At 74.4% G+C, this 115,343-nt stretch carries 95 protein-coding genes and 1 pseudogene (2 of these 96 only partly in view); 42 read left to right on the top strand and 54 right to left on the bottom strand.

Annotated elements, in window-relative coordinates; all coding sequences use genetic code 11:
* Positions 1-2,402, bottom strand: partial view of an RHS repeat-associated core domain-containing protein gene (locus ITJ40_RS01340; protein WP_194665312.1) — the 5' portion only. Its footprint begins 4,327 nt before the window's first position; 2,402 of the gene's 6,729 nt are visible here — the first part of the coding sequence; its start codon is at positions 2,400-2,402; the stop codon falls past the left edge of the window.
* Positions 2,403-2,583: 181 nt separating this feature from the next.
* Between ITJ40_RS01340 and ITJ40_RS01335 the strand changes: the two genes are divergently transcribed.
* Positions 2,584-2,745 carry a hypothetical protein gene (locus tag ITJ40_RS01335; RefSeq protein WP_194665310.1) on the top strand — a complete coding sequence of 54 codons (162 nt, stop codon included), beginning with the start codon at positions 2,584-2,586 and terminating at the stop codon, positions 2,743-2,745.
* Positions 2,746-3,645: 900 nt separating this feature from the next.
* Here the strand turns inward: ITJ40_RS01335 and ITJ40_RS17350 are convergent.
* Complete coding sequence (locus ITJ40_RS17350) at positions 3,646-4,140, bottom strand: septum formation family protein (protein ID WP_370532027.1); 495 nt, start codon at positions 4,138-4,140, stop codon at positions 3,646-3,648.
* A gap of 145 nt (positions 4,141-4,285) precedes the next feature.
* On the opposite strand from ITJ40_RS17350, the pseudogene ITJ40_RS01325 reads away from it, so the two are divergent.
* Positions 4,286-4,738 (top strand): annotated as a pseudogene (locus tag ITJ40_RS01325) (leucine zipper domain-containing protein); the annotation flags it as partial.
* A 139-nt stretch (positions 4,739-4,877) separates the two neighbouring features.
* Here the strand turns inward: ITJ40_RS01325 and ITJ40_RS01320 are convergent.
* From ITJ40_RS01320 to ITJ40_RS01250, 15 genes are all read right to left on the bottom strand, one after another.
* The gene (locus tag ITJ40_RS01320) at positions 4,878-5,648 is read right to left on the bottom strand and encodes an ATP-binding cassette domain-containing protein (RefSeq protein WP_194665304.1); all 771 of its coding nucleotides are present in this window, start codon (positions 5,646-5,648) and stop codon (positions 4,878-4,880) included.
* Complete coding sequence (locus ITJ40_RS01315) at positions 5,645-6,754, bottom strand: FecCD family ABC transporter permease (RefSeq protein ID WP_370531960.1); 1,110 nt, start codon at positions 6,752-6,754, stop codon at positions 5,645-5,647. The genes ITJ40_RS01320 and ITJ40_RS01315 overlap by 4 nt, the downstream gene beginning before the upstream one ends.
* Positions 6,727-7,782 (bottom strand): ABC transporter substrate-binding protein, encoded by a 1,056-nt coding sequence (locus ITJ40_RS01310; RefSeq protein ID WP_194665302.1) that lies wholly within the window; start codon positions 7,780-7,782, stop codon positions 6,727-6,729. Before ITJ40_RS01310 ends, ITJ40_RS01315 begins: the two co-directional genes overlap by 28 nt.
* A 243-nt stretch (positions 7,783-8,025) precedes the next feature.
* Positions 8,026-10,074 (bottom strand): TIM-barrel domain-containing protein, encoded by a 2,049-nt coding sequence (locus tag ITJ40_RS01305; RefSeq protein ID WP_194665300.1) that lies wholly within the window; start codon positions 10,072-10,074, stop codon positions 8,026-8,028.
* Positions 10,075-10,148: 74 nt separating this feature from the next.
* Positions 10,149-10,979 (bottom strand): carbohydrate ABC transporter permease, encoded by an 831-nt coding sequence (locus ITJ40_RS01300; RefSeq protein ID WP_194665298.1) that lies wholly within the window; start codon positions 10,977-10,979, stop codon positions 10,149-10,151.
* Positions 10,976-11,935, bottom strand: a complete 960-nt coding sequence (locus ITJ40_RS01295) for a carbohydrate ABC transporter permease (RefSeq protein ID WP_194665296.1) — start codon at positions 11,933-11,935, stop codon at positions 10,976-10,978. Before ITJ40_RS01295 ends, ITJ40_RS01300 begins: the two co-directional genes overlap by 4 nt.
* Entirely contained in the window at positions 11,932-13,146 is a 1,215-nt protein-coding gene (locus tag ITJ40_RS01290; protein ID WP_194665294.1) for an extracellular solute-binding protein, read from the bottom strand. Before ITJ40_RS01290 ends, ITJ40_RS01295 begins: the two co-directional genes overlap by 4 nt.
* A 201-nt stretch (positions 13,147-13,347) precedes the next feature.
* The gene (locus ITJ40_RS01285) at positions 13,348-14,397 is read right to left on the bottom strand and encodes a LacI family DNA-binding transcriptional regulator (protein WP_194665293.1); all 1,050 of its coding nucleotides are present in this window, start codon (positions 14,395-14,397) and stop codon (positions 13,348-13,350) included.
* A 121-nt stretch (positions 14,398-14,518) separates the two neighbouring features.
* Positions 14,519-15,091, bottom strand: coding sequence for an NADPH-dependent FMN reductase (locus ITJ40_RS01280; protein WP_194665291.1), 573 nt, complete (start codon positions 15,089-15,091; stop codon positions 14,519-14,521).
* Positions 15,092-15,279: 188 nt separating this feature from the next.
* Positions 15,280-18,270 carry a glycoside hydrolase family 2 TIM barrel-domain containing protein gene (locus ITJ40_RS01275; RefSeq protein ID WP_194665289.1) on the bottom strand — a complete coding sequence of 997 codons (2,991 nt, stop codon included), beginning with the start codon at positions 18,268-18,270 and terminating at the stop codon, positions 15,280-15,282.
* 64 nt (positions 18,271-18,334) lie between these two features.
* The gene (locus ITJ40_RS01270) at positions 18,335-19,108 is read right to left on the bottom strand and encodes a glucosamine-6-phosphate deaminase (RefSeq protein WP_194665287.1); all 774 of its coding nucleotides are present in this window, start codon (positions 19,106-19,108) and stop codon (positions 18,335-18,337) included.
* A complete protein-coding gene (locus ITJ40_RS01265; protein WP_194665285.1) occupies positions 19,105-20,028 on the bottom strand; it encodes a carbohydrate ABC transporter permease in 924 nt (307 codons plus the stop codon). The genes ITJ40_RS01270 and ITJ40_RS01265 overlap by 4 nt, the downstream gene beginning before the upstream one ends.
* Positions 20,025-21,023, bottom strand: coding sequence for a carbohydrate ABC transporter permease (locus tag ITJ40_RS01260; RefSeq protein ID WP_194665283.1), 999 nt, complete (start codon positions 21,021-21,023; stop codon positions 20,025-20,027). Before ITJ40_RS01260 ends, ITJ40_RS01265 begins: the two co-directional genes overlap by 4 nt.
* The gene (locus ITJ40_RS01255; RefSeq protein ID WP_194665281.1) at positions 21,020-22,306 is read right to left on the bottom strand and encodes an ABC transporter substrate-binding protein; all 1,287 of its coding nucleotides are present in this window, start codon (positions 22,304-22,306) and stop codon (positions 21,020-21,022) included. Before ITJ40_RS01255 ends, ITJ40_RS01260 begins: the two co-directional genes overlap by 4 nt.
* Positions 22,307-22,386: 80 nt before the next feature.
* Positions 22,387-23,391: a PfkB family carbohydrate kinase gene (locus ITJ40_RS01250; RefSeq protein ID WP_194665279.1), complete on the bottom strand. Its 1,005-nt coding sequence runs from the start codon at positions 23,389-23,391 to the stop codon at positions 22,387-22,389.
* Positions 23,392-23,591: 200 nt separating this feature from the next.
* On the opposite strand from ITJ40_RS01250, the gene ITJ40_RS01245 reads away from it, so the two are divergent.
* From ITJ40_RS01245 to ITJ40_RS01230, 4 genes are all read left to right on the top strand, one after another.
* Complete coding sequence (locus tag ITJ40_RS01245) at positions 23,592-24,338, top strand: DeoR/GlpR family DNA-binding transcription regulator (RefSeq protein WP_228511708.1); 747 nt, start codon at positions 23,592-23,594, stop codon at positions 24,336-24,338.
* Complete coding sequence (locus tag ITJ40_RS01240) at positions 24,335-25,678, top strand: 6-phospho-beta-glucosidase (protein ID WP_194665277.1); 1,344 nt, start codon at positions 24,335-24,337, stop codon at positions 25,676-25,678. The genes ITJ40_RS01245 and ITJ40_RS01240 overlap by 4 nt, the downstream gene beginning before the upstream one ends.
* A gap of 64 nt (positions 25,679-25,742) precedes the next feature.
* Positions 25,743-28,922, top strand: a complete 3,180-nt coding sequence (locus tag ITJ40_RS01235; protein WP_194665275.1) for a glycoside hydrolase family 38 C-terminal domain-containing protein — start codon at positions 25,743-25,745, stop codon at positions 28,920-28,922.
* Between the two features lie 219 nt (positions 28,923-29,141).
* The gene (locus ITJ40_RS01230) at positions 29,142-29,684 is read left to right on the top strand and encodes a hypothetical protein (protein ID WP_194665273.1); all 543 of its coding nucleotides are present in this window, start codon (positions 29,142-29,144) and stop codon (positions 29,682-29,684) included.
* A 68-nt stretch (positions 29,685-29,752) separates the two neighbouring features.
* Here ITJ40_RS01230 and ITJ40_RS01225 read toward each other — a convergent pair whose 3' ends face one another.
* Positions 29,753-30,637: a serine aminopeptidase domain-containing protein gene (locus ITJ40_RS01225; protein WP_228511706.1), complete on the bottom strand. Its 885-nt coding sequence runs from the start codon at positions 30,635-30,637 to the stop codon at positions 29,753-29,755.
* A gap of 167 nt (positions 30,638-30,804) precedes the next feature.
* On the opposite strand from ITJ40_RS01225, the gene ITJ40_RS01220 reads away from it, so the two are divergent.
* From ITJ40_RS01220 to ITJ40_RS01160, 13 genes are all read left to right on the top strand, one after another.
* A complete protein-coding gene (locus ITJ40_RS01220; protein WP_194665269.1) occupies positions 30,805-31,383 on the top strand; it encodes a TetR/AcrR family transcriptional regulator in 579 nt (192 codons plus the stop codon).
* Positions 31,384-31,560: 177 nt separating this feature from the next.
* Positions 31,561-32,502, top strand: coding sequence for a ferritin-like domain-containing protein (locus ITJ40_RS01215; protein ID WP_194665267.1), 942 nt, complete (start codon positions 31,561-31,563; stop codon positions 32,500-32,502).
* 160 nt (positions 32,503-32,662) lie between these two features.
* The gene (locus tag ITJ40_RS01210; RefSeq protein WP_194665266.1) at positions 32,663-33,844 is read left to right on the top strand and encodes an AraC family transcriptional regulator; all 1,182 of its coding nucleotides are present in this window, start codon (positions 32,663-32,665) and stop codon (positions 33,842-33,844) included.
* A gap of 206 nt (positions 33,845-34,050) precedes the next feature.
* Positions 34,051-34,488, top strand: coding sequence for an Asp23/Gls24 family envelope stress response protein (locus ITJ40_RS01205; protein ID WP_194665264.1), 438 nt, complete (start codon positions 34,051-34,053; stop codon positions 34,486-34,488).
* Positions 34,485-34,673 (top strand): hypothetical protein, encoded by a 189-nt coding sequence (locus ITJ40_RS01200; RefSeq protein ID WP_194665262.1) that lies wholly within the window; start codon positions 34,485-34,487, stop codon positions 34,671-34,673. The genes ITJ40_RS01205 and ITJ40_RS01200 overlap by 4 nt, the downstream gene beginning before the upstream one ends.
* Positions 34,670-35,044 (top strand): hypothetical protein, encoded by a 375-nt coding sequence (locus ITJ40_RS01195; protein ID WP_194665260.1) that lies wholly within the window; start codon positions 34,670-34,672, stop codon positions 35,042-35,044. The genes ITJ40_RS01200 and ITJ40_RS01195 overlap by 4 nt, the downstream gene beginning before the upstream one ends.
* Positions 35,041-35,619 carry a hypothetical protein gene (locus tag ITJ40_RS01190; RefSeq protein ID WP_194665258.1) on the top strand — a complete coding sequence of 193 codons (579 nt, stop codon included), beginning with the start codon at positions 35,041-35,043 and terminating at the stop codon, positions 35,617-35,619. The genes ITJ40_RS01195 and ITJ40_RS01190 overlap by 4 nt, the downstream gene beginning before the upstream one ends.
* A complete protein-coding gene (locus tag ITJ40_RS01185; protein ID WP_194665256.1) occupies positions 35,616-36,221 on the top strand; it encodes a hypothetical protein in 606 nt (201 codons plus the stop codon). Before ITJ40_RS01190 ends, ITJ40_RS01185 begins: the two co-directional genes overlap by 4 nt.
* Positions 36,222-36,311: 90 nt before the next feature.
* Positions 36,312-36,773 carry a phage holin family protein gene (locus tag ITJ40_RS01180; RefSeq protein WP_194665255.1) on the top strand — a complete coding sequence of 154 codons (462 nt, stop codon included), beginning with the start codon at positions 36,312-36,314 and terminating at the stop codon, positions 36,771-36,773.
* Positions 36,774-36,999: 226 nt separating this feature from the next.
* Complete coding sequence (locus ITJ40_RS01175) at positions 37,000-38,250, top strand: glycoside hydrolase domain-containing protein (protein WP_194665253.1); 1,251 nt, start codon at positions 37,000-37,002, stop codon at positions 38,248-38,250.
* 90 nt (positions 38,251-38,340) lie between these two features.
* Positions 38,341-39,759 (top strand): serine hydrolase, encoded by a 1,419-nt coding sequence (locus ITJ40_RS01170; RefSeq protein WP_228511704.1) that lies wholly within the window; start codon positions 38,341-38,343, stop codon positions 39,757-39,759.
* 36 nt (positions 39,760-39,795) lie between these two features.
* Positions 39,796-40,134: a hypothetical protein gene (locus tag ITJ40_RS01165; RefSeq protein ID WP_194665251.1), complete on the top strand. Its 339-nt coding sequence runs from the start codon at positions 39,796-39,798 to the stop codon at positions 40,132-40,134.
* Positions 40,127-41,971, top strand: a complete 1,845-nt coding sequence (locus ITJ40_RS01160) for a DUF2207 domain-containing protein (RefSeq protein WP_194665249.1) — start codon at positions 40,127-40,129, stop codon at positions 41,969-41,971. The genes ITJ40_RS01165 and ITJ40_RS01160 overlap by 8 nt, the downstream gene beginning before the upstream one ends.
* A 9-nt stretch (positions 41,972-41,980) precedes the next feature.
* Here the strand turns inward: ITJ40_RS01160 and ITJ40_RS01155 are convergent, their stop codons facing one another.
* From ITJ40_RS01155 to ITJ40_RS01145, 3 genes are read right to left on the bottom strand one after another with little or no spacing between them, the layout of a single operon-like run.
* The gene (locus tag ITJ40_RS01155; RefSeq protein WP_194665247.1) at positions 41,981-43,417 is read right to left on the bottom strand and encodes a salicylate synthase; all 1,437 of its coding nucleotides are present in this window, start codon (positions 43,415-43,417) and stop codon (positions 41,981-41,983) included.
* A 10-nt stretch (positions 43,418-43,427) separates the two neighbouring features.
* A complete protein-coding gene (locus ITJ40_RS01150) occupies positions 43,428-44,174 on the bottom strand; it encodes a 4'-phosphopantetheinyl transferase (RefSeq protein ID WP_370531959.1) in 747 nt (248 codons plus the stop codon).
* Positions 44,167-45,912 carry a (2,3-dihydroxybenzoyl)adenylate synthase gene (locus ITJ40_RS01145; RefSeq protein ID WP_194665245.1) on the bottom strand — a complete coding sequence of 582 codons (1,746 nt, stop codon included), beginning with the start codon at positions 45,910-45,912 and terminating at the stop codon, positions 44,167-44,169. Before ITJ40_RS01145 ends, ITJ40_RS01150 begins: the two co-directional genes overlap by 8 nt.
* Positions 45,913-46,012: 100 nt before the next feature.
* Between ITJ40_RS01145 and ITJ40_RS01140 the strand changes: the two genes are divergently transcribed.
* The 8 genes from ITJ40_RS01140 to ITJ40_RS01105 all read left to right on the top strand — a co-directional run bounded on the left by ITJ40_RS01140 (position 46,013) and on the right by ITJ40_RS01105 (position 66,689).
* Entirely contained in the window at positions 46,013-52,798 is a 6,786-nt protein-coding gene (locus tag ITJ40_RS01140; RefSeq protein ID WP_194665243.1) for a non-ribosomal peptide synthetase, read from the top strand.
* Positions 52,795-58,359: a non-ribosomal peptide synthetase gene (locus ITJ40_RS17330; protein WP_194665241.1), complete on the top strand. Its 5,565-nt coding sequence runs from the start codon at positions 52,795-52,797 to the stop codon at positions 58,357-58,359. The genes ITJ40_RS01140 and ITJ40_RS17330 overlap by 4 nt, the downstream gene beginning before the upstream one ends.
* A complete protein-coding gene (locus ITJ40_RS01130) occupies positions 58,356-59,501 on the top strand; it encodes a saccharopine dehydrogenase NADP-binding domain-containing protein (RefSeq protein WP_194665239.1) in 1,146 nt (381 codons plus the stop codon). Before ITJ40_RS17330 ends, ITJ40_RS01130 begins: the two co-directional genes overlap by 4 nt.
* On the top strand, positions 59,498-61,420 hold the full coding sequence (locus ITJ40_RS01125) for a Gfo/Idh/MocA family oxidoreductase (RefSeq protein WP_194665237.1): 1,923 nt from the start codon (positions 59,498-59,500) through the stop codon (positions 61,418-61,420). Before ITJ40_RS01130 ends, ITJ40_RS01125 begins: the two co-directional genes overlap by 4 nt.
* Positions 61,421-61,517: 97 nt before the next feature.
* Positions 61,518-62,336 carry a thioesterase II family protein gene (locus ITJ40_RS01120; RefSeq protein ID WP_194665235.1) on the top strand — a complete coding sequence of 273 codons (819 nt, stop codon included), beginning with the start codon at positions 61,518-61,520 and terminating at the stop codon, positions 62,334-62,336.
* Positions 62,333-63,133: a class I SAM-dependent methyltransferase gene (locus ITJ40_RS01115; RefSeq protein WP_194665233.1), complete on the top strand. Its 801-nt coding sequence runs from the start codon at positions 62,333-62,335 to the stop codon at positions 63,131-63,133. The genes ITJ40_RS01120 and ITJ40_RS01115 overlap by 4 nt, the downstream gene beginning before the upstream one ends.
* Entirely contained in the window at positions 63,130-64,947 is a 1,818-nt protein-coding gene (locus ITJ40_RS01110; RefSeq protein ID WP_194665231.1) for an ABC transporter ATP-binding protein, read from the top strand. Before ITJ40_RS01115 ends, ITJ40_RS01110 begins: the two co-directional genes overlap by 4 nt.
* Positions 64,947-66,689 carry an ABC transporter ATP-binding protein gene (locus tag ITJ40_RS01105; RefSeq protein WP_194665229.1) on the top strand — a complete coding sequence of 581 codons (1,743 nt, stop codon included), beginning with the start codon at positions 64,947-64,949 and terminating at the stop codon, positions 66,687-66,689. The genes ITJ40_RS01110 and ITJ40_RS01105 overlap by 1 nt, the downstream gene beginning before the upstream one ends.
* Here ITJ40_RS01105 and ITJ40_RS01100 read toward each other — a convergent pair.
* The 3 genes from ITJ40_RS01100 to ITJ40_RS01090 are packed head-to-tail and all read right to left on the bottom strand — an operon-like array spanning position 66,623 to position 69,682.
* Entirely contained in the window at positions 66,623-67,468 is an 846-nt protein-coding gene (locus tag ITJ40_RS01100) for a GNAT family N-acetyltransferase (protein ID WP_370531958.1), read from the bottom strand. The genes ITJ40_RS01105 and ITJ40_RS01100 overlap by 67 nt on opposite strands.
* Entirely contained in the window at positions 67,465-68,670 is a 1,206-nt protein-coding gene (locus ITJ40_RS01095) for a dipeptidase (RefSeq protein ID WP_194665227.1), read from the bottom strand. Before ITJ40_RS01095 ends, ITJ40_RS01100 begins: the two co-directional genes overlap by 4 nt.
* Positions 68,671-68,677: 7 nt before the next feature.
* Entirely contained in the window at positions 68,678-69,682 is a 1,005-nt protein-coding gene (locus ITJ40_RS01090; RefSeq protein ID WP_194665225.1) for an aldo/keto reductase, read from the bottom strand.
* 116 nt (positions 69,683-69,798) lie between these two features.
* Here ITJ40_RS01090 and ITJ40_RS01085 point away from each other — a divergent pair, with 116 nt between their 5' ends.
* Both ITJ40_RS01085 and ITJ40_RS01080 read left to right on the top strand, forming a co-directional pair.
* Positions 69,799-70,149 (top strand): hypothetical protein, encoded by a 351-nt coding sequence (locus tag ITJ40_RS01085; RefSeq protein WP_194665223.1) that lies wholly within the window; start codon positions 69,799-69,801, stop codon positions 70,147-70,149.
* A gap of 84 nt (positions 70,150-70,233) precedes the next feature.
* Entirely contained in the window at positions 70,234-72,417 is a 2,184-nt protein-coding gene (locus ITJ40_RS01080) for an alpha-galactosidase (RefSeq protein WP_194665221.1), read from the top strand.
* Between the two features lie 67 nt (positions 72,418-72,484).
* Here ITJ40_RS01080 and ITJ40_RS01075 read toward each other — a convergent pair whose 3' ends face one another.
* The 5 genes from ITJ40_RS01075 to ITJ40_RS01055 all read right to left on the bottom strand — a co-directional run bounded on the left by ITJ40_RS01075 (position 72,485) and on the right by ITJ40_RS01055 (position 79,259).
* Positions 72,485-74,677, bottom strand: coding sequence for an AAA family ATPase (locus ITJ40_RS01075; protein ID WP_194665219.1), 2,193 nt, complete (start codon positions 74,675-74,677; stop codon positions 72,485-72,487).
* 78 nt (positions 74,678-74,755) lie between these two features.
* The gene (locus tag ITJ40_RS01070) at positions 74,756-75,649 is read right to left on the bottom strand and encodes a dihydrodipicolinate synthase family protein (protein ID WP_194666897.1); all 894 of its coding nucleotides are present in this window, start codon (positions 75,647-75,649) and stop codon (positions 74,756-74,758) included.
* Positions 75,650-75,744: 95 nt separating this feature from the next.
* Positions 75,745-76,740: an NAD(P)/FAD-dependent oxidoreductase gene (locus tag ITJ40_RS01065; protein ID WP_194665217.1), complete on the bottom strand. Its 996-nt coding sequence runs from the start codon at positions 76,738-76,740 to the stop codon at positions 75,745-75,747.
* Between the two features lie 79 nt (positions 76,741-76,819).
* Positions 76,820-78,004, bottom strand: coding sequence for a glycosyltransferase (locus ITJ40_RS01060; RefSeq protein ID WP_194665215.1), 1,185 nt, complete (start codon positions 78,002-78,004; stop codon positions 76,820-76,822).
* A 181-nt stretch (positions 78,005-78,185) separates the two neighbouring features.
* Complete coding sequence (locus ITJ40_RS01055; RefSeq protein WP_194665213.1) at positions 78,186-79,259, bottom strand: GTP-binding protein; 1,074 nt, start codon at positions 79,257-79,259, stop codon at positions 78,186-78,188.
* Between the two features lie 99 nt (positions 79,260-79,358).
* On the opposite strand from ITJ40_RS01055, the gene ITJ40_RS01050 reads away from it, so the two are divergent.
* The gene (locus ITJ40_RS01050; RefSeq protein ID WP_194665211.1) at positions 79,359-79,706 is read left to right on the top strand and encodes a histone-like nucleoid-structuring protein Lsr2; all 348 of its coding nucleotides are present in this window, start codon (positions 79,359-79,361) and stop codon (positions 79,704-79,706) included.
* 68 nt (positions 79,707-79,774) lie between these two features.
* On the opposite strand, the gene ITJ40_RS01045 is transcribed toward ITJ40_RS01050, so the two are convergent.
* The 3 genes from ITJ40_RS01045 to ITJ40_RS01035 all read right to left on the bottom strand — a co-directional run bounded on the left by ITJ40_RS01045 (position 79,775) and on the right by ITJ40_RS01035 (position 83,701).
* Positions 79,775-81,298 carry an alpha-N-arabinofuranosidase gene (locus tag ITJ40_RS01045; RefSeq protein WP_194665209.1) on the bottom strand — a complete coding sequence of 508 codons (1,524 nt, stop codon included), beginning with the start codon at positions 81,296-81,298 and terminating at the stop codon, positions 79,775-79,777.
* Between the two features lie 195 nt (positions 81,299-81,493).
* A complete protein-coding gene (locus tag ITJ40_RS01040; RefSeq protein WP_194665207.1) occupies positions 81,494-82,732 on the bottom strand; it encodes an ATP-binding protein in 1,239 nt (412 codons plus the stop codon).
* A 78-nt stretch (positions 82,733-82,810) separates the two neighbouring features.
* Positions 82,811-83,701, bottom strand: coding sequence for a serine hydrolase (locus ITJ40_RS01035; RefSeq protein ID WP_194665205.1), 891 nt, complete (start codon positions 83,699-83,701; stop codon positions 82,811-82,813).
* An 85-nt stretch (positions 83,702-83,786) separates the two neighbouring features.
* Here ITJ40_RS01035 and ITJ40_RS01030 point away from each other — a divergent pair, with 85 nt between their 5' ends.
* Positions 83,787-84,083, top strand: a complete 297-nt coding sequence (locus tag ITJ40_RS01030; RefSeq protein ID WP_194665203.1) for a hypothetical protein — start codon at positions 83,787-83,789, stop codon at positions 84,081-84,083.
* On the opposite strand, the gene ITJ40_RS01025 is transcribed toward ITJ40_RS01030, so the two are convergent.
* The 7 genes from ITJ40_RS01025 to ITJ40_RS00995 form a co-directional block, all read right to left on the bottom strand.
* Complete coding sequence (locus ITJ40_RS01025; protein WP_194665202.1) at positions 84,049-84,615, bottom strand: GNAT family N-acetyltransferase; 567 nt, start codon at positions 84,613-84,615, stop codon at positions 84,049-84,051. The two genes, ITJ40_RS01030 and ITJ40_RS01025, sit on opposite strands and share 35 nt — an antisense overlap.
* A gap of 47 nt (positions 84,616-84,662) precedes the next feature.
* Positions 84,663-85,061 carry an SRPBCC family protein gene (locus tag ITJ40_RS01020; protein WP_194665200.1) on the bottom strand — a complete coding sequence of 133 codons (399 nt, stop codon included), beginning with the start codon at positions 85,059-85,061 and terminating at the stop codon, positions 84,663-84,665.
* On the bottom strand, positions 85,058-85,606 hold the full coding sequence (locus ITJ40_RS01015) for a GNAT family N-acetyltransferase (protein WP_194665198.1): 549 nt from the start codon (positions 85,604-85,606) through the stop codon (positions 85,058-85,060). Before ITJ40_RS01015 ends, ITJ40_RS01020 begins: the two co-directional genes overlap by 4 nt.
* Before the next feature lie 108 nt (positions 85,607-85,714).
* Positions 85,715-88,093, bottom strand: a complete 2,379-nt coding sequence (locus tag ITJ40_RS01010; RefSeq protein WP_194665196.1) for a glycoside hydrolase family 3 N-terminal domain-containing protein — start codon at positions 88,091-88,093, stop codon at positions 85,715-85,717.
* Positions 88,090-88,995 (bottom strand): carbohydrate ABC transporter permease, encoded by a 906-nt coding sequence (locus ITJ40_RS01005; RefSeq protein WP_194665194.1) that lies wholly within the window; start codon positions 88,993-88,995, stop codon positions 88,090-88,092. Before ITJ40_RS01005 ends, ITJ40_RS01010 begins: the two co-directional genes overlap by 4 nt.
* Positions 88,992-90,017, bottom strand: a complete 1,026-nt coding sequence (locus tag ITJ40_RS01000) for a carbohydrate ABC transporter permease (RefSeq protein WP_194665193.1) — start codon at positions 90,015-90,017, stop codon at positions 88,992-88,994. Before ITJ40_RS01000 ends, ITJ40_RS01005 begins: the two co-directional genes overlap by 4 nt.
* Before the next feature lie 10 nt (positions 90,018-90,027).
* Positions 90,028-91,320, bottom strand: a complete 1,293-nt coding sequence (locus tag ITJ40_RS00995; protein ID WP_194665191.1) for an extracellular solute-binding protein — start codon at positions 91,318-91,320, stop codon at positions 90,028-90,030.
* 224 nt (positions 91,321-91,544) lie between these two features.
* Here ITJ40_RS00995 and ITJ40_RS00990 point away from each other — a divergent pair, with 224 nt between their 5' ends.
* The 3 genes from ITJ40_RS00990 (at position 91,545) to ITJ40_RS00980 (ending at position 94,519) form a co-directional block, all read left to right on the top strand.
* A complete protein-coding gene (locus ITJ40_RS00990) occupies positions 91,545-92,555 on the top strand; it encodes a LacI family DNA-binding transcriptional regulator (RefSeq protein ID WP_194665189.1) in 1,011 nt (336 codons plus the stop codon).
* Between the two features lie 28 nt (positions 92,556-92,583).
* Positions 92,584-93,087 carry a tetratricopeptide repeat protein gene (locus ITJ40_RS00985; RefSeq protein WP_194665187.1) on the top strand — a complete coding sequence of 168 codons (504 nt, stop codon included), beginning with the start codon at positions 92,584-92,586 and terminating at the stop codon, positions 93,085-93,087.
* 496 nt (positions 93,088-93,583) lie between these two features.
* Positions 93,584-94,519, top strand: a complete 936-nt coding sequence (locus ITJ40_RS00980) for a hypothetical protein (protein ID WP_194665185.1) — start codon at positions 93,584-93,586, stop codon at positions 94,517-94,519.
* A gap of 214 nt (positions 94,520-94,733) precedes the next feature.
* Here ITJ40_RS00980 and ITJ40_RS00975 read toward each other — a convergent pair whose 3' ends face one another.
* Positions 94,734-96,095: an MFS transporter gene (locus tag ITJ40_RS00975; protein ID WP_194665183.1), complete on the bottom strand. Its 1,362-nt coding sequence runs from the start codon at positions 96,093-96,095 to the stop codon at positions 94,734-94,736.
* Between the two features lie 143 nt (positions 96,096-96,238).
* Here ITJ40_RS00975 and ITJ40_RS00970 point away from each other — a divergent pair, with 143 nt between their 5' ends.
* A complete protein-coding gene (locus ITJ40_RS00970; RefSeq protein WP_194665181.1) occupies positions 96,239-96,919 on the top strand; it encodes a hypothetical protein in 681 nt (226 codons plus the stop codon).
* A gap of 252 nt (positions 96,920-97,171) precedes the next feature.
* On the opposite strand, the gene ITJ40_RS00965 is transcribed toward ITJ40_RS00970, so the two are convergent.
* Complete coding sequence (locus ITJ40_RS00965) at positions 97,172-97,963, bottom strand: anti-sigma factor (protein ID WP_194665179.1); 792 nt, start codon at positions 97,961-97,963, stop codon at positions 97,172-97,174.
* Positions 97,960-98,466: a sigma-70 family RNA polymerase sigma factor gene (locus ITJ40_RS00960; RefSeq protein WP_011931510.1), complete on the bottom strand. Its 507-nt coding sequence runs from the start codon at positions 98,464-98,466 to the stop codon at positions 97,960-97,962. Before ITJ40_RS00960 ends, ITJ40_RS00965 begins: the two co-directional genes overlap by 4 nt.
* Positions 98,467-98,658: 192 nt before the next feature.
* Here ITJ40_RS00960 and ITJ40_RS00955 point away from each other — a divergent pair, with 192 nt between their 5' ends.
* The gene (locus ITJ40_RS00955) at positions 98,659-99,351 is read left to right on the top strand and encodes a YceI family protein (RefSeq protein WP_194665178.1); all 693 of its coding nucleotides are present in this window, start codon (positions 98,659-98,661) and stop codon (positions 99,349-99,351) included.
* Positions 99,352-99,436: 85 nt separating this feature from the next.
* Here ITJ40_RS00955 and ITJ40_RS00950 read toward each other — a convergent pair whose 3' ends face one another.
* The 4 genes from ITJ40_RS00950 to ITJ40_RS00935 form a co-directional block, all read right to left on the bottom strand.
* Complete coding sequence (locus tag ITJ40_RS00950) at positions 99,437-99,811, bottom strand: PH domain-containing protein (RefSeq protein WP_043583103.1); 375 nt, start codon at positions 99,809-99,811, stop codon at positions 99,437-99,439.
* A gap of 71 nt (positions 99,812-99,882) precedes the next feature.
* On the bottom strand, positions 99,883-100,551 hold the full coding sequence (locus ITJ40_RS00945) for an SDR family NAD(P)-dependent oxidoreductase (RefSeq protein WP_194665176.1): 669 nt from the start codon (positions 100,549-100,551) through the stop codon (positions 99,883-99,885).
* A gap of 72 nt (positions 100,552-100,623) precedes the next feature.
* The gene (locus tag ITJ40_RS00940; RefSeq protein ID WP_370531957.1) at positions 100,624-101,133 is read right to left on the bottom strand and encodes an HIT family protein; all 510 of its coding nucleotides are present in this window, start codon (positions 101,131-101,133) and stop codon (positions 100,624-100,626) included.
* Positions 101,130-101,741, bottom strand: coding sequence for a TetR/AcrR family transcriptional regulator (locus ITJ40_RS00935; protein WP_194665175.1), 612 nt, complete (start codon positions 101,739-101,741; stop codon positions 101,130-101,132). The genes ITJ40_RS00940 and ITJ40_RS00935 overlap by 4 nt, the downstream gene beginning before the upstream one ends.
* 33 nt (positions 101,742-101,774) lie before the next feature.
* On the opposite strand from ITJ40_RS00935, the gene ITJ40_RS00930 reads away from it, so the two are divergent.
* Complete coding sequence (locus ITJ40_RS00930) at positions 101,775-102,794, top strand: DMT family transporter (RefSeq protein ID WP_228511700.1); 1,020 nt, start codon at positions 101,775-101,777, stop codon at positions 102,792-102,794.
* On the opposite strand, the gene ITJ40_RS00925 is transcribed toward ITJ40_RS00930, so the two are convergent.
* Complete coding sequence (locus ITJ40_RS00925) at positions 102,695-103,273, bottom strand: AAA family ATPase (protein WP_194665173.1); 579 nt, start codon at positions 103,271-103,273, stop codon at positions 102,695-102,697. The two genes, ITJ40_RS00930 and ITJ40_RS00925, sit on opposite strands and share 100 nt — an antisense overlap.
* A gap of 79 nt (positions 103,274-103,352) precedes the next feature.
* Between ITJ40_RS00925 and ITJ40_RS00920 the strand changes: the two genes are divergently transcribed.
* The 4 genes from ITJ40_RS00920 to ITJ40_RS00905 all read left to right on the top strand — a co-directional run bounded on the left by ITJ40_RS00920 (position 103,353) and on the right by ITJ40_RS00905 (position 107,802).
* Complete coding sequence (locus ITJ40_RS00920) at positions 103,353-105,842, top strand: glycoside hydrolase family 95-like protein (RefSeq protein ID WP_194665171.1); 2,490 nt, start codon at positions 103,353-103,355, stop codon at positions 105,840-105,842.
* A 5-nt stretch (positions 105,843-105,847) separates the two neighbouring features.
* A complete protein-coding gene (locus tag ITJ40_RS00915) occupies positions 105,848-106,657 on the top strand; it encodes a GNAT family N-acetyltransferase (protein ID WP_370531956.1) in 810 nt (269 codons plus the stop codon).
* 252 nt (positions 106,658-106,909) lie between these two features.
* On the top strand, positions 106,910-107,401 hold the full coding sequence (locus tag ITJ40_RS00910; RefSeq protein WP_194665169.1) for an FBP domain-containing protein: 492 nt from the start codon (positions 106,910-106,912) through the stop codon (positions 107,399-107,401).
* A gap of 62 nt (positions 107,402-107,463) precedes the next feature.
* On the top strand, positions 107,464-107,802 hold the full coding sequence (locus ITJ40_RS00905) for a YnfA family protein (protein ID WP_087197920.1): 339 nt from the start codon (positions 107,464-107,466) through the stop codon (positions 107,800-107,802).
* A gap of 112 nt (positions 107,803-107,914) precedes the next feature.
* Here ITJ40_RS00905 and aroQ read toward each other — a convergent pair whose 3' ends face one another.
* Positions 107,915-108,505: a gamma subclass chorismate mutase AroQ gene (gene aroQ, locus ITJ40_RS00900; RefSeq protein ID WP_194665167.1), complete on the bottom strand. Its 591-nt coding sequence runs from the start codon at positions 108,503-108,505 to the stop codon at positions 107,915-107,917.
* A 163-nt stretch (positions 108,506-108,668) separates the two neighbouring features.
* On the opposite strand from aroQ, the gene ITJ40_RS00895 reads away from it, so the two are divergent.
* Entirely contained in the window at positions 108,669-109,667 is a 999-nt protein-coding gene (locus tag ITJ40_RS00895) for a hypothetical protein (RefSeq protein ID WP_194665158.1), read from the top strand.
* Here ITJ40_RS00895 and ITJ40_RS00890 read toward each other — a convergent pair.
* The 6 genes from ITJ40_RS00890 to ITJ40_RS00865 all read right to left on the bottom strand — a co-directional run.
* On the bottom strand, positions 109,654-109,797 hold the full coding sequence (locus ITJ40_RS00890) for a hypothetical protein (protein WP_194665156.1): 144 nt from the start codon (positions 109,795-109,797) through the stop codon (positions 109,654-109,656). The two genes, ITJ40_RS00895 and ITJ40_RS00890, sit on opposite strands and share 14 nt — an antisense overlap.
* A 64-nt stretch (positions 109,798-109,861) precedes the next feature.
* The gene (locus ITJ40_RS00885; RefSeq protein WP_194665154.1) at positions 109,862-110,518 is read right to left on the bottom strand and encodes an HAD family hydrolase; all 657 of its coding nucleotides are present in this window, start codon (positions 110,516-110,518) and stop codon (positions 109,862-109,864) included.
* Positions 110,515-111,813: an ROK family transcriptional regulator gene (locus ITJ40_RS00880; RefSeq protein ID WP_194665152.1), complete on the bottom strand. Its 1,299-nt coding sequence runs from the start codon at positions 111,811-111,813 to the stop codon at positions 110,515-110,517. The genes ITJ40_RS00885 and ITJ40_RS00880 overlap by 4 nt, the downstream gene beginning before the upstream one ends.
* Before the next feature lie 20 nt (positions 111,814-111,833).
* Complete coding sequence (locus tag ITJ40_RS00875; protein WP_194665150.1) at positions 111,834-113,054, bottom strand: Gfo/Idh/MocA family protein; 1,221 nt, start codon at positions 113,052-113,054, stop codon at positions 111,834-111,836.
* Positions 113,051-113,821 (bottom strand): ThuA domain-containing protein, encoded by a 771-nt coding sequence (locus tag ITJ40_RS00870; protein WP_194665148.1) that lies wholly within the window; start codon positions 113,819-113,821, stop codon positions 113,051-113,053. The genes ITJ40_RS00875 and ITJ40_RS00870 overlap by 4 nt, the downstream gene beginning before the upstream one ends.
* Before the next feature lie 193 nt (positions 113,822-114,014).
* Positions 114,015-115,343, bottom strand: the 3' portion of a protein-coding gene (locus ITJ40_RS00865) for an aldehyde dehydrogenase (protein ID WP_194665146.1). It continues 252 nt past the right edge of the window; only the last 1,329 of its 1,581 coding nucleotides appear in the window; the start codon falls outside the window, past its right edge — the gene reads right to left on this strand; its stop codon occupies positions 114,015-114,017.

Genomic DNA, 115,343 nt, shown 5'->3' with positions numbered 1-115,343 from the left:
TCGGTGCTGGTCAGGACATTGCCGTTGTCGTCGTAGGTGTAGAGCCGCGTCACCTGGCGCTGGGCACCCGAGATGCTGTCCATGGATGAGGAGCCTGTGCTGGACGCTAGTCGCCCATCGGAGCCATAGCTGTAGGCAGTGCCCTGATATGCGCCGCTCCCGTGCGGCATGGTCAAGGTCGTCCTGGTGAGATCACCGAGCGAGTCGTAGGCGAATGCACGTGTCAGACCGCGCACGTCCACCTCCGTTGCCAGCTGTCCGTACTTGTCGTACCCGAACGACTCGGTGGTGCCCGCAGCATTCGTGGTGCTGCTGACGAGCCCGGCGGGCACGGATCCGCCGCCGACAGCGCTCTCAGCACCGCTGGTATAGGCGTATGTCGTGGAGCGCCGCGTAGCCCCGCCCGGGCCGTTGAGGATGGCGAGGACGCGTCCAGCCGAGTCGTACTGATACGACTGAGCGACAGTGTCGACGCTGTAGTCACCGCGTACAGAAGCGGTAGCCAGCTTTCCTGCACCATCACCCGACTTCACGTAGGTGTATTTCTGTGTACCAAGCGCGTCGGAGTGCTGGATCAGATGTCCCGCTACGTCGTATTCGGCCCTGAGGAACGTGGAGTCGGAATCCATGGCCGTCATGCGGCCCGCGATGTCGTACGTCCAGTTCGTCGCGGCTCCAAGGCGAGTACGAAGGCCTACAGGCTCACCGTATATGTTCGTGGTGTATGTCTCGACCGCCCCGCTCTGCTTCGTGACGACGATCGTGTCGCCTCTTGCCCCGGGGCTCGCGGAGAACTGGGTCGTCCCCGATGCGTCGGTTATGCCCGTGGTGGCACCGTCGGTGTAGCTGATCTGCGTCTGCGGGTTGCCGGCACTGTCCTTCGTCGCCATCAGGAGGGGCGTGCTGTCGGCGGTATAGCCATAGCTGTGACAGCCTCCATGCGTTCCCGAACGGCACACTCTCGTGAGAGCGGTACCCGAGTAGGTATAGGTCCAAGATGCTGCAGGGGCGGTGATGGTCGGAACGGCCACGGGTGGTGCTGTGATCGGCGTGGCACTGGTGTATGCGGTCGCTATCTGCGATCCGCTCCAAACGAACCCGATCGAGCGACCCGATGTGCGATCAGTCAAGGCGAAGACCTGACCGGATGAGCGCAAGACATCGGTGATCAGTCCTTGCCCGTTGGTCATCGAGGTCAGCGTGTTCGAGGTGAAGGAGTACGAGTTACCCCCGGCGTCCGCGAGCACGAAATTGCCATTCGAACCCGTCAAGGCCATCCCGGCGTTCCGAGAGTCGACGCTGTAGCTGCCGTCGGGGTTCAATCCGAACGCGACTTCGTGTCCGTCGCCCATCCGGACGGTCTCGCCGATGCTGTTGTCGCCTATCGACATGTCCAGCACGCTCGACCAGCCGACCCCGAAGGATGACGCGTTGGGGTTGGTGGAACTGTATGTCCTGCTCAGTGCGAGGTTGCCGCCGGCCGACGATGCATTCGCGTCAGTCGACGTGGTGCTGTAGTGGCGGTCGCCGAGGTCGACGCCCGCAACCGCGGTAGCGATAGACGATGAACCGTAGTACGTCCCGGTCGGGAGCGGCACTATTTCGCCGAAGGACCAGTTCTGATTTCCAGGCGAATAGTAGTAAAGGTTGTTCCTGACATCGAGCGACCACACGTAGTTTGCTGACCTGTACAGGGCTCCGGTGGGGATGGTGAACGAACCGTCACTCAGCCAGCCCGAATCTGCGACTTGAGTCCCCTTCAAGCAAGACGTCGCGGATTGGCATGCGTAAACCTTGAAGTTGTACTGGTAGGAATCAGCCGTTGCCATGGTCGTGCGCCCTGAGAGAGTGGGCGTGAGTGAAGTCGTCGTCGATCCGTTGGCCGGACTGCTGAGTTGCGACCAGGCGTCGTCTAGTCCAGGAGTCTGCAGAGTGGCCCCCGTTGCCATGGCATACGTCACGCTACCTGATGAGAAGAAGAACTCATTCGACTTCTCTTTGATGCCGACTGTCCATGCATACGTGGTGTCTTGCGCCAGATTTCCGCTGGGAACCTGCCAGCTTGTAGCGTCGATCCACCCGGAGTCGACAGCCGTCCCGCTCTCACAGCTGAATCCGTACTGGTTGATCTTGTAGGCGGGGCAGATCAGAAACCGATATTGCGGCTCCTTGAAATCATCTATGCCGGACGCCGAGGCGGTGAGGACCGGTGTGGTTCCGACGTTGACGGCCCCATCGCCGGGCGAGGCCGGGACCGCTTCCGAATTGGTCGGGACCATGTTGGCCTGAGCCGACTCCATCACCGTCTTCGATGAACCCTCCGCGTTCACCACCATCGGGGCGTCGGCTATCGCCATGCGCCCATCGCGCTTCTCCGGTGCCGCCATCTTCTGCGTAGACAAGCGTCGAGTCGCGGAGTGGGCGTCTGGGGACGTGTCCGCCGCCACGGGGACGACCCCCTGCTCAGGTGCGGGCAGGTCAACATGCTGCTGCTCTTGCACAGGTGAAGGTGTGAGCTTCGGCCCATGACCTGCCGTGCGGTCCACAGCGGGAGGAGGGGGTGTCGAAGGCGAGGAGGCCAACGTGGACGCCGACGTCCCATGCATGGATGCTGCCGCCTCAGTGAGCGCGCTCGGGGTCGGGACGTTCGGCGTGATGGCGGGTGGCTCAGGCGCCGTAGCCGTTGGCGGGGTGGCGCCGTTGAGCGTGGTCGGTGTGGCACTGACCTCCGACGCGGAAAGCTGATCCCGCTCGTGAGTCGACGCGGAGGCAGGAGCGACAAGGCAGTTCGCGGACAAGGCGACGGCGGCGGCTATGGCCACGAAGTGCCCGTAGGTGTGACGGCGCATCGGGTCTCCCTCATAGGAACCTCACACGTCCTATGAGGGTGATCTGGAAGCTAACACCCGACGAGTGGTGCGGCTCGGGCTTCTCCCCACCCTGCTGACGGGACCCCTCCCGGCGCCCTAGGTCGTCGGATCACTCCTTCAGGTGGGCGAACGTCCTCCTCCTGCGAGGGCCAGTGGGCGCCGTGGCGCGGCTCAGTCGGGTCGCCCTGCGTGCTGGTGCTCGTGCGGGCGGGATGTTCAGGTCCTGGTTCAACCGAGGAACGTGTTCGCCCTCGACGTGGCGCGGGCCGAGCGCAAGCGGCGGGCGCAGGCTGGCCACGTCGAGAGAGTCGGAGTGGGTCAGCAGGTCATGTGGAGGACATCATGAGCGAGTGGGCCGATCTCCTGCGTCTTCCTCCGTCGAGGTCCATTCGTACGTCTCGGCGGGCCCACGCGAGGGATGTAGATGGCAAGCGCCTCGGGCGCGTCATGAGTGGGACGACGATCACGAGGCTTTCATTCGCACTCCCTCAGGGCCCAGCCGTCGTGACACGACCGTCTGCCCGATGAGCCGCTTCATCGCGGCCCATCAGCTCAGGACTTCATGCTGGCCTCGGCCTGACGATTCCGCGTCGCCGGCGCGGACGTCCTTCGTGCCGCGCGGAGAAGGGTCACATCCTGACGTCGAAGACCATCCGGGACATGAATCGAGTGAGCACTCCCACGGTGGAGGCGGCCGCCCTGGTCGCCAGGGTTGCAGAACACTCCACTCTGCGGAGCGACGTGATCACGACGCCGATGAGGAGTCGCCGGGCGACTAAGCCCCAGAATTCCGCATGGACTTGGTGAGCGGAGTACTTGCATGGTCGACGAGATAACAGACGGCTTCGTGGTCTCCCAGAGGCCATGCGTCGACGGAGGGATACACATACGAGTAACCCAGGTCGGAGTCGTCGAATTTACGGCCGACATAAGGCTCGAATGCATCCAGGCACTTCTGGGACGCGGAAGCCTGGAGGTGGTCGTCATCGGGTCGAGCAGTGTCGTCTCCGAGGGCTATGCGTGCATAGACCTCGTCCTCATGTCCAGAAGAGCAGTCCCGCTGCACATGGTCGGCCGAGGGCTCCGCGAGGTCGCTCGTGTCGAAGCAGTCGCCCACCTGGAGCTGACGAGCAGCGGCTTGTGTGTTGAGTACCGGAGTGCTCGGCGCGGGCGCCGGCTCCGGAGTCGGATCAGATGTGCACCCGGCGAGTCCGACGACAGCCGCTAGCAGCACTAGCCAGAGAGACGGCCCTGCAGCCCGAACTTGCATGTCCACCCATCGGATCGGAGAAGGATCGGACAGTACCACCTCGAGTGGACTCGCGGGGGGCGTGCTCCAGGGGCCACGCATCCCCGCGACGAGATGCCCCTATCCGCCGCGACTCCGTTCCGATTCTGCAGCTCGTGAAGGCGTGATGGAACTGTCTGATCCGACCATCGCCAGGAGGCCTAGACGTCCCATCGGTAGTGCTCGTCTGACTGTTCTCGGTCGACGTCAGCTCGTCGTGCGCTTCGTGCAGGATCGCCGTCCCCTCTCGCACATCTCGCGGGAGCTCGGTGTCTCGCGTCGATGCGCGCCTCGATGGGGACTTCGGACCCGGGCTGGAAGCGGAGTACGGCTGTCAGATCTGTCGTCGTGGCCCCGATCAGCCCCGAGGCGTTCGAGGCCGGAGCGGGAATGGAACGTGCTGGAGGCGAGGGGCCGGTTGCGAGCGGGTCCCGCTCGGCATGCCGCGGTGACGCAGGTCCTGTTCCGGCCGATCAGCATGATCCTGCGCCGCCATTGATCGCAGCCGTCGGCATGGTCGACCCCGGCCGCCGGGGCCGTGATCTGCGCCGTGGCACACCCCGTCGGGCACGGAGATCTCCCGGCGGCCCTTGACCAGCGACCAGGCCAGAACCGACGTCCTCGCCCCGGGATCCGGGACGACGACGCTCACCGGATCCGCTCGAGCCACGTGCTGATGCCCGCGACCCTGGAGTCAACGACGCCATGACCCGATGCAGCTAGAGCGGCGCCGCGTCGAACAGCACCCGCGAGCAGCCGGCCGCCTCGTCGTGCGACACGACCGCGCGCACCCCGTAGACGTCGGCGATGAGCTCCGGCGTGAGCACCTCGCGCGGATGCCCGCCCGCCACCACGCGCCCCTCGCGGAGCACCAGCACGCTGTCGCAGAACATCGCCGCGAGGTTGAGGTCGTGCAGGGCGATCACCGTGGTCACCGGCAGGTCGCGCACGAGCGCGAGCAGCTCCAGCTGGTGGCGGATGTCGAGGTGGTTGGTCGGCTCGTCGAGCAGCAGCTCGCGCGGCTCCTGCGCGAGGGCCCGCGCGATGTGCGCCCGCTGCCGCTCGCCCCCGGAGAGCGTGCGCCAGGCGCGGTCGGCCTTCGCCTCGAGGCCCACGTGCGCGATGGCGCGGTCGATGGCCGCCTGGTCCTCCGCCGTGTCGCCGCCGAGGAGCGTGCGGTACGGCGTGCGGCCGAGGCGCACGACGTCGCGCACCACGATGTCGACCTCGGTCTCGCCGTGCTGCGTGACGGTCGCGACGCGGCGGGCGACGTCTCGGCGCCGGATCCCCGCGAGGTCGTCGCCGTCGAGCGTGACGCGGCCGGAGTCGGGCGACGCGGCGCCCTGCAGCAGCTTGAGGAGCGACGACTTGCCCGAGCCGTTCGGCCCGAGGAGCCCGACGGTGGATCCGGGTGCCGGCTCCACCGTGACGTCGTCCACCACAATCCGCCCGCCCCGCGACCAGCGCACGTCGTGCGCACGCAGCGTCACGCGCGCCCCCGGTTGCGCATCAGCAGCAGCATGAAGACGGGCACGCCCACGAGCGCGGTGCCCACGCCCACGGGCAGCGGCGTCGGCGCGAACGCGAGGCGCGAGAACGCGTCGACCCACACCATGAACACGGCGCCGAGCACGATCGTGGCGGGCACGACGCGCGCGTGCCGCTGGCCGAAGAGCAGGCGCGCGGCGTGCGGGAGCACGAGGCCGACGAAGCCGATGGCGCCGGCGATGCTCACGAGCGTCGCGGTGAGGAGGGCGGTGACCACCAGGAGGATCGTGCGGGTGCGGCCCACGTGGATCCCGAGCGACGACGCCACCTCCTCCCCGAACGCGAAGGCGTCGAGTGAGCGGGCGTAGGCGAGGCAGACGACCGCGCCGACCGCCACCACGGCGACGCTGAGGCCGACCTCGTCCCAGCGCATGCCCTCGAGCGATCCGAGGAGCCAGAACGTGATGCCGCGCGTCTCGTCGGAGTCGGCGAACGCGAACACCACCAGCGAGGTGAGCGCGGAGAAGAGCTGGGTGCTGGCGACGCCCGCGAGGATCACGCCCGCCGTGCCCGCCGAGGAGAACCGGGCGAGCAGCAGCACGAACCCGAAGGCCACGAGCGCCCCGATGAAGGCGCCGCCCGACATGCCGATCGCGCCGCCGCCGAGGCCGAGCACCCCGATGAGCACCGCGCCCGTGGAGGCACCGGAGGAGACGCCGAGCACGAACGGATCCGCGAGCGGGTTCCGCAGGAGCGACTGGAGCACGACGCCGCAGAGGCCGAGGCCCGCGCCGCAGGCCGCCGCGACGAGCGCGCGCGGCAGGCGCTCCTGCCAGACGATGGCGTCCTCGGAGACGCGCACCGGGATGCTCGCGAGCCCGGCGTGGTTGAGCAGGATGTCGCGCACGTTCACGAGCGACACGTCGGCCGGGCCGAGGGTCACGGCGACGCCCACCGAGAGCGCGAGCGCGACGATCCCGATCACCACCAGCAGCACGACGCGGAGGGGGTGCGGCAGGGCGCGTACCCGCGCGGCGGCCTCCGCGAACGGCGCCCGCGGGGACCGCGAGGTCGCGGCGCTCAGAGCTTCGCCCCGCGCGCGTCCCACCAGGCGCGGATCTTCTCGAGCCCGTCCACGAAGCGGATCGACGGGTTCAGCTCGGCGCCGTGCAGCGCCACCGTGCGGCCCTCCTTCACGGCCGTGAGGTCGCGCGTCAGCGGGTCGCTCGTGAGGAAGTCGATCTTGTCCTGCAGCCGGTCGCCCGGGAACCGGTCGCGCTGCAGGTCGCCGAGCACGAGGATGTCCGGGTCGCGGTCGACCACGGTCTCCCACCCGGTCGCGATGAAGTCGTCGCGCACCTCGGGGAAGGAGTCCGTGGCGCCGATCTGGCGCGACAGGAGCGACGTGGCGCCGAATCCGCCGCCCATGTACGGCGTCTTCGTGTCGGCGAACCAGTACATGATCTTCGCCCCGCCGAGGTCCATGCCGTCGGTCGCCGCGGCCGCGCGCTGCTGGAGGGAGGAGACGAGCGCCTCGCCGCGGTCCGCGACGTCGAAGACCTCGGCCATCTCGCGGATCTCCTGGTACAGCGCGTCGACCGTGAGCGCGGTCGTGCGCTGGCCGCCGCCGTTGATGCTGATGTCGGAGTCGCAGTCGGTCGGCGACAGGTAGGAGGGGATCCCCGTCTCGGCGAGCCGGTCGCGCGTGACGACGCCGCCCGTGCCGTAGTGGCGGCCGAAGGAGGCGGTGACGAAGTCGGGATCGGCGTCCAGGAGCACCTCGTAGGTGGGCGCGTTGTCGGCGAGGCGCGGCACCTTCGCGTTCGCGTCGGCGAGCGAGTCGAGAACGGGATCCGTCCACGACGCCGTGCCGACCATGCGGTCCTCGAGGCCGAGCGACAGGAGGATCTCGGTGGAGTCCTGGTCGAGCGACACCACCCGCTGCGGCGCCTGGTCGATCGTCACGTCGTGGCCGCAGTTCGCCAGCGTCAGCGGGTAGGTCGTCGACCCCTGCCCGGTCTCGGCGACGGATGCGGCCGGCACCTCCTCGGAGGCGCCGCAGCCGGTGAGGGCGACGAGCACGAGGCCCGTCACGGCGGTGGCGGTGAGGCGGGCGAGGGCGCGAGCGCGGGGCATGGGTCTCCTGGGGTCGAGGCCGGCGGCGACCCGGCGGGGAGCTCGGGCCGCGGGTAAGCATAGCCTTACCTCACTGCCTGCCTCGACCCCTGTCCACGGTCATGCGCTCCTCCTGGTCTGCGGGGCGATCCGGGCGACGGCTCGCACCGGCGGGCGCTCGCGGGCGACCGCCCGGCGAGCACCGGCACCCTATCCGGCCCCGTCGACCGGCGGAAGGCCGTCGCCACCCGGGAGGGCCGCCCCTCAGGCGACCGCGTCGCCGTCGGGCAGCCGCACGTCCACCGCCGCGCCCTCCCGCACGAACACGGGGATCACGTGCAGCGGCGCGTCAGCGACCACCCGCTGACCACCCGCGTGGCGGGCGCCGGTCGACGCCTCGATCCATGACGCGCCCGCCGGCAGGTGCACGCTCCGCGAGCGCGCGCCCGCCTCGAGCACGGGCGCGACGAGCACGTCGGCGCCGAGCATGTACTGGTCGCCGAGCGACCAGCTCGGGGCGTCATCCGGGAAGACGTGGAACATGCCGCGCATCACCGGCTGGCCGTCCTCGTGGGCCTCGCGCATCACGGCGCGGAGGTACGGCCGCATCCGCTCGCGCAAGTGCACGTACCCGGCGAGGATCCCGTAGACCTCCTCGCCGAAGCTCCAGAGCTCGTTGCCGGATCCGCTCGGCGCGCGGCGGGACCCGTCGGCCGCGCGCACCTCGACGCTCGGACCGCGATCGCCGTGCAGCCGCATCACCGGCGAGAACGCGCCGAACTGGAACCAGCGCACGAGCAGCTCGTGGAACGCCGGGTCGTCGGTGCGGGCGCCCGCGAACCCGCCGATGTCGGTCGTGAACCAGGGGATGCCGGCGACGCCCATGTGGATCCCCGCGGTCACCTGCCGCGCGAGCGCCTCGAACGTGGAGTGGATGTCGCCCGACCACACGAGCGCGCCGTACCGCTGGCTGCCCGCCCACGCCGCGCGCACCAGGTCGACGCCCGGCTCCTGGCCCGCTTCGATCCGCCCCTCGTGCATCGCGCGCGAGAACATCTGCGGGTACACGTTGCCGACGCGCACGTTGGGGCCCGCGTGGTACCGGTAGTTGTCGTAGTCGTAGACGCCGTACTCGGGCTCCGCCTCGTCGAGCCAGAACAGCCGGATCCCGTGCGCGCCGTAGCCGCGCTGCGCCGTCTCCCAGAGGTACCGGCGCGCGTCGGGGTTGGTCACGTCGACGAAGGCGCTCGGCCCCTCGAACTGCATCTGCACGTCGATCCCCCGCTCGCTGCGCACGAGGAGGTTCTCCTTCTTCATGCGCGCGTAGTTCTCGGACTCGAGCGACACCTGCGGCCAGATGGAGACCATCAGCTCGATGCCCATGCCGCGCAGCTCCTCGACCATCGCGGTCGGATCCGGCCAGAACTCCTCCTCGAAGCGGAGGTCGCCCATCTTCGGCCAGTGGAAGAAGTCGGCGACGATGACGTCCATCGGCAGCCCGCGCCGGGTGTGCTCGCGCGCCACCTCGAGCAGCTGCTCCTGGTTCCAGTAGCGCAGCCGGCACTGCCAGAAGCCGAGGCCGTGCTCGGGCATCATGGGCGCGGATCCGGTCGCCCGGGCGTACGCGCGGCTGATGTCGGCCGGGGTGTCGCCCGCGGTGATCCAGTAGTCGAGCTGCTCGCTCGTCTCCGCCGTCCACTCGATGCGGTTCGCCGCGAAGGTCGCGCGGCCGATCGCCGGGTCGTGCCAGAGGAACCCGTAGCCGCGGCTCGACATCACGAACGGCACGCTCGCCTGCGAGTTGCGGTGCGCGAGCTCGAACGTGGATCCGGCGAGGTCGAGGATGTCCTGCTGGTACAGCCCCATGCCGTACAGCCGCTCGCCAGGGCCGGTCGCGAACGACGCCGTGATGCGGAAGTCGCCGCCGAGGTGCGGCCGCTGCTCGCGCGCCCGGAGGTGCAGGGCGCCGCCCGTGCCGATCTCCTCGAGCAGCACCTCGCCGCGCCGGTCGAGGAACGTCACGTGGCAGCGGTTCTCCTCGTAGCCGGTCTGGTAGCCGTAGGAGGACTCGGAGACGAGCACGGCCGTGATGCCGCCGTTCGTGATCCGGGCCGTCGCGCCGTCGACCTCGACGCGCGCGTCGGCCTCCGGCTGCGGCAGCAGCGCCCAGTCGGCGTCCGCCACGGGCGCCATGATCCGGGAGCGCACGCGGAGGCTGTCGGGCCCCCACGGCTCCACCACGAGGGTCTCCCCGTCGCCCCGCCAGACGAGGCGCGTCCCGTCGGTCGTGAAGTGCTGGTCGTCGTCGATCATGCGTGCTCGTCCTCGGTGTCGTGGTGCGTCGTGTCGTGTCGTCGTGCCCGGGTGCGGCGCCGGGTGCGCCCCGCTCAGTCCTTCACGGCCCCGGCGGTGACGCCCGCGGCGACGAACCGCTGCGCGACGACGAGCAGGACGGCGGCGGGGATGGACGCGATGACGGCGGTCGCCATGATCCCGTTCCAGTTCGTCGTCGTGGACCCGATGTAGCGGTACAGCCCGAGCGTGAACGGCACGATGCTGTTGCCCGAGGTGAGCGAGTTCGCGTTGAGGAAGTCCGCCCAGGCGAACAGGAAGGAGAACAGCGCGGCCGTGACGATGGCGTTCCGGCTGAGCGGCACGACGATCGAGACGAACGCGCGCCAGCTCGAGGCGCCGTCGATGCGCGCGGCCTCGAGCAGCTCGTCGGGGATCCCGAGCATGAAGGCGCGCAGCACGATGACCGCGAACGGGACGGACGCCGTGGCGTCGGCGAGGATCAGGCCGGGGTACGTGTTGAGCAGCCCGAGCGCGTTGTAGATCGCGAACAGGGCGGTCACGAGCACGATGCCCGGGATCATCTGCGCGAGCAGGAACACGAACATCACCGCGCCCGTGCCGCGCACCCGGAACTTCGCCATCGCGTAGGCCGCGGGGAGCGAGATGAGGAGGGTGAGGATCACGCAGCCGATCGAGATGACGAGGCTCGTCACCAGGTTCGGCAGCTGCGTCGAGATGGCCTGCGCGTACCCGTCGAGCGTGGGATCGGCGGGGAACAGGCTCGGCGTGCTCGAGATGAGGTCCTGGGGCTTCGTCAGCGAGACGTTGAGCATCCAGTAGAGGGGGAACAGCAGGACCGCGCAGATGGCGAGGCCGATCACGGCGTTCGTCCACCGACGGACCGGGGTGTCGACGGTGTTCACGACTGCGCCTCCTTGCGCTGGGCCCGGACGTAGATGAGGCCGAAGACGAGGGCGACGACCACGAGGATCTCCCCGGCCGCGGCGCCGACGCCGAAGTCGAGGTCGGTGAACGACTTCTCGTAGGCCCACGTGCTCAGGGTGTGGGAGCTGTTGGCGGGGCCGCCCTTGGTGAGGATCCAGATCACGTCGAAGACCTTGATCGTGTAGACGAGGCCGAGCAGCAGCGTCACCGCGGTGACGGGGCGCAGCAGCGGCCAGGTGATGCTCCGGAAGGTGCGCCAACGGCCGGCGCCGTCGAGCGCCGCGGCCTCGTAGAGGTTCTCCGGGATGCCCTGCAGGCCGCCGTAGAGCAGGATCATGTTGAACGGGATCCCGAGCCAGATGTTGGCGATGATGACCGACCACAGCGACACCGACGGGTCGCTCAGCCAGCCGATCGGCGTGCCGAGCACCGAGTTGATGATGCCGAACTGCTGGTCGAACATCCACCGCCAGGCCGTCGCCGAGACGATGAGCGGCAGCAGCCACGGCAGCAGGATGAGCGACCGGAACGTCGTCGAGAGCGGGAACCGGCGCGTGAAGAACACCGCGAGCGCGAGGCCGATGGCGAACTGCCCGGCGAGCGAGACCACCGTGAAGACGACCGTGTGCCACGCGATCGTGGCGAACAGGCTGTCGCTGAGGATCGTCACGTAGTTCTGGAAGCCCACGTAGGGCGCCTCGCCCGTCACGAACGCGCGCGGCCCGTACTCCTGCAGGCTCAGCAGGAAGCCGCGGATGATCGGGTAGACGAAGAAGATCGCGAGGAACGCGACGACCGGCGCCATGAACCCGATCGCGGCGACGACGCTCACCGTCCGGTACGGCCGGCGGCGCGGGGGCCGCCCCTCGGCCGGGCCCGCCGGCCCCGCGCCCCTGCTGGGGGCGAGGGGCCGGTCGATCACGCGGCCGCTCACTTCTTCAGCGTCGCCGCGGCGTCGTCGAGCGCGGCCTGCGGCGTCTTGCTGCCGGTGAGCGCCTCCTGGATGGCCTGGTACAGCGCCTTCGAGGTGTCCGGGTAGGCGATGCCGAGGTCGGCGGTGCGGCCCTGGGCGACCTTCACGGCGTCGACCCACGGCACGAGCTCCGGGTCCGCGGACGCCTGCGCGGCGGCCGCGTCGGCGTACGGGGAGATGTACGACTGGCCCGCGGTCCAGTCGGCCAGGTTGGCGGGGTCGATCATGCACTGCGCGAACCTCGCCGCGGCGTCCTGCTTCGCCTTGTCGCTCACGACCACCTCGACGAACTCGCCGCCGAGGGGGCTGGGGGCGGCGCCGCCGTCCTCCGCGGGGAGCGGCACGACGCCGTAGTCGATGCCCGCCTGGTCGAGGGCGGAGAGCTGCCACGTGCCGTTGACCATCATCGCGAGCTTCCCGGCGAGGAACTGGTCGCGGATGTCCTGCTGGTTCGCGTTGACGTTGGCGCTCGACGCCTGCCCGTCCTTGACCATGTCGGTCCAGAGGGTGAGCGCGCGCACGGCGGCGGGCGAGGAGATGTCGGACAGGTCGGCGCCGGCTCCCCAGAAGAAGGGCAGGAACTGGAACGTGCCCTCCTCGGTGCCGATCGCGGAGAAGCCGAGGCCCTGCACGTCGCCCTGCGTGGTCTTCGCGGCGGCGTCCTGGAGGCTCGCCCAGTCGGTGGGCGGCTGGACCCCGGCGGCCGCCAGCTTGGCCTTGTCGTAGAACAGCGCGAGGGTGTTCGCGCCGATGGAGGATCCGTAGGTCTTCCCGTCCAGCTGACCGGCGGCGAGCACGTTGGGCAGCACCTTCGAGGTGTCGAGGCCCGACTCGTCGTTCGAGACGAGGAGCCCGGTGTCGGCGAAGCGGGCGATGGCCGGGTTGTCGAGCACGATGAGGTTCGGCGTGGTCTTCGACGACGCGGCCTGCAGGAACTTGGTCTCGTTGTCGGGGTTCTGCGTGCGGTCGATGGTGATGCCGGTGCTGGTCTCGCAGCCGCTGATGAGCTTCCCGTACGGCGACGACGCGTCGTACTGGGTGAAGCTGTCCCAGAGGGTGAGCGAGTTCGGATCCGACGAGCCGCCTCCCCCCGTGGAGCAGCCGGTGAGGGCCAGGCCTGCGGTGACGACGACGGTGGCCGCCAGGGCGGCGCGGGTGCGCGTGTTGATCACGGTATTCCTCTCTGAATACGTACCTGCGCGCCGGGAGCCGTCTCCGTCCACGGCGGCGATGCCGGGAGGAGCGGCCCGTCACGGCGGCTTCGCGGCGAGCCTAGGTGGTTTGGAGAACCGGTTCAACACTTTCGGCGAACCGGTTCTCCGATCGTGATGATCGGGACGCGGCGCGCAGGCTGCGCGGGTGCCGGGCCGCGCTCAGGCGGGGGTGCTCGCGGAGCGGAACGCGGATCCGCCCACGCCCGACAGGTGCGGACCGGTGGATCCGAGCTCGACCAGCACCGCGGGCAGCAGCTCGAGGACGCCGGGCTCGGCCGTGCCCGCGAGCTCGTCCGCCGCGAGGCCGGTGGCGCGGCGCACCATCTCGTCGCCGGGCAGGTCGATCACCGTGAGCGGCAGGGCGGCCTGGCGCATGACGACCTCGGGCGCGACCGTGATGAGGGAGCAGTCGCCGGGGATCCGGATCCCGCGCGCCCGGAGCGCCGCCGCGATCGGCTCGAGCTCGCCGGGCGTGTGGGCGACGATCGCGCTCGCGTCGGGCAGGGCCTCGTGGGCCGCGTCGAGCCAGCGCCCCGCCGCGTCGTCGCCGCCGCCCGCGGAGGGGACGACAGCGCCCTGGATGCCGTGGTGCGCGCACCGCTCCGTGAAGCCGCGGCGGAAGCGCACGGCGAAGCCCATCTCCGTCCGGGCGGCGGGCGCGCCCGATCCGAGCAGCGCGATCTCCCGGTGCCCGAGCGCGACGAGGTGGTCGACGGCGACGCGGCCGGCCTCCTCGAAGTCGAGGTCCACCGCGCTGAACGCGGACGAGCGGCCCGGGTGCCCGACGAGGACGGTGGGGAGGCCGATGGCCTGGAGCACCGGGATCCGCGGGTCGTCGTCGCGGATGTCCATCACCACGAGCGCGTCCGCGAGCACGTCCCCGCGCAGCTCGTCCTCGCCCTTCCCCATGATGAGCAGGTCGAACCCGCGCGTGTTGGCCTCGTACATCCCGGCCCGCACGAAGCGCATGAAGACCTCGATGTCGGACTCGCGCGACGCCGGGTCGATGGAGGCGAGGAAGCCGAGGATGTTGGTGCGCCGGAGCGCGAGCGCGCGGGCGGCGGGGTCCGGCCGGTAGCCGAGCTTGCTGACGCTCGCGAGCACGCGCTCGCGGGTGGCGTCGGGCAGCTTCTTCTTGCCCGAGAGGACGTAGGAGACCGTGCTGCGCGCGACGCCCGCGTCGGCAGCGACGTCGCGGATGGTCACCATGCGCTCAGGGTACCCAGCATGCGCGGGCGCGCTCGGCCGGCGGGCGACGGGCGACGGGCGACGGGCGACGGGCGCCTCGATCCGCTCCGCCGACCTCGCGCGGACGGGCACCCGTCGCCGACTAGGCGGAGACGGCCGTGAGGTTCTTCTCGATGTGCGCGTGGAACGCCTGCAGCCAGCCGACGAGGAACTCCTCGGTGCCGGCGTTCGAGATCGCGCCCTCGGGCGAGATGAGGCCCTCGGTGGTCTGGATGTACGCCTCGGGCTGCGACAGCTCGGGCGACGCGAGGAACGACAGGATGCTGCGGAGGTGCTGCTGCGCGACGGCCGTGCCGACCGCGCCGATGGACGTGCCGATGACCGCGCTGGGCTTGCCCTGGAACGCGTTCTCGCCGTAGGGGCGGCTCGCGAAGTCGAGCGCGTTCTTGAGGACGCCGGGCACCGAGCGGTTGTACTCGGGCGTGACGATCATGACGGCGTCGACGTCGGCGATCCGCGCCTTGAACGCGTTCGCGACCTCGGGGTAGTCCCCGTCCATGTCCGCGCTGTAGAAGGGCAGCGGCGCGATGGGGATCTCGGTGAGCTCGAGGTCGGCCTGGGCGCCGAGGCGCTCCAGCGCGAGCGACAGGGCCCGGTTGATGGAGGTGGACGACAGGCTGCCGACGAGGTAGCCGACGCGGTAGGTGGTGCTCATGGGGTGCTCCTTCTCGCACGGATCAGTTCCATGCGCGCGCATGGAGCCTAGCGGCGGCGGGTGGGCGTCCCCTCGATGCTCACGGCGCCCGCGGTTCCCGGACAGCGCGCCGGAGCGCGGCCTCCGACGGCGGGACGTGCGATGACTCGTCGCGCTCTCGCGCCTCGAGGACGGCGCCGCCGGCATCGTTACCCCAGCAGCACCTCCCACGTGCGCAGCGACGGCCACAGCGCGTGCCGCGGGAGCACGTCGGGGCCGCACGCGCGGGATCCGAGGCCGTGCTGGGCGTCGTCGAGGAACAGGTGCAGCCCGTCGGAGGCGGGCAGCTCGTGCGGGTGGCCGACGTCGGTCATCTGCTGCGGGGTCCAGCGGGAGAGCTGGAAGCCCGCGCGGTGGCCGGCGGCGTCGGGCACGGTCGTCACGGTGAGCGGGGTCGTGCACCCGTCGCCGATCACGAGCGAGCGGAGCTCCGGGCGGTGGCCCGTCTCCTGCGGGCGGGCGTAGGCGACCCGGAGGCCGTCGACGGTCGACGCGAAGCGGCCGACGCGCACGGCGGTGCGGCTGTCGGCGTACGCCTCCCCCGGGCCCGTGCCGTGCCAGCTGACGGGGTGCTCCGCGAGCGCGCCCGGCAGGTCGATCCGCACGCCGACCCGCGGCCACGTGCAGTCCCACGCGCCGAACGGCACGACCTCGGTGGCGAGCAGCAGGCCGCGATCGGTCGCGGTCCAGCGGAAGGCGACGTCGACGCCGGCACCGGAGTGCGCGGCCTGCACGCGCATCCGCGTCTCGAGGCCGTCCGCCGTGCGGGTCGCGCCGAGGAGCCGGTGCGTGAGCCGGTGCAGCCCGCGATCGCGCCAGCGGTCGGCCGACGGCGGGGTCTCCTCGGCGCCGCGGCCGCGCGTGAGCTCGGGCTCGGCCAGCTCGTAGGACCCCTGGCCGGCCCCCCGGTCGTTCTCGGTGGGTGCGCGCCACAGCTCGAGCCGTGGACCGCGCACCCGCAGGCCGCCCCACGCGACGAGGTCGCCGCGCGCGTCGAAGGTGCCGACGCCGAGCGCGTCCCCCCGCCAGCGTCCGGCGGGACGCGGCCGGGTCGCGGGCCGGTCGCGCACGAGGGCCTGGTGCGACGACACGACGTGCCCCGCCTCGGCCCAGGGCGCGTCGTGCCGCGTGACCACCTGCACGGTCAGGTGCGCCTCCTCGGCGTGCCCGGCGGCGCGCGCCTCGGCGGGCAGCGGGATCGTCGCGGCGTCGCCAGCGGCGAGGGGCGCGTGCTCGAGGATCCCGCGGGCGACGGGCCTGCCGTCGTGGGCGAGGATCCAGACCAGGTCGACGTCGTCGGTGGACGCGGAGTGCCGCCGGTTCTCGACGCGCACGCCGGATCCGTCGTCCGCGACGCGCACCCGCACGGGCGCGATGACCGCGGCGAGCTCGGCGAGGCCGGGCGTGGGCGTGCCGTCGGAGAGCAGCAGGCCGTCCATCACGAACGGGCCGTCGTGCACGGGCTCGCCGAAGTCGCCGCCGTACGCGTGGAAGGGGCGCCCGTCGGCCGTGCGCGCGAGCAGCCCGTGGTCGCGCCACTCCCAGACGAAGCCGCCGTGCAGGCGCGGCCAGCGGTCGATGGCGTCCTCGTAGTCGGCGAGGGATCCGGGCCCGTTGCCCATCGCGTGCCCGTACTCGCACAGGATGAAGGGCTTCGCGCGCTGCTTCGCCCCCGTCGCGCCCGTGGTCTCGTGGATGCTCGCGACGGGCGTGCCGCACACCGAGTCGATCTCCTCGAGCGTCGGGTACATGCGCGAGTAGACGTCGGTGTGCTCGCCCGTGAGGTCGCCCTCGTAGTGCACGGGACGGGTGGGATCCGCGCGCCTGACCCACGCCGACATGGCCGCGATGTTGCGCCCGGTGCCGGACTCGTTGCCGAGCGACCACATCACGATGGACGGGTGGTTCCGGTCGCGGCCCACCGTGCGCGCGATGCGGTCGAGGTACGCGTCGCGCCAGCGCGGGTCGTCGGAGGGGTTGTCCCGCCACTCGACGTCCCAGAAGCCGTGCGTCTCGAGGTCGCACTCGAGCACGACCCAGAAGCCGAGCTCGTCGGCGATGTCGATCAGGCGCGGGTGCGGCGGGTAGTGGGAGGTGCGGATGGCGTTCACGCCGTGCCGCTTCATCAGCTCGAGGTCGGCGCGCGCCTCGGCCTCGTCGAACACGCGCCCGCGCTCGGGGTGCGACTCGTGCCGGTTCACGCCGCGGAAGGTGAGGCGGCGGCCGTCGACGAGCAGCGCGTCGCCGTCGATGCGCACCGTGCGGAACCCGATCCGCAGCGAGGCCGTCTCGCCGGGCGACGACACGGTCGCGTCGTACAGGCGCGGGCGCTCGGCGCTCCACGCGTCGACGGCGGGGACGGCGATGGGCGCGACGTCGGCCGGGGTCTCCCACGTCACGTGGATCCCCAGCTCCGGCACGCGCACCACGACGGGGAACGCGCCGTCCACCTCCACGACGAGGCGCCCGGATCCGTCGGCCGGGTCCCGGTCGGCCCGCACCCGCACGTCGTCGAGGGCGCCGGCGGGCCGGGCGAGCAGCTCGACCGGCCGGAAGATGCCGGGCAGCCACCACTGGTCCTGGTCCTCGAGGTAGGAGGCGGCCGACCACTGGTGCACCCGGATCCCGAGCACGTTCTCGCCCGGCACGAGCAGCTCCGTCACGTCGATCTCGGTCGTGAGGCGGCTGCCCGTGGTCCAGCCCGCCTCGACGCCGTTCACCCAGAACGTGGCGAGCCCCTCGATCCCGTCGGTGCGCAGCAGCACGCGCGCGGCGTCCGCGAACGAGCCGGGCAGCGTGAACGCGCGTCGGTGCTCGCCGGTCGGGTTCGCGTCGGGCACGTGCGGCGGGTCGATGGGGAAGGGGTACTGCAGGTTCGTGTACGCGGGCGATCCGTGTCCGTGCAGCACCCAGTGCGAGGGGACGGGCAGCGTCGTCCAGCCGGCCGCGTCGAGCGCGGCGTCGTCGAGGGTCGGATCCGCGACGTCGGGCGCCCGGCTGGCGTCGTCGACCGGCGCCGCCGGCAGCAGGCGGAACCGCCAGTCGCCGTCGAGCGGGAGGACGGGCGCGTCGGTCGCGAACCGGGCCCGCGGCGGCAGCCTCGAGGCGGATCCGGGGGCGACGTCGTCGAGGTGGGACATGCGGGTCTCCGGTGCTGGTGGGGCGCCGAGGCGCGGGTGGCGGCGGGGGGCGGGACGGCGGCGGTCAGGCGAGCGCCGAGAGGCCGGCGAGCGCCGCGAGCGCGGCCCGGTCGGCGACGACGGTCACGCGCGGGTGCCGCTGCAGGATCGACGCGGGCACCCGCTCCGTGACCGGTCCGGAGAGCGCCGCGGCGAGCGCGTCGGCCTTCCGCGCGCCCGAGGCGACGAGGAGGATCCGGCCCGCCGACATGATCGTCGCGATGCCCTGCGTGATGGCGTGGGTCGGCACGCGCGCGGGGACCCCGCCGAAGTACCGCGCGTTGTCGCGCCGGGTGCCCTCGGCGAGGCGCACCACGCGGCTGACCCCGTCGAACGGCGAGTCCGGCTCGTTGAAGCCGAGGTGCCCGTTGGCGCCGATGCCGACGATCTGGAGGCCGGCGCCGCCGAGCCGTCGGATCCGCTGCTCGTGCTCGGCCGCGGCCGCGTGCGGGTCGGCCGCGGAGCCGTCGGGCACGATCACGCGCGCGCTCGGCACGCCGAGCGGTTCGGCGATGCGCGCCCCCACGAACGCGCGGTACGACTGCGGGTGCCCGGGCGGGAGCCCCACGTACTCGTCGAGCGCCACGAGCGAGAGCCCGTCGGTGACGAGGCCGCGCTCCCGGTGCCGCCGGGCGAGCTCGGCGTAGAGCGGCTCGGGGCTGGATCCGGTCGCGACGCCGAGCACGCCGGCCGGGTCCTCCCCGAGGAACGCCTGCACCACGTCGGCCGCGGCGACCCCGAGCGCGGCCGTGTCGTCCACGGCCGTGATGCGGGGCGCGCGCGCCGAGGCGGCCGTCACTTCAGCGCGCTCTTCGCGATGTCGCCGATGAACTGCTTCGCGCCGATGAGGAACACGACGATCAGCGGGATCACCGCGAGCAGCGCGCCCGCCATGACCATGCCGTAGTCCTTGCCGTGGGCGCTGTTCAGCTGGCTCATCGCCACCTGCAGCGTGAGCGTGCCCGGGTCGTTGAGGACGATGAGCGGCCAGAGGTAGTCGTTCCACGCGGCGATGAACGTGAAGATCCCGAGGAACCCGAGGCCCGGCCGGATGAGCGGCAGGCACACCGTGAGGTACTGCCGGAAGAACCCGGCGCCGTCGATGCGGGCGGCGTCGATGAGCTCGTCCGGCACGCTCGAGATGATGAACTGCCGCAGCCAGAAGATGCCGAACGCGTTCGCCGCGGCCGGCACGATGAGCGCCTGCAGCTGGCCGACCCAGCCGAGGTTGATCATCGTGACGAACTGCGGGATCACCGACAGCTGCGCGGGCAGCATGAAGGTCACGAGCAGGAGCGCGAACAGCGCCCGACGACCCGGGAACTCGTACTTCGCGAACGTGAACGCCGCGATCGAGTCGAAGAACAGCACGAGCACCGTCACGGAGACCGCGACGATCACGGTGTTCATCAGCGAGCCGCCGAAGTCGATCGTGCGGAACACGGCCTGGATGTTGTCCCACAGGTACGGCCCCGGCACGAGCACGGGCGGCGACTTGTAGATGTCGCTCGTGGTGTTGCTCGCCATCACGACGAGCCAGTACAGCGGGAAGAGGCTGACGATGGATCCGGCGAACAGGATGCCGTGCAGGATCACCCGGCCGGGCGGCAGCTGGCGACGACCCGCGGGCCGGCCGGTGCGGTCGGCGCGCGCGCTGCCGGGGGCCCGATCGGCGACGCGGGTCGCGGCGGATCCCGCGGCGTGGACGGTGGCGCTCATGCGCGGTGCCCCTTCCTCGTGCCGGGCGCCCGCACGACCTTCTCCTTCTTCTCCGACCCGAGCCGGAAGCTGATGATGGAGAAGATCACCACGAGCAGGAACACGCCCCACGCGATGGCGGCGCCGTAGCCGAAGCGGTTGTAGTTGAAGGCCTGCTGGTAGAAGTACAGGACGGTCGTGAGGCCGGCCTGGCCCGCGCCGCCCGAGTTCGGGTTCGTCGTGCTGGAGGAGGCCGTGAGCACCTGCGCCTCGGTGAAGCTCTGCAGGCCCGTGATGGTCGAGACCACCAGCACGAAGAGGATCGTGGGGCGCAGGAGCGGCAGCGTCACCGACCAGAAGGTGCGGATGGCCCCCGCGCCGTCGAGCTTGGCGGCCTCGTACACCTCGGTGCCGATGGCCTGCATGCCCGCGAGGAAGATGATCGCGTTGTAGCCGGTCCACTGGTACGTGATGAGGATCGCGATGGTCACCTGGATGGCCCACGGCGTCGAGAGCCACGCGACCCCGTCGAGCCCGATCGCGCGGAGGCCCGCGTTCACGAGCCCGAAGCTGTCGCCGAAGATGGATCCGAAGAGCACCGCCATCGCGACCACGCTGGTCACGTTCGGCACGAAGTAGCTGATCTTGTAGAACGTGCTGAGCCGCTTCGCCGAGTTGAGCATGGCCGCGACGACCACGGCGATCGCCATCATGGGGAACGTCGACAGGGCGAAGATGATGAGCGTGTTCTTGATCGACAGCCAGAACGTGCCGTCGGCCGCGAGGGCCTGGAAGTTCGCGAGCCCCACCCACTTGGCCGTGCCGAGCCCGTTCCAGTCCTGGAACGAGAGCACGAGCGAGTAGAGCGCGGGGAACAGGCCGAAGATCGCGAACAGCACGAAGAACGGCGCGATGGCGACGTAGTACGGCCACGTGCGGCGGAGCCCGCGGGTGCCCGCGCCCGCCCGGGAGGGCGCGGGCGGGCGCCCTCCCGGGCGGACGGCGACGGGGATCACTGCTTGGCGGTCTTCAGGGCGGCCTCACCGGCGGCGACGGCGTCGGTCCAGGCCTGGTCGGGGTCCTTGCCGAGCGACGTCACGTTCTGCAGCTCGGTGACGAACGAGGCCTGCACCTGGTTGTCGTAGGGGCTCGTGTAGGCCGTGGGCATCTTCGACGCGGCGTCGGCGAAGATCCCGACGGTGGACTGGCCGCCGAAGAAGTCGTCGCCCTTCTGCAGCTCCGGGGAGTCGTAGGTGGCGGTGGCCGACGGGAAGATGCCCTTGTCGGCGTACGCGGTGACCTGGTTGTCCTCGCTCAGCACGTCCTTGATCACGGCGAAGGCCGCCTGCGGGTCCTTGGTGCCGGAGGGGATGGAGAGGAACGAGCCGCCGATGTTGGCCGGGCCGCCGGGCATGGGCGCCACGCGCCAGTCGCCCGAGGTGTCCGCGGTCGCGCTCTTGAGGTCGGCCTGGTACCAGGAGGCGCCGAGGAGCGCGGGGAGGGATCCGTTGCTGATGGCCGATGCCCAGTCCGGGCTGCCGTCGGTGACGTTCGCGGTGAGGCCGTCCTTCCAGGCGAGCACGGCGCGATCCCAGGCGGTCTTGACGGTGTCGCTGTCGCCCGTGAAGTTCCCGTCCTCGTCGACGAAGCGGGTGGTGCCCTGGCCGAGCGACTTGGTGAAGACGTCGGACGCGTCCACGAAGATGGCGCCGCCGGTCGCCGCCTTGAGCTTCTTGCCGAACGCGAAGTAGTCGTCCCACGTGGCGGTCGCGGCGGCGACGTCGGCCGGCTCGCTCGGCAGGCCGGCCTTCTTGAACACGTCCGCGCGGTAGTAGAGGGCCGTGGGGCCGATGTCGATGGGGAGGCCGATGAGCTGGCCGTCCTTCGTGGTCGCCTCCTTCAGCTTCCACGCCGGGTACTGGTCGGTGACGTCCTTGGCGCCCAGCGTGTCGAGGTCCTCGAAGAGACCGTCCTCGCTGAGGAAGTACGGCATGTCCTCGCCCTTGACGCCCGTGACGGACGGGAGGCCCGAGCGGCCCGTGAAGGTGGTCACGAGCTTCTGCTTGAAGTCGCCGCCGATGGTGGAGACGTTGAGCGTCGTGCCGGGCACCTCGGCAGGCACCTTGTCGAGCACCGTCTGGCTGAGGCCGTCCGGCCAGATCCAGAGGTCGAGCTGGCCGCCCGCCGAGGAGCCCGACGACGACGAGCAGGAGGCGAGGACCGGCGCGAGGAGCGCGAGGGTCGCGACGCCGACGACGATGCGCCGGGCGCGAGCGCGGCGGGCGGAGGGGATGGACATGGTGGTTCTCGATTCGGTGAGGGACAGATCGTTCGGAGCGGACGGGAGGAGGGGGATCAGGGGAGGAGCGGGCGGACAGCTCAGGCGAGCAGGCGGGCCGCCTCGGGATGGGAGAGGGCGTCGACGAGGTAGTCGTAGCGGCCGGGCTCGGCGGCCTCGGGGTGCGCGCGCAGCCACGGCACGAGCTCGTCGAGCCGCGGGGCGCCGGCCGCGCCGCCGGGGCGGGTGACCGTGATCCCCGCCACCAGGCACGCGAAGTCCACGCGCTCGGTGAGCGACCACGGCGCGCGGGCGGAGGCGGCGAGCGATGCGCCGAAGACGTCGCCCGCGCCGGTCGCGTCGACCGCGCGCACGGCGAGCGGCGGGCGGACGACCTCCTCGCCGCGGGCGGAGTCGACGGCGACGACGCCGCGGGATCCGGAGGTGACGACGCTGAGCGGCACGCGCGCCCCGAGCGCCCGGGCGGCCTCGACCGGGGAGCCGGCGCCCGTGTAGGCGACGGCCTCGAGCTCGTTGGGGAGGAAGGCGTGGCACTCGTCGAGCTGCTCGAGGATGGCCGGGTCCCACCGCTCGGACGGGTCCCAGCCGACGTCGGCGTAGACGTCGGTGCCCGCGGCGGCAGCCCGGCCGACCCAGGAGGCGCGGTGGGGATCCAGGTGCACGAGCGCCGCGGCGACGGCCGGGATCGCGCCCGGCACGAGCTCGTCGGAGGTGAGCGGACAGGCGACGCCGCCCGTGACCATGGCGCGGTCGTCGTCGTAGCCGAGCGACGCCGTGACGGGCAGGGCCCAGTCGTCCAGCGTGACGAGGTGGTCGAGGGCGACGCCCTCCGCGGCGAGCTGGGCGCGCACGAGGCGGGAGAACGGGTCGACGCCCACGGCGGCCGCGAGGACGGTGGGCACGCCGAGGCGCGCGCCGGCGACGGCGAAGTTGGCGATGCCGCCGGGGCCGTGGCCGAAGGACGACGTCCAGATCTCGTGGCCGGGACGGGGACCGCTCGGCAGGTCGCCGAACACGACGTCCGCGAACAGCTGTCCGACGACCAGCAGGCCTGCTGGCCGCTCGGGGCGGGGTGCTGCGGGCACGGGGACCTCGGCTTCTCGGGATCGCGCCGTGCGGAGACGGCGGGTGGTGGGCGGTCCGCCGACGGCGACGCTGCCGGAGGACGCGGTCGAGGTGGGCTCCGACCGGTAGTGACGTTTCTAGCCCATGTGAGCACATGGATGGAAGACCTTGTTCATTACGAGATTGTTTCTGACTGATCCTGCGCGCTAATGTTCACTTCATGAGAGACGCCCGAGAGTTCGTGATCCTCGACCGGTTGCGCGCCACCCGCAGCGCCACGGTCGCCGAGCTCGCCGAGGCGGCCGGCACGAGCGACGCGACCATCCGCCGCGACCTGGCCCGCCTCGACGGGCAGGGCGCGCTCCGGCGCACCCACGGCGGCGCCGTGCTCGTCGAGGTCGACGCGCCCTTCGCCGAGGTCGAGCAGGTCAACCGCGAGGCCAAGGAGCGCATCGCGCGGACCGCGGCGGCGCAGATCCAGGACGGCCAGTCGGTCGTGCTCGACATCGGCACCACCACGCTGCACCTCGCCGAGCAGCTGCGCGGCCGGACCCTCACCGTCATCACCGCGAACGTCGCCGCGTTCGACGTGCTCCGGGACGACAGGAGCGTGCGGCTCATCCTGCTGCCGGGCGACTGGGATCCGGTCTACCGCTCGGTGTCGGGCCCGCTCACGGCCGAGAGCCTGCGGATGCTGCACGCCGACCACGCGTTCGTGGGCGTGAGCGGCATCGCCGACAACGGCGACCTGCGCGACACGACGATGGCCCAGGTGCCCATCAAGCGCGCGATGGCCGAGATGAGCGACCGGGTCACGGTGCTCGCCGACTCCTCCAAGTTCCCGGGCACCGGCGCCGGCCGTGTCGCCCCCACCGCGTCGTTGACGCAGCTGATCACCGAGGCCGCCCCGCACGAGCGGGTGTCGCAGGGCCTCGCGGACAAGGGAGTGTCGGTGACCGTCGCATGAGGCTCACGATCCTGGGCGGGGGCGGCTTCCGCGTCCCGCTCGTCTACTCGGCGCTGCTGCGCGACCACGAGGCCGGCCGCGTCGACCACGTGGCCCTCTACGACACCGACGAGGTGCGCCTCACCGCGGTGGCGCGCGTGCTCGCGGAGCAGGCGGCCGCGTACGCCGACGCCCCGGTGATCACGCTGCACACCGACCTCGACGAGGCGCTCGCCGGCGCCGCGTTCGTCTTCTCGGCGATCCGGGTGGGCGGCATGGCCGGGCGCTCGTGCGACGAGCGGCTCGGCATGGCGCACGGCGTCATCGGCCAGGAGACCGTCGGCTACGGCGGCATCTCCTACGCGCTGCGGACGCTGCCCGTCGTCATGGACCTGGCCGAGCGGATCCGGGCACAGGCCCCCGACGCCTGGGTCATCAACTTCACCAACCCCGCCGGCGTCGTCACCGAGGCCATGTCGCGCGTGCTGGGCGACCGCGTCATCGGCATCTGCGACTCCCCCATCGGCCTCGCCCGCCGCGTGCTCGGCGCGCTCGGGGTGCAGGGCGACGACGTGGTCATCGACTACGCGGGCCTCAACCACCTCGGCTGGCTGCGCGGCCTGCGGGTCGACGGCCGCGACGTGCTGCCGGACCTCATGGCCCGCCCCGACCTCATCGGCACGTTCGAGGAGGGCCGGCTCTTCGGCGCCGAGTGGGTCACCGAGCTCGGCGCCGTGCCGAACGAGTATCTGCACTACTACTACTTCCAGCGCGAGGTGCGGCATGCCGACCAGCTCGCCGCCCAGACCCGCGGTGCCTTCCTCGTGGAGCAGCAGGGCCGGTTCTACGAGCAGCTCGAGCACCGGCACGACGTGTCCGCGCTCGCGCTGTGGGAGCGCACGCGCCTCGACCGCGAGACGACCTACATGGCCACCAACCGGCAGTCGGCCGGCATGGGCGACCGCGACGAGGACGACCTCGTCTCCGGCGGCTACGAGGACGTCGCGATCGCGCTCATGCGCGGCATCGCCTACGACCAGAGCGCCCGGCTGATCCTCAACGTGCGCAACCGCGGCACGCTCGCGGCGCTGGACGCGGACGCCGTCGTCGAGGTGCCGTGCGTCGTCGACGCCTCGGGCGCGCATCCGGTCGCGGGCACCGAGCTGCCCGACTTCGGCGTGGGCCTCGTGACCAACGCGAAGTACGTGGAGCGGCAGACCATCGAGGCCGGCGTCGGCGGGTCCCGCGCCGCGGCCGTCCGCGCGCTCGCGCACCACCCGCTCGTCGACTCCGTCACGGTCGCGCGCTCCCTGCTGGAGGACGCGATGCACGCGTTCCCGGCGCTCTCCTACCTGCGCTGACGCGCGGCTCCCCGCCCTCGCGGCCCACCCGACTGACTGCATCCCGACCTCCGGAGGACTCCCCATGCACCAGAACCAGAAGCTCGTCCAGGAGCGGATCCTCCGTGCTCTGAACGAGCGGATCACCCCGGCCGTCTACTCCGCGAAGGCGCCCGTGACGCTCCGCGCGTGGATGGCGCCCGACGAGCCCGTGCCCGTCGCCGAGGCGATGCGCCAGGAGTACGCGCCCTTCGCGCTCGGCGAGCCGTGGGGCCGCGCGTGGTCCACGTGGTGGTTCGAGGTCACGGGCGAGATCCCCGCCGAGTGGGCCGGCCGCACGGTCGAGCTGCTCATCGACCCCGGCTTCATCGGCGACTGGCCGGGAAACCAGGCCGAGTGCCTCGTGCACACGATGGACGGCGTGCCGGTCAAGGGGATCCACCCGCGCAACACCTACGTGCGCCTCGCCGACGAGGCCGCGGGCGGCGAGCAGGTCCGCTTCCTCGTGGAGGCGGCCGGCAACCCGGACATCCTCGTGAACGAGTTCGTGCCCACGCCCTACGGCGACAAGGCGACCGCGCCCGCCGAGCCCATCTACCGCTTCCGCCAGGCCGAGCTCGCCGTGTTCGAGCCCGAGGTGTGGGCGCTGCGCTTCGACGTCGAGGTGCTGTACCAGCTGCTGATGGAGCTGCCCGAGACCGAGCCGCGCCGCCACGAGGTGCTGCGCGCGATCGAGCGCGCGCTCGACGTGCTCGCGATGGACGACATCGTCGGCACCGCGGCCGCCGCCCGCGCCGAGCTCGCCGAGGTGCTCTCCCGCCCCGCCGTGCCGAGCGCGCACACGCTGAGCGGCGTCGGGCACGCCCACATCGACAGCGCCTGGCTCTGGCCCATCCGCGAGACCAAGCGCAAGACCGCGCGCACCTTCTCCAACGTGCTCCGGCTCGCCGAGCAGTACCCCGACTTCCGCTTCGCGTGCTCGCAGGCGCAGCAGTACGTCTGGGTGAAGGAGAACTACCCGACGGTCTTCGAGGGCATCAAGCAGGCCATCGCGGACGGCACCTGGTACCCGGTCGGATCCATGTGGATCGAGCCCGACGGCAACCTGCCGGGCGGCGAGGCGATGATCCGGCAGCTCACCCACGGCATGCGCTTCTTCCAGGAGGAGCTCGGCGTCGAGACCCACGGCGTGTGGCTGCCCGACTCGTTCGGCTACACGGCGTCGTTCCCGCAGATCGCGAAGCTCGCGGGGCTCGACTGGTTCCTCACGCAGAAGCTCTCCTGGAACCAGACGAACACGTTCCCGCACCACACCTTCTTCTGGGAGGGCATCGACGGGTCGCGGATCTTCACGCACTTCCCGCCCATCGACACCTACAACTCCACGCTCGAGGCCGAGGAGACGCACCACGCCGTGCGCCAGTTCCGGGAGAAGGGCAAGGCGACCATGTCGCTCGCGCCCTTCGGCTACGGCGACGGCGGCGGCGGGCCCACGCGCGACATGATGGAGCGCCAGCGCCGCACGGCCGACCTCGAGGGGTCGCCGAAGGTGGTCGTCGAGCACCCGGACGAGTTCTTCCGCAAGGCCGAGGCCGAGTACCCGGACGCGCCCGTGTGGGTCGGCGAGCTGTACCTCGAGCTGCACCGCGGCACGTTCACCTCGCACGCCCGCGAGAAGCGCGGCAACCGCCAGGCCGAGCACCGCCTCCGCGAGGCCGAGCTGTGGTGGACCATCGCGGCCGTCCGCACGGGCGCCGACTACCCGTACGCGGCGCTCGACCGGCTCTGGAAGCAGACGCTGCTGCAGCAGTTCCACGACATCCTCCCGGGCTCCTCCATCACGTGGGTGCACCGGGAGAACGAGGAGGACTACGCGCAGAGCCTCGCCGAGCTCGACGCGCTCGTGGCCGACGCCATCGCGCGGGTCACCGCGCGGGCCGTGGCGGACGGCGAGGGCGACGGATCCGGCGCGTTCGCGGTGAACTCGACCGGCCACGCGCGCACCGCGCTCGTGGAGGCGGCCGACGGATCCGCGCTCGCGCTCGTCGCGGTGCCGGGCAGCGGGATCGCGCCGCTCGTCGCGGTGGAGCCCGTCGCGCCGGTCGTCACGACGCGCGCCGACGGCGGCACCGTGCTCGACAACGGGCTGCTCCGCGTCACGGTGGACGCGCGCGGCCTCATCACCTCGATCGTCGACCTGCGCCACGCGGACCGGGAGCTCGTCCCCGCCGGCCGCGCCGCCAACCTCCTGCAGCTGCACGAGGACATCCCCACCGCGTGGGACGCCTGGGACGTCGACGCGCACTACCGCGCGAGCCGCACCGACCTCGTCGAGGCGGCCTCGGTCGAGCTCGTCGAGGACTCGCCGCTCCGCGCGACCGTCGAGGTCGTCCGGCAGTTCGGGCGCTCGCGCGTCGTGCAGCGCGTGTCGCTGCACGCCGACGACGCCCGGATCCACGCCACGGCCGACCTCGACTGGCTCGAGGACGAGAAGCTCCTCAAGGTGACCTTCCCGCTCACGATCCACGCGCAGCACCACAGCGCGGAGATCCAGTTCGGGCACGTGCGCCGCCCCACGCACACGAACACGTCGTGGGACGAGGCGCGCTTCGAGGTCATGGCGCACCGCTTCGTGCACGTGGAGGAGCCCGGCTACGGCGTCGCGCTCACCAACGCGGGCAGCTACGGCCACGACATCACGCGCTCGGTCGGCGCGACGGGCGAGGTCGAGACCGAGCTGCGGATCAGCCTGGTCCGGGCGGCGCGCTCCCCCGACCCCGTGCAGGACATCGGCCACCACCGGTTCGAGTACGCGCTCGTGCCCGGCGTCGGCATCGAGGGCGCGGTGGACGCGGGGCTCGAGCAGAACCTGCCCGTGCGCGTGGTGCGACCCGGCGACGCGACCGAGGCGGCGCCCGCCGCGGTCGGATCCGCGCCCGCCGAGGTCGTCCCGTCCTCGCTGCCCACCGCGTCCGGGCTCGTCTCGGTGCACGGCGGCACGGTGCGGATCGAGGCGCTCAAGCTCGCCGACGACGGCTCGGGCGACGTGATCGTGCGGCTCTACGAGTCCACGGGCGCGCGCGCCGCGACCCGGCTCGAGGCGCACCTCGCCGCCGACCGCTTCACCGAGGTCGACGTGCTCGAGCGCCCGCTCGGCGAGGGCTTCCCGCGGTCGATCGCGTTCGAGCCCGAGGCCGACGGCCGCGGCGTGCGGCTCGTGCTGCGGGCGTTCCAGGTGATCACGGTCCGGATCCACCGGGCCTGACGCACGACCCGCTCCCGCGACGAGGGCGCGATCCGGCAGGTGCCGGGTCGCGCCCTCGTCGTCGTGCCGGGGGCGCACGAGGTCCTCCTGGCGAACCCCCCGCCCCCGCAGGCTGGGCATCCGCCGCCGACGGACACACGGTGCGATCCCCGGCGTAGCGTCCGACGGACAGCACACCGGCCGGCCACGAGCCGACCTCGACACTTCTCGGAGAAGCACATGTCAGAACGCAACACCGTCATCCGGAGCATGCACGACCTCGGCCTCGCGGCCTGGTTCGGCGGGTCCCTCATGGGCGCCGTCGGCCTCAACGGCGCCGCCGCGAAGGCGAAGCAGCCGCAGGAGCGCCTGCGCCTCTCGTCCATCGGCTGGGCCCGCTGGGCGCCCGTGCAGCTCGCCGCCCTCGGCGCGCACGCCATCGGCGGGCTCGGCCTCATCGCCGCCAACAAGGACCGCCTGAAGTTCCAGGGCGAGGCGCGCACGAACACGAAGGCCAAGACCGTGCTGACCATCGGTGCCGCCGGCGTGACGCTGTACTCCGCGCTCGTCGGCGCGCGCATGGCGAAGCACGCCGACGAGGGCGCCGCCGGCACGACCGAGCCCGGCGCCGGCAGCTCGGACGAGCTCGCCAGCGCGCAGAAGCAGCAGAAGGCGCTGCAGTGGGCGATCCCGGCGCTGACGGCGGTGCTCGTGATCCTCGCCGCGCAGCAGGGCGAGCAGCAGCGGCCGATCGCCGGCTGGGTCGACCGCTTCAAGCACTAGGCGGGATGCGTCACGACGGCGGGGTGCCTCCGGGTGCCCCGCCGTCGTGCTGCGCACGGCCGCCGCCGTCAGCAGGTGCCGCGGTACTCGCTGATCTGGAGGCTCACCGCGGGCGCCGGGCAGATGAAGCGCTCGTAGCGGGTGTCCGCGTCGACGTGGCGCTTGAGCCAGGCGATGCTGGCGCTCGCGATCGTCGTGTTCGAGATGTTCGGCGCGAAGTGGCTCGCCCCGCGCAGCTCCAGGTACGCCTTCTCCGACGCCTGCGTCAGCGACTCGTAGAAGGGCTCGGCGTGCCGGGAGACCGGGGCCACGCTGTCGTCCTCCGCGCCGATGACCAGCGTGGGCGCGACCACCTCGGGCCACGTCTTGTCGAGGTTGTACGGCGTCATCGGGATGACCGCGCGGATGGACGGGTCGTCCTTGGCGGCCTGCAGGGATCCGCCGCCGCCCATGGAGTGCCCCATCACCGCGAGCCGGGAGCCATCGACGCGGCCGCGCACCGAGCTCTCGTCGACGACGTAGGACAGCGCGGCGCGGAGCTGGTCGCCGCGCGAGCTCGGCTGGTCGGATGTGGTGATCGTGTCGATGGTGAACACGACGAAGCCCTGCGACGCCAGGCGCGGGCCGAGCCACGCGATGCTCGACTCGCGGGCCGTGTAGCCCGGCGCGATGGCGACGGCCCCGAACGTGCCGACGCTCGTGGTGGTCGGGTAGTAGATGGTGCCGCCGCCGAAGCCGCGGGCCGCGAGCCGCGAGACCGACGTCTCCGCGACCGCGAAGGATCCCCGCGTGGCCTCGATGCTCGCGGTGCTCGGCTCGGGTCCGCGCTCGTACGGGTTGAGCGCCGCCGCCTGCGCCGGAGCGGCGAGGCCGAGCGCGGCCCCCGCCGCCACCAGCATCGCCGCCGCGGTCATGAGCCGGCCGCGCCGGCCGCTCCTCGTCGTCGTGGTCATGGTCATCGTGTCCCCCAGATGGTCATGCGCTCGCCCGATCCCCGGGAACACGCTCCCGGGCCCCCGCGGGCGCCTCGTGCCGTGGACGCTACGTTTGCTCTACCAATCGGTCAAGCAATCGCCTCGACGGCGTTCGCGCAGAGGCCAGGCGGGGAGGTCGGGAGCGGATGGGCGACGAGGGGATCGACGGACGGCGGCGGCGGTACGCCCACCGCCGGGGGGAGCTGCTCCGGGCGGCGACCGAGCACGTGCTCGACCACGGCATCGACGACCTGACCCTCCGCGGCCTCGCCGACGGGGTCGGCGTGAGCCACGCCACGCTCGTGCACCACTTCACCTCCCGGGACGCGCTCATCACCGAGATCGTCGAGCGCGTGCTCGCGGAGACCTTCTCGTCGCCCGACCTCGTCGCGGGGTCCGACGACCCGCTGCGGGCGCTGTGGGCGCGGGCCACGGATCCCGACGGCCGCCGTCACGTCCGGCTCTTCGTCGCGATCACCGGCCGCGGCCTCCACGGCGACCCGCCCTTCGCCGGCGCGGTGGCGCGGTCCATCCGGGAGCGCACCGCGCTCATCGCCGGGGCGCTCGAGGCGGCGGGACGCCCGCCCGCGGACGCCTCGGCGACCGCCACCCTGATCCTCGGCGCGATGCGCGGCCTCCTGGTCGACCTGCTCCTCACCGGCGACCGCGCGCGGATCGACGCCGCGTTCGCCGCGCTGGCGGCCGGGCAGGCGCGCCCGGCCTGATGCGGCTCGCCCACCCCCGGACGCGGGGCCTGGCCCCGCATACCGGTAGCCGGAGGCCGGATCCCAGCGTCTGGCGGGGGCGAAGGCATTGTGCACGACCGGAGACCGGCGGATCGTGAGCACCGCGGATGCCCTTGGACGAGCCAGGCGCACCGCCGACCTCCTCGGAGCGTGCCCATGTTCGACAAGAAGTTCATCACCCAGGCCATCTACCGGAGCGCGCAGTCGCCGCTCGACCGTCGTCGCTTCTTCAGCGCCGCGGGCATCGCGGGACTCGGCGTCGGCGCCGCGGCCCTGATCCCCGCGACCGGAGCCCAGGCGGCCGACGCGCAGGCCGAGGCCGCCGCCGCCCCCGTCACGGACGCCGCCGTCCTCAACTTCGCGCTCAACCTCGAGTACCTCGAGGCCGAGTTCTACCTCCGCGCCGTGACCGGCAACGGCCTCGTCCCGAACGACACCACGGGCGTCGGCACCCTGGGCGCCGTGACCGGCGGCCGCGCGGTCCAGTTCCAGGACTACGCGATCCGCCAGTACGCGTACGAGATCGCGCAGGACGAGAAGGCGCACGTCAAGTTCCTCCGGGCGGCGCTCGGATCCGCGCGGGTCGCCCGCCCGGCGATCAACCTGGACGCCGCGTTCACGGCCGCGGCCCGCGCCGCCGGCCTCATCAGCGGCACCCAGACGTTCGACGCGTTCGCCAACCAGGAGAACTTCCTGCTGGCCTCGTTCATCTTCGAGGACGTCGGGGTCACCGCCTACAAGGGCGCGGCCCCGCTCATCACGAACAAGACGTACCTGGAGGCGGCCGCCGGCATCCTCGCGGTCGAGGCGTACCACGCGGGCATCATCCGCTCGCAGCTGTTCGCCCGCGGCCTCGCGGCACCCGCCAACGCCATCTCGAACGCCCGCGACTCGCTCGACGGCTCGAGCGACCTCGACCAGGGCATCACGGTCTCGGGCGGCGCCAACCTCGTGCCCACCGACGCGAACTCGATCGCGTTCAGCCGCACGACCGGCCAGGTGCTCAACATCGTGTACCTGAACAGCAAGGCCGTGAACCGTGGCGGGTTCTACCCGGCCGGCATCAACGGCAGCATCACGACGAGCGCCGCGAACTAGCGGCAGCGGGCGGGTCGGGGCGCCACCTGGCGCCCCGACCGGGCCCGTCCGGCCCGGCGGCCGGTCGGGGAAACGCCCTCAGGAGCGTGACGAACGCGCCGCCGGGAACGTCCACTCCATGACACGCGATCGGATCCCGGTCGCGCAGGACGGAGGATCCATGAGCACCGCAACCGCGCCCGACGGGCGCCACCGCCCCGCGTCCCCCCTGCACGCGCTGCCCGCGCTCGACCACGAGCGGGCCGGCGGTGCCGGGCTGCCGGGCACGACCCGGTCGGCACCGCGTGCCCGCCCGCACGACGGCGACGCGACCGTCGACACCATCGCGCCCCACGAGGGCGGCGCGCTGGCCGACGGCCCCGCAGCGGACCTCGCCGACTGGGCCGCCGATGCCCCGGCGCCCGCGCTCCGCCGCGGCCACATGGCCGGCACCGACATCGACGAGGCCATCGCGCGCTACTCCGCGCTCCACCCCGGCACCGACTTCCGCGCCGAGAAGGGCCCGGGCGCGTTCTCGTACCGGTACTCCTTCGTCGGCGACGAGAACGTGACGCTGCGCTCCTCCGTCTTCCCCGCGGAGCACTGGGGACGGCTGCCCGCGCTGGCCGACTACGTCGTCGCCTGGTGGCGCGAGGGATCCGGCGCCGTCGACATCGGCTCGCACGAGGTGCGATCCAGCGGCACCCGCCCGTTCCTCCTGCCGTCCGGCCGGTCGTTCACCTTCCGCTCGGAGCCCGCGGTGCAGAACCTGGTGCACATCGACGCGACCTTCCTCGAGGAGACCGCCGCGGAGCTGCACGAGGGCCGCTCGCGCCCGCTGGTCTTCGACCACACCCGTGCGCCGTCGCCCGAGCAGACCGCCGCCTGGCGGCACGCCGTCGGCGAGGCGAGCCCCGTGCTGCAGGACGCGGCGTCGAGCCCGCTGCTGCGGATGCAGGCCGGCCTCCTCGTCGCGCGCGCCACGCTCCAGCTGTTCCCGTGGCACGACGTGCCGTTCAGCGCGGAGATGCGGGCGCCGCGCATGAGCGCCGTCCGCGCCGCCATCGAGTACCTGCACCACCACGCCGACCGGCCCATCACGCCGGCGGACGCGGCCCGGGCGGCCGGCATCAGCACGCGCGTGCTCCAGCTCGCCGTGCGGCGCCACGAGGACACGACCCCGAGTGCGCTGCTCCGCGGGATCCGGCTCGACCGCGTGCGCGCCGAGCTGCGCGACGCGTCGCCCGCGACGACCACCGTGCGGGCCGTCGCCGAGCAGTGGGGCTTCGGCCACCTCGGCCGGTTCGCCGCCTCCTACGCGGAGCGCTTCGGCGAGCTGCCGAGCGCGACCCTGCGCGGCTGACGGGTGTCGGGGCGGTGTCCGCTCCCGCCCCGATCGGTGTCCGGGAGGCGAAGCGCTGTTCCCGCTCCCTGGGAGTCGCCTGAACCGCGTGCCGAACCACCCCGCCCATGCGTCTGAATGACGAGGCGGGATCACGAGGCACCCTCGGATCCACGCCACGCAGCAGCACCACCATCACCGTCCGACCACCACGAGAGAGAGACTCCATGTCGAGCATCACCCCCACGTCCGCGCCCACCGGCGTCACCGGCACCGGCACCACCGGCGGCAAGAACACCATCGCCGACGGCGTGATCGAGAAGGTCGCCGGCATCGCCGCCCGCCAGGTCCCCGGCGTCCACGACCTCGGCAATGGCGCCGCGCGTGCCGTCGGCGCGATCCGCAACGCCATCGGCCAGCAGGACCGCGGCCAGGGCATCTCCGTCGAGGTCGGCGAGACCCAGGTCGCCGTCGACGTCACGCTCATCGCCGAGTACCCGGTCGACCTGCAGAAGGTCGCCGACGACGTGCGCTCCGCCATCACCGACGCCATCGACCAGGTCGTCGGCATGGAGGTCACCGAGGTCAACGTCACGATCACCGACGTGAACCTCCCCAGCGACAAGTCGTCCGACGACGACGCGGCCGAGAAGCGCGTCCAGTGACCCCCACGGCCACGGGCCTCCTCGTCGGGGCGGTCCTCGCGCTCTCCGGTCTCGCCTTCGGCTTCGGGGGCTTCCTCCTCGTGCTGATCTTCATGGCCGTCGGCTTCGGCGTCGGCCGCGTCCTCGAGGGCAAGCTGGACGTCCGCGGCCTCGCCGACGCCCTCCGCGGGCGCCGGTCGTCGTGAGCTCCGCGATCGCGGCCCCCGGGACGCCCGGCACCGCGTCGCAGGCGACCCGCGGCCGCACCACGATCACGTCGCGCGCCGTGCGCCGGGTGGTCTCCGCCGTCACCGCGGACGCCCTCGAGGTGCCCGCGTCGGACGTCAGCGTCACGCTGACCGACGCCGGCGGCAAGCTCACCGTCGAGGCGCGCACCCCCATCCGCGTCCCCGCCCTCTCGGACCGCCCGGTCCGCGAGGGGTCGCTGGTGGAGCGCCTCACCGCCGCGCAGACCCAGGTGCGCGAGCGCGTGCTCGGCCTCACGGGATCCACCGTGGGCCGGGTCGACCTCCGCATCACGGGCGCGCGCATCCAGGAACGCAGGAGGGTCTCATGAGCACCGACAGCACCTACCGCCGCCTCGTGCGGCGGGAGACGCACTCGTCGCGCGCCGGGATCGCCATCACGCTCGCCGTGCTGCTGATCCTCGTGCTGGCCTGGCTCGGCACCGAGTCGGTCCTCGCGGCCGTCGGCACCGCGCCGCTGCTGCTCGCGCCCGCCGACCTCGCGTCGGCGACGCTCGACGCCGCGTCTGCCCCGGCCGGGGCGCTCGTCGCCGTCGGCGTCGTGGTCGCGCTCGTCGGCCTGATCCTGGTGATCGTGGGCGTGAAGCCCGGCAGCCGCGGCCGCCGCGGCGGGAGCCTCGGACGCACCGCGGCCGTCGTCGACGACCGCGTCATCGCCCGGTCCATCGCCCTCACCGCCAGCTACGCGGGCGAGGTGTCGCCCGACCAGGTCGACGTCTCCGTCTCGAAGCGGCAGGTGCTCGTCCGGCTGACGCCCTCATCGGGGTACACGCCGGACAGGGCCACCATCGAGCAGGCCGTCCGGGCCGAGCTCGACGGATACGACTACACGCCGAAGCTGACCGCCAAGGTGACGCTCGCGACGAACGGGAAGGTGGGCTCATGACCAGCACGAACAGGGCGCTGAACCGCCTCCTCGTCATCGTGGTCGGGCTCGTCCTGACCGCGGCGGGCGTCGCGCTCGGCGCCGGCAGCCTGCTGCCCGACGTGCAGTCCACCGTCTCCGGCGCCGCGTCCGACGCGAAGCAGCCGGTCGCCGACGCGCTCTCCGGCGAGCAGCCGTGGATCCTCTGGGTCGTCGCCCTCGTGGCGCTCGTCCTCATCGTGGTCCTCGCCTGGTTCGCGCTCCGCCAGGGGCACGGCCGCACCGGCACCCTCGTGCGGCTCGAGGGCGGACGCGACGCGTCCACGCCCACGGGCGGCTCGGTCGTCATCGACGCGAAGGTCGCCGAGCAGCTGCTCGGGGACGCGCTCCGCGACGACTCCGCGATCGTGTCCGTCGACGTCACCGCGTTCGAGGTGGCGCACGCCACCACGCTGCGGGTCACCGCGGTCGCCCGCCGCGGCGTCTCGCCCGTCGCGGTCCGCCGCACGGTCGACGAGGCCGTGACCCGGCTCGACGCCGTCCTCGGCACCGAGGTGCCGGTCGTCATCCAGATCACCGGCGGCCTCCGCTCGAGCATGTCGAGCGAGACGCGCCTGGCCTGATCCACCCGCGCCCGCCCCGGCCCGGATCCTCGCGCGATCCGGCCGGGGCGGACGTCTGCCCGCTCCCCCGAACGAGAGAAGAGACGCACCATGACCGACGACGACAGCTCCTCCCGCGGCGGCTGGCTGGGCGGATCCTTCGCCCAGAAGGCCATCGACCCCCTGCTCCGCGCGGTGCGCGCCGAGATCGACTCCGCGAAGCGCGAGATCGGCGAGCGCGCCCGGTCCGCCCGCTCGGGCGCCATCATGCTCGGCGCGGGCGTCGCGCTCGCCCTCGTCTCGCTGGGGCTCCTCGCCGCGGTGATCGTGGCGCTCCTGCTGCTCGCGCTGCCGCTGTGGGCGTCGACGCTCATCACGCTGGCGCTGTTCGGCATCGCGACCGCGGTCGTCGTGCGGGTCGGCCTCGCGAAGCTCTCCCGCGGGGTGCCGCCCGTGCCGTCGGACACGCTGCACCACGCGCGCGACCGCATGCGCCCGGGCGACCGGGGCGCGGGCGACACCGGATCCGACGGGCCGAGCGGTCCCACCGGATCAGCGCCCACCCCCTCCTGACGCGCGCCGCGGCGCCCGCCCGCCGCCCGGCCGCCGCCCGGCCGCCCTGTGGAGGCCGGGCGGTGCCGCGCCCGGACCTCACGTACGGTGGCCGTTCACGCCCGCTCGGCCCGGCGGCACCACGCGTCGCCATCCGGCCGTCGGACAAACGCAGACCGCCATCCACCGGATCCATCGCCCGCCATGCGGGCGGTCTGCTCGGTGGTCCGGCATGGGAGGCACGCGAATGAACCAGTCCCGACGCTCCGTCCTGTCCCGACGCTCCGTCCTGGGCGGCGCACTCGCCGCCGTCCCCGTCGCCCTGGTCGCCGCGGGTCCCGCGCACGCCGACGAGGCCACCACCCCCGCGCCCGCGACCCCGATCCCCGAGGTCCCGCTCGCATCGAACGGCCGCCCGGTCGTCCGCGACATCCAGCGGAAGCTCGTCCAGCGCTACGGCGCCCGCACGGGCTTCCCCGCCGTGACCACCGACGGCGTGTGGACCGGCGACTCGCACAAGGCCCTCATCCACGCCCTCCAGCTCGAGATGGGCATCGACGAGGCCACCGCCAACGGCGTGATGGGCCCGCTCACCCGCACGACGCTGCAGAAGCAGGCGACCCTCACCGTGGGATCCGCCGACACCACCGGCTACCTCGTGCACCTGCTGCAGGCGTCGCTCGTGGTCATGAGCACGTGGGACGGCCCGGTCGACGGCACCTTCTCCGCCGAGCAGGGCGTGCGCATCTCCCAGTTCCAGCGCACGGTCGCCCTCCCCGAGACGGGCCGCGGCGACTACCGCACGTGGGCCGCGCTGCTCGCGAGCAACGGCGACCCGACGCGTCCGGGCAACGCGGCCGACGGCATCACCGTCATCACCGCCGAGCGCGCGAAGACCCTGAAGGACGCCGGCTACACGATCGTCGGCCGCTACCTCACGAACTCCGACATCCCCGACCCGCTGGACAAGCGCATCCAGGACGGCGAGCTCGACGCGATCTTCGCGGGCGGCCTGAAGGTGTTCCCGATCTTCCAGGAGGGCGGCACCGACACCACGTACTTCTCGTACGACCTCGGGGTCCGCGCGGCCGGCCGGGCCGACGACGCGGCGCGTCGCCTCGGCTTCCTCCCCGGCACGACCATCTACTACGCGGTCGACTTCGACGCGACGCGCGACGAGGTCGAGACGTTCCTCGAGCCGTACTTCCGCGGGATCCACGCGGAGCTCACCCGCCGCGCCAGCGCCTACCGCGTGGGCGTGTACGCCGGCCGCCGCATCTGCTGCACCCTCGCGGCCGCGCACCTCACCGAGCTCAGCTACGTCGCCGACATGTCCACGGGCTGGGGCGCGAACCTCGGCGTCAGGATCCCGGAGAACTGGGCGTTCGACCAGATCCTCGAGCACACCGTCGGCACGGGCGACGGGGCGATCGGCATCGACACCAACGTCGTCTCCGGCCGCGACGCCGGCCAGGACAGGGTCCAGCCGCGCGGCTGATCCGCCCGACACGCGGCGACCCCGGGGCCGTCCGGACGATTCCCCCTCCTGGGGGACGCCCGGGCGGCCCCGTTCCTGTCGGATGGGGGCATGGCCCCGTCATCGCACCGACCGACCCGTCCATCCCGTCGCGCACGCGCCGCGCTCGCCCTCGCGATCGCCGCCGTGACCGCCCTGGCGACCGCGTGCTCCGCGTCCCCTGCGGAGCCGGCGACGCCCGCGCCGGTGGCCGAGCCGGTGGTGCTGCCGGGATCGCCCGTCGGCCAGCAGGCGCAGTGGCTGCTCGACACGGTGAACGCGGAGGACGCGGTGCCCGTGCAGGAGACCGGCGAGCGGCTCGCGCAGGTCATGCTCGACGCGGCCCCGGCGGAGGACGTCGCGGCCGTCCTCGAGCAGGTGCGCGCCGGCCGCCCATGGACCGCGACCGCGCACGAGGAGCAGGGTCCGCAGTCGGTGACGACCATCGCGAGCGAGGCGGCCGGCACCTTCGACATGCAGGTCGCGGTCGACGACGCCGGGCTCATCCAGGGCCTGTTCTTCGGCGAGCCGGAGGGCGACCGCGAGCCCGCGACCAGCTGGGCCGAGCTCGAGGAGCAGGCCGCGGCGCTCGGCGGCGACGTGTCGCTCACGGTCACGCGCGCATCCGACGGGCAGCTCGGCGAACGCGTCCTCGAGGTGCTGCCCGACGGCGTGCGGTCGACGGACGCGCGGCCCATCGGATCCGTGTTCAAGCTCTACGTGCTGGGCGCGCTCGTGCAGGCCGTGGAGGAGGGCCGCATCGGCTGGGACGACCCGCTCACCGTTACCGACGACGTGCGCAGCCTCCCCTCCGGCGAGCTGCAGGACGCGCCGACCGGCACCGTCGTGAGCGTCCGCGAGGCCGCGGGCAAGATGATCGCGATCAGCGACAACACGGCCACCGACATGGTCATCCAGGCGGTCGGGCGGGAGCGCGTCGAGGCGGCGCTCGCGGACCTCGGCCACTCGGATCCACCGCGCAACGTGCCGCTCATGACCACGCGCGACCTGTTCCGCATCGGCTGGCAGGACGACGGCGCGCTCCGGGACGCGTGGGCCGACGGCGACGCGGCCGAGCGGCGCGCGCTCCTCGACGGGCTGCCGGGCGGGGCGCTCGACGTGCCCGTGACGGCGGTGACGGACGTCGTGTGGACCGAGGGCGCGGACTGGTTCGCGACCCCCGACGACATCGCCCGCGCGCACCTGCGCCTCGACGAGCTGGCGGCGACGCCCGCGGGAGAGCCCGTGCGCGGGATCCTCGCGGCGAACCCGGGCCTGCCCGAGCCGGAGCGCTTCGAGCACGTGGCGTTCAAGGGCGGCAGCTCGGTGGGCACGCTCGCGCTCTCCTACCTCGTCGACGGCGGGGACGAGACCTGGACCGTGGTCGTGCAGGCCGCGGCGCGCGCGACGTCCGACCTCGAGCGGCAGTCGGCCTACGCGGGCCTCGCCGCGGACGCCGCGGCCCTGCTGGCCGGCGGATCCCGTGGTTGACTCCGGGTGCGGCGGGGACCGCGCGAGGGGAGCACGATGACGTCGGATGCGCACGGGGAGGACGACGCGGTCGCCGCCGAGGTCCTCGAGGCACGGCTCGAACCGGGGCCCAGGCGGCCGATCCGGCGGGCGGCCCGGGCGGCCGGCGCGATCCTCTTCGCCGCGGTCGGCGCGGGGGGCGAGGACATCGGCGGGGAGGCGCAGCTCGTCGTGCGGCGCATCGACACCGGCCGCGAGGTCCTGCGCCAGGACGCCGGGGACCTCGTGGAGGCCGACCGGCTGCTCCAGCGCGCGCGGCTCGAGCTCGAGACCCGGAGCGCGCGGGAGTTCGCCGCGGAGTGGCAGCTGGTCGACGCGGGGCCGACCGATGCGTGACCGCGACGGGGCGATCGGCATCGCCCGGGGCACGCGCCGCACCGGGACCGCCGCCCGCGCCGCCCGGATCCGCGTGGCGGTCGTCGCCGCGCTGCTCACCGCGCTCGCGATCCCGCTCGGCCTCGCCGCCCCGGCGCACGCCGACGTGGACGACTTCTCCTTCCGCTCCTTCGACGCCGTCTACCGGCTCTCGGCCGACGCGGACGGGCGCTCCGTGCTCCGCACCACCGAGACGCTCGTGGCCGAGTTCCCCGACCGGGACCAGAACCGCGGGATCCGCCGCGAGCTCGTCGAGGGCTACGACGGGCATCCCACGGGCCTCCGCGTGCTCTCCGTCACGGACGGCGCGGGCGTCCCGCGGGCCTACGAGTCCGAGTCGGACGACGGCGCGCTCGTGCTCACGATCGCCGACGACGACGCGTACGTGCGCGGCGAGCAGACCTACGTCATCGAGTACGAGCAGCACGACGTGACCCGCGCCTACGCGGACACGGACGCCGACGAGTTCTACTGGGACGTCAACGGCCTCGGCTGGGCGCAGCCGTTCGGGCGCGTGACGGCGACCGTCGAGATCGCGCCGGAGCTCCTCGGCCGGCTGACCGGCGGGGCGGACGCGGCCTCCGGGCCCGCCGGCGCGGACGGGCCGGCGGAGATCTCCCGCACCGACACCGGCTTCCGCGCGAGCGCGACCGACCTCGGGCCGCGCGAGAACCTCAGCCTCTCGATCGGGTTCGAGCCCGGCACGTTCACGCCGCGCGACTCGTCGTTCCTCGCGGCGCCGTGGCCGTCGCTGTCGCTCCTCGGCGCGCTGATCGCGCTGGCCGCCGCCGCGGGTGCCCTGGTGCTCCGGCGCCGGCGCCTCGCCGATGCGCCCGGCCGCGGCACGATCGTCGCCCAGTACGACCCGCCGGAGGGCGTCGGCGTGCTGGTCTCCGCGGTGATCTCGGGGAACGCGTCCCGCGCGACCACCGCGCTCCTGCTCGACCTCGCGGTGCGCGGCGCCGTGCGGATCCTGGAGCGGGACGGCGGCAGGAAGCCCGCGTTCTCGCTGGAGCTCGTGGATCCCTCGCGCGTCGACGACCCCGACGAGCGCGCGTTCCTCGACGCCGTCTTCGGCGAGGGCGCGGGGGCCGGCGCCGTGAAGGACCTGCGGCGCACCGACGCGAAGGCGGGGACGCGGATCCAGAAGCTCATGGCCGCGATCACCCGGCGGACGGTGCCCGACGGCCTACGGAAGCCGCTCCCGATGGGCGCGATGGTGCTGCTGATCCTCGCGGCCGCGCTCGGCGCGGGGGCGGCCGTCGTGTTCGCGGTGCTGTCCCTCGCGCAGGCGTACGGCGGGCCGGTCGTGATCGCGTTCCTCGTGGTGGCCGTGCTCGCGCTGATCGTCACGATCGTGGCGCTCGTGAAGCACCCGCTGACGGAGCGCGGCGTGGCGCTCCGCGACCACCTGGCGGGGCTCCGCGAGTTCATCCGGCTGGCCGAGGCCGACCGGATCCGCATGCTGCAGTCGCCCGCGGGCGCCGAGCGGCACGACCTCCCGCGCGACGAGCGCGACGTGCTGCGCCTCACCGAGGAGCTGCTGCCGTACGCCGCCATGTTCGGCCAGGAGGAGGAGTGGGCCGACGAGCTCGGCCGCCGCTACGAGCGCGAGCGGAGCCGGCCGGGCTGGTACGCCGGGCAGACGCCGTTCGCGCCCGCCGTGTTCGCGTCGAGCCTCGGGTCGGTGTCGTCGAGCATGCACGGCGCGTACTCCGGATCGAGCTCGAGCGGCGGATCCACCGGGGGCACGACCTCCGGCGGCGGCGGAGGAGGAGGCGGGGGCGGCGGGGTCTGAGCCCCGCCGTCACCGGCCGGCGGCGGCTCCCCGCGGTGCGCGGGAGCCGATGCCGCCCCCGACGGAGGTCCGCGCTCCGGTGACCGTTCCGGGGGCGCGGACGACGTGGTCCGCGATGCTCGCCAGCTTCTCGCGCGTCTCCTCCAGCTCGCGCGTCGGACGGGACGCCCCGACGACGCCCGCGCCGGCCTGCAGCCACGTCGTGCCGCCGCGCCGGAACAGCGTCCGCAGCACCAGGGCCGCGTCGAGGGCGCCGTCCGCGTCGATCCGGAGGACCGCGCCGGCGTAGAGGCCGCGGTCGTGCCCCTCCAACCGCCGGATGAGGTCGTACGCGGCGCGCTTGGGGACGCCCGATGCGGTGACGGCCGGGAACAGCGCGGCCAGCGCGTCCCAGCACGTGAGGCCGTCGGCGAGCTCGCCCGCCACGCGGGAGGCCAGGTGCTGCACGGTGCCGCGCTCCTCCACCACCATGAACTGCTCGACGCGCACGCTGCCCGGGCGGCACACGGGGGCCATCTCCTCGACCGCGAGCTTCACCGAGATCGCGTGCTCGTGGATCTCCTTCGCGTCCGACAGGAGCTCCTCGCGCAGCCGCCGGGACTCGACGGGGTCGGCGACGAGCGCCCGCGTGCCGGCGAGCGGCTGGGTGCGCACGATGCCACGGGCGTCCACCGCCACGACGATCTCGGGGCTGAAGCCCACCGCCTCGACCCCGCCGAGGCCCAGCAGGTAGGAGCGGGCGGGCGTGTTGGCCCGGCGTCCGCGCACGAAGGTGGCGGGCAGGTCCACCTCGCCCATGACGGGCACGCGGCGGGACACGACGACCTTCTGGAGCTCCCCCGCGTGGATGGCGGCGATGCCCGACGCCACCGCCGCCAGGTAGCGCGCGCGGCCCTCCTCGGGATCCGCGACGCCGGAGCGCTCGTGCGCGGGCACGAGGGCGGCGGGGCCGGACGCGGGCTCCACGGCGGGCTCGGCGGCACCGAGGATCCGGGCGACCGCCGCCGCCTCCCGCGCGTCGCCCGAGCGGACGGTCGCGAGGCCGTCCGCGATGGTCACCTCCGTGCGCGGCAGGATCACGTGCAGGAGCTCCCCCGCGTCGGCGGCGACCGGGAGGCCCGCGTGCGCGCGCGCCAGCTCGAAGGACGCGGTGCCGAAGGCGCGCCCGCGGCCGGGGCCGAGGCCCGCGAGCAGCCGGTCCACCACGCGCAGGGGCTGCTCGCGCCACGGCACGACCACGTCCTCCTCGCCGGCGACGCGCAGGCGCACGACCCGCCGGTCGACCACGACCTCGGCCCACGCGCCGATCGCGCAGGAGAAGCGCCCGGCCTCCTCGAGGATCACGTGCGGCTCGTGGCGGACGGCCCGCGCGAGGTCGGCGACGGCGCCGAGCGGATCGCGGGTGATCCGCAGCTCGGCTACGCGGGTCACGGGGGCTGCGGGCATGGGGGCTCCTTCAGGCGAGGCGGGGGACGGCGGACGGGACGCCGGCGGACGGGATGGGGGCGGACGGGACGCGGGCGGACGGGACGCGGGGGACGGCGAGCCACGCGCACGTGAGGACGAGGCCCTCCGTGACGCGCCAGCTGCCGCGGTAGGCGGGGAACGGGACGGGGCCGGGCGCGCGCCGCCGCGCGGTGAACGCGCCGCCGGGGTGGAGCGTGACGTGGAGGTCCGCGAAGCCGAGCCACTCGCGGTAGCGGGCGTAGTGCGCCTTGCCCACCGACTCCTTGGCGCTGAAGAGCACGCAGTCCGCGTGCACGTCGGCGCCGAGCGGCGGATGCGGATCGAGCTCGCCCGCGAGCCCCACGATGTCGCGGGCCTCGCCGGGCAGCGGCGCGTGCGGCTCGGCGTCGATCCCGATGGTGCGCAGCGCGTCCACGCCCGCGACGACGGCGGCTCGGTAGCCCGCGCAGTGCGTGAGGCTGCCGATGACGCCGCGGGGCCAGACGGGGTCGCCGCCGCGGCCCTTCGGGATCGCGACGAGGGGGGATCCGGGGGCGGCGACGACGGCCTCCCCGGCGAGGGCGCGGAGCGCGGCGAGCGCGGTGCGCGCGCAGGCCCGGGTCGCCGCGAACTCGCGCCGGCGCGCGGGCACCGCGCGGGCGACGGCGCCCGCCTCGGCCGGGTGCATGGCGTGCTCGCGGGCGGGACCGCGCTCCTCCGCCAGGACGGCGCCCGCGGGGAGGATCGCGTCAAGCACGGGGGTCCCCGGCGGCGGCGGAGTCCGCGGGCGCGTCCGCCTGCGCCGCCAGCAGCGCGGCGACCCGGGCCTTGTCGATCTTGCCCACCGCGGTGAGCGGCAGCTCGGGCAGCGCGACCACACGGTCCGGGTGCTTGTACGCCGCCACCCCGAGCGCGCGGAGGTGCGCGACGACCTGGCGGCGATCCGGGGCGGGCCCCGCGCAGGCGACGACCGCGACCGCGCGCTCCCCCAGATCGGGATCCGGCACCGGCACGACCGCCGCCGCGCGCACGGACGGCAGGGCCAGCAGGTAGCGCTCGACCTCCGCGGCCGCGTACTTCTCGCCGCCGCGGTTGACCTGGTCCTTCGCGCGTCCCGTGACGACGAGGTGCCCCGACGGCAGCCGACGCACGACGTCGCCCGTGCGGTAGAAGCCGTCCGCGGTGAAGGCCGTCGCGTCCGCGTCGGGGGCCGCGTGGTAGGCGCGGAGCGTGCACGGCCCGCGGGTCTCGAGCTCGCCCTCGGCGCCGTCGGCCGCGAGGGATCCGTCGGCGGCCCGCAGGCGGACCAGGTCGTCGGGGCTGGTCGGGCGGCCCTGGGTGCCCCAGCGCAGCTCGGGCGGATCGTCGAGGGCGGTCGTGCAGACGAGCCCCTCGGCCATCCCGTAGACCTGCTGGAGCGTGGCGCCGAGCGCGGGCTCGAGGGCGCGCGCCGTGACGTCGTCGAGCCGGGCGCCGCCCACCTGGACGACGCGGAGGCTCGAGATGTCGGCGGTCGTGTGCGCGGCCTCGTCGATCCACGCGCGCGCCAGCGTGGGGGTGAGGGCCACGTGGGTCACGCGCTCGCGGGCGACCAGCACGAAGGCCGTCGCGGGATCCGGGTCGGGCGCGATGACGACGGTGCCGCCCGCGTCGAGCACGCCGAGCACGCCGGGGCACGCGAGGGTGAAGTTGAAGGCCACGGGCAGCACGGCGAGCAGCACCGACTCGGGTCCGACGCCCGCGGCGCGCGCCGCCGCCCACGCGTTGTAGGAGTACTCCGCGTGGTGGCGCGGGATGAGCTTCGGCAGGCCCGTGGTGCCGCCCGAGTGCAGGAGGAGCGCGAGGCGGGGCGCGCCGTCGGGCGCGACCGGGTCGAGCGCCGGGTCGGGTGCGGCGGCGGGATGCTCGGCCCGGCCCCGGTCGCGGACCTCGTCCCACGTGAGCCCGCCGTCGCCGCGTCGGGCGCCGTCGCCGCGTCGGGCGCCGTGCACGATCACGAGGTCGAGCCCGGGGCAGGCCGCGCGCACCCCGGCCGCGAGCTCGAGGCCGTCGTCGCGGCCCACGCGCTCCGCGACGACCATGCCGCGCGCGCCGCTGCCGGCCGCGAGGTGCGCGAGCTCCATGAGGCGGTGGCCCGGCATGGCGTGCACGGGCACGGCGCCGGCGCGCACGAGCGCGCACCACGCGATGACGAAGGCGGCGCCGTCGGCGAGCTGCAGCAGGATCCGGTCGCCGGGCCGGACGCCCGCCCGGCGGAGGCCGCGCGCGGCGAGGTCGACCTCGGCGTCGAGCCCGGCGTGGGTCCAGCGCCCGCCGTTCCCGACGAGGGCCGTGCGGTCGGGCACGCGGGCGGCGCTCCGGCGCAGGATGCCGTCGAGCCGGGCGTCCGGCTCCCGCCCGGGCGCCCGGGCGGCGCGGGGGAACGCGCCGGCCCAGTCCGCGGATCCTCCCGCGACCCCGTGATCGGGGCGCTCCCCGCCCTCGCGCTCGTGCATCTGTCGGCGTCCTCCTCATGCCGTGGACGGATCTCGTCACGGCGCGTCAGCGAGCCATATGATAACCATTCTCAACAATACGAGTCCCAGGAGCGTGCACATGACCGAGCGGATCCCCTCCGTCCCTCCCGTCGCGCTGCTCCGCGACCAGGTGGCGCGGGCCCTGCGCCTCGACCCCGCCGAGGTGGGCATCGACGACGACCTCGTGGACCTCGGGCTCGAGTCCACCGCGCTCATCCGCCTCGCCGGACGCTGGCGACGCGACGGCCTCGCGGCCGACTTCTCCCGGCTCGCGGCCGACCCCACCATCCGCGCGTGGACGCGCGTGCTGGGCGACGGCGCCGAGGACGACGCCGTCGCGGACGACGGCGCGGCCCCCGCGGATCCCGCCGGGCACACCGCGGCACCCGCCCTCGATCCCGCGTCGCCCTCGCCGCTCACCCCGCTGCAGCACGCGTACTGGCTCGGCCGCCAGCCCGGCCAGCCGTCCGGATCGGTCGCCGCGCACTTCTTCGTCGAGCTCGACGGGCCGGAGCGGGATCCCGAGCGGCTGCGCACGGCCCTCGCCGCCCTGGTCGCCCGGCACGCGTCGCTCCGGATGCGCTTCCGGGACGACGGCACGCAGCAGCCGCTGCCCGCCGACGAGGAGCCGCCCGCCGCGCGGCTGCGGGTCCACGACCTCCGCGCGGGGGATGCCGACGCCGTGGACGCGCGCCTCGCGCGGATGCGCGACGAGGGCACGCACCGCCGCATGGCCGTCGAGCGCGGCGAGGTCCTCCGCGTCGACCTCACGCTCCTGCCCGGCGGCCGCAGCCGCCTGCACGTCGACCTCGACATGCTCGCGGGCGACGCCATCAGCCTCCGCGTGCTCCTCGCCGACCTCCGCGACCTCGTGGAGGAGCCCGGGCGGCCCCTGCCCGCCATCCGCCGCGACGTGCGCGTGGAGCTGGCCGCCCGGGCCGCGCGCGCCGCGGCGTCCCGCACCTCGGCCGACGCACGCTGGTGGCTCGAGCGCGTGCCCGACCTCCCGGCGGGCCCCGCGCTCCCCCTCCGCGCCGACGCCGAGCAGGCCGGCGCGTCGCCGCGCTCGCGCCGGCTGCACCACCGCGTGGGCGCGGAGGAGCTCCGCCTGCTCGAAGCCGCCTCCCGCGCCCGCGGGCTGACGGTCGCCGCGGTGCTCGCGACGGCCTTCGCGGAGGTCGTGGCCGCCTGGTCGGCCGACGGCCGCTTCCTGCTCAACCTGCCCGTGCTCGACCGCGGCGACGAGGACGGGCTGGAGCTGCTCGTGGGCGAGTTCAGCACCTCGATCCTGCTCGACGTCGACCTGCGGGAGGAGCGCTCGTTCCGGGAGGACGCGCGGCGGATCCAGCAGGGCGTGCGCGAGGCCGTCGCCCATGCGGGCTACGGCGGCGTGGACGTGCTCCGCGACCTCGCGCGCCGCGACGGCGGGAGCCCGGTGCTGGCGCCGGTCGTCTACACGAGCGCCATCGGCCTGGGCGAGCTGTACGACGCGTCCATCCGCCGCGCGCTCGGGGAGCCGGTCTGGATCATCTCGCAGGGCCCGCAGGTGTGGCTCGACGCGCAGGTCACCGAGCTCGAGGGCGGGCTGCTGCTCAACTGGGACGTGCGGGTCGACATCCTCGAGGCCGCCGCGATGGAGGCCGCGTTCGCGGCGTACCGGCAGCTCGTCGACGGCCTCGTGCACGAGCGGCCCGGCGCGTGGGACCTGCCGGCGCTCGCGGTCCCCGCCCCGGAGGACGTGCGGGCGCGTCGGGCGCGCGAGCGGCCCGCGGGCGACGCGGGCGACGACCTCCTGCACGCGGCGTTCCTCGCCCGGGCGGCGGCGGATCCGGATCGGCCGGCGGTCATCGGATCCGACGGCCGCGTGGTCGCGTACGGCGAGCTGGCCGACCGCGCTCGGCGGGTCGCCGGGCTGCTGCGGGACCGGGATGTGGGCCGCGGCGCGACCGTGGCGATCACGGCGCCGGCCGGGCCGGACCGCGTGGCCGCCGTGTTGGGCGTGCTGCTCGCCGGCGCCTGCTACGCGCCCGTCGGGCCGGACCAGCCGCCCGCGCGCCGGGCGCTGGTCCTCGAGCGGGGGATCGACGCCGTCCTCGCGGACGACGGGCTGGTCGCGGGGATCGCGGCCGGCCTCGGCCCGGACGGGCCGCCCGTGGTCGCGCTGGGCGACGCCCGGCACGCCGAGCCCCGCGCGGATCCCGTCGCGGTGTCGCCCGACGCCCCCGCCTACCTGCTGTTCACGTCGGGATCCACGGGCCGGCCGAAGGGCGTCGAGGTCGCCCATCGCGCCGCCGTCGCCACCCTCCGATCGCTCGCCCGCGTCGCGCCCGTCGGCCCGGACGACCGCGCCATCGCGCTCTCCGCGCTCGACTTCGACCTCTCCGTCTACGACCTGTTCGCGGTGCTCTCGGTGGGCGGCGCGGTCGTCGTGCCCGCCGAGCACGAGCGCCGCGATGCCGACCGCTGGCGGGAGCTCGTGCGCGCGCACGGCGTCACGGTGTGGAACACCGTGCCCGCGCTCCTCGACATGCTGCTCGCCGCGACCGCCGACGGGCCGCTGCCCCTGCGGCTCGTGCTGCTCGGCGGCGACGTCGTCGGGCCGGACCTGCCGGGCCGCCTGGCCGCCTGCGCGCCCACCGCGCGGCTGCTCGCGCTCGGCGGGATGACCGAGGCCACCATCCACTCCACCGTGCACGAGGCGGGCGCCTGCGATCCCGCGGGCGCGTCGACGACCGCGCGCGGCCTCCCCTGGGGCGAGCCGCTGCCCGGCGTGCGCCTCCGCGTCGTCGACGAGCGGGGCCGCGACCGCCCCGACGGCGTGCCCGGCGAGCTGCTCGTGGGCGGGCACGCGCTGGCCCGGGGCTACCGCGGCGATCCCGAGCTCACCGCCGCCCGCTTCCCGGTGCTCGACGGCGAGCGCTGGTACCGCTCGGGCGACCGCGGGCGGTACCGACGCGACGGCGCCGGGCGGCCCGTGCTCGAGTTCCTCGGGCGCGCGGACCACCAGCTGAAGATCCGGGGGCACCGCGTGGAACCCGGCGAGGTCGAGGCCGCGCTGGCCTCGTCCCCGGGCGTGCGGAGCGCCGTCGTCGTCGCCGTCGCGGGCGCGCTCGCCGCGATGGTGGTGCCCGAGCCCGGCCGCGTCGTCGCGCCCGACGCCGTCGCGGCCCACGCGCGCGCCCTGCTGCCGCCCTCCATGGACTGCGCGCGCGTGGTCGTGCGCGCCGAGCTGCCGCTCACGCCCAACGGCAAGGTCGACCGGGCCCGGATCCGCGCGGAGCTCGCCGAGCGACCCGCCCCCGCGCCGCGCCCGGACGACGACGCCCCGCTGTCGCCCGAGGAGCGGCTCGTCGAGCGCGTCTGGAGCGAGCTGCTCGGCGTCCCGTGCGGGCGAGGGCGCTCCTTCTTCGCCGCGGGCGGCGACTCCCTCCAGGCGACCCGGAGCATCGCCGCCCTGCGGGCCCGGGGCGCCGCCGACGCGAGCGTGGCCGCGCTCTTCCGGCACCCGGTGCTGGCCGACTTCGCGGCGACCCTGCACCTCTCCGCGCCGGAGCCGGCGGACGCCCGCGCCCGGATCGTGCCCGACCCCGCGCACCGCCACGACCCGTTCCCGCTCACCGACGTGCAGCGCGCGTACGCGGTCGGCCGCGATCCGCGCATCCCGCTCGGCGGCGTGGGCACCTACCACCACACCGAGTTCGACGGCCGGGGCCAGGACCTCGACCTGCTCGCCGCCGCGTTCGACGAGCTCGTGCGCCGGCACCCGACGCTGCGCACGGTGATCCACCCCGACGGCACCCAGCGCGTGCTCGAGGAGGTGCCGCCCGTGCGCGTCGACGTGCGCGACGTGCCGGCGGACGCGGATCAGGACGCGGTGGACGCCGCCCTCGCGGGGTTCCGGGAACGCACGTCGCACCGCTGCCATGACCTCGCCGTGTGGCCGCTGTTCGACGTCGACGCGCTGCGCTACCCCGACGGCCGGGGTGGCCTGCGCACGCGCATCGCGATCGGCATCGACTACGCCGTGGTCGACGCGCTGTCGATCATGATCCTCTACACCGAGCTCGACCTGCTCATGCGCGGGCAGCCGCTCCCGCCCGCGCCCGCCGAGCTCACCTTCCGCGACTGCGTGCTCCAGACGCGGCCGGACCCGGAGCGGCGGCGCGTCGACGAGGAGCACTGGCGCGCGCGGCTCGCCGGGATGCCCGACGCCCCGCGGCTGCCGCTCGCGGACGCGGATCCGGCGCCGCGCTTCACGCGCCGCGCGCACCGCTTCGACGCCGCGTGGTGGACCGCGTTCCGCGACCGCTGCCGGGCGGCCGGGCTCACCCCCACGAGCATGCTCGCGACCGCGTACGGCCACGTGCTCTCCCGCTGGACCGGGCAGCGCGACCTCACCATGACGCTGACGCTCTTCGACCGGCGCGACGTGCATCCCGAGATGCCGCGGCTCGTCGGCGACTTCACCGCCCTGACCCTGCTGGACCACCGCGCCGCGGACTCCGCCGTGGAGGCGGCCCGCGGGCTGCAGGAGCGCCTCGCCGCCGACCTCGACCACCGCGAGGCGCCCGCGTCGTGGATCCTCCGGGAGCGGGCCCGCCTCCAGGGCACGGCCGTGGCGCCGGTGCCCGTCGTGTTCACGAGCGCGATCGGCGTCGGCGACGGGGTCTCGGCCGACGTCTCGGGGTCGTTCGGCGAGCGGATCCACGGCGTGTCCCAGTCCCCCCAGGTGCTCATCGACGTCCAGGTGCTGGAGGACCACGGCGGGCTGCGGGTCGACGTGGACGCCCGCGACGACGCGTTCCCGCCCGGCCTCGTCGACGCGCTCGTCGCCGCGTACGTGACCACGCTCGAGCACCTCGCCACGGCCGACTGGGATGCGCCGCTCCCCGTGGATCCCCCGGCCGACCAGGCGCGCGCCCGCGCCGCGACCCCCGCGGCCGCCGCGACCCCGCGACCCGGCCGGCTCCTGCACGACGGCGTGCACGCGGCCGCGCGGCGGACCCCCGACGCGCCCGCGCTCATCACGGGCACGGGAGCGGCGGCGCGCGTCGTGACGCACGGGCAGCTCGCCGACCGCGCCATGCGGATCGCCGGCGCGCTCCGGCGGCGCGGCATCGGCCCGGGCGACCTCGTCGGCGTCACGCTCCCGCGCGGCGCGGACCAGGCGGCGGCCGTCCTCGGCATCCTCTCCGCGGGCGCCGCGTACGCGCCCGTCGGGATCGCGCAGCCTCCCGCGCGGCGGCGGGCCATCCACCGGGCGGGCGGGATCCGCCTGGTCATCGCCGACGACCCGGCCGCGGCGGGCGGCGACGAGCCGGACGCGCCCGCCCTCCTCCGCCCGGCCGACGCGGCCGCGGAGGAGCCGCTCGCCGAGCCCGTGCGCCCTCCCCTGTCCGCGCTCGCCTACGTCATCCACACCTCGGGGTCCACGGGCGAGCCCAAGGGGGTGGAGATCACGCACGACGCGGCGTGGTCCACCATCGACGCGGTGGGCCGGATGCTCGAGGTCGGCGCCCACGACCGGATCCTCGCGCTCTCCGCCCTCGACTTCGACCTCTCCGTGTTCGACGTGCTCGGCGTCCTCGGCGCCGGCGGCGCGCTCGTGCTCCCGGAGGAGGGCGAGGAGCGCGACGCCCCGCGATGGCTCGACCTCGTGCACGAGCACGGGGTCACGCTGTGGGACACCGTGCCGATGCTGCTCGACATGCTCCTCGTCGCGGCCGACGACCGGCCCGGGATGCTCGGCACGCTGCGCGCGGCGCTCGTCTCCGGCGACCGCGTGGGCACCGACCTGCACGGGCCCCTGATCCGGGCGGCCGGGCCCGACACGCGCCTCGTCGCCCTGGGCGGCGCGACCGAGGCGGCCATCTGGTCGAACGCGTGGGAGGTCGACGGCCCCCTGGAGGGCTGGGCGTCCGCGCCCTACGGCCGGCCGCTGCCCGACCAGGCGTTCCGGGTGCTCGACGCGTCCGGCCGGGACTGCCCCGACTGGGTGCCCGGCGAGCTCGTCATCGGCGGCCGCGGCCTCGCCCGCGGCTACCGCGGCGACCCGGCGCGCACGGCGGCCGCGTTCGTCGAGCTCGACGGCGGCCGCTGGTACCGCACAGGCGACACCGGCAGGTACCGGCCGGGCGGGATCCTCGAGTTCCTCGGCCGCGCCGACCGGCAGGTGAAGCTCGGTGGGCACCGGATGGAGCTCGGCGAGATCGAGGCCGCCCACGCGGCCGCTCCCGGGGTGCGGCGCGCGATCGCGGTCGTGGTCGACGGGCCGGGCGGTCGACGCCGCGTGCACGCGGCCGTCGAGCCGGACGACGGGCACGACGGGGCCGCCGTGCTGTCCGCGGCGACCGCGACGGCCGCCGACCGGCTGCCCGCGTACGCGGTGCCGCACCGCATCCACCTCGTCGACACGTGGCCGCTGACCGCGAACGGCAAGGTCGACGTGCCGGCGCTCGCCCGCGCGCTCGCGGAGGCCGGCGCGGATCCGACGCTGCCCGACCCCGACGCCGCGACCGCCGCCGCCGCCGCGCGCCCCGCCGCGACCGCCACCGAGATCGCCCTCGCCGAGCTGTGGGCCGGGATCCTCGGCGCCCCGCCCGCCCCCGGCGTCGGCTTCTTCGCGGCGGGCGGCGACAGCCTCGCCATGCTCCGGCTCGTGACCGCGGCCCAGCGCCGGTTCGGCGTCGACGCGGGCGTCCGCCGCTTCCTCGAGGAGCCGACCGTGCGGGCGTACGCGGCCTGCATCGACCGCCTCCTCGCCGCGCCCGCCCCCTCCAGCCCCGCGTCCGCGACCCCCGCGGACGCACCCGCCCGACCGCCGGCCACCGCCGGCGCCGACCTCTTCGAAAGCGGAGACCTGTGAACGCTGAACAGCTCATCGACGACCTCACCTCCCGCGGCGTCCGGCTCTGGGCGGAGGACGGGCGGATCCGGTTCCGCGGGCCGCGCGGCGTGATCGACGACGACCGGCGCGAGCTCATCCGCCTGCATCGCGACGACGTGCTCGCGCTCCTCGAGCGGCGGGACGCGACGGGCCCGGGCGCCCCGGATCCGGCCGCCGCCGACCCGGCCGCCGCGCACGCGCCGTTCCCGCTCACCCCCGTGCAGACCGCCTACCTCCTCGGCCGCACCGACGCCTACCCCTACGGCGGCGTCGCCTGCAGCGCGGACCTCGACCTGTCGTGGCCGGCGTCCACCGACCCCGCGCGCATCGTCGACGCGTGGATCCGCCTGGTCGCGCACCACGGCATGCTGCGCGCCGAGGTCCACCCCGACGGCTCGCAGCGCGTCCTCGCCGACCCGGGGCCCGTCCGGGTGCCGGTCGACGACCTCCGCGGCCTCGGCCCGGCCTCGATCGGGCACCGGCTCGACGCGGTGCGCGCGGACCTCGCGCAGGGCACGGGCCGCGACCCGGGCTGGCCGCGCGTGCGCGCCGTCGTCACCCGCGCCGACGACGCGGTCCGCCTGCACCTGGCGGTCGACCTGCTCGTGCTCGACCACGCGAGCCTCCAGCTCGTGCTCGACCAGCTGCGCGCGCTCGTGGCCGACCCGGCCACCGGCCTGCCCGACGCGGCCGACGGACCCGGCTTCCGCGACTGCGTGCTGGCCCGGCGCGCGCTCACGGCGTCGGCCGCGTACGAGCGGGACCGCTCCTACTGGTGGCGGCGCCTCGATGAGCTGCCGCCCGCGCCGGAGCTGCCGCTCGCGGACCACGACCCGATGGCCGCCCCCGCGCGGTTCCGCCGACTGTCCGCCGTGCTGGATCCCGCGGCCGCCCAGCGCCTCGACCGGGCCGCCGCCGACGCCGGCGTGACCCCGACGAGCGCCCTGCTCGCCGCGTACGCCGAGACCGCGGGCCGGTGGAGCCGCAGCCCGCGCTTCCTCCTCAACGTGCCGGTCTCGGATCGCGGCGGCCTGCCCGCGGGCGCGGACCACGTGGTCGGCGACTTCACCTCCGTGGAGCTGCTCGAGGTCGACCTCACCGCGGACGTGCCCGCCGTCGAGCGGATGCGGGCGCTCTCCGCCCGCCTGCTCGAGGACCTCGCCCACCCGCTGTGCGGCGGCACCGAGCTGCTCGCCGAGCTCACCCGGCGGCGCGGCGGCGACGCGCTGGACGTGGCGCTCGCCCCCGTGGTCTTCACGAGCGCCCTCGCCGGGGACGCCGCGAGCGCGCCGACGGGCGACGGCGGGCGGATCACCGCGGCCGTCACGCGCACGCCGCAGGTCTGGATCGACTGCCAGGCCCTGCGCGTGCCCGACGGCCTCCAGCTCAGCTGGGACGTCCGGGAGGGCGTGCTCGCCGACGGCGTCGCCGACGCCGCGTTCGACGCCTTCCTCAGTGCGGTGCGCGCCCTCGCCGACGACCCGGCCGCGTGGCACCGCCCGTGCGCCGTCGACCTGCCCGCCGACCAGCGCGCGCGGCGGATCCGGGTGGGCGACACCGGGGATCCGGTCGCCCCCGCGCTCGTGCACGAGCCGCTCCTCGCGGCAGCGGACGCGACGCCCGACGCGCCCGCCGTCATCGCCCCCGACCGCACGCTCACCCACGACGAGCTCGTGCGGCGCGCGGCCTCCGTCGCCGCGCGCCTCCGCTCCACCGGGCACCGCCCGGGCGACCGCGTCGCGATCGTCGCCGAGCGTGGCTGGGAGCAGGTCGTCGCGGTCGTCGGCGTGCTCCTCGCGGGCGGCGCCTACGTGCCGGTGGACGTGGCCCAGCCGCGGATCCGCCGCGACACCGTGCTGGCCGACGCCGGCATCCGGCAGGTGCTCACGCAGGAGGCCCTCGTCGGCGCGCCCGCGGACTGGCCGACCGGCGTCGAGCGGATCGCGGTCGACGCGCTCGAGCCCGCCACCAGCCGGCCGGCCCCTGATGCCGGGCGCGACGGCGTGGATCCGGCCGACCCCGCCTACGTCATCTACACGTCCGGGTCCACGGGCACCCCCAAGGGCGCGATCCTCTCCCACCACGCCGCGCACAACACGCTCGTGGACATCCGCGAGCGCTTCGGCGTCGGCCCCGACGACCGCGTGCTCGCGCTCGCCGGCCTCGGCTTCGACCTGTCGGTCTTCGACGTGCTCGGCGTGCTCGGGGCGGGCGGCGCGATGGTGCTGCCCGACCCGCGCCGACGCGACGACCCCTCGCACTGGGCCGCGCTCATCGCCCGCCACCGCGTCACGCTCTGGAACTCCGTGCCCGCGCAGGCGCGCATGCTGCAGGACTACCGCGACGCGGTCGCCGCGACGGGCGGCCCGACGGGCGACGACGGCCCGAGCACGCTGCGGCTCGCGCTCCTCTCGGGCGACTGGATCCCCGTGACCCTGCCCGACGCCATGCGCGCCGGCCACCCCGAGCTCACCGTCGTGAGCCTGGGCGGCGCGACCGAGGCCGCCATCTGGTCGGTGCACCACGTGGTCGGCGAGGTCGACCGGCTGCGGCCGAGCATCCCGTACGGCACGCCCCTGCGGGGCCAGCGCCTGGCGGTCGTCGACCACCTCGGGCGCGACCGGCCGGAGGGCGTGCCCGGCGAGATCCTCATCCGCGGCGCGGGCGTGGCGCTCGGGTACCTCGGCGACGCGGAGCGCACGCGCGAGCGCTTCCCGGTGGATCCCGCCACGGGCGACCGCGAGTACCGCACGGGCGACATCGGCCGGTACCTGCCCGACGGGAGCATCGAGCTGCTCGGGCGCGAGGACGCGCAGGTCAAGATCCGCGGCTACCGCATCGAGCTGGCCGAGATCCAGGCCGCGGTGCTCGCCCACCCGGGCGTCGCCGACTGCGCGGTGCAGGTGGCCGAGGGGACCGCGGGCCGGCACCTCGTCGGGATCGTGCAGCCCGAGCGGATCGCGCCCGCCGCGACGCCGGAGGACGGCGCCCCCGGCGACGCCGCCCGCGCCGCGCTCGCGGTCGCCGCGGCGGACGTGGACACGGACGCCCTCGGCGCGTTCCTCGCCGGCTTCGACGAGCACGCGCTCCGCGTGATCGAGCGGACCCTCGCCGCCGCGGGGGCGCTCGTCGACGACGCCGTGCCCGTCACCGCGGACGAGGTCGCCGGGCTCCTCCGCGCGAGCGACGCGCACCGCGTGGTCGTGCGCCGGTGGCTCCGCGCGCTCGAGCGGCGCGGGCGCATCGCGCGCGACGCCGACGGGCGCTACCGGGGCGCGCTCCCCGCCGATCCGGAGCGGGTCGCCCGCGCCTGGGCCCGGGTGGAGGAGGCCGAGCGGGAGATCCGCTGGAGCGCCGAGCTGCTGCGCCACGTGCAGGCGTCGAGCCTCGCGCTCGCGGACCTCGTGAGCGGCGACCTCGACATCGCGGAGCTGCTCTACCCGGGCGCCCCGAGCGACGCGATCGGCGCGGCCTACCGCGACAACCTCGGCGTGCGCCTGCTCACCGCGGCGCTCACGGCGGCGGTCGTCGCGCTCGCCGACCGGCACGACAGCCGCGGGCACGGCGCGGACGAGCCCCTGCGCATCCTCGAGGTGCGCGGCGGCGTGGGCGGCGCGGCCGACCAGCTGATCCCCGCGCTCGCGGGCCGATCCGTCGAGTACGTGTTCACCGACCCCTCGATGTTCCACGTCGGCGAGGCGCGCGAGCGCCACCCCGACCGGCCGGGCGTGCGCTTCCAGGCCTTCGACCCGGCCGCCGACCCGCTGCCGCAGGGGCAGCGCCCGAACTCCTACGACGTCGTGATCTGCTCCAACGGCCTGCACGGCGTGCCCGACGTGCCCGCCGCCCTCCGCCGCCTGCGCGGGCTCCTCGCCCCGCACGGCCACCTGGCCGTGATCGAGAGCACGCGCGAGGACAACCCGCCGCTGATGATCGCCACCGACTTCATGGAGGTGCGCGCGGGCGGACCCGCGGACGCGCGGCTCGCCGGCGACGCCCTGCTCTTCGAGGCCGCCGAGTGGCGGGCGATGCTCGACGACCTCGGCGGGCAGGGGATCCAGCAGGTGCCGGCCGACGCGGATCCGCTCTCCGGCCTCGGCCAGCACCTCCTGCTCGCGCGGGTGAAGACCGACCGCGCGCCGCTGCGGGACGCCTCCCTCCGCCGCCACACCGCCGAGCGCCTGCCGGAGTACATGGTGCCGCGCCGCTGGCAGGTGCTCGACGCGCTGCCGGTGACCGCGAACGGCAAGGTCGACCGGGCCGCGCTCGCCCGGCTCGCGGAGGACCGGGCGCCCGCTGCGACGGTCGCCGCCGGATCCGACGCGCCCCGCGACGACGTCGAGCGCCGCCTCCAGGAGCTGTGGGCGGAGCTGCTGGGCCGCCCCGGGATCGGCCGCGACGACGACTTCTTCGCGCTCGGCGGCGACTCGCTCCTCGTGGCGCGCCTCGTCGGCCGGATGCGGGAGCAGCTCCCCGAGGTCGTCGACCTCGAGTGGGACGTCGTGCTGCGCCACATGCTGCGCCGGCCCACGATCGCCGGGCTCGCCGGCTACGTGCGCCAGGCCGGGCAGGGCGCCGCGGGCGAGCGGGAGGCCCCCGCGACGCCGGCCGTGAGCCTGCTCTCGGGATCCGGCCGGGGACCGGCGACCGTGCTCGTGCACGCCGGGATCGGCACGATCATGCCGTACCGCGCGCTCATGACCGAGATCCGCCGCCGGTCCCGCGGCACCGGCTCGCTGTACGGCGTGGAGGTCCCCGACCTCGACGCCTTCCTCGACGCCGACCCGCACGGGCTCATCGACCGGATCGCCGCGGAGTACGCCCGCGAGCTCCTCGCCACGGGCATCCGCACCTTCCACGTCGTCGGCTACTGCCTCGGCGGCCTGGTCGCCACCGAGGTGGCGCGCGCGCTGACCGAGGCGGGCGCCGACGTGGCGTCGTTCACCGCGATCAGCAGCCACAGCCCCGCGTTCCGGCTCGACGACGAGATGGTGTCCGAGTACTCCTTCGCGATGATGATCGGCATCGACCCCGTCGACCTCGGCTTCCCCGCCGACCCGTGGCGCATCGCCGCGGCGGGCGCGCGCATCCTCGAGAGGACCCCCGGGGTCATGCCCGTGGACGGCTACGCGTCGCTCGACGGCGAGTTCGCCGACATCGGCCGGGCCTTCCTCGACCTGTCGCGCATCCCGCGCCGGGCCCGCATCGCGCGCATGTGCGAGGTCGTGCCGCCCGCGTCCGGCAGCTACACGCCGGAGCAGATGACGCGCTTCTTCCGCACCTTCCGGCAGAGCGTGTTCGCGATCACGCGCTACCGGCCGGATCCGTACGCGGGCGACATCACGTTCCTCCGGCACAGCGGCGCGTACCCGTTCCCGGGCAGCAGGGAGGCGGTCACCGACTACTGGGAGGAGCTCGCGCTCGGCGAGCTCGACATCGTCGACATCCCGGGCGACCACTACGACTGCCTGTCGGTCGAGCACGCGCCGCGCGTGCTGTCGATCCTCACGCGCGTCACCGGCGGGGCGGTCATCGCGTGATCGCGGTCATCGGCGCGTCCGGCGCCGTCGGGCGGCCCGCCGTGCTCGCCCTCCGCGCCGCGTCCGCCGAGCCGCTGCGGCTCGGCGGGCGCCGCGAGGCGCCGCTCCGCGAGCTGGCCGAGGAGGCGGGCGGGCAGGTCGAGACCGTGACCGTCGACCTCCTGGACGACGACGCCCTCGCCCGCTTCTGCCGCGGCGCCGACGTGGTGGTGCACTGCGCCGCGCCGGCCTTCGCGTTCGGCGACCGGATCGCGGCCGCGGCAATCGAGGCCGGCGCCGACTACGTCGACGTCTGCGGCGAGGAGCCCGTGCGCGCGGGCCTCGTCGCGCGCGGCCTCGCCGACGCCGCCGTCCGCGACGGCCGCCGCGCGGTCGTGTCGACGGGCGTCGTCCCCGGCCTGTCGGGCCTCCTGCCGCGGCTCGCCGCCCAGGGGCTGCGCGGTCCGCTGCGCCTGCGCGGCTGGGTGGGCGGCGTCGAGGCGTGCTCGCCCGGGGTCGCGCTCGACGTGCCGCTGTCGCTCGCGGCCGGCGGCCCCGGATCCACCGCGTACGGCACGCCGCTCGCCGCGTGGTCCGGTGGTCGGCGCGTCGAGCGCGCGCTCCGCGCGGAGGAGGACGCGACCGCGCCGTTCTTCGCGGGACGCGTGGCCCTGCAGCCGTACCTGTCGGCCGAGACCGAGCGGATCGCCCGCGGGCACGGCTTCGCGGAGGCCGCGTGGTGGAACGTGCACCCGGGCCCCGCCGTGCGGGACGCCCTCAACCGCCTGCCCGCGCTGCTCGCGGGCGAGGACGGCGCGACGGCCGCCGCCGACGCGCTCATCCGCGCGGGCGACCTCGACCTCGTCGGCACCCGGCCGTTCCACGTGCTGGCCGTCTCCGTGAGCGGCACCGCGGCAGACGGCGCGCCCGTCGAGCGCGCGGTCGTGCTGCACAGCGACGACAGCTACGTGCTCGCGGGCCAGCTCGCGGCCATCACCGTGCGGGAGATCCGCGCGGGCGCCGTGGCACCCGGGGTCGGCTTCGCGCACGACGTGCTGGATCCGCGGCGCGTCCTCGACCTCGTCGCCGCGTCGGGCGCGAGCACCGTCACCCGCATCGACGACGCCGGCGACGCGGGCGAGATGGTGGAGGAGGACCTGTGACCGGGGACGCCGCAGACCGGGAGCTGCGCGTCGTCGTCTGCGGCACCGGCTTCGGCCGCATCCACCTGCGGGCCGTCGGGGCCGTGCCCGGGCTCCGGCTCGTCGGGATCCTCGCCCGCGGCGGCGACGCGTCCCGCGCCCTCGCGACCGAGCACGGCGTCCCGCTCGTCACCGACGTCGCCGAGCTGCCCGCCGACGTCGACGTGGCCTCGGTCGCCGTCGGCTCCGCCGTGCAGGGCGGGCCCGGATCCGACCTCGTGCTGGCGCTGCTCGCCCGGGGGATCCACGTCCTCCAGGAGCACCCGGCCCACCCCGACGAGATCACCTCGGCCGCCCGCGCGGCCCGGAGGGCCGGCGTCCGCTACCGCCTCTCGACGCACTACCGGCACGTGCGCGCGACCCGCGGCTTCCTCGCGTCGGCCGAGCGGCTGCGGGCCAGGAGCCCGCTCGTGCACGTGGACGCCGCGGGTCCCGTCCACCTGCTGCAGCCGCTCGTCGACGTCCTCGGCCTGGCGGTCGGCGGGCTGCGGCCGTGGGCGTTCGCGGATCCCGTGCCCCGCCCGCGCGAGCTGACCGCGCTGGAGGCCCGGCCGTCCCCGCTCACGGCGATCGAGGGCGTGGTCGGCGGCGTGCCCCTCTCCCTGCGCGTGCACGACGAGCTGCACCCCGCGGACCGCGACAACCACGCGCTGCTCTGGCCGCGGATCGCGCTCGCGTCGGAGGCGGGCGTGCTCACGCTCGCCGACGTGCACGGGCCCGTGACCTGGAGCCCGGCCCTGTTCACCCGGCGCGACGCGGCCGGCCGGCTCGACCTCGACGGGGATCCCGCGCGGCGCGCCCTGCCGCGGCTCTCCTCCTGGCCGGACGCGCCCGCCCCGACCGCGGGCGAGCTGTTCGACGACGTGTGGCCGGATGCGGTGGCGCACGCGCTCGGGCTGCTCGTGGCGGAGATCCGCGCGGGCGACGGCGACGCCCTCCGCGCGGCGCAGGCGGACATCACGATGGCACGCGCGTGGGTCGACCTCACCCGGCGGCTCGGCCCGCCGCGGAGCATCCGGCCGGGCGAGCCGCCGCGCGTGACGGCCGCGGCGATCCTGCCCGCGGCGGAGCCGGCGCCCGCGACCACGGGCCCGGGCTCCGGCGGTCCGCCCGCGTCCCCCGATCCGGCGGCGGTCGACCCCTACGGACCCGCGGCCGAGCTCTTCGACCTCGCCGCCGCCGCGCACGCCGAGCTCACGGCCGCCGCCGTCTGCCGCCTGCTCGACGGCCGCGACCTGTCCGCGGCGCCCGTGCTGGACATCGGGGCGGGCACGGGCGTCGTCGCGCGGGCCGTCGCGCGTGCGCATCCCGAGGCGCGCGTGGTCGCCGCCGAGCCGTCCGAGCCGCTGCGGGCGGTTCTCACCGCGCGGATCCTCGACGCCCCCGGCCTCCAGGAGCGCGTGACGGTGACCGCCGGATCCGCGCCCGACCTCGAGCTGCCCGACCGCCTCTCCGCGGTGCTCCTCTGCGGGGTGCTCGGCCACCTCGACGCGGGCCAGCGCGCCCGGCTCTGGCCGCGCATCGCCGAGCGGCTGATCCCGGGCGGGATCGTCGTCGTCGAGACGATGGGGCTCGAGCCCGGGACGCGCGTGCCCGAGTCGCGGCTGGCCCGGACGCGCGTGGGCGACGACGAGGTCGAGTGGTGGTTCCGCGCGGATCCGGCGCCCGACGGCCTCCTCGCCCTCCGCACCCGGTGGCGCACGCGCGAGCCCGACGGCCGCGCGCGCGAGGTGCACGACGCCTACTCCTGGGATCCGGTGGGCCTCGAGGAGCTCGCGCGGGAGGCCGGCATGGACCTCGTGCGCCTGCCCGCCGCCGCGGGCGCGTCGCTGCCGCTCGGCGCGCTCGTGCCGCGGGAGGCGGACCCGCCCGCCGCGTGACGCGCCTCCCTCCACACCGCGACGCCCGCTTATCGCGCATGGTTCTCAATAAGCGCTACGCTCCTCCCGACCACCCACCGCTGCGAGGAGCCGCACCATGATCGAGACCCCGCGCGACGAGGGCGGCTGGCTGCGGCGCATCGCGGCGGCGCCCGACGCCCGCATCCGCCTGGTCTGCCTGCCGCACGCGGGCGCCGCGGCGTCCGCGTACCGCGGCTGGGCGCCGTTCGCGCCGCGGGGCGTCGAGGTCCTCGCGGTGCAGTACCCGGGCCGCGGGGACCGCTACGGCGACGCCGTGAGCCGCGATCTCGACACGCTCGCCGCCGACGTCGCGGCGGCCGTCGACGCGATGCCGGGCCGCCTGCCCGTCGTGCTCTTCGGGCACAGCATGGGCGCCCTCGTCGCCTACGAGACCGCGCGCGTCCTCGCCGCGCGCGGCCGCCCCGCCGTCCGGCTCGTCGTGTCGGGACGCCGCGCGCCGACCGTGCGGTGGGGCGGCACCCTGCACCGGCAGGACGACGCCGCGCTCCTCGCCGACCTCGAGCGGCACGGCGGGACCGCGCCCGAGCTCCTCGCCGACGACGACATGCGGCGCACCGTGCTCGCCTGCCTGCGCGACGACTACCGGCTCGTGGAGACGCACCGCACCGCGCCGGGACCCGGGCCCGGCTGCCCCGTGAGCGTGTTCAGCGGCGACGCGGATCCCGAGCTGCACCCCGCCGAGGCCGAGGCCTGGCACCGGCTGGGCGACGACGACGGCCGCACCGCGGGGGCGGGGACCGGCGACGGCCTCCGCGTGTTCCGCGGCGGGCACTTCTACCTGGCCGAGCGGCCGGCGGAGGTGGTGGAGGCGATCGTGTCCCTGCTGGATCCCGCGCTCGCGTTCCCGGCCGCGGCGGAGTCGATGTTCCCGTGACGCTCGACCTCCAGGACTACTCGCCGGGCGCGGAGTTCTACGACCTCGTGGCCCGGCGCCACACGGAGGCGCTCGCGGGCGTGCTCGCCGAGGCGCTGGCGGGCGCCCCGGCGGGCGCGGCAGCCGGTGCCTCCGCCGGGGCCGCCGCCGATGCCGACGCCGACCCCGACGCCGATGCCGACCCCGGCACCGTCGTGGAGCTCGGCGCGGGCACCGGCCGCGTCACGCGCCTGCTCGCCGACCTCGTCCCCGGCGCGCCGATCCTCGCCGCCGAGCCCTCCCCCGTGATGCGCGCCGTCCTGCGCAGCCGCGTGCACGAGGATCCCGCGCTCCGCGACCGGGTCACCATCCGCCCCGAGACGGCGCAGGAGCTCCCGCTGCCCGACCGGATCCGCGCGGTGGTGCTCATCGGCGTCGCCGGCCACCTCGGGGGCGACGACCGCGCCGAGCTCTGGCGCCGCTGCCTCGCGCGCCTGGTGCCCGGCGGCGTGGTCGTCGTCGACCTCATGGGGACGAGCGCGCGCTCGCTCCCGCCGACGCGCCTCCTGCGCGAGCGCATCGGCACCCAGACCTACGAGTGGTGGACCACGGCCGAGCCCGGCCGCGACGGCGCCACCCGCTTCACCACCCGCTGGCTCGTGCTCGACGGCGCGAGGACGGTACGCGAGGTCCGAGGAGGATACGAATGGCACAGCCTGGACCAGGCGACGCTCGCCCGGGAGGCGGGCCGGTCGTGGACCGTGCTCCGCGGCGGGGCCGAGGAGGCGGCGACCGAGGTCGCGGTGCTCCGCCCGTGACGGAGCCGACGGACGCCGCCGACGCGGCCGACACCGCCCACGCGACCGAGGCGCCCGCGACGGTGGCCGGCGTCGTCCGGGCGGTCCGCGGCCGGCTGGCGACGGCCGTGCTGGTGCAGGCCGTCGCCTCCGCGAGCGGTCTCGCGGCCGTGGTGGCGGTCGCCGAGATCGGCCGGGCCGCGGTCGCCGACCCCGGCGGTCCCCCGGCGTGGGGCGCCGTGGCGCTCGCCGCCGTCGCGGGCCTCGCCGGCCTCCTGCTCTCCGCGGCCGCCGACACGCTCACGCACCTCGCGGACGCCGACCTCCAGCTCGACCTCCGGCGCCGGATCGTCGCGCGGCTCGGCCGCGTCCCGCTCTCCTGGTTCGACGACCACGACGCCGGCCGGGTGCGCCAGGCCGTGCAGCAGGACGTGGCGGCGCTGCACGCGCTCGTCGCGCACACGTTGCTCGACGTCACGCGGCTCGTCGTCGTCACCGTCGCCTCGCTCGTCTACCTGCTCGCGCTCGACGTGCCGCTCGCGCTCGTGTGCCTCCTGCCGCTCGTCGCGGGCGTCGTCCTCTTCGCGCGGGCGATGGCGGGCGCCATGTCGTCCATGGCCGAGTACGGGCGCGCGTCGGCCGAGATCGCGGGCAGCGTGGTGGAGTTCGCGGACGGGATCCAGGTGGTGCGCTCCTTCGGCCGGCCCGGCCGCGCGCACGCCCGCTACCTGCGCGCGGTCGACGCCTTCGCGGCGTTCTTCGGCGCCTGGGTCGCGCGCACGACCGCGGCCACGACCGCGTCGTGGCTGACCGTCTCCCCGATCGGCGTGCTCGCCCTCGTCGTGCCGGTCGGCGGCGCGATGGTCGCGTCCGGCGCGCTGCCCGCCGCGGACCTCGCGCCGTTCCTCCTCCTCGCGCCCGCGATGGCGGCCCCCGCCGGCGTCATCGGCCCGCGCGCCCAGGCCATCCGGGGTGCCGTGGACGCGGCGGCCTCCGTCGACGAGGTGCTGCGCGCGCCCGTCGAGCCGGACGTCGCCGAGCCCCGCGAACCCGACGCCCGCCGCGGCCCGGGCCTCGTGCTCCGCGGCGTCTGCTTCTCCTACGACGGCGAGCGCGACGCGCTCCGGGACGTCGACCTCGACCTGCCGCCGGGATCCGTGACGGCCGTCGTCGGTCCCTCCGGCTCCGGCAAGTCCACGCTCGCGGCCCTCGTCGCCCGCCTGCGCCTGCCCACCCGGGGCACCCTGGAGCTCGGCGGCGTGGACGTGCGCGACGCGACGCCCGCCGCCTGGCACGCGCAGGTGGGCTGCGTGCTGCAGGACACGGTGCTGCTGCGCGACACCGCCCTCGAGAACCTCCGGCTGGGGCGTCCGGACGCGCCGCTCGAGGAGGTGCGCGCGGCCGCGCGGATCGCCCAGGTCGACGACGTCGTCGCGGCGCTCCCGGACGGCTACGACACCGTGCTGGATCCGCGCGGCGGCCTCTCCGGCGGCGAGGCCCAGCGCATCGCCCTCGCCCGCGCGCTCGTCGCCGACTGCCCGGTGCTGGTGCTCGACGAGCCGATGGCGCACGCCGACCCGGGCACGGCCCGGCGCATGCAGCGCGCCCTCACGCTGGCGACCCGCGACCGGACCGTGCTGGTCGTCGCGCACCGGCTGGAGACGGTGGAGCACGCCGATCTCATCGTCGTGATGGAGCAGGGCCGCGTGGCGGAGCAGGGCACGCACGCCGAGCTCCTGGCCCGCGACGGCCTGTACGCGCGGCTCCTCCGCGCGAGCGCACCCGCGACGACCACCACGAGCACGACCACCGACATCCCCGGGGAGGACCGCTGATGCGCGCGATCGACGACGTCAGGCGGACGCTGGGGCCGGACGGGGAGCGGGAGCTGCGGCCGGTCGTGGCGCGGATGGTCGCGGCCGCCCTCCTGCACGGCGCCGCGATCGTGACCCTGGTGCCCGTGCTCGAGCGCCTCTTCGGCCCGGATCCGTCGTCCGCGTGGCCGTGGATCGCCCTGTTCCTGCTCCTCGCCGCCGCCCACCTCGCCGTGCAGGCGCGGGCGCAGGCGGCCGCGTTCGGCGCGGGTGTCCGGGCGGCGAACGCGCTGCACCACCGCATCGGCGGCCACGTCGTGCGCCTCCCGCTGGCCTGGTTCGACGCCACCCACCGGGCGGAGCTGACGGCCGCCGCGGGCGGCAGCGTGCTCGCGTCGATGGGGGTGCCGGCCTACCTGCTGCGGCCGCTCATCACGGCGACCGTCGTGCCGGCGGTCATCGCGGTCGCGCTCCTGGTGCTCGATCCCCCGCTCGGCCTCGCCCTGCTCGTGCTCGCGCCCGTGCTCGTGCTGGCGCTCCGCGTCGGCGGCCGGATCGCGGCGCGCGCCGACGCCGCGCGCGCCGCGGCGGACACGGGGATCGGCGAGCGCGTCGTGGAGTTCGCGCAGGCGCAGCACGTGCTGCGGGCGCACGGGCGCACCGGGCGCGACGCGGGCCTCGTCGACGCGATCCTCGTGCGGCACCGCGCCGCGTCCCGCGCGCTCATCGGCCGCACCGTCGCGGGGCTGGTCGCGTTCGGCGGCGTGCTGCGCGGCGTGCTCGTCGTGGCCCTCGTCCTCGCGGTCGACCGCGTCGGAGGCGGCCCCGTCGACGCCGGCCGCACGGTCGCGACGCTCGTGCTCGTCTTCCACGCCGCGGATCTCGTGGGGCAGGGCGCGGAGCTCGCGGTCGGCGTGCGCGCGGCGCGGCGCGACCTCGGGGCCGTGGCCGGGATCCTCGACGCGGCCCCCATCCCCGAGCGGCCGCCCGGCACGACCCGCGTGCCCGTCGGCGCCGACGTGGCGCTCGACGGCGTGTCCTTCTCCTACCCGGGATCCCGCGCGGAGGCCGTCTCCGGCCTCGACGCGACGCTGCCCGCCGGCCGCATGACGGCGCTCGTGGGCCCGTCCGGATCCGGCAAGACCACCGTCGCCCGGCTCCTCGCCCGCGACGCCGACGTGACCGGCGGGGCCGTGCGCATCGGCGGGATGGACGTCCGCGACATGGCGCTGGCCGATGTGGCGGCCTCCGTGTCGACCGTCTTCCAGGACGTCCACCTGCTCGCGGGGACGCTCGGGGACAACGTGCGGCTCGCGGATCCGGACGCGGACGACGCCGCCGTCACCCACGCGCTCCGCCTCGCGGGCCTCCCGCTCGGCGACGGCCTCGACCTCGACACGCCCGTGGGCGAGGGCGGCAGCCAGCTGTCGGGAGGCCAGCGGCAGCGCGTGTCCATCGCCCGCGTGCTCCTCGCGGACACGCCCGTCGTGGTGCTCGACGAGGCCACGGCGGCGCTCGACGCCGAGAGCGCCGCGGCCGTCGCGGAGGCGATCCGGCTCCTCCGCGGACGCCGGACCCTGCTCGTGATCGCGCACCGGCTCGACACGGTGCGGAGCGCCGACGAGATCCTCGTGCTCGACGGCGGCCGTCTCGTGCAGCGCGGCACGCACGACGCGCTCGCCGCGGAGCCGGGCGTCTACGCCGGGTTCCTCGCCGACCTCGTCGCGTCGGACGGCTGGCGGGTGCGGGCCCAGTACTCGTAGCGCGACGCGGGCCGGAAGCCGAGCCCGTCGTACAGGGCGCGGGCGCCCTCGTTCTCGGCCACGACCTGCAGCCAGAGCGCGGTGATCCCCCGGTCGCGCCCGGCGTCCACCGCGGCCCCCATCACCGCGCGGGACAGGCCCCGGCGTCGCGCCTCGGGGCGCGTCGCGACGGCGAAGAGGCCGCCCCAGCTCCCGACGAGCGCGAGCCGGGCGGTGGCGAGCACGCGGTCGCCGTCGCGCACGGCGGCGTGGACGGACGGGCCGCGCTCGAGGATCCGGCGCGCGACGTCGAGCTCCGCGGATCCGCCGCGCCCGTCCACGCTCCACCACGCGTCGAGCCAGGCCTCGTCGGGCGCGTCCGCGACCGTGATGCGGAGCGCGGGATCCGCGGGTGCCGCGTCCGCGAGGCGCTCCGCCACGTCCGCCGCGTCCGCCACCTGCACGAGCGTGCGCGCCTCCGCGACGTAGCCGCGGGCCGCCAGCCGCGCCGGCAGGTCGGCGGGCTCCGATGCGGGCGACACCTGCACGCACGCGTCGATGCCGTGGGCGCGCGCGAACGCCTCGACCGCGTCGAGCGCGGCCTCCGGATCGGCGACGGGGCCGACCGGGAGCGCCGAGTTGGCGCGCTTCGTCACGCCGCCCGCGGCGCGCAGGATCCAGCCGCCGTGCCGCTCGCGGTGCTCCGCGGGCCAGCCGCGGTCGGCGAGGTCGTCGAGCAGGGCGGCCGCGGCGCGCGGATCCAGCGCGGCCACGGCGGCGACGGATGCGGGAGCGCTCACGCCAGCGCCCCCGCGTCCGCCGCCCCGCGCGACACCTCGTCGTCCGCGTCGGCCGCCCGCAGCACGCGCAGCGCGTTGCCGCCCGCGAGCGCCTTCAGGTCGTCGTCCGACCAGCCGCGCTCGGCGAGCGCGCCGATGAGCGCCGGGTAGCGCGACACGTCCTCGAGCCCGTCTGGCGTGCGGTCGACGCCGTCGTAGTCGCCGCCGAGGCCCACGTGCCGGGGTCCGGCGACCTCGCGGATCCGCTCCACGTGCCGCACGACGTCGGCGAGCGTCGCGCGCGGCCGCTCCCCGGGCCGGCGGGCGGCGACGGCCTGCACGCCCTCGTGGTCGCGCGTGTCCACGCCCTCCGCCACGGCGAGCGCGAGCGTCTCGTCGTGCCAGGCGGCGACCGCGGGCGACACGAACTGCGGCACGAACGTCGCCATGCAGACGCCGTCGTTCGCGGGCAGCGACTCCAGCACGTCGTCGGGCACGTTGCGCGGCACGTCGCACGCGGCGCGCGCCCCGGAGTGGCTGAACAGCACGGGCCGCCGGGCGATCCGCAGCGCCTGCCGCATCACGTCGGCCGACACGTGCGAGAGGTCGACGAGCATGCCGATCCGCTCCATCTCGGCCACGACGCGCTCGCCCGCCGGGCTCAGCCCGTGGTGCACGGGCGCGTCGGTGGCGGAGTCGGCCCACGCGACGTTCGCGTTGTGCGTGAGCGTCATGTACCGCACGCCGAGCGCGCGCATGGTCCGCAGCGCGCCGAGGGATCCGCCGATCGAGTGGCCGCCCTCCATGCCCATCAGCGACGCGATGCGTCCGGACGCGACGACGCGCTCGACGTCGTCCGCGGTCACGGCGAGCGCGAGCCGGTCCGGGTGCGCGGCGACGAGGCGGCGCACCACGTCGATCTGCTCGATGGTCGAGCGCACGGGATCGACGCCGGGCAGGTCGGGCACCCACACCGACCAGAACTGCGCCGCCACCCGTCCGCGCGCGAGGCGCGGCAGGTCGGTGTGCAGGCCCGGCACGGCGTCCTCCACCGCGAGGCGCGCGATCACGTCGTCGCCGACGGACGCGCTCGGCCCGCCCTCCCGCACGGCGCGCTCGCGGAGCGCCCAGGCGAGGTCGTCGTGGCCGTCGACGACGCCCTGCGCGTCGAGGATCCGGCCAACACGGTCGGCGGTGTCGGAGGGGGCGGGCGCGTCCGTCATCCGCGGATCAGCGCCCGGTGCCGTCGACCGCGAACGGCTCGATGGCCGCCAGCTCGTCGTCGGTGAGCGCCGGGGAGCCGGCCGCGGCGACGTTCTGCTCCAGCTGCTCCACGCTCGACGCGCCGATGAGCGCGCTCGTGATCCCCGGGTGCCGCAGCACCCACGACAGCGCCAGCTGCGCGAGCGTCTGCCCGCGCCCCTCGGCGACCGCCTGCAGGCCGCGCGCCCGCTCCAGGTAGACGGACGAGACGGCGGACTCGTCGAGGAACCCGCTGGTCGCGGCGCGCGAGTCGGCGGGGATGGATCCGGACAGGTACCGGTCGGTGAGCAGCCCCTGCGCGAGCGGCGAGTACACGATGCACCCGGATCCGGCCTCCTCGAGCACGGGCAGCAGCCCGCCCTCGACGTGCCGGTTGAACATCGAGTAGCTCGGCTGGTGGATGGTCAGCGGCACCTGGTGCTCGGCGAGCGCCGCGACCGCGCGCTCGGTCTGCTCGGGCGAGTAGTTGCTGATGCCGGCGTAGAGCGCCTTGCCCTGGTGCACCGCGGTCGCGAGCGCGCCCATGGTCTCCTCGATGGGCGTCTCCGGATCCGGGCGATGCGAGTAGAAGACGTCGACGTACTCGAGGCCCATGCGCCCGAGGCTCTGGTCGAGCGACGCGAGCATCGACTTCCGGGATCCCCACTCGCCGTAGGGGCCGTCCCACATGAGGTAGCCGGCCTTGGAGGAGATGACGATCTCGTCGCGGTACGGGCGGAGGTCCTCCGCGAGGATCCGGCCGAACGCGGTCTCGGCGCTCCCGGGGGGCGGGCCGTAGTTGTTCGCGAGGTCGAAGTGGGTGATGCCGAGGTCGAACGCGCGGCGGACGATGGCGCGCTGGGTGTCGATCGGGCGGGCGGTGCCGAAGTTGTGCCAGAGGCCCAGCGACAGCTCGGGGAGCTTGAGCCCGCTGCGGCCGGAGCGGCGGTACGGCATGGACGAGTAGCGATCGGGATGAGCGACGTAGGTCATCCGCCGAGCGTACCGAGGGCGCGCGACCGGCCCCGCGCGCACGGCGGACCCTCCTCCGGCTGTCCGCCCGCGACAACCCCCTAGGCGGTCGGCCGTGGAGGGCCTTCACTGAGAGCGTGCACACCATCCACTACGCCGACAGGCGCTACCTGACGGGCGAGGACATCGCCCGGGCCGTCGTCGAGTGCGCGCAGGCGCTCGCCCGGGAGGGCATGGCGGCGGCGACCGTGACGGTGCCCGTCTGGCTGCCCGAGGGCGGCGTGGGCGAGGTCGCGATCCTCATCGGCCCGGCCAGCCAGATCGTGGTCGAGCCGGCCGGCCCCTCGGAGGACGAGCTGCGCGACCCGGAGGCCGTCGAGCGGATCCGCGCGATCTCCGTCCGCGCCCGCCAGTCGCAGTCGGGCACGAGCGTGAGCGCCGATCGCCAGGACGGCATGTCCGTCCCCGGGCTCGAGGACCTCGACTGACGGCACGCCCGCCGCCCGGCGCGCGCACCCCCGCGGACCCGGGAGGATGGAGGCATCCCACCCGCATCGACGCGAGGAGCCCCCATGCCCGACACCGCCGTCCCGTCCGCCCTCCTCCACCTCCGGGCGTCCGGCGTCTCGCTGGTGCTCGACCTCACGGAGGGCCGCCTGCCGGCCGTCGTGCACTGGGGCGCCGACCTCGGCGAGACGACCGCGGACGACCTCGCGACCCTGGCGCTCGCGGCCGTCGAGCCGATCGCGGGCAGCGTCGCCGACGACCCCATCCGCCTCGCGATCCTCCCCGAGGCCCACACGTCGTGGACCGGCAAGCCCGGCCTCGAGGGCCACCGCGACGGCGCCGACTGGTCGCCGCTGTTCCGCGTCACCGCGGCGACCGTCGACGGCGATCCGCTCCCCGCCGGCGTCGACGGCCGTCCAGGAGCAGCGTCCGCCGGCCCCGCGCTCGTGCACGTCGACGCGGTCGACGAGGTCGCGGGCCTGGGCCTCGCGCTCGACATCGAGCTGCTCGCGTCCGGCCTCGTCCGCACGCGCGCCGAGGTCACGAACCTGGGCGAGGGGACCTACTCCGTCGGCGGCGTCACGCTCGCGCTGCCGCTCCCGGCCGAGGCCCGCGAGATCCTCGACTTCGCCGGGCGCTGGGGTCTCGAGCGCACGCCGCAGCGCCGCGAGCTCGTGGTCGGGATCCACGAGCGCGAGGGCCGCAAGGGCCGCACCGGCCCCGACGCCGCGACGCTCCTCTCCGTCGGCACGCCGGGCTTCGGCTTCCGGCAGGGCGAGGTCCGCGGCGTCCACGTCGCGTTCAGCGGCAACCACCGCCACTACGCCGAGCGCCTCTCCACCGGCCGCCAGGTGATCGGCGGCGGCGAGCTGCTGCTGCCCGGCGAGGTGCGCCTCGCGCAGGGCGAGGCCTACGCGAGCCCGTGGGTCTACGCCGCGTACGGCCACGGCCTCGACGACCAGGCCGCCCGCTTCCACCGCCACCTGCGTGCCCGCGACACGCACCCGCGCCGCGATCGGCCCATGACGATCAACGTGTGGGAGGCCGTCTACTTCGACCACGACCTCGCGCGCCTGACCGACCTCGCGGATCGCGCCGCGGCCCTCGGCGTCGAGCGCTACGTGCTCGACGACGGCTGGTTCCGCCACCGCCGCGACGACCACGCGGGCCTCGGCGACTGGTACGTCGACGAGGACGTCTGGCCGGACGGCCTCGGCCCGATCATCGACCACGTCACGGGCCTCGGCATGGAGTTCGGCATCTGGTTCGAGCCCGAGATGGTCAACGAGGACTCCGACGTCGCGCGCGCCCACCCGGAGTGGATCATGGCCACCGGCCACCGCCTCCCCGTGCGCGCCCGCGACCAGCAGGTGCTCGACCTCGCGATCCCCGAGGCGTACGACCACGTGCTCGAGCGGATGACGGCGATCCTGTCCGAGAACGACATCGCCTACATCAAGTGGGACCACAACCGCGACCTCGTCGACGCCGGCATCGCGCCGCGCGGCGAGGCGGGCGTGCACCTGCAGACGCTCGCCGCGTACCGCCTCATGGACGAGCTGAAGGCCCGCTTCCCCGGCCTCGAGATCGAGTCGTGCTCGTCGGGCGGGTCCCGCGTCGACCTCGGCGTGCTCGAGCGCACCGACCGCGTGTGGGTCTCCGACTGCATCGACCCTCTCGACCGCCAGCAGATGATGCGCTGGACCATGCAGCTCCTCCCGCCGGAGCTGCTCGGATCGCACATCGCGTCCGGCGTCAGCCACACCACCGGCCGCGCGCACCGCCTGGCGTTCCGCGCGGGCTCGGCGCTCTTCGGCCACCTCGGCATCGAGTGGGACCTGGCGCAGGCCACCGACGAGGAGAACGCGGACCTCGCCGCGTGGATCGCCCTCTACAAGGAGGAGCGCGCGCTGATGCACACGGGCACGGTCGTCCGCGCGGACGAGAGCGACCCGACCCTGCTGGTCTACGGCGCGGTCGCATCGGACGCCGCTTCCGCGCTGTTCTTCCTCGCCTCCATCGGCCGCTCCGAGGTCTCCCCGCGCGGCCGGTTCCTGCTGCCTGGCCTGGATCCCGTGCGCCGCTACCGCGTGGAGCCGGTGCGCGTCGGCACCCCCGAGCCGGGCTTCACGGCGCCCGCCTGGTGGGACGGCGTCGAGCTGACCGGCCGCGCGCTGGCCGCCTCGGGCCTGCACGCGCCGCTGATGCTGCCCGAGTCGATCGCGATCCTGCGGGTGACGGCGGTCTGATCCCGGCCGGACACGACGACGGCCCGCCGCGCGTCCCGGGAGGGGCGCGCGACGGGCCGCACGGGGATCAGGCGCCGGGCGCCTGGTCCTCCGGCTCGTCGCTCCACGCGCGGCTGACGGTGAGGCCGTCGCCGTCGGGCGCGAGGTCGACCCGCACCGCGTCGCCGTCGCGGATGTCGCCCGCGAGCAGCTCGCGCGCGAGGCGGTCGTCGATCTCGCGCTGCATGAGTCGGCGCAGCGGCCGGGCGCCGTAGAGCGGGTCGTGGCCGCGCTCGGCGAGCCAGCGGCGCGCGTCGGGTGTGACGCCGAGCGTGAGCCGGCGGTCGGAGAGCCGCACGCCGAGCCGGTCGATGTAGAGCTCCACGATCTGCGCGAGGTCGTCCATCGAGAGCGTCTGGAACACCACGATGTCGTCGAGCCGGTTCACGAACTCCGGCTTGAACGTCTGGCGCACGAGCTGCTGCACCGCCTGCTCGCGCTGGTCGAGCGGCAGCGTGGCGTCGCTGATGAACTGCGAGCCGAGGTTGCTGGTGAGCACGAGGATCACGTTGCGGAAGTCGACCGTGCGGCCCTGGCCGTCGGTGAGCCGGCCGTCGTCGAGCACCTGGAGCAGCACGTCGAACACCTCGGGGTGCGCCTTCTCGACCTCGTCGAGCAGCACCACCGAGTACGGGCGGCGCCGCACGGCCTCGGTGAGCTGGCCGCCCTGCTCGTAGCCGACGTACCCGGGAGGCGCGCCCACCAGGCGCGAGACGGCGAACTTCTCGCCGTACTCGCTCATGTCGATGCGCACCATGGCCTTCTCGTCGTCGAACAGGAACTCGGCGAGCGCCTTCGCCAGCTCCGTCTTGCCGACGCCCGTGGGACCGAGGAACAGGAAGGATCCCGTGGGCCGGCCCGGGTCGGAGATGCCGGCGCGCGTGCGGCGCACCGCGTCGGCGACGGCACGCACGGCCTGCTTCTGCCCGATGAGCCGCTTGCCCAGCTCCTGCTCGAGGTGCAGCAGCTTCTCGGTCTCGCCCTGGAGCAGCCGGCCTACGGGGATCCCCGTCCACGCCGCGACGACCGCCGCCACGTCCTCGGCGGTCACCTGCTCGTTCACCATGCGGTCCTCGGCCGACGGCACCGACTCGGCGGCCTCCGCCTGGGCGACCTCGCGCTCGATCACAGGGATCTCCCCGTAGAGCAGGCGCGACGCCTTCTCGAGGTTCCCCTCGCGCTGGGCCCGCTCGGCGCGGATCCGCAGCTCGTTGAGCTCGTCCTTCAGCTTGCCGACGCGGTTGACGCTCGCGCGCTCCGCCTCCCAGCGCCGCTGCAGCTCGCCGAGGGTCTGCTCGCGCGCGGCGACGTCCTCGCGCAGCTTCTCCAGCCGCGCCTTCGACGCCTCGTCCTTCTCGCGCTTGAGGGCGAGCTCCTCGAGCCGCATCCGGTCGACCGCGCGCCGCAGCTCGTCGATCTCCACGGGCGACGAGTCGATCTCCATCCGCAGCCGCGACGCGGCCTCGTCGATGAGGTCGATGGCCTTGTCGGGCAGCTGCCGGGCGGGGATGTAGCGGTTGGAGAGCGATGCGGCCGCGACGAGCGCCGCGTCCGTGATGGGCACCTGGTGGTGCGCCTCGTACCTGCCCTTGAGCCCGCGCAGGATCGCGACCGTGTCCTCGACGCTCGGCTCGCCGACGTACACCTGCTGGAAGCGGCGCTCGAGCGCGGCGTCCTTCTCGATGTACTGGCGGTACTCGTCGAGCGTGGTGGCACCGATGAGGCGCAGCTCGCCGCGCGCGAGCATGGGCTTCAGCATGTTGGACGCCGCGACGGATCCCTCGCCGCCACCCGCGCCCATGAGCGTGTGCAGCTCGTCGACGAACGTGATGATCTCGCCGTCGGCGTCGTCGATCTCCTTGAGGACCGCCTTCAGCCGCTCCTCGAACTCGCCGCGGTACTTGGCGCCCGCGACGAGCGCCGCGAGATCCAGCGACACGAGCTGCTTGCCCTTGAGCGAGTCGGCCACGTCGCCCGCGACGATGCGCTGGGCGAGCCCCTCGACCACGGCGGTCTTGCCGACGCCGGGCTCGCCGATGAGCACCGGGTTGTTCTTGGTGCGCCGCGTGAGCACCTGGCTGATGCGCCGGATCTCCGCGTCGCGTCCGATGACCGGGTCGAGCTTGCCGCTCTTCGCGATCTCGGTCAGGTTCACCCCGTACTGCTCGAGCGCGGTCTTCGCGTTCTCGTCGGTGGCGGGTGCGCCCTGCATGTTGGCCACTGCGTTCCCCTCTGTCGTACTTGAGTCGTGCAGGCTCAAGTTTACTGCCGGATCCGGCTCAGCGCCACCGGGCGGAGGTCACTCCGCGAGGCGCAGGGTCTCCACGACGTCGGCGACGCGCGCTCGGGCGTCCGGCCCGAGGCCGCGGACGGGTCGCGGGAGCGGATCGTCGCCGACGAGGCCGAGGTGCGCGGCGATCGCGGCGACCACGCGGTAGCTGCCGTGGGCGGCGATCAGGTCCCACAGCGGCAGCAGCCGATCCGACTCCGCGCGTGCGCCCGCGTGATCGCCGGCCCGCGCTGCGCGGGTGATCGCCGACACCGGGCCGGGGAGGGTGCCGCCGACGGCGGAGTACCAGGCGTCGCAGCCCGCGATCATGCCGGCCGCGCCCCGCGCGTCTCCGGAGACGCCCACCGTGACCGAGTCGGGGATCCGGTCGCGGATCGCCCGCACGTGCGCGGCCGCCGCGTCGGGTTCGAGCGGGACGCCGGGGATCTTGAGGGACGCCACGTGCGGGAGCCGGGCGATGGCGGCGTAGAGGCCCGGCGTGAACCGCACGTGCGTGGTGCCCGGGTTGTCGTAGACGACGAGGGGCACGGACAGGGCGGCGGTGACGTCCTCGTACAGGCCGAGCACCTCGTCGTCCGTGAGCGCCTGGTACGTGACGGGCGCCAGGAGGACCGCGCGGGCGCCCGCCTCCTGCGCGTCCTCCGCGAGCGCCAGGACGTCGGCCGTCCGCAGCGCCCCGATGCCCACGACGACCGGCACGGGGCCCGCGTGCCGCACGGCGGCGACGGCGACGCGCCGCCGCTCCTCCCGGTCGAGGTACATGTAGGAGCCCGTCGACCCGAGCGCGGTGATGGAGTCGACCCCGGCGGCGGCCAGCCGCTCGACCAGACCGGCGTACGCGACCTCGTCGACGGCGCCGTCACGCAGCGGGGTGAAGGGGAAGGCGCTGTGACCCGTGAGCATGGCACGTCCGATCCGGTCGACGAGGAGGGGCATCCCGCCACGCCATCGACCCGGTGGCACGGGCCGGGCGGGCGACGGGCCGGGCGGGCGCCGGGCTAGGCGAGCGCCGGGATGCCCGCCACCGCCATCGCCACGTCCTCCGTGACCAGGTCGGCGTTCGCCATCGCGCCTGCCATCGTGCCGGCCGCCATCGCGACCGGCACGTTCGCGGAGGCGCTGGCGGCGTTGCCCGCGACGAGGAGGCCGGGGACGCTCGTGCGGCCCATCGGATCCACCGCGACGAACGGCCCCCAGGGCGTGCCCTCCGTCGCGGCGCCGAGCGCGCGGGCCATGCCGTCGCGGGGCGCGACGCCGGGCATCGCGAAGAGCGAGTCGAGCGGGAGGATCCGGCCGTCGGCGAGCTCCACGCCCTCCAGCGCGCCGCGTTCGCCGAGCACGCGGACGACCGCGGCCTCCTCGACGCGGATGCCGCGGGCGTCGATCCCCGCACGCGCGGCGGCGTCGATCGCGAGGGGCGCGCCCTCCGCCGTGCCGCCCGCGACGAGGAAGGTGATGTCGGCCGACCACTGCCGCAGCATCTGCACGTGGTGGAGGCTGCCGGGTCCGGTCGCGAGCACGCCGATGCGGCGGTCGCGCACCTCGTAGCCGTCGCAGTACGGGCAGACGACCACGCCCGCGCCCCAGTGCGCGGCGAGGCCGGGGATCTCGGGCAGGACGTCGGCGAGGCCGGTCGCGAGGATCACGCGGCGGGCCGTGACCTCGACGCCGCCGTCGAGGGTCACGCGGAAGCGCGGGCCGGCAGGGTCGTCGAGCGCGACGACCGCCTCCACCCGGCCGTCGACCACGACGCCGCCGTAGCCCTCGATCTCGCGGCGCCCCGCGGCGAGGAGCTGCCGCGGCGGCGTCCCGTCGTGGCCGAGCACGCCGTGCATGTGCGCGGCGACGGCGTTGCGGGGCTGGCCCGCGTCCACGACGAGCACGCTCCGGCGGGCCCGCGCGAGCATGAGCGCCGCGCTCGATCCCGCGACCCCGCCGCCGATGACGACCGCGTCCCACTCGCGCCCGCCGATGATCCCCTGTGCGATGTCCATGGGGACAGCCTCGACGCTCGCAGCGCCGGGCGCACGGCACCTTGCGGGATGCGCAAGACCGGTGCGCGCGCGATCCGCCTCAGCGCACGAGCGCCTCGATGCGCCGCACGACATCGGCGGGCGACGGCAGCGCCCGCATCTCCTCGGCCACCGCGGCGGCACCCGCGCGCGCGGACGCGTCGCCGAGCAGGTGCCGGATCCGCGCGGCGAGCTCCGCCGGCGTCGCCCGCGCGTCGAGCATCTCGCCCGCGCCCAGATCCCGCACCCGCTCGGAGTTCGGCAGGTGGTCGGCGCCGAGCGGCAGCATGAGCAAGGGCACGCCGTGGGAGAGCGCCTGCGTCATGGTGCCGGATCCCCCGTGCGTCACGACGAGGTCGACCGCGTCGAGCACGTCGTCCTGGGGCACGTACCGCTCGACGCGGACGCGGGGGCTGCCCGTGCGGAACCCCGCCGGGTCGATCTCGGGCCCCGTGGTGACGAGCGCGCGCACCGGCAGCGACTCGAGCGCCGCGATGATCCGCGGCAGGAGGTCGCCGGACGCCCGGTTGAAGACGGTGCCGAGCGTCGCGTAGACGCGGTGCGGCTCGTCACCGGCCTCGAGCCAGGCGACGGCGGGGTGGTCGCTGCGCGACGGCGGCGCGTCGGGCCGCATGCGCGTCATCGGGCCCCGGGCATCGCGATCGCCGCGGAGCGCGGGCGGGAACGGCACCACCGTGAGGGCGCCGTGCACCCCGCGCAGCTCCGGATCCGGCTCCAGGCCGGCCTCCGCCCGGAACGCCTGCATCGGCTCGCGGAACCGCTCGAGCCACGCGTCGGGCGCGGTCGCGAACGCCTCCACCACGACGCACGGGAGCCCGGAGAGCTCCGCCGCGACCATCGCCCCGAAGTCCTGCCCGTCGCAGATCACGACGTCCGCCGCCCACGCGGTGGCGATCCCGACGACGGCGTCGCGCGCCTCGCGGCCGCTGTCGCCGAGGAAGTACGGCGCGATGTTCGCCAGGAGGCCGGAGGAGGTGACGGGCGTGAGGATCCCGGTCTCCCCTTCTCCCCAGGCGGGGGTGGCCGTCGACGGCATCGTCGACACCTCGCGCGGATGGAGGTGGTCGAAGCCGGTCTGGTCGCGCACGACCGACCGCGCGCCGCAGAGGGCGGTCTCGTGACCGGCCGCCCGGGCCGCGCGCGCGAGGGGCAGCATCGGACCGAGGTGACCCCGGCCGCGGGCGAAGGAGAAGAGGATGCGCCGGGGCGCCTCGGTCGTGGACATGGGGAGTCAGCGCTCCTTCGGAGGTGGGCGGAGCCGGTGGGCCCGCGGGAGCCGGCGGCACCGGTGACGGCCGCCGAGCGGGAGCATCGACCATCGCACGCGCCACCCGCGCGCGACCGCGGCCCTCCCCAGGAGCCCCGCCGGGAGCCGGCCGCGCGCCTCGTGCCGCGCGGCCCCCGGCTCAGTGCCGGTGCTCGGTGCCCCAGACCGGGAACGGATCCGCGTAGCCGTGCCACGCATCCGGTCCCGCCACGAGCTCGTCGGCCCCGAGGAGGCAGGCCCCGAGGATCCCGTCGAGCAGGGCGCCGTCGAGGTGCTCGCCGACGAACGCGATCTCCTGGCCGGCGGGAGAGTCGGGGTCCCAGCTGCGCATGGCGGTCGGGTCGAGGCTGAGCACGTCGCCCGCGGTCGCCCAGGATCCGACGGTCGCGGGCCGGGTCGCGAGGCGCACCAGCCCGCGCGAGCGGACGATGCGGCCGACCGGGCCCGGCACGAGGTCGTGCGCGACGGCCGTGTGCAGGCGCCCGGGGTGGAACGGGCGCGGGTCGCGGAAGACGTGCACGCCCATCCCGTCGGCGGTCGTGGGCGCGGCCTCGCCCGCGAGCGCGACCTGCCAGCCCATGCCCGCGGCGAGCCGCCGGGCGCGCTGCCGCCCGATGCGGAGGGGCGTCGGCACGAGCGCGCGCCGGTCGGCCGTGGCGATCACGCGGGCATCCGGGGCCAGGTGCGCGAGCAGGGCGACGGCGCGGCGGGCGTCGGGGTCGGGATGATCGGCGTCCAGGTCGTCGAGCACCACGACGCTCGCGCACTCGAGCCGCCCGGCCAGCCGCTCGGCCGCGTCGAACGGGGTCGCGTCGGCGCGGCCCGGGTCGAGCAGCAGCTCGAGGATCTCCGCGACGGAGGAGACCGCGACCACGTCGAGGATGCCGATGTGCGTGGATCCGGGATGCCGCGCCTCGACCACGTGCTCCAGCACCAGCGCGACCTCGAGCGGATCCGCGGCCGGCTCGAGCGCCACGACCGCGAGCCCCGTGCGCCCGTCGTCGGCGTCCGCGATGAGGCCGTCGGCGATGTCCGCGCCGAGGTCGCCGCTGTCGCCGCCCGGTGCCTCGACCACGGCGGGCGGGGCCGAGGCGGGGGCGCCGACGGCGGCCGCCGCGACGCGCGCCGCGGCGTCGAGGTCGCTCGCGGAGACGAGGGTGACGGCGAGGCCGCCGCGGGTGACGGACGGACGGGCATCGCGGTGGGGATCCATCCGCCCAGCCTAGAAGAGAATCGTTCTCATCAACGCCGCGGGCGATGTCGTCGCGGCGACCTAGGCTGCCGGAGGGGATCGAGAGCCCGAGGAGGCGGCATGACCGACGACGTGGATCCGCGCGACGCCGAGCGCGACGCCACGACCGAGACGGTGCGCTTCGGCCTCGACGGCGACGTGCACGAGATCGACCTCGACCCCGCCGGCGCCCGCGCCCTCCGCGCCGCGCTCGCGCCGTACGTCGCGGCCGGGCGGCGCACGACCGTGACGATCACGCCGATCCACGACGAGCCCGCGCGCCCCGCAGCCGGCGCCGCCGGCTCCGCCCCGACCGGCGAGCGCGCCGCCGCCCGCGCGTGGCTCGAGGCGAACGGCCACCGGCTCGGCCCGGGCGGCCGCATCTCGGCCACGCTGATGACGCTCTACCGCGGGCGCGACGGGCGCTGACAGCGGACAGCACGACGCCCGCCGGCCGCGGGTGCGGCGCGACGGGCGCGTGATGGAGCGGGCGGCGGCTAGCCGAGCGACACGGCCGTCCACGACACGGGCGGCAGCGTGATCGTGAGGGTGCCGTCGGCGAGCGACGCCGACGAGTTCGCCGTGAGGCCCACGCGCTCGCGGTCCGCGAACGTGTTCTTCGCGTAGACGTCCTCGTCGTGGATCCCGACGGCCTCGAGCACCTCGGAGACGGCGAGGCCGGCGACGTCGATCTCGACCGTGAGCGCGTCCGACAAGCTGCGGTTCACGAGGAAGACCGCCGCGCGGCCGGTGGTCTCGTCGAAGGTCGCGACGGAGTCGACGAGCGGCGCGGTGCCGTGCACCTCGGTCTCGTACGTGCCCACGTCGATGCGCGGCTTCAGCACCTCGCCCTGCGCGAGACGGCTCGTGACCGAGAACGGGAAGAACGTGGTCTGGCGCCAGGCGCCGCCGCCGGTCTCCGTCATGATCGGCGCGATCACGTTCACGAGCTGCGCCAGGCTGGCCGACGTGACGCGGTCGCTGTGCTTGAGCAGCGTGATCATGAGGTTGCCGAGCACGACCGCATCCGCGACCGAGTAGACGTCCTCGAGCAGGTGGGGCGCGTAGGGCCAGCCCTCCGTGATGACGCCGGACTCCTGGTGCTCGTCGAGGTACCAGACGTTCCACTCGTCGAAGGAGATGTTGATGGTCTTGTCGCTCTTGCGGCGGTACTTGACCTGGTCGGCCGACGCGACGACCGTGCGGATGAAGTACTCCATGTCGAGCGACGAGGCGAGGAAGCTGCCGAGGTCGCCCTTGCGCTCCTGGTAGTAGGCGTGGGCGGAGATGAAGTCGACGTTGTCGTACGCGTGCTCGAGCACGATGCGCTCCCACTCGCCGAAGGTCGGCATGCCGGATCCGCTGCTGCCGCACGCGACGAGCTCGAGCGTCGGGTCCACCATCTTCATGGCGCCGGCGGTGCGGTTCGCGAGCTTGCCGTAGTCGTCGGCCGTCATGTGGCCGACCTGCCACGGGCCGTCCATCTCATTGCCGAGGCACCACATCTTGACGCCGTAGGGCTCCGGCGATCCGTTGGCGATGCGCTGGTCGGAGAGGGCGGTGCCGCCCGGGTGGTTGGCGTACTCGAGGATGTCGAGGGCCTCGAGCACGCCGCGCGTGCCGAGGTTGACGGCCATCATCAGCTCGCTGCCGGTGAGCTCGCACCAGCGCGCGAACTCGTCGAGGCCGACCTCGTTGGTCTCGAGCGAGTGCCAGGCGAGGTCGAGGCGCTTCGGGCGCTCGGCGCGCGGGCCGACGCCGTCCTCCCAGCGGTAGCCGGAGACGAAGTTGCCGCCGGGGTAGCGGATGGTGCTCGTGCCGAGCTCCTTGACGAGGTCGACGACGTCGCCGCGGAAGCCGTCGGCCGTGGCGGTGGGGTGGCCCGGCTCGTAGATGCCGTCGTACACGCAGCGGCCGAGGTGCTCGACGAACGAGCCGAAGGTGCGGCGGTTGACGGGGGCGACGACCGCGGTGCGGTCGATGGCGATCCGGGCGTCGGGTGCGGGGCGGGCGTCGGTCATGGAGTGGTCCTTCACTTCATCGGGAGCGGGGCCGATCGACGCCGGGCTAGCCGTGTGGATCCGAGCCGTTACAACGTTGTAAGCAACGTCCTCTCATTGTCCCGGGGGCGCGGGGGACGTGTCAACGCGGACGGCGGCGCGGCGTGCTCAGCCGTCTGATCCCTTCGTCATGGCGAGAGACGCCCCGTCCATGCCTCAGCCGATCCGCGGCCAAGTGCTGGTCAGATGCGCCTCGATGGCGCGGTGCCGGAAGCCGTAGGACGTGCCCCGGTCGATGATCCCACGCACGGTGTCGAGGCGCTGCGCGGTGGTGCCGACCTCCGCCGCCCTCGACCGGCCCATCTGCTTCGCGATGCGGGTGAGCGTGCGCTCTCCGGCAGGCAGAGCGGCCATCGCCTCGATGAAGGATCGCTCCCGTGGTGGCAGCCGCTCGAGGATCCGCTCCACGTGCGCGGCCGCCTCGCGCTCCGCGCCGCGCCAGCCCGCGTGGACCTCGTCTCGGGTGATCGTCGGCCCCGATCCGGCGTACCAGGCGCGCTCCCCCGCCAGCTGGAAGAGGAACGGCTCCCCGCGGCACAGGTCGACGATCGCGGCGGCAGCGTCCTGGTCCATGCGGACGCGGCGGGTGCGGCCGGAGCCGTCCGTGACCTCCCAGCCCGGCACGACGAAGTCCTGCAGCGCTGCGCGGATGTCGTCGTCGTCGATCGCGGTCAGCACGGTGGTGCGGAAGCGCCGGGCGAAGGTCGCGCCCTTGTGGGCGCCAGCACGGTCCTCGAAGTCCGGCAGGCCCGTGAGGTACACCGCGATGGGTAGGGACCGGCGCACGTGGGCACCCCCGGGGATCGTCACCTCCTCTTCGTGCGTGAGGGCGTCCCCGAGGGCGATCAGCAGCTGCGAGAGCGTCTGCTCATCCGTGATGTTCTGCACCTCGTCGACGTGGACGAGAGCCACCCGGTCGTGCCGCACGGCCGCCCGCCCGACCTCGACGAGCAGCACGGTCAGCGCCGTGTAGGGCTCGGGGCCGCTCTGCTCGGATCCATTCACTGTCAGCGACAGCCCGGCAGCCGCGACCGTCTCCACCCGCGCGATGGCCTCCTTGATCCGCTTCTCACGCACGGAGGGCAGGCCCGCGGCGCGTGCGAGCTCCAGCACCGCAGCCGCGACGGGCTTCAGCGGATCGGCGCCGAGGGGGATCCGGAGCTGCGGCGTGACCCAGTCCCCATCGTCGGCGGCGGCCTGCGCGATGCGCCGCACGAGGGAGGACTTGCCGAGCCCGGGTTCGCCGAGCACGGTGCGGCCGCGCTCGGGCAGGCCGCGGATGAGCCGGGGGCGGACCACGTCTCGCCAGTCGCTCAGCTGCTCGGTGCGCCCCGCCCAGATCTCGGGAACCGTGTCGGAGCCGGGGCTGAAGGGGTTGTCGGTCGCGTCACGCATGTTGGTAATGTTACCAATCCTGGGACGCGTTGGTAATGTTATCAACCGACGGCGGCGGGCCGCCGAGATGGCGGCCGGTCAGCCCGCGGCGGCCGCCGCCACCGACTCCACCGCCAGCTCCGCGAGCCGGTGGTCGCGCTCCTCCTCGTGGGCCGTGATGGTGACGACCGCGTCGCGGGATCCGTCGACCAGCACGTACTGGCCGTAGCGGCCGTCGAGGCGCCAGGCGTCGCCGGGGCCGTCCCAGGTCGCGATGCCGTAGCGGGCGAAGGGCGCGGAGGGGTCGTCGGCGCCGGTCGGGACCCAGGATCCGTGCATCCGGTCGACCCACTCCGCGCTCACGAGCTGCCGACCCTCCCATGCGCCGCGGTCGCGGAGCAGCCGGCCGATGCGCGCGAGCTCGCCGGTGCGGAGCTCCAGGCCGCTGCCGCCCACGATGAAGCCGAGCGGGCAGCGGTGCCACTGCGGGTTCTCGATGCCGAGCGGCGCGAAGAGGCGCGGGAGGAGCCAGTCGCGGACGTCGCCGACCGTCGCGGCGAGCATCCGCATCGCGACGTAGGGGCTGGCGTCGCTGTACTGGAAGACGCGGCCGCGGGTCGGGAGCCCGAGCATCGCCTGCGCGAGGTCGGATCCAGGGACGGGCTCGTCGCCGAACCACGCGAAGTCGACGCCGCTCGTCATGGTGAGGAGGTGCTCGACGGTGACCTCGTCGACGCCTGTGCCGAGGTCGAGATCCGGGAGAAGCTCGGGCACGCGGGTGTCGAGCGCGAGGATCCCCTCGTCCACGGCCATGCCGACGGCGAGCGCGACCACGCCCTTCGACACCGAGTAGAGGTTCTCGCGGTCGTCGCTGCGCCAGCGGTGCGCGGCCTCATCGTCACCGATCCGCACGACCGCGCCGTACGCGCCCAGCCGCTCGCGGTCGACGCCCGCGACGAGGCGGGCGAGGGCGTCGGCGGCGGTGCTCATGGATCCAGTGTGGCGCGGCATCCGGGTCTTCCGCAGGCGGGGGAACCGTGCGAGGGTGGCGGCTCGGCACACGGCAGGGGACGGCATGAGGCTCGCGACGCGGATCACGATCGGGGTGCTGACGGTGGAGCTCGCCGTGATGGCGGCGCTGCTGCTCCTCGCCGACCGGTGGGAGGACATGGGCTGGCCGGCGCTCGGGATGGAGCACCCGCTGATCGCGCTCGGCTTCCTGCTGCCGCCGCTCATCGTGCTGACGGCGGTCGCGCTCGTGCTGCTGGCGGCGACGCGGATCCTCGTGGCGGAGGTCGGGGCGTGGCGAGCCCGTCGCGCGCCCGTCGCGGACGGGGTCAGCGCATCGTCGCGTCCCGCTGCGCGTCGCTGAGGGCGCGGTCGGCGAAGACGAGGCGCATCACCTCGGGGTCGGCGTTGCCGGGATCCGGCCCGCGATGCACGAGCGCGAGACCCGCCTTCTCCGCCACGGCGGCCGACGCGCGGTTGTGGGCGACGAGGTACGCGACGACGGGCAGGTCGGGGCGGAGGATCCGCGCCCGCGCGATCGCCCGCGCCGCCATCTCCGTCGCGTAGCCGCGGCCGTGCACGGCGGGCGCGAAGCGGTAGCCGAGGTTCCAGAAGGCGTCGTGCGCGATGCCGCAGCCGCCGAACCCGACGACCGCGTCGGCGTCCCGCTCGCGCACGATCCACGTGCCGAGGCCGTCGCGCTCCCAGGCCTCGACGCGCGTGCGGAGGAAGCGGTCGGTCTGGGCCGGATCCGTCACGCGCAGCGACGGGTAGTGGGTCCAGACGGCGGGGTCGGAGAGGATCGCGTGGACCTCGGCGGCGTCATCGGGTGACGGGCGGTGGAGGTCGAGCCGGGCCGTGCGGTCGTCGGGGTCGGCGAGGCGGGCGGACGGCATGCGTCGACGGTAGCGGGAGGGACCGGCAGCCCGGGTCGGCGGCCCGCTCAGCCGCGGGCCACCAGCGCCGCGAGCCGGTCGAGGTCCGCCGCGACGAGCGCCGCGTCCTCCGCGAAGGACACGTCGGTCATGCCCGGCCGTCGGAACAGCGTGAACACGACCTCGCTGCCGGCGTCGTTCGGGAGGACCCACAGCGGATTGCGGACCACCGTGCCGTCGGGGAGCGTCACGTCGTGGTCGAGGATCCCGAGCTCGCGCGGGCCCGTGAACGCGATCTCGATCGCGCCCAGCGGCGAGTCCGACAGCCAGCGCCCGCCCTCGAGCCGGATCCCCGAGCTGACGCCCGCCGCCCACTCGGGCAGCCGCGCGGGATCCCCGGCGACGGCCACGACGGAGGCCACGTCGGCGTCGACGGAGCGGGTGATGTGCAGCGCGGGCCAGGTCACGCTCCGACGCTACCGGGCAGCGGCATCACCTCGGGAGGCGGATCCGTCGCGAGCCGCGCGTGCATCTCCACGTCGAAGCGCTCGTCGCCGTAGCGGAGCTTGGCGCGCTCGATCCCCTCGGCGGCGAACCCGGCGCGCGTCGCGACCCCGCACGACGCCGGGTTGTTCACGCGGTGCCCCAGCTCGAGGCGGAAGAGGCCGTCGGCGAACGCCCACGCCGCCGCGCCCGCCAGTGCCCGGGTCGCGAGGCCGCGGCCCCGGCCGGATCCCGCCAACCAGTAGTGCAGCCACGCGGTGTCGTGCCGGCGGTCGATCGCCGAGACGCCGACGCTGCCCACCGCGACGCCGTCGTCGACGATCGCCCAGACGCGGTGCGCGTCGTCGGCGGCGAGCGGGCCCGCGATGTGGGCCTCGGCGGCCGCGATGGTCGACAGGTCGGCACCGCCCAGCTGGCTCACGAGGTCCGGAGTGGTGAGGAACGCGTCGCGGAGGGCGCCGGCGTCGGACGCGGTCCAGGGGCGGAGGCGGGGGCGGGGGCCGGGCATGCCCCCACCCTGCCAGTGGGCGCCCCGCCTCAGCAGCAGATCCCGCACGACGGAGCCCGGCCGCCGCGCGTCGAGGGCGCGGCGTCCGGGGCTCCGGTCGTACGGGGATCAGCTCGGCTCGAGCACCCGCTCCGGCACGGTGGACGCGTCCGCGGCGACCCCGACGCGCTCGACCGAGGTGCCGACGTACCGCTCGTCGGCGATGGTGACGTGATGCGCGGATCCGGTGATCGCGATCGCCGCCTCCGTCTCCTTCTCGGCGCTCGACGGACCGACCCAGAGCTCGACCGCACCCGGCTCGACGATGCGGCGGTACCGCAGGTCGGTGAGGGCGAGGCGCGTCGTGGGAACCCGGAACGTGACCTCCGCCGACTCCCCGGCGGCGAGGTCCAGGCGCAGATAGCCGAGCAGCTGCGCGACGGGTCGCGTGACGCTGCCCTGCACGTCGCGCGCGTAGAGCTGCACGACGTCGGTGCCGTCGCGGTCGCCCGTGTTGCGGACGACGACGGTCGCGGTGAAGGCCTCGCCGGCCGTGACCTCCGACGATGCCACGGACAGCGCGCTCCGCTCGAAGGTCGTGTACGACAGCCCGTGCCCGAACGGCAGCACGGGCGTGGGATCCGCGCTCGTCACCTCGCTCGGCCCCCCGAGGATCGGGTGCAGGTACGAGAACGGCTGCGCGCCCGCGGACCTCGGGAGCGACACCGGCAGGCGGCCCGACGGCGACACCCGGCCGGAGAGGACGCCCGCGATCGCGGATCCGCCCTCCTCGCCCGGGAAGAACGCCTGCAGCACGGCGGCCGGAGCGGTCTCGCCCTCCAACGCCCACGCCACCGCGTACGGCCGGCCGGTGAGCAGCACCACGACCACGGGGGTCCCGGTGGCGCGCACGGCCTCGACCAGCTCGCGCTGGACGCCGGGCAGCTCGAGGCTCTCGACGTCGTTGCCCTCGCCGACCGTGCCGCGGCCGAACAGGCCCGCCCGGTCGCCGACGACCACGACCGCGAGGTCGGATCCGCGTGCCGCCTCGACCGCGGCGTCGAAGCCCGAGCGGTCGTCGCCCTCGACCTCGGCGCCCGCCACGAGCACCAGCTCGCTGTCGGGCAGCTCGACGCGCAGCGCCTCGGCGACGGTCGGGATCGCGAACCCGAGCGGGGTGCCCGGGTGGTGCGCGAGCACGTGGTTGGCGAACGAGTAGCAGCCCATGAGCGCCTCGGCGCTGTCGGCGTTGGGGCCGATGAGCGCGATCCGTCCAGGAGCGGTCCGGTCGCCGCCCGCGAGCGGCAGCGTGCCGTCGTTGGCGAGCAGCACCACGGACTCCTCCGCGAGCCGGCGCGCGACGTCCCGGTGGGCCGGGGTGTCGAGGTCGATCTCGGTGGGCGGATCCTCGAAGGTCGCGTCGAGCAGCCCCAGCTCCTCCTTCTCGTCGAGCACGCGGAGCACCGCGCGGTCGACGAGCGACTCGTCGGCGAGCCCGGCGCGGATCCGCTCCGCCAGCGGCGCGAGGTACGCGTCGCCCGTGGGCAGCTCCACGTCGATGCCGGCGGCGAGCGCGAGCTCGGCCGCCTCGCCGCGGTCGCCCGCGACGGCGTGCATCACCTGGAGGAACGCGACGGAGAAGTAGTCGGAGACCACGACGCCGTCGAAGCCCCAGCGGCCGCGGAGCACGTCGGTGAGGTACTCGGGCGTCGCGCCGACGGGCGCGCCGTCGATCTCCGCGTACGAGTTCATGACCGAGCGCACCTCGCCGTCGAGCACCGCCATCTCGAAGGGCGGCAGCAGCACGTCCTCCACGAAGCGCGGGCCCACGTGCGCGGGCGCGTGGTTGCGTCCCGACTGCGAGACCGAGTAGCCGACGAAGTGCTTGAGCGTGGCGTGGATCCCGGCCGACTGCAGTCCCTTCACGTACGCCGTGCCGATGGTGCCGACCACGTACGGGTCCTCGGCGATGCACTCGTCGACGCGGCCCCAGCGGGCGTCGCGGATCACGTCGAGCACGGGCGCGAGGCCCTGGTGCACGCCGAGCTCCTTCATCGACCCGCCGATGAGGCCGGCCATCTCCTCCACGAGACCCGGGTCGAAGGACGCGCCCCACGCGAGCGGCGTCGGGAAGGTCGCGGCCTGCCACGCGGCGAGCCCGGTGAGGCACTCCTCGTGCACGAGCGCCGGGATCCCGAGCCGCGTCTCCGTCTGCAGCCGCCTCTGCTCGGCCCACAGCCACGACGCGCGCTCGACGGGATCCACGGGACGCGTGCCGTACACGCGGGTGAGGTGCCCGAGGCCGTGCTCGGTCGCCTCCTCGTACTTGCCGGTCGTGGCCATCTCGCCCTGCATGGGCGCGACGACCTCGCCGCCCTGGTCGACCCAGTAGCCGACGATCTGCGCGAGCTTCTCCTCGAGGGTCATGCGCGCATGCAGCTCGCGCACGCGCGCCGACACCTCGGGGAGCGCGACGGCGCCGGGCGCCGGCGCCTCCGCCCCGGTCACCCCTTCACCGCGCCGGTGAGCCCGCCGACGATGCGGCGCTCGAAGATCGAGAAGAAGATGAGCGCGGGGATCATCGACAGCGACGTGAACGCGAGCACCTTCGCCGTGTCGACGGAGTACTGCGACGAGAACGACTGCACGCCGAGCGGCAGCGTGTAGTTCGACGCGTCGCTCAGGAGGAACAGCGGGAGCAGGTAGCTGTTCCAGCTGCCGATGAACGCGAGGATGCCCACCGTGATGACGCCCGGCATCGACAGCCGCACGACCATGCGGAAGAAGAACCCGATGCGGCTGCACCCGTCGATGAACGCGGCCTCCTGGATCTCGTCCGGGATGGCCCGCAGGAACGGCACCAGGATGATGATCGTCGTCGGGAGCGCGAACGCGATCTGCGGGAGGATGATCCCCGGCAGCGAGTTCGTGAGGCCCAGCGAGCGGATCACGATGTAGAGCGGCGTGATCGCCACGGTGATCGGGAACATGAGCCCCGACGCGAACAGCGCGTAGAGCGCTCCCCGGCCGACGAACGTGTAGCGCGCCAGCACGTAGCTCGCCATGAGGCCGAGCACGACCGCGCCGACCGTGGTGCCCACGGCCGCGATGACCGAGTTGCCCACCTGCCGCCAGAACATCGAGCCCCCGAGCACGTCGAGGTAGTTCTGGATCTGGAACGGCGACGGGAAGCCCGCCGGGTCGGTCGTGATCTGCGCGTTCGTGCGGAACCCGCCCAGGATGATGTACGCCACCGGCGTCAGCATCAGGGCGATCAGCACGACCGCGACGAGGTACGGGATGGGGTTGTTGCCCTGGCCGGGCGCCTTCGCCCGCGTGGGCTTCGGCGTCTTGGCCGAGGAGGTGGGATCCAGGTCCGCGTCGCGCGGAGCCGCGGTGATGGTGCTCACTTCTTCTTCCTTCCCGCACCCGTGAGGGCGCCGGCGGTGTCGCGGTTGAGCACGAATCGCTGGTAGACGAGCGCGACGACCAGGGAGATGAGGAACAGCACCACGGCGACGGCGTTGCCGTACCCGTAGTTGCCGGATCCGCGTCCGTTGGCCACGAGGTACGTGGCCATGGTCGAGGTGCCCGCGGTGGCCGAGATGTACTGGCCCCAGATGATGTAGACGAGGTCGAACAGCTGCAGCGAGCCGATGATCGACAGGAACGCCCAGATGCGCAGCGTCGGCGCGAGCAGCGGCAGCGTGATGCGCCGCTGGATCTGCCAGTACGACGCGCCGTCGATGGCGGCCGCCTCGGAGAGCTCCTCGGGGATGCCCTGGAGGCCGGCGAGGAAGAGGATCACCGCGAAGCCGATGTACTTCCACGTGATGATCGTCATCAGTGACCAGATGGCGATGTCGGGGTTCGCGAGCCAGTCCTGCTGGAGGTCGGCCAGGCCGATGTTCGCGAGGAAGCCGTTGAGCGCGCCGGAGCCCTGGAGCATGAGGCTCCAGCCGGTGCCGACGACGACCTCGGAGATCACGTACGGCACGAAGATGAGCACGCGGATGATCGACTGGCCGCGCAGCTTCCGGTTCAGCAGGAGCGCCACGAGGATCGCGACCGGGCCCTGGAGCACGAGCGACAGCACCACGATCACGGCGTTGTGCATCAGCGCCTCGTGGAACGTGGGGTCCTGGAGGATCGTGATGTAGTTGCGGAAGCCCACGAACACCGTGGGCGGGCCGAAGCCCTGCCAGCTGAAGAAGCCGTAGTAGGCCGCCATCACCACGGGGTAGATGACGAAGCCGAGGAAGAAGAGGAGGGCCGGGCCGACGAGGATCAGGACCTCGAGGCGACCGGACCAGCCGAGGCCGCGGCGTCGCGCACGAACCGCCGAGGGCGGCGTCGTCGCGACGCCGCCCTCGGGGTGTGCAGGATCAGCCGCGGGACGCTGCTCGTCGAGCGAGCTCTCGCGGAGTGCCATGTCGGTGCGCCTAGGCCTTCTTGGCCGCGTCGGAGACGGTCTGGATGAGCTTCTCCGGGCTGCCGCCGCCCGCCATGAGGTCGACCACGCCGACGTTCATCGCGTTGCCGACGTTCAGGCCGTAGACGGTGTCGAGCCACTGCGACACGTAGGGCGCGTCGTTGTAGGCCTTGATGATCTCCTGCAGGTACGGCTCGGTGACCGCGCTCTGCGCCTCGGTGTTCACGGGCGGGGCGTTGAAGGCCGCGTAGTACTCCTTCTGCACGTCGGCGGTGCCGATGTAGTTGAGGAAGTCGACGCACACCTTGGGCGCGTCCGCCTTGCAGGAGTAGCCGTCGATGCCGCCCATCATGGAGCCGGGCTGCCCCTGTCCGCCGGAGATCTCCGGGAAGGGGAACCAGGACAGGTCGGCCAGCGGCTTCGAATCCGGGGTCAGGCCCGCGATGACTCCCGGGTCCCAGGCGCCCATGAGCTCCATGGCCGCCTGGTGGTTGGCGATGAGGCCGGCGGAGCTGCCCGCGCCCTGCTGCGCCGCGGTGGTGAGGAAGCCGTCGTTGAAGGGGTTCGTGCCCACGAGGTCCTGGACGTCCTGGCCCGCCTTGATCCAGCAGTCGTCGCTGAAGTCCTTGTCCTTGGCGGCCTGCTCGAGCGTCGCGGAGCTGCACTCGCGGAGCGCGAAGTTGAAGAACCAGTGCGCGGCGGGCCACGCGTCCTTCGCGCCGAGCGCGATGGGGGCGACGCCCGTGGCCTTGAGCTTCTCGACGTCCGCGTTCAGCTCGTCCATCGTCTTCGGCGTCTCCGTGATGCCGGCCGCCGTGAAGAGGTCCTGGCTGTAGAAGATGCCGCTGGGGAGCACGGCGACGGGCATGGCGTACGCCTTGCCGTCGATGGAGTTCGCGTCGAACGCGCTCTGGGCGATCCCGGCCTTCACGTCGGCGGAGATGCCGTCGGTGATGTCCATGATCTGCCCCGCCGCGACCGTGGCCGCGAGCTTGCCGCCGCCGCGCTGCAGGAAGATGTCGGGCGCGTCGCCCGAGTTGAGCGCGGTCTGGAGCTTGCCGTCGAGGTCCTCGTTCTGGATCGACGTGGGCGTGACCGTGACGCCGGGGTGGGACGCGTTGAAGTCGGCCGTCGTCTTGTCCCAGAACGCCTTGCCCGGGCCGGTGGTGGAGTTGTGCCACAGCGTCATCTCGACGGGGCCGCCGTCGTCGCCGTTGCCGGAACCGCTGCCGCTGCAGCCGGCGAGGGCGAGGGCCCCCACGAGCAGGGCCGCGGATCCCGTGAGGATCTTCCGTGCCTTCATGTCGTTCTACCTGTCTCTTCTTTGAGCGCACCCTGGCGGGTGTCGGGGGTGGACGTGCACGAGCCGCGTGCCTGGCGCTGTGGGGTGCGACTCGAACCGGTCCCGTGTCGCGTCATCGCGTCGTCGCGTCGTCGTGACGGGGGCCGGTCGGGCCAGTCTCGGTCGCGCTCCGGGCTTCGTCAAACGTTTTCGAAATCCTTTTCTCCGGGCGTAGGGTGCGGTCCATGTCCCGCCGCCCCACCATCCACGACGTCGCCGCGGCCGCCGGCGTCTCGGTGTCCACCGTCTCCAAGGCGGTCAACGGGCGATACGGGATCTCGGCCGAGACGTCGAGCCGCGTGATGGAGGTCGTCGAGCGCCTGGGCTACGAGTCGAGCCTCGTGGCGAGCAGCATGCGCTCCCATCGCACGGGCGTGATCGGCGTGCTGGTGGCGGGCTTCGAGCCGTTCAGCGCGGAGATCCTCAAGGGCGTGGGCGCGGCCCTCCGGAGCTCGCGCTACGACCTCCTGGCCTACAGCGGATCCCGGCAGGTGGACAACACGGGCTGGGAGCGCCGGTCGCTCAGCCGGTTGAGCGGCACCCTCATCGACGGCGCGATCATGGTGACGCCCACGGTCGTGACGGCGCAGACCGAGATCCCCGTCGTGTCCATCGACCCGCACACCGGGCCCGCCGACCTGCCGAGCGTCGAGTCCGACAGCCTGGGCGGCGCGCTCCAGGCGACGCGGCACCTGCTCGAGCTCGGGCACCGGCGGATCGGGTTCCTCGCGGGCCGCCCCGACCTCCGCTCCGCGAGCCTGCGCGAGGCCGGCTACCGGCGCGCCCTGCAGGACGCCGGGATCGCGTTCGACCCGGCGCTCGTGCGCGCGGGACTGTTCCTCACGGCAGCCGCGCGGGAGCCGGCGCGCGGCCTGCTGTCGATGCCGGACCGGCCGACCGCGATCTTCGCCGCCAACGACCTCTCGGGCATCGCGATCCTGCAGGTGGCGGCCGAGCTCGGGATCCGCGTGCCCGAGGACCTCTCCGTCATCGGCTTCGACGACATCCCGGAGGCCTCGCAGATGACGCCGCCGCTCACCACGATCCGCCAGCCGATGCAGCGCCTCGGCACCACCGCGGTGGATCTGCTCATGTCGCTGATGGCGGGCACCGAGCCGGAGGCGATGCGCGTGCAGCTGCCGACGCGGCTCGTGCGCCGGGCGACGACGGGGCCGCCGCCCGCACGCCGCCGCTGACCCGCGGTCGCCCTGCCAGGCTGGGCGCATGGATCACCACGACGACTGGGACGCCCGGGTAGCCGCCTTCTGGGCGGGCGCCGACGACGAGCGCGCGGACGAGACCGTCGCCGGGATGCGCGCGCTGGTCGCCGAGCGTCCGGCCGACGATCCGCGGGCGCTCTACGAGCTGGCCAGCGCGCACGACTTCGTGGGCCGCGAGGCGGAGGCCGTGCCGCTGTACCGCGCGGCGATCGCCGGCGGGCTGGACGCGGAGCACCGGCCGTTCGCGGTGATCCAGCTCGCGAGCTCCCTGCGCAACGTCGGCGAGGCGGCCGAGGCGGTCGCGCTGCTCGAGGCCCTGCCCGACGACGCGCACGCCCCCGGCCGCGATGCCTTCCTCGCGCTCGCGCTGCACGACGCCGGACGCCCGACGGAGGCGCTGGCCGTGGCGCTGCGCCGGCTCGCGCCGACGCTGCCCGAGTACGGGTGCGCAGTTGCCGCGTACGCGGAGGAGCTCGGGGAGAGGCCGACAGCCGCCGCGGGCTGCTAGGCGCTAGGACCCGGACGTCAGCCCCCTTCGCGCGGCCCGAACGCCGCCTTCACCTCAGCATCACTCGAGGCGGATCACGGCTTCATCGCTCGAGGCCGCTCAGGGCCGCCTCTGCCACCAGTGTCTTCTCCGTGCGACCTTCTCGTACGGCGGCAGCGGGGTCGCGTGCCCGTCGAAGGCATCTGGTCGAGCACCCCTGCTGTCATCGGGAGCACGGCCACTCTCGGCTCGCTGACGCCGCGCCTGCGCTTCCGCCAGGGCGGCCGAGAGTCGTCCATTGAATCCCATCACGTCATCGCTCCTCACTCATCGGCCTAATTCCCCACGCACAGATATTGCGCACGGGACCTCGGCATCTCCTCCTACGAGGACATTGCCCGCTCATGGCGGGTCTCCATCTTGCCGCTGACCACCAGCGGCAATGCCGCGACAGCGTCGTGTTTCGTTCTGTTACTTCGCCTGCTTCGAATGTGGGATCGTTCCGGCGAGATGAACCATGAAGTTCTCTTCCAAAAGAGACACCAACGAAAGGAACCATCTGATGAAAAGAAAGCAAATCGCCATAGCATCATTTGTATCCCCTACTGCGTTGGCGATGACTGTCGCGACGCCAGCGCAAGCTGCGACCGCGACCTTCTTCGACGGAAGTGCGGCTCCTGATGTCATCTATACAGAGGGGACAGTGCATCAAAGCCGCACCGGGATCACGGCAGGATTCACCGAGGAGACGATAACCGGGTTGGCTAACATACAAGTATGGCTCGGCACAGCCACTACGAATGCCTGGAGCTATGAGGCCACGATCTACGACACCCGGAACTACCGGAAGGGTGCGTTCAAGTGGAAGTCGCCAGGGGAGACCGCCAGCCATAACGCCAAGGCCGCTGCCTTGGATGTAGGACGGATCCGCAGTGATGTCATCGAAGAATCCACAGCCACTGAGGGCCGCGTCGAAAACACTGTCGTCCCGAACTCCGCCTTACTGCATGTTGCTTCCGCGTCGAATCTCTCGAAGGATGACCTGGTCGCAATCGGTCAGTATGAAGGAGTGCAGCTATGGAGGGCGTCTAACGCTTCAGACACTTTCCTATTCACCTCCGGCGGCTCCGAGGAGGACTACGTCACATCCGCCCGGGCGTCTAACAGCAGCTTCTCTCAGCGCGCGATCTCCGTCCGAAACAGCATCCCAGAAGCGGATGGCGCCGTCGAGACTCATCAATTCATCCTCACGGACGACGCACACGAGGCGGATATCGCGTCCGTCGATGGCCTGCGCAACATCGGACATGACCTGTTCGTTGACACCAGAGTCGGCGAGCGCGCAGAAGATCAGATCACCACCTTCGGCGCAGCAGGCACCCGCCCGACGAGCGAATCCGATGAGGCACGTGAGCCCGCCAGCTATGCGCTTGCGCTTTCCGGTGGGCAGTGATCCTCTGCCGGCGAATGCCTGACTGACGTCCACACGCCCCGGGATGGTCTGGACTCTCCCAGCTCGACGACCAAGGGAGGCGCAGCCGCCGTCACGACGACTGCGCCCTCCCGGCCTCCGCTCGTGAATGCGACTCGCCTTTCACGCAGAACGAAATTTATGGCGCGACGCGGCACTACGGCCGGTCTAGCTGCACGTCAGCGCGAGGAAATGGCTAGGCGACCGGGGCCGTAGGCGGAGGGTCCACCGCGGTGAGCGAGGCTTCGGAAGCGGTGGACTGCACCGCCTCCGCCTTCTTCGCGCGCACCAAACGGATCGCGGCGCGGCCGGACGGCAGGGAGATGGCGACCGTGATCACGACGACCGTGATGATCCCCGCCGCCACCAGCAGCTCCTGCACGCGGAACACGTCGGCGAGCGGGCCGAACGCGACCGCGCCGATCGGGGTCGCGAGCGCCATGACGATGCCGACGTAGCTGAAGACGCGGCCGTGCATCTCGGGCGCGACCGTCTCCTGCACGAGCGTCATGAACGGCGCCGAGAACAGCGGCACGAACAGGCCGATCGCGAACATGAAGCCGTAGAACACCCAGAGGTTCGGGCTGAGGCCGAGGCCCGCGGTGAAGATGGCGAAGCCGAAGCAGCTGACGAGGATCAGCGTCATGCGGTCGGACTTCGCGAACAGCGTCGACACGAGCGCGCCGCCGCCGAGCATGCCGACGCTGAAGGCGATCTCGAGCACGGTCACCATCCACACCTCCGTGCCGTAGGTGCGGGCCACGAGCAGCGGCGTGATGAACGACGGCGCGACCGTGAGCAGGAAGATGATCGCGAAGACCACCAGCAGCCAGCGCACGACCGGGTCGCCGCCGATGTAGCGGATCCCCTCGACGAGGTCCTCGCGGTACGTCGACGTCTTGTCGGCGATGGACGCGAGCGTCGGCACGGCCACCGAGAGCAGGAACGCGATGCCGATCGCGGCCGTGATCGCATCGACGAAGAAGAGGGGCACGAGGCCGTAGGCGGCGAAGATCGCGCCCGCGGCGGCCGGCGCGAGCAGGGCCATCGCCGACTGGATGGTGCCGAAGATGCCGTTGATCCGGAGCAGCTGCTCGGGCGGCACGATCTGCGGGATCATCGCCTGCACCGCGGGCGTCTGGAACCCGGCGCCGACGGAGCGCACGGCCACCGCGAGCAGGATGATCCAGAGGTCGGTGACCCCGTTCATCATCAGCAGGGCGAGCGCGAGCGTGACGATCGCGATGGTGCTGTCGGACACGATCACGAGCACGCGCCGGTTCATCCGGTCGGCCAGGGTGCCGCCGAAGATCGAGACGATGCCCTGCGGCAGGAACGCGCACACCGCGTAGAGCGCGACCGCGAGACCCGAGCGGGTCTCGAAGGTGACGTACCACATGACCGCGTACTGGACGAGCATCGAGCCGAACAGCGAGACCGTCTGGCCGCTGAGGAAGAGGGTCGCGTTGCGCTTCCAACGCGCGGCGACGACGGCCGCGTCGGCGTCGCTCATCGCGGGCGCGTCGGGCGCGTCTGCGTGCGCTGCCGGGTCGCTCATCGGGTCCTCGCCGCTCGCTTTTCCTCAGGTGTGGGACGCCAGGTTACGGCGCGGCGCGGGCGGCGCGCCAGGGGTGGGGCGGGGCCTCCTGCCGGGCCTCGGAAGATCCGGCTGCCGGCTGCGAGGCGCCCTAGGCTTCGGTCATGGACTGGAGCGTCGCCGGCCTGCGCGGAGCGGGCTTCGAGGGCTTCGTGCAGTTCGACCGCGCTGCGGACGACGCTCCGCAGGCGAGCGGCGTCTATGTGGTCGTCCGGCCGGCCCTGACCCCTCCCGCTTTCCTCCCCGTGAGCCCAGCCGGATGGTTCAAGGGAGGTGATCCGTCGTATCCGCCCGAGCGGCTCGAAGCCGAATGGGTGGCGGGCAGCGCCGTCGTCTACGTCGGCAAGGCCGGGCGAGCGCCGGGTAGCCGACGTGGACTCCGAGCACGGCTCCGGGAGTACGCGGCCTTCGGATCGGGAAAGGCCACGGCGCATCGCGGGGGACGTGCGATCTGGCACCTCGACGACGCCGCGCAGCTGCTCGTCGCATGGCGGGAGACCGCACCTGCGCGCCGGGCGTCGGATGAGGAGAGCGAGATGCTCTCCGACTTCATGGCGCACCACGAAGGGCGCCTGCCGTTCGCGAACATGCGCGGACCGTCCCGTCGTGGCCCGACTGCCCGACTAGACGCTCGCGAGGGTGTCCGGGTCGAGCATCACGCCGTGACGGAGGAACGACGGGAGAGCGCGCTCCGGCTCGACGGGGATGTCGTACAGGCCACTCCCGAAGGTCCACGGCGGTTCGACCCGGAACTCCTCGGCGGCGACCCACGCCGGGACTCGTAGACCCTCCTCGAGGAGGCGATGCTCGACGAGAGCGGCGATGGCAGCGTCCCAGCACCGCTCCCCCGTGGTCTCCGGCCTGGCCGCCCCGATGACCGCGCGAGCCTCGCCGTGCGCAGCTGCGAGATCGTCGGCGAGCTGGATGAAGTGGCGCACTGCGTGGTCGCGCCTCCCCTGCGCCAGGCACTCCGCGATGTATGCGGCCACCTCGGCGGCAGCGGATCGGCGAACGAGTCGGCTCATGGGCACCGGAGCCTAGAGGTCGCGGCTCGCCAGCACCACGTCGGAGTCGGAGGGGGTGATCTGCACCGTGCGAATCCGATCCGTCGGGAGGCTCGAGGTGGCCGCGAGCAGCCGCGACTCCGCCTGGCCAGCGCCCCAGGTCGCGACGACCGTGCGCGTGCCGTCGTCCTCGATCGCGACGAGGTCGTAGGCGCCCTGGCCGACGCCGCCGCCCGCGTACTCGCAGCTCCAGTCGAAGCGCGTGCCCCACGGCTGCGGAGTGAGGGCGAGCTTCGCGGTGACGCCCTCGTCGAGATCGGAGCGCATGCTCACCGCGTCGGGGGGCAGGCCCTCGGAGAGATCCCCGGACGGGTCCCCGGCGGGCGAGGAGGCGGCCGGGGTCGGATCCGCGACGGGCCCGCTCACGCCGGCGCGGAGCGCGGAGCCGAGGCCCGCGCCGCCGACGAGGAGCACGACGGCGGCGGCCGCGAGCAGCCACCCGCCCGTGCGGCGGGACAGCGGCAGGCGCGCGGGACCCGCGAGGGGTCGCCGGCGACGGCGCGGCACCCGGTGGGCGGATGCGTCCAGCGCCGGCGCGACGGGCTGCGGGACGGCGGGGGCCTCGGGCTCGTCCATGAGCGCGATCGCCTCCTCGACGGGGAGCATCCGCAGCACGCCGGGCAGGCCGGAGAGCTCGGCGAGGGAGCGCATGCACGCATCGCACCCCTCGAGGTGGGACTCGAAGAGCGCGCGGTCGGTGGCGCTCAGGCTGCCGAGCACGTACGCGGCATCCCACTCGTGGATGTCGTCGGCGCGGTCGTTCATCGGGTGACTCCTCGTTCCTGCAGGGCGAGACGGAGCGCCTTGAGCGCGTAGTGGAGGCGGGACTTGATGGTGCCGGGCGGGACGCCCTCGCGTTCCGCCGTCTCCACGACCGTGCGGCCCAGGTGGTAGCAGCTGACGACCGCGCGGCGGTGCTCGGCCGAGAGCGACGCGAGCGCCTCGGCCACGAGCAGGCGGTCGATGATGGCGTCGGAGGCGTCGGCGACGGGATCCTCCGGCAGCACGTCGGTCGGCGTCTCGCGGCCGCGCCAGGCGCTGCGGCGGTCGTCGATCACGAGGTTCCGCACGACGGTGAAGAGCCAGCGCCGGGCCGACTCGTCGTCCTCCGCGAGGATCGCCGGCGAGCGCCAGGCCCGCAGCAGCGCCTCCTGCACGACGTCCTCGGCGAGCGCCGGATCCCCCGTCAGCCGCAGCGCGTACCGCTGCAGCGCAGGCGCGTGCGCATCGTGCAGCGCCCGCATGCGGGCCGTGCTCTCCGTGGTCATCCGTGCCTCCTCCTCCCACGACGAGACGGACGGCCGGATGGTTCACCGCTCCCGCGAATCATCGCAGGCGGACCCGCGAACCTGGCAGGACCCTGAGCCCGTGAACGTTCCTCCTCGCTGGTCCGTCGTCCCTGATGTCGGCGCAGCCTCTCGCGGCGATCAGATGAGCACCATCCGGATCAGGAGACCCCCATGCAGAAGAAGACCAAGATCATCCTCGGCACGAGCGCGGCCGTGGTGGTCGTGCTCGGTGTCAGCGCCGCCGCGTTCGGCCCCGCCTTCTACCGTGACGTGATCGTCGGCGCCCCCGCGGCCGCCCCGTCCGTCTCGGCCGCCCCCGCCGACTCCACGCTCGACACGAGCGACCTGTCCGGCGAGTGGCAGATCGGCACCGGCAGCACCGCCGGCTACCGCGTCGCCGAGGTGCTCAACGGCACCGACGTGACCGTCGTCGGCAAGACCGAGGACGTGACCGGATCCATCACGGTCGACGGATCCACCCTCTCGGCCGCGACCGTGAAGGTCGACGTCGCGAGCATCGCCACCGACGCGGCCCCCCGCGACGAGTACTTCCGCAGCACCGCCATGGAGGTCGCGAAGTACCCCGACGCGACCTTCACGCTGACCCAGCCCGTCGACGCGGCCGTGCCCGCCGACGGCCAGGTCGCGACGGTCCAGGCGACCGGCGAGCTCACCATGCACGGCGTGACGCAGACCGTCACCGTGCCGCTGCAGGCCGCGCTCTCGGGCGGCGGCGTGCAGGTGAGCGGATCCATCCCCGTCACGTTCTCCGACTACGGCGTGCAGGCCCCGAGCCTCGGCTTCGTGAGCGTGCAGGACACGGGCACCGTCGAGTTCCTGGTGTCGGCCACGCCGACGAAGTAGGCGTCGGGGCGGCCATCGAGGCCGCGCAGCCGAGGGGAGGGGGAGCGCATCCGGGTCGCTCCCCCTCCCCTTCGTCGTGCCTGCGTCAGTGCGCGTGCAGCACGGCCCAGGCGATGAGGCCGTCGATGCGTCGGATGTCCGCGCCCTTGCCGAGCTTCACCTTGATGTGGCCGGCCCGCGTCCAGAGCTCCAGCTCCGCATTGAGGTCGAAGGTGCCGGCGTTCTCGGTCGACCACATGTTGATGGCGCTGTAGGGAAGCGAGTACAGCTCCACCTTCTTGCCCGTGATCCCCTGGGCATCGCGCACGATGAGGCGCTTCGTCGTGAAGGTGGCCGAGTCGCGGAAGGTGCGGAACGAGGCGACGGCCTGCTCCCCCTCCACGAGCAGCTCGTGCACGTCGGCGGGGACGGGGATCTCGGCGGCGAGGGTCCAGGTCAGGAGGGGTGCGGTGGCGTCCATCCTGCGAGCATCCCAGCCGGGCGCCGATCGCGCAGGCCCCCGTCAGGGCGACTCGCGCGACCGGTCGCTGCCTACTCGTCGTCCATGTCGGCGGCGAAGCGGCGGAACTCGCCGCGCTCCTCGTGCATGGACCAGAGGGTGTCGGCGAGGGCCTTCGGGTCCTTCTTCGGGTGGCCCGGCGTGATGGCGCCGGGGATGATCAGCTGGCCCACGTGGATCCCGTCGTCCGCCAGCGCCTCGTGGATCATCTGCCCGTAGGCGCTCTCGCCCGCGAAGGCGATGGAGGTGCCGGCGTACTTCGGCAGCGGCTGCACGGCGGTGCCGCCGTTTATGAACAGGACGGTCCCGCGCCCGAGCACGCGCATGCCCTGCAGCACCTGGTGCACGGCGGCGACGGGCGCCTGGATGGAGAACTCGAACGCGCCGACGAGGTCGCCGGGCGTCGTCTCGAGCACCGGCCGCAGGAACTCCTTCTGCGGCAGCGGGCTGTACTGGAGCACCTCGACGGGCCCGAGCTCCTGCGCCGCCCGGTCGAGCGCGGCGGCGAGCGCCACGTGGTCGCGGACGTTCGCGGCGTACCCGCGGGCGGTGATCCCCTCGTCGGCGAGCGTGCGCGCGAGCTCGTCGACGCGCTCCTGGCTGCGCGAGACGAGCGCGACGGCGAAGCCCTCGGCTCCGAAGCGGCGGGCGACGGCGGCGCCGAGGCCGGCGCCGGCCCCCACGATGGCGATGGTGGTCATGGTTCTCCTCCTGCGGATCGGACGGATGGCACGGCCGGGCGTCGGGTGCGCGCTCGGCTCGTGCCTCCGACGCTAGGCCGGGTCGGGCTGCGGCGTCCGGGTCTCAGGATCTCCCCGCCGACGAGCGGACAGCTCCTCGCGCAGCAGGCGCGCGAACGGCAGGCGCTCCTCGGGCGACGCGAAGCCGGGCAGCGGCGCGGATCCGTACAGGTCGTCGCCCTCCGCGCGCGGGAAGACGTGGACGTGGAGGTGCCACACGTCCTGGCCGCCCGCCGTCTCGTTGTGCTGCCGGATCGAGATGCCCGCGCAGCCGTAGGTCGCCCGCATGGCGACGGCGACCTCCTGCACGAGGTCCATCACGGCGTGCAGGTCGGCGGGCGCCACGGAGTAGAGGTCGCGGACGTGGATCCGCGGGACGACCAGGGCATGCCCGCGGTTGCGCGGCCACCAGCGCGGCGCGATGACGGCGATCGCCCGTTCGCGCTCGGCCACCACGTCCTGCGGCAGCGGCGCGACCATCGGCGCGTCGCCGAGCAGCGCGCAGAACGGGCAGGGCGCCTCGTCGTCCACGGGCCCGCTCACGAGGGCGACCTCCCGAGCAGCGCCCGGGCCGCGTCGCGCGCGACCGTCATCGGGTGCGCGAACGTGCCCATGCCGAGCGTCACGAGGCCGCCCTCGTAGATCAGCATCAGCATGCGGGAGGTGGCGGCCGGATCCGGCACCGCGGCCTCGCGGCACAGGTCCAGGAGCAGCTCGAGCAGCCACGCCTTCTGCCGCATCACCTCGGGCAGCACGTCGTGGCCGTCGTCCTCGTCGCCGAGGTCGCCGGCGCCGAGCTCCGCGCGCGCGTTGATCGCGCTGCAGCCCTTCGGCGTGTTCGCATCGGCCCAGGTGATGGCCGCGTCGAACACCGCCAGCACCCGGTCGATCCCAGGCTCCGGCGTGCGGGCGAGCCGCGCCGCGAGGTGCTCGCGCCACCGGGCGTCGCGGTGCTGCAGGTACGCGACCACGAGCCGCTCCTTGGAGCCGAAGCGGTCGTAGATCGTCTTCTTGGTGACGCCGGCGGCGGCGGCGATCGCGTCGACGCCGACCACGTGGATCCCCCGCGCGTAGAAGAGCCCGGACGCCGCGTCGAGCACGCGGCGGGCTCCGGGGGTGAGCGGGGCGAGGTCGGGGACGGCGGTGCGCATGCGACGAATATACCGGTCTGTATAGTCGAGCCCATGACGAGTAGACAGATCGGTATACCTCGGCGGCTCGTGACGGTCGTCGCCGCGACCGGGTTCGTGCTCGCGTGGAGCGCGGGCTTCCTCATCGCGGCGATCGGCACGGTCGAAGTGGCCGCGACGACGCTGCTCGTCTGGCGGTTCGCGCCGCTCGCCGTGCTGCTCGTGGGTCTCGTCGTCGTGACGGGCGCCGCCCGCGGGATCGCCCCGCGGATGCTCGGCCGGCAGGCGCTCATCGGCGCGTGCGCGCAGCTCGGCTACTGCGCCTTCGTGTACGCGGCGATCGGCGCGGGCATCGCCACCGGGACGACCGCGCTCATCGACGCCGTGCAGCCGCTCGTCGTCGCGACGCTCGTCGGGCCGCTGCTCGGGCTGCGCGTGCGCGGCGCGCAGTGGGCCGGGCTCGCGCTCGGGGCCGTCGGCGTGGTGCTCGTCGTGCGGTCGCAGGCGGGGGCGGCGGATGCGGATCCGGTCGCCTACCTCCTGCCCGCGGCGGCGATGGCGTGCCTCGTCGCCGGGACCTTCCTCGAGCGCCGGTCGTCCGGCCGGCCTCCCGTGCTCGTGACGCTGACCGTGCACGTCGTCGTCACGGCGGCCGCGCTCGTGGTCGCCGCGCTCGGGACGGGGACGCTGGCGCCGCCCGCGGATCCCGCGTTCTGGATCACGACCGCCGTCGCCGCCCTCGTGCCGACCCTCGCCGCCTACGGGCTGTACTGGTGGCTGCTCGAGCGCGTGGGGATCACGGCGCTCAACGCGCTGCTGTTCCTGGTCGCCCCGACGACCGCGGCGGCGGGCGCGCTGCTGATCGGGGAGCGGATCACGGCGGTCACGCTCGCGGGCTTCGTGCTGTGCGGCGCGGGCGTCGCGGCGGTGCTGGTGACGGAGGCGCGGACGCCTGGCAGCGAGTCCGGGGGCGGCTACGCCGAGGGCGCCGACGCGTCCGCGGCCGGCAGCCCGCGCAGCCACATGTCGATGTCGCGGGTCGAGCGCAGCCGCACGACCCGCAGGTGCGGGTGACCGACGGTCGCGAGCACGACCCGCTTCCGCATCTTCGCGCGCCCCCGCCACCCCCACCGCACGATGTGGTCGGGGTCGGTGAGGACGGTGCGCAGCGGCGGCTCGACGTTGCCGTGCCACAGCGGCTCACGGCGCCAGCGGCGGACGACCGTGCGGCGGATCAGCCGTCCCATCTGCACCGTCACGGGCAGGTCGAGCCAGACGAGGGTGTCGGCGCGCGACGGCAGCAGCTGCCCGAGCTGGGTCGTGTACTGCCACTCGGTGACCCACGCGTCGCGCGACGAGAAGGCCTCGACGTCGTCGCGGAACGTGGGCAGCTCGGTCCAGCCGGGCCCGTGGAAGAGGGAGTCCATCTCGGTGTACGGGAGGCCCGTGCGCTCCTGGACGCGCCGGGCCAGCGTGGTCTTGCCTGCCCCCGCCGGCGCGCCGATGAGGATGCGCCGGGCGGGCGGATCCAGGCGCGCGAGAGGTCCGAGCATCCCGCGATCCTAAGGCGAGCGGGCGGAACGCCGTCGGGATGCACCCCCATCCTCCCTCCCGGCGGACGGACCCGGTACCGTGGTGCCGCCCACGGGCATGGACGCCGACCGGAAGGACCCGATCATCGGATCGCCCTCGCGCGACGACGCGCACCCCTCCCCCGTCTTCACGACCGCGACCGCGGCGCCGACCTGGGAGGAGGGCGTCGTGGTCGGCAGCGGACGCGTCGGCGCCGTCGCGCACGGGCCGGCCGACGCGATCACCGTCTCCCTCGCGCACGAGCGCTGGTTCCCGCCGGTGAACCCTCGGCCGCACGCGCCCGACCTCCGGCCCCGCATCGACGAGATCCGCCGCGCGCTCCTCGCGGGCGACTCGGACACGGCGACCGCCGAGCTGATGGCGGGCGCGCGGGACAGCGGCTACGGCGACGACCTCGTCTGGACGGATCCGCTCGGCATCTGCGCGACCCTCGTGATCCGCACCCCGGGCGGCGTCGCCGACATGCGGCGCACCATGGACCCGGTCGGCGGCGAGTCCGCGATCGCGTGGACCGACCTCGCGGGCGGCCGGCACGCGCTGCGCCTCCTCGCGCCGCGCGACGGGCTGGCCTGCTGGTTGGCGCTCGAGTCCGACCGGGACGCCGAGGCGGTCGTCGAGCTCGGCCTCGGCGCGGGGGACGCGACGGCGCTCGTCACGGGCGGGCCGGACGCGTCCGCCGCCGTGCGGGCGTCCGTGGCGGGAGGGGTGCGCGGGATCCTCACGGCCGAGGCCGGCGCGGGCGACGACGCGCTGCGGACGGTCACGGCGGTCGACGCGGGCGCACCCGGCGACGCGGGCGGCGCGTGGGTGGCCGACGGCGGATCCGCGCGCGCGACCGTCCGCACCGGCCCGGGCGCGACGCGGCTGCTGCGCCTGGCCGTCGCGACGGGTCCGGCCACCGCGGGCCCCGCCCCGGACGACCCTCCCGAGACGATGCCGGCGTGGGACGCCCTGCGCGCCGCCCAGCGCGCGACGCACGGCGCGCTCGTCGCCGCGTCCGCGCTCGACCTCCGCGGCGCGGCGCCCGCGGGCGGCATCGACGACGGCGCCGACCCCACGACCGAGGACCTCTGGGCCGCGGCCCGCGCGGGCGACCCCGCCGCGCGCCGCCGCGTCGTGGAGGTCGCGTACCTCAGCGGCCGCGCCGCGATCGTCTCCTCCACCGGCGAGCTGCCGGCCACGCTGCAGGGCGTGTGGCAGGGCACCTGGCGACCCGCGTGGTCGGCGGACTACACGCTCAACGGCAACGTGCAGAACGGCGGGATCGCGAGCCTCATCCCCACGGGCACGCCCGAGCTCGCGCGCACGCTCCTCGAGCTGGTGCTCCCCCACCTCGACGACTTCCGCGAGAACGCCCGCCGCGTCCACGGCGCCGAGGGCATGCTGCTGCCCGCGCGCATGTCCACGCACGGCCGGGCGGACCACTTCGACGCCGACTACCCCATGCCGTTCTGGCAGGGGTGCGGCGGCTGGATCCTCCGCATCGCCGCCGACATCGTCGCCACCACCGGCGACCGCGGCATCGTCGACGACCGGCTGTGGGAGCTCGCCCGGGGAGTGCTGCGCTTCGCCGAGACCGCCACCGTGCTGGTCGACGGGGTGCGCCGCCTCGTCCCCTCCTACTCGCCCGAGAACACGCCCGCCGGCGAGCGCGTCCCGGCCGCGACCGACGCGACCATGGACGTCGCGATCCTCCACGACGCCGCCCGCGCCACGGCCCTCCTCGGCCGGGCCCGCGGCGACGACTCCCTCGACGCGCGCTGGGCCGCGGTGGTGCGCGACCTGCCGCCGTACCGCGTGGCCGACGACGGCACGCTCGCCGAGTGGCTGGATCCGCGCTGGCCCGAGCGGATCGGGCACCGCCACGCGTCGCAGCTCCACCCGCTCTGGGACGAGGTGGATCCGGCGTTCGTGGGCGACGGGGACGCGGCCGTCCGCCTCCGCGCCGCAGCAGCGCGGACCGTCGCCGCGAAGATCGCGTGGCGCGCGGAGGACCCGACCGCGTCGCCCGGCCGGATGGTGATGGCGTTCGGCCTGGTGCAGGTGGGGCTCGCGGCCGCGGCACTCGGCGACGGCGCGTCCGCGCTCACGTGCGTCGAGTGGCTCGCCGTCGACCACTGGAGCCCCACCCTCACGACACGGCACGACGCCGGCCGCCTCTTCAACCTCGACGCGAGCGGCGGCCTGCCCGCGCTCGTCGCGGCGATGCTGCTCGGGTCCGACACCGCCGCGCTCGCGGTCCTCCCCGCGCTGCCGGCGGCGTGGGCGCGCGGATCCGTCACCGGGCTCCGCGCCCGCGGCGGGCTGGTCGTCGACCGGCTCGACTGGGATCCCGACGGCGCCGCGCTCGTCGTGCGGCGTGTCCCGGGCGCGGACTGGCTGGCGTCGCCGGGCGGCACCGCCCTGCGGCTGCCGCGGGCGGCGTCGGTGCGCGTGGACGGGCGGGAGCACGACGCCGGCGAGCGCATCGCGTTCGGTGAGGACGCCGTGCGCGTCGAGCTCGCCTGGCTGCCCGAGCCCGTACGGTGATCCCCGTGATCCCCGTGACCCCCGACGCCGGATCCGCCGCCGCCCTCCTCGCCGCCTACGACGCCCAGCTCCGCACCGACGCCGAGACGCCGAGCGCGCTCGACGTGCGGGTGCTCGGCCCGCTGCGCCTCGTCGTCTTCCCGGGCGGGCGCGGCTTCGTCACGTACGCCGACCTCGGCGGCCTCGACGAGGCCGGCCTGCGCGAGCTCGTCCCCGCCGCGCTCGCGCGCTACCGCGACGACCCCGCGATCGCGACCGTGGAGTGGAAGACCCGGGGCCACGACCACGCCCCCGGGCTCGACGGGATCCTCCGCGCGAACGGCTTCGTGCCGGAGGAGCGCGAGTCGATCATGCTGGGCGAGGCCCGGGCGCTCGCGGTCGACGTGCCGCTGCCCACGGGCGTGACGCTCCGGCGCATCACCGCGGAGGCCGACGTGCGGGCGATGAGCGCCATGCAGGCCGCGGTCTTCGGGGACATGGACTCCACCGACCAGGCCGACGCGATGATCCGCCGCCTCGGGCTCGACGACGGCATGGAGATGTGGGTCGCGGAGGCCGACGGGCGGATCGTCTCGGCGGGCCGGCTCGAGCCCGTCGCGGGATCCGACTTCGCCGGCCTCTGGGGCGGCGCGACCCTGCCGGAGTGGCGCGGCCGCGGCATCTACCGCGCCCTCACCGCGGCCCGCGCGCGCTCGGCGCTGGCAGCCGGCCGCACCCTGATGCACAGCGACTCGACCGACTTCTCCCGCCCGATCCTCGAGCGCTCCGGCCTCATCGCCTGCTCGACGACCACGCCGTACGCCTGGACGCGCTGACCCCGCCGGCCGGATCCGCAATCCCCCGCCCGGGGTACCGTTGCCGCGTGAGCATCACGAGCAGCACGGCGCCCTCTTGGCGTGGGGAGGTCGTCGGCGGCACGTCCGTCGGCACCAGGTAGCCACCGGATCCGTCGCCGCGCCCCGCGAGGGCCGGCCGCACCCGGCGTCCCGTCGATCCGCGAGGGTCCGGCCGCCGACCCTGACACCCATCTCCGCGGCACCGCCGCGACCCCGCACGAAGGGCACCACATGCTCCCCCTGACCGAATCCGCCATCCGCGCCTCCCTCGTCAACGCCTCGCAGCGCGAGCGGCGCGACATCCACCTCCCCGAGGGCTTCGCCGACCTCGCCTGGGACCGCCTCGACTTCCTCGGCTGGCGCGACCCCAAGGCGCCGCAGCGCGGCATCGTCGTCGCGCCCGTCGGCGACGAGCTGATCGGCGTGCTGCTGCAGCAGTCCGCGACCGCGCCGCGATCCCGCGCCCAGTGCACGTGGTGCCAGGACGTGCGCCTGCCGAACCCGGTCGTGTTCTACGGCGCGCGGCGGGCAGGCGCGGCCGGCCGCAACGGCAACACCGTCGGCACGCTCGTCTGCACCGACTTCGAGTGCAACGCGAACGTGCGGAAGCCCCGGCCGATCCCCTACCTCGGCTTCGACCCCGCGGCGGCGACGGCCCAGCTCATCGACGACCTGCGGAACCGGGTGGCGGCGTTCGCGGCGGACATCGCGTCGACCGCCTGACGGCGGCCTGACGGACTGACCCGCGCGTCCGCATCCGCGTCCGGCTCGGCCATGCTCGGAGCATGCTGCTGCGCACCGTGATCCTGTTCGCCCTCGCCGCGGTCGCCGAGATCGGCGGCGCCTGGCTCGTCTGGCAGGCGGTGCGCGAGGGCAGGCCGTGGTGGTGGGCCGGGCTCGGCGTGATGGCGCTCGGCGCGTACGGCTTCATCGCGTCGCTGCAGGCGGACGCGTCGTTCGGGCGGATCCTCGCGGCCTACGGCGGCGTGTTCGTCGCGGGCTCGCTCGTGTGGGGCGCCGTCGTGGATGGCTACCGCCCGGACAGGTGGGACGTCATCGGCGCCGTGGTCTGCCTCGTCGGCGTCGCCGTGATCATGTTCGGGCCACGCGGGCAGGGCGCCTGACGCGAGCGGGAACGACAGCGCGCGCCCACCCGGAGGGCGGACGCGCGCGGTTCGTTGGGTCGGCCGGGCCAGCGCATCGGGGCAGCGGGCCCGACCGGGTCGGTGGGCCGGCTCAGGACTCCGGCGTGCAGACGGTCGCGAGCGCCGTGCGGAAGGCCTTGCGGTGCGCGTCGTCGAGGCCCTGGCCGAGCTGGCCGCGGGCGTCCTTCAGGAGGTGGCTGCACGCCGGGTCGTCGAGCGCGACGGACGCGGCGCCGATGGCCGGGACGAGCCGGGCGTCGACCGCGTTGATGCGCGGGCGGACGCTCGTGGTGAGGTCGGGCGCGGTCGTCGGCGCCTGCGCGGGGTTCGCGCGCCAGAAGGCGATGAGCGCGTACTGCACCTGCTTGCTCGCCGTGATCTGCGCGCGCATGATGCGCTCGGCGGCGACCGGGTCGACCCCGTCGGCCTTCGCTGCGGCGATCGTGGCGTCGACGACGGCCTGCTCGCGCGCGGGATCCGCCACGGCCTTGCCCGACAGGTACTTCGACGCGGCCACGTCGTCGGCGATCTCGAGGCGGTCGAGCGCGGCGGAGGCGACGGCGGTGACCGCCTGCTGCTCCGCCGGGTCGCGCGGGCACGCCTGCGCGGGCGCGGCGGCGCCGAGGAGGGCGGCGAGGGTGACGGCGAACGCGGACGTGGCGAGCAGGGCGCGGCGGGGCATGGCGGATCCGTTCGTGAGGAGCGGGAGGAGGGGGCGAGCGCGGGTGTACCGGGTCGGGTGCCGTGAGCTTAGGCAGACGACGCGCCCGGGCGGTCGCGGGAGTCCACAGGCCGGCCCGATCGGGGGCGCGCGCCCGCAGCGGGCCCGTCGCTAGCGTGGACGGATGACGACGCCCGACGCCGCACCCGCATCCGCACCCGACGCGCGGCCGGATCGCGTGATCCGCGGCGTCCGCGGCGCGCTCCTCGCGTTGGCCGTGGGCGTCGCCGCCGCGGTGCTCGGGCTCCTCCCGTGGATCGTCGCGGGGTCGCGCGTGCTGCCGCAGGACCTGTGGGCGGAGGACGTCGCGTCGGCGGCCGACATGCCGATCGCGCTGCTGCCCTTCGACCCGTACACGGCGTCGCTGCTGGCCGCGGTGATCGTGGTCGGCGGCGGGATCGCCGGCACCGCCGCGCGCCTGCTACGGCCGCGGCTCCCCCGCGCGGGAGCCTGGCTGGTGCTCGCGGGGCTGCTCCTCGTGCAGGTCGTCGCCCTCGTGCAGACCGCGACCGTGACCGCGGACGGGCTCGGAGTCGACGACCCGCAGCCGGCCGGCGTCGACCGCACGGGTGCCGGCATCAGCGAGGCGCAGGTATACCTCGTGGCGTTCGTCGCGGGCACGATCGCCGCGATGCTCGTGGCCGCGGTCGTCGCCCTCCTCCTGGCGCTCGCACCGGCCGGGGTCGCCGTGGTCGCGGTCGCCCTGCCCGCGGTGCTGCTGGGCGGGTGGATCCTCGGCGCCGTGCCGCCCGTCGCGGGCTTCGTCCGGCCCCCCGGGCCGGCCCTGCTCGTCGTCGCGCGTTGGATCCCGCCGGTCGTGCTCGGCCTCGCCGTCGCCGCGACGGGGCTCCGCGGCGCCGGCCGCATCGTCGGCGCGGTGCTCGCGGCCGTCCTCCTCTGGCTCGGGCAGGCCGCCGTCACCGGCGTGACGTCGGCGCTCGGCTCCCGCGCCCTCCTCCGCTACCCGCTCGAGCTGGCCGACTTTGCGAGCGCCGTCTTCGTCGCGGCCCTCGGCCCGCCGGCGCGCGTGCTCCCGGAGCTCGCGGTCCTGGCCCTCGTAGGGGTCCTCGGCGCGCTCGTCGTCCGCGCGGTCCGACGACGTCGGGCGGTCAGCGCGGCGTGACCTCGTCCTCGTCGGCCGGCCGGTCGGGCTCGACGACCGCGGCACGGCGCGGGACGCTCCGCCGCGCGGTGCGTCGGAGGCACAGCGCCACGGCGGCGGCCTTCCTCATCGCGCGGCGGGAGGTCCTCATGCGGACGACGCCACGGGTCGTGTCGACGCCTGTCGTGCCCCGATCGCGGCGCCATCGGTCCGCGTCAGCCCGCGAGCCCGCGCACGAGCCGCGGCAGCTCGCGCATCTCGTCGAAGACGGTGGCGCCGGCATCGCGCAGGCGGTCGGCCGGCGTGAGGCCGCCCGCGTAGCCGAGCGCGCGCATGCCCGCGGCGACCGCGCCCTGCACGCCGTAGGGGCTGTCCTCCACGACGACGCAGCGCGCGGGATCCACGCCCATGCGCGACGCCGCCAGGAGGAAGAGGTCGGGCGCGGGCTTGCCGTGCGCGACCTCCGTGGCGCTCGAGATCCGGCCGTCGAAGCGCGGGAGCAAGCCCGTGCGCGCGAGGTTCGCGCGGATCTTGGGGTGGTCGCCGCTCGACGCCACGCAGGTCGGCAGGGTGATGGCGTCGAGCGCCTCCTCGATCCCGTCGACCGGACGCAGGTGCGTCTCGAAGGCGTCCGCGTACCAGTGCGCGTAGGGCGCGTCCCAGTCGTCGGCGAGGTCGCGGCCGAGGTGCGCGGCGACCTCGGCGGTGAAGGTCGCGTGCGACTTCCCGACGAACCGCTCCACGATCTCCTCGGTCGAGACGTCCCAGCCGAGCTCCGCGAGCACCCGCCGGTCGACCTCCACGGCGAGCACCTCGCTGTCGACGAGCACGCCGTCGCAGTCGAGGATCACGAGGTCGACGGGAGCGCTCACGCCGTCGTGCGCTCCGCGGCGCCGGCCTCGCGCATCACGGCGGACGGGTCCACGAGGACGCGCGCGAAGGCCAGCTCGGCCGCGCCGATCATCAGCCGGTCGGGGCCGAGGGCCGCGCGCCGGATCCGCAGGGCCTCGCGCGCGCCGGGGAGCGCCTGGGCGGTGGCGCGGGCGAGGATCCGGTCGGGATCCGCGGCGTGCAGCGACCCGAGGAACCCGCCGAGCACCACGAGCGACGGGTTGAAGATGTTGACGACGTTGCGCAGCGCCACGGCGAGGTTGTCGATCTGCCGCTCGACCTCCGCCGTGACGGCCGGGTCGCCCGCCTCGAGGGCCGCCGCGAGCACGTCGCCCAGCTCGTCGGCGCGAGCGCGCGGCAGGCCCGTGACCTCGAGCAGCGCGTCCTGGCCGACGGTGGTCTCGAGGCAGCCGACCGCGCCGCAGTGGCAGAGCTCGCCGCCGGAGTCGACGAGCGTGTGGCCGAGCTCGCCGCCGTAGCCCTCCGCGCCGCCGAACGGGCGCCGGCCGATGAGCACGCCGCCGCCGACGCCCGACGCGCCGCCGTTGAGGTAGACGAGGTCGTCGACGTCGCGGCCGGATCCGAACCGCCCCTCGGCGACGGCCGCGAGGCTCGCGTCGTTGGCGGCGAGCGCCGGGAGCCCGGTGGCCTCGGCGAGGAGCGCGGCGAACGGCTCGTCGACCCAGCCGAGGTGCGGCGCGAGGCGCACGAGCCCGCCGTCGAAGCGGACGAGGCCGGGGACCGCGACGCCGATGCCGAGCACGCGGGCATCGGGGCGGGTGGCGCGCAGGTCGACGCGCAGCTCGGCGATGATCGCGGCGGCGAGCCGGGCGGCCTCGGCGGCCGTGGGCACGCCGTCGGTGTCGCGGCGCACACGCTCCTGCACGACGCCGTCGAGGCCGACGAGCCCGACCGTGACGGCGTCGATCTCGGGGTTCACGGCGAAGACGACCACGCGCGGGTCGGCGGAGACGATGGGGCTCGGCCGGCCGACCCGGTTGGTGCCGGGCGGCTCCGACTCGACCACGAGCCCGAGCTCCTGCAGCTCGCCCACGAGCGCCGCGATGGTGGACCGGTTGAGGCCGGTCTCGCGGGTCAGCTCGGAGCGCGACGCGGGTCCGGTCTCGTGCACGATCTGCAGCACGGTCGCGAGGTTGGAGCGGCGGACGTGGTCGGGCGTGGTGCCGCGGGAGCGGGCGTCGCCGGCGGGCGGGATCTCGCGCGAGCGCGGATCCGGCGCGAGCGGCACGGCGCGGCCCGTCTCGTCGCCGGTCACTGGATCCCCACCCGATGAGGCTACCCGGCGGCGGCCGGGCGGGCGACGGCCGCGGCGCCCGCGACACCCCCGGTCGCCGGCGGCCCCTGGAGCGCCTCGCGCACGCCGCGCTCCCGCCATCCCTCGAGCCGCGCGCGCACGTCGTCGCGCCGCTCGTCGGCGAGCGCGGTCGCGTACGCGCGCTCGAGCACGTCGTCGATCGCGATCCGGCGGCCCGCGCCCTTCGACTCGATCGCGGCCTCCACCATCGCGAGGCTCATCACGTTGCCGTGCACCTCGCCGTGCGGCCGCTCGCCCGTGCGCAGCGCGCGCACGAAGGCGCGCAGCGACCCGGCGATCTCCACCCCCACCGACTCGACGGCGGCCGGCTCCGCGGGCGGGCCGTCGGGCGCATCCGGGATCTCGCTCGTGGGCGCGTGGTCCCCGTCCCAGAGCGCGGTGCCGTGCGCGCCGCTCACCCGCCAGGATCCGTTCCACGACGTCTCCGCGCCCGGGCTGCACCAGCTGCCCGTGTAGACGTACCGCACGCCGCCCTCGAACGCGAAGACCGCGGTGGCGCCGGCGTCGCCGCGGTACCAGCTCCAGGCGGGGTTGTAGGACTCGCAGTAGACGCTCACGGGATCCGCGTCGAGCAGGTACCGCACGGCGTCGAACTGGTGCACGGCCATGTCGAGCAGCAGCACGTCGTCCATCTCCTCGCGGAACCCGCCGAAGCGCGGGGCCTTGAAGAACTCGGTGGTGACGATGCCGACGCCGCCGAGGTCGGCCGCCCGCCGCTTCAGGGCGACGAGCTGGTCGTTGTAGCGGCGCGACTGGCTGACCATGAACAGCTCGCCCGTGATCTCCGCGGCCGCCGCGAGCGACAGCCCCTCGGCGACCGTGAGCGCGACGGGCTTCTCGCCGAGCACGGGGATCCCGGCGGACAGCGCCTGCGTGGTGACGGGGTGGTGCGCGCGCGGGATGGTGACGTCGATCAGCGCATCGGGCCGCACGCGCGCGAGCATCTCGCCGAGGTCGGTGCCCGCCTCGGCCGACGCCCCGTGCGCGGACGCGCCCGCCCGCGCCGCCTCCGCGTCGAGGTCGACGACGCCCACGAGCTCGACGTCGGGATCCTCCGCGATGGTCTGCAACCACTGCCGTCCCATGCCGCCCGCGCCGACCTGCACGACCCGCAGCCGCGCGCCGTCGGCGGGCGCGACGATCCGGTGCCCCGGGCTCGTGCGCTCATCCCCGGCCGTCATCGCTCGAGCGCCCCGGCGTAGTCGGTGCCGTCGTAGTACTCGCCGAGCTCGTAGCGCAGCAGCGTGGGGGTCTCGCGCCGGTCGGGCCGCGCCCACTCGCACGCGTTCGCGATCACGCGGCGGACGTCCGTGTGGTGGTACACGGGGAAGTCCTGGTCGCCGGGCGAGAAGAAGAAGATCCGGCCGAAGCCGCGGCGGTAGGTCATGCCGCTGCGGAACACCTCGCCGCCCGTGAAGCCCGAGATGAAGACGAGCTCGTCGGGCGTGGGCACGTCGAAGTACTCGCCGTACATCTCCTGCCCGTCGATGACGATCGGGTTCGGCACGCCGCGGGTGATGGGGTGCTGCGGGTTCACGGTCCACACGAGCTCGCGGTCGTGCGCGCTGCGCCAGCGGAGGGTGCACGTGGTGCCCATCAGGCGTGTGAAGATCTTCGACCAGTGCCCGGAGTGCAGCACGATGAGGCCCATCCCGTCGAGCACGTGCCGGTGCACGCGCGCGACGATCTCGTCGTCCACCTCGGCGTGGGCGGCGTGGCCCCACCAGGTGAGGACGTCGGTGCGGGCGAGCAGCTCCTCGGTGAGGCCGTGCTCGGGCTGGTCCATCGTCGCGATCTCGACGTGCGCGTCGGGCAGGTTCTCCTGCACGCCCTCGGCGACGGCGCCGTGCATGCCGGTCGGGTAGCGGTCGCGGACGTGCTGCTCGATCCGCTCGTGGCGGTTCTCGCCCCAGACGGTGACGCGGAGGGGGGATGCGGTGTCGGTCATGGTGCCTCTCGGAGGGTCGCGGGATCCGGGTCGCGACGACACCGCGATCCGCCGTCCCGCACGCATCCGGGAGCGTCGTCGCGGACCCGATGGCGGCGACGCTAACACCGCGCGACCGCGTCTGTAAACCGGTTAACCGCACGCGGCCGGGACGACCCGGGACGACCCGCGGCGACCGCGCCCGCGTCGCGCGCTAGCCGCGCATCGACGGGAAGGGCGCGGGCGGCGGCGTGGTCGGGACCCACACCGCCTTCTGCTGCGTGTACTCGTCGAGCACGCCCGGGCCGGACGACCTCCCGTGGCCGGACTCGCCGAAGCCGCCGAACGGGACGGCCACGTGGATGGTCTTGTAGGCGTTGATCCAGAAGGTCCCGGCGTCCACGGCCGCGGCCACGCGGTGCGCGCGCGACACGTCGGAGGTCCAGACGGCACCCGCGAGGCCGAACCCCGTGGCGTTGGCCCGCGCGACGACTTCCTCCTCGCTGTCGAAGACCGAGACGCCGAGGACGGGTCCGAACACCTCGGTGGTCTCGAGTCGGTGGCCGGGCTCGACGCCGTCCAGGATCGTCGGCATGATCCAGCTGCCGTCCGCGAGGGCGCCGTCTGCCACCGCGGTGGACGGGGTCGCGCCGGAGAGGCGGCGCGCGCCGTCCTCCTGGCCCGCCTGGATGAGCGCGCGGATGGTCGCGACCTGGCGGCGGGAGATGATCGGGCCGATCTCGGTGGCGGGATCCAGCGGGTCGCCGAGCCGGAGCGCGTCGACGTGGGCGACGATGCGCGCCACGAGCTCGTCGTGCGCGCCGCGCTCGACGAGCAGGCGGGATCCGGCGACGCACGACTGGCCGGCGCCCGAGAACACGGCGCTCACGGCGCCGCGCGCGGCCTGGTCGAGGTCCGCGTCGGCGAACACGATGTTGGCGCTCTTGCCGCCGAGCTCGAGGACGACGGGGATCCCGGCGCCGGCCGCGGCCTGCGCGACCGTGCGGCCGACGGGCACGGATCCGATGAAGCTCAGCTTGCCCACGCGCCGGTCGGTGCTGAGCGCGGCGCCGACCGTGGTGCCCGCGCCGACCGCGACCGAGAGCACGCCGGCGGGCAGGCCCGCCTCCTCCGCGAGCTGCGCCAGGCGGATCGTGCTGAGCGGGGTGAACTCGCTGGGCTTCAGGACCACCGCGTTGCCGGCGGCGAGCGGCGCGGACGAGTTCCAGCCGGCGGTGAACAGCGGCGAGTTCCACGGCGTGACCGCGACCACGACGCCCCACGGCACGCGCGTCGTGTAGGTGAGCCAGTCGCCGGGGACGGGGATCGTCTGCCCGGTGACCTTGTCGGCCCAGCCGGCGTAGTAGCCGAACATCTGCGCGACGCGGCCGGCCTCGACGCGGGCGTCGCGGAGCGGCTTGCCGGTCGTGACCGTCTCGAGGACGGCGAGCTCCTCCTGGTGCGCGTCGATCACGCGGGAGACCTCGCGGAGGATCGCGGCGCGGTCGTAGGGGTCCATCGCGCCCCAGGCGCGCGCGCCGCG

The organism is Clavibacter sp. VKM Ac-2872 (genome assembly GCF_015351105.1).
Taxonomy (GTDB): Bacteria; Actinomycetota; Actinomycetes; order Actinomycetales; family Microbacteriaceae; genus Clavibacter.
This window is presented reverse-complemented; position numbering and strand designations above follow the sequence as displayed.

Coding starts and splice junctions, on each gene's coding strand:
- ITJ40_RS00925 (WP_194665173.1), bottom strand. CDS start 103,273: ATGCTCGGACCTCTCGCGCGCCTGGATCCGCCCGCCCGGCGCATCCTC.
- ITJ40_RS00895 (WP_194665158.1), top strand. CDS start 108,669: ATGACGACGCCCGACGCCGCACCCGCATCCGCACCCGACGCGCGGCCG.
- ITJ40_RS00930 (WP_228511700.1), top strand. CDS start 101,775: ATGACGAGTAGACAGATCGGTATACCTCGGCGGCTCGTGACGGTCGTC.
- ITJ40_RS01015 (WP_194665198.1), bottom strand. CDS start 85,606: ATGCCCGGCCCCCGCCCCCGCCTCCGCCCCTGGACCGCGTCCGACGCC.
- ITJ40_RS01230 (WP_194665273.1), top strand. CDS start 29,142: ATGTCAGAACGCAACACCGTCATCCGGAGCATGCACGACCTCGGCCTC.
- ITJ40_RS01180 (WP_194665255.1), top strand. CDS start 36,312: ATGACCGACGACGACAGCTCCTCCCGCGGCGGCTGGCTGGGCGGATCC.
- ITJ40_RS00955 (WP_194665178.1), top strand. CDS start 98,659: ATGCAGAAGAAGACCAAGATCATCCTCGGCACGAGCGCGGCCGTGGTG.
- ITJ40_RS00995 (WP_194665191.1), bottom strand. CDS start 91,320: ATGAAGGCACGGAAGATCCTCACGGGATCCGCGGCCCTGCTCGTGGGG.
- ITJ40_RS01215 (WP_194665267.1), top strand. CDS start 31,561: ATGTTCGACAAGAAGTTCATCACCCAGGCCATCTACCGGAGCGCGCAG.
- ITJ40_RS01060 (WP_194665215.1), bottom strand. CDS start 78,004: ATGTCCACGACCGAGGCGCCCCGGCGCATCCTCTTCTCCTTCGCCCGC.
- ITJ40_RS00910 (WP_194665169.1), top strand. CDS start 106,910: ATGCTCCCCCTGACCGAATCCGCCATCCGCGCCTCCCTCGTCAACGCC.
- ITJ40_RS01080 (WP_194665221.1), top strand. CDS start 70,234: ATGCCCGACACCGCCGTCCCGTCCGCCCTCCTCCACCTCCGGGCGTCC.
- ITJ40_RS01255 (WP_194665281.1), bottom strand. CDS start 22,306: ATGTCCATCCCCTCCGCCCGCCGCGCTCGCGCCCGGCGCATCGTCGTC.
- ITJ40_RS01305 (WP_194665300.1), bottom strand. CDS start 10,074: ATGATCGACGACGACCAGCACTTCACGACCGACGGGACGCGCCTCGTC.
- ITJ40_RS00950 (WP_043583103.1), bottom strand. CDS start 99,811: ATGGACGCCACCGCACCCCTCCTGACCTGGACCCTCGCCGCCGAGATC.
- ITJ40_RS00960 (WP_011931510.1), bottom strand. CDS start 98,466: ATGACCACGGAGAGCACGGCCCGCATGCGGGCGCTGCACGATGCGCAC.
- ITJ40_RS01285 (WP_194665293.1), bottom strand. CDS start 14,397: ATGGTGACCATCCGCGACGTCGCTGCCGACGCGGGCGTCGCGCGCAGC.
- ITJ40_RS01160 (WP_194665249.1), top strand. CDS start 40,127: ATGCGTGACCGCGACGGGGCGATCGGCATCGCCCGGGGCACGCGCCGC.
- ITJ40_RS01105 (WP_194665229.1), top strand. CDS start 64,947: ATGCGCGCGATCGACGACGTCAGGCGGACGCTGGGGCCGGACGGGGAG.
- ITJ40_RS17350 (WP_370532027.1), bottom strand. CDS start 4,140: ATGCAAGTTCGGGCTGCAGGGCCGTCTCTCTGGCTAGTGCTGCTAGCG.
- ITJ40_RS00990 (WP_194665189.1), top strand. CDS start 91,545: ATGTCCCGCCGCCCCACCATCCACGACGTCGCCGCGGCCGCCGGCGTC.
- aroQ (WP_194665167.1), bottom strand. CDS start 108,505: ATGCCCCGCCGCGCCCTGCTCGCCACGTCCGCGTTCGCCGTCACCCTC.
- ITJ40_RS01220 (WP_194665269.1), top strand. CDS start 30,805: ATGGGCGACGAGGGGATCGACGGACGGCGGCGGCGGTACGCCCACCGC.
- ITJ40_RS01265 (WP_194665285.1), bottom strand. CDS start 20,028: ATGAGCGCCACCGTCCACGCCGCGGGATCCGCCGCGACCCGCGTCGCC.
- ITJ40_RS00905 (WP_087197920.1), top strand. CDS start 107,464: ATGCTGCTGCGCACCGTGATCCTGTTCGCCCTCGCCGCGGTCGCCGAG.
- ITJ40_RS00875 (WP_194665150.1), bottom strand. CDS start 113,054: ATGACGGCCGGGGATGAGCGCACGAGCCCGGGGCACCGGATCGTCGCG.
- ITJ40_RS00980 (WP_194665185.1), top strand. CDS start 93,584: ATGAAGTTCTCTTCCAAAAGAGACACCAACGAAAGGAACCATCTGATG.
- ITJ40_RS01190 (WP_194665258.1), top strand. CDS start 35,041: ATGAGCACCGACAGCACCTACCGCCGCCTCGTGCGGCGGGAGACGCAC.
- ITJ40_RS01050 (WP_194665211.1), top strand. CDS start 79,359: ATGACCGACGACGTGGATCCGCGCGACGCCGAGCGCGACGCCACGACC.
- ITJ40_RS01025 (WP_194665202.1), bottom strand. CDS start 84,615: ATGCCGTCCGCCCGCCTCGCCGACCCCGACGACCGCACGGCCCGGCTC.
- ITJ40_RS01235 (WP_194665275.1), top strand. CDS start 25,743: ATGCACCAGAACCAGAAGCTCGTCCAGGAGCGGATCCTCCGTGCTCTG.
- ITJ40_RS01070 (WP_194666897.1), bottom strand. CDS start 75,649: ATGCTCACGGGTCACAGCGCCTTCCCCTTCACCCCGCTGCGTGACGGC.
- ITJ40_RS01165 (WP_194665251.1), top strand. CDS start 39,796: ATGACGTCGGATGCGCACGGGGAGGACGACGCGGTCGCCGCCGAGGTC.
- ITJ40_RS00870 (WP_194665148.1), bottom strand. CDS start 113,821: ATGACCGACACCGCATCCCCCCTCCGCGTCACCGTCTGGGGCGAGAAC.
- ITJ40_RS01210 (WP_194665266.1), top strand. CDS start 32,663: ATGAGCACCGCAACCGCGCCCGACGGGCGCCACCGCCCCGCGTCCCCC.
- ITJ40_RS01095 (WP_194665227.1), bottom strand. CDS start 68,670: ATGACGGACGCGCCCGCCCCCTCCGACACCGCCGACCGTGTTGGCCGG.
- ITJ40_RS01000 (WP_194665193.1), bottom strand. CDS start 90,017: ATGGCACTCCGCGAGAGCTCGCTCGACGAGCAGCGTCCCGCGGCTGAT.
- ITJ40_RS01045 (WP_194665209.1), bottom strand. CDS start 81,298: ATGACCGACGCCCGCCCCGCACCCGACGCCCGGATCGCCATCGACCGC.
- ITJ40_RS01310 (WP_194665302.1), bottom strand. CDS start 7,782: ATGCCCCGCGCTCGCGCCCTCGCCCGCCTCACCGCCACCGCCGTGACG.
- ITJ40_RS00965 (WP_194665179.1), bottom strand. CDS start 97,963: ATGAACGACCGCGCCGACGACATCCACGAGTGGGATGCCGCGTACGTG.
- ITJ40_RS01170 (WP_228511704.1), top strand. CDS start 38,341: ATGGCCCCGTCATCGCACCGACCGACCCGTCCATCCCGTCGCGCACGC.
- ITJ40_RS00935 (WP_194665175.1), bottom strand. CDS start 101,741: ATGCGCACCGCCGTCCCCGACCTCGCCCCGCTCACCCCCGGAGCCCGC.
- ITJ40_RS01035 (WP_194665205.1), bottom strand. CDS start 83,701: ATGAGCACCGCCGCCGACGCCCTCGCCCGCCTCGTCGCGGGCGTCGAC.
- ITJ40_RS00985 (WP_194665187.1), top strand. CDS start 92,584: ATGGATCACCACGACGACTGGGACGCCCGGGTAGCCGCCTTCTGGGCG.
- ITJ40_RS01055 (WP_194665213.1), bottom strand. CDS start 79,259: ATGGATCCCCACCGCGATGCCCGTCCGTCCGTCACCCGCGGCGGCCTC.
- ITJ40_RS01205 (WP_194665264.1), top strand. CDS start 34,051: ATGTCGAGCATCACCCCCACGTCCGCGCCCACCGGCGTCACCGGCACC.
- ITJ40_RS01140 (WP_194665243.1), top strand. CDS start 46,013: ATGACCGAGCGGATCCCCTCCGTCCCTCCCGTCGCGCTGCTCCGCGAC.
- ITJ40_RS01185 (WP_194665256.1), top strand. CDS start 35,616: ATGACCAGCACGAACAGGGCGCTGAACCGCCTCCTCGTCATCGTGGTC.
- ITJ40_RS01040 (WP_194665207.1), bottom strand. CDS start 82,732: ATGCGTGACGCGACCGACAACCCCTTCAGCCCCGGCTCCGACACGGTT.
- ITJ40_RS01155 (WP_194665247.1), bottom strand. CDS start 43,417: ATGCCCGCAGCCCCCGTGACCCGCGTAGCCGAGCTGCGGATCACCCGC.
- ITJ40_RS01280 (WP_194665291.1), bottom strand. CDS start 15,091: ATGAGCACCACCTACCGCGTCGGCTACCTCGTCGGCAGCCTGTCGTCC.
- ITJ40_RS01065 (WP_194665217.1), bottom strand. CDS start 76,740: ATGGACATCGCACAGGGGATCATCGGCGGGCGCGAGTGGGACGCGGTC.
- ITJ40_RS01240 (WP_194665277.1), top strand. CDS start 24,335: ATGAGGCTCACGATCCTGGGCGGGGGCGGCTTCCGCGTCCCGCTCGTC.
- ITJ40_RS01030 (WP_194665203.1), top strand. CDS start 83,787: ATGAGGCTCGCGACGCGGATCACGATCGGGGTGCTGACGGTGGAGCTC.
- ITJ40_RS01120 (WP_194665235.1), top strand. CDS start 61,518: ATGATCGAGACCCCGCGCGACGAGGGCGGCTGGCTGCGGCGCATCGCG.
- ITJ40_RS01225 (WP_228511706.1), bottom strand. CDS start 30,637: ATGACCACGACGACGAGGAGCGGCCGGCGCGGCCGGCTCATGACCGCG.
- ITJ40_RS01175 (WP_194665253.1), top strand. CDS start 37,000: ATGAACCAGTCCCGACGCTCCGTCCTGTCCCGACGCTCCGTCCTGGGC.
- ITJ40_RS00945 (WP_194665176.1), bottom strand. CDS start 100,551: ATGACCACCATCGCCATCGTGGGGGCCGGCGCCGGCCTCGGCGCCGCC.
- ITJ40_RS01245 (WP_228511708.1), top strand. CDS start 23,592: ATGAGAGACGCCCGAGAGTTCGTGATCCTCGACCGGTTGCGCGCCACC.
- ITJ40_RS01145 (WP_194665245.1), bottom strand. CDS start 45,912: ATGCACGAGCGCGAGGGCGGGGAGCGCCCCGATCACGGGGTCGCGGGA.
- ITJ40_RS00970 (WP_194665181.1), top strand. CDS start 96,239: ATGGACTGGAGCGTCGCCGGCCTGCGCGGAGCGGGCTTCGAGGGCTTC.
- ITJ40_RS00890 (WP_194665156.1), bottom strand. CDS start 109,797: ATGAGGACCTCCCGCCGCGCGATGAGGAAGGCCGCCGCCGTGGCGCTG.
- ITJ40_RS00975 (WP_194665183.1), bottom strand. CDS start 96,095: ATGAGCGACCCGGCAGCGCACGCAGACGCGCCCGACGCGCCCGCGATG.
- ITJ40_RS01275 (WP_194665289.1), bottom strand. CDS start 18,270: ATGTCCCACCTCGACGACGTCGCCCCCGGATCCGCCTCGAGGCTGCCG.
- ITJ40_RS01090 (WP_194665225.1), bottom strand. CDS start 69,682: ATGACCTACGTCGCTCATCCCGATCGCTACTCGTCCATGCCGTACCGC.